Consider the following 113,729-nt stretch of genomic DNA (forward strand, 5'->3'; position numbering starts at 1 on the left):
ACTTCTCGATCTATTATCTAGTGGCAACGCTCACCTTATGGATTTTTCCTGTTGTTTTCAGGGATGGTTACAAAAGAGCTGAGAGAGACGGGGTGGTGAATGCTTTAGGAGCAGAGCAACGGTATTACTGGGATAGTTTTGGCAGAATGCTGAAAGAAATTGCCCATTTAGATGATGCAGAACTTCAATCTCTGGTTCTATGGAATCGCCTCTTAGTTTATGCAGCCTTATTTGGTGTGGCGGATAAAGTCACGAGAGTTATGAAGCTTCGTCAAATTCATCTCGTCAACCCAACATTGGATGCCTTTGTTTATACGCCACTTTACAATGATTTGACCCATTCCAGTCAGGCAATGACCGCCTACGGATCGACTGCCTCATCGGCAAGTAACTTTACAGTTTCATCAGGAGGCAGTGGAGGTTTCTCTGGCGGAGGTGGCGGAGGAGGATTTGGTGCTTTCTAAGGGACCGATAAAAGACTATTGAGTTGCTAGATCTTTGGATGTTCAAAGAGGTGAGGTAGAGAGCTGCCTCGCCTTTTGAAACACTTCCTATATTAAAGACATCTGGTTCAATGATTAGAAATGTGATATAATAAAACAAATGTAAGTTTAGGAGAAGAAGATGTTTCTCATTGAATTGATAAAAGCGATTCTTTTTGGGATTGTTGAAGGAATTACGGAATGGCTCCCCATTTCAAGTACAGGGCATTTAATCTTGATTCAAGATTTTGTCCAGTTTAAGGATCAAAACCCTGCCTTTATGGAGATGTTTAATGTCGTTATCCAACTGGGTGCGATTATGGCTGTCGTAGTCATTTATTTTGACAAACTCTATCCGTTTAAGCCGGGAAAATCGAAAAAGGAAGTGCGGCGGACTTGGCAGTTGTGGGCCAAGGTTGCTGTGGCGACCTTACCCTTGCTCTTTGTATTCAAATTAGATGATTGGTTTGAAGCTCATTTTCATAATTCCTTTTCGGTAGCTATTATGCTGATCACTTATGGGTGGGCCTTTATCTACCTCGAAAAGCGAGAGCAAGTAGAACCAGCTGTAACAGAATTGCACAAACTCCCTTATAAGACCGCTCTCTATATTGGTTTGTTCCAAGTCTTGTCACTTTTCCCAGGAACCAGTCGGTCAGGGGCGACCATTGTCGGTGGTTTGGTCAATGGAGTCAGTCGTTCAGTTGTGACAGAATTTACCTTCTATCTAGGAATCCCTGCCATGTTTGGAGCTAGTCTGCTCAAGGTCGTGAAATTCCTTCTAGGAGGGAATGCCTTAACCTTCAGTCAGGGAGCAATCCTATTAGTAGCTATGGGAGTTGCTTTTGGGGTCAGTATGATTGCTATCCGTTTCTTGACAGGTTATGTGAAGAGTCATGATTTCACTATCTTTGGGAAATACCGGATTATCCTTGGTGGCCTCTTGTTGGTTTATGCTGTGATCCAGCTCTTTATCTAAGGAATCGATTAGGTGTCTCTTGCTTCCTCAAACTTATCTGTTTGAGGAGGTAGGGATTCCTTTTTGTTTGGGATTTTTTAAAGGGCTGATATTGAGGCCAGATTTTGAAAAATATGGCTCTTTTTAGTATAATAGAAAGACTAGAAGTATGAGGTGCAGTCATGAAGATGAAGCAAATCAGTGATTCAACTATTAAAATCACAATTCAATTAGAAGATTTAGAAGAACGGGGCATGGAAATGGCCGATTTTTTGGTGCCCCAAGAAAAAACAGAAGAATTTTTCTATACCATCTTGGATGAATTAGAAATGCCAGAAAGCTTTTTAGATAGTGGCATGTTAAGTTTTCGTGTAACACCAAAGCCCGATAAACTAGATGTGTTTGTGACCAAATCGAAAATTGATCAACACCTTAATTTTGAAGATTTTTCGGATCTTCCAGATATGGAAGAGTTGTCCCAAATGTCTCCGGACGAGTTTATCAAGACTTTAGAAAAAACAATTTCTGAAAAGAGTAAGGGAGACATAGAGGCAGTTCGTCATTTAGAAGAAGAGGAAGAAGCAGAAGCGACTCACCAACTAGAAGAGGACAAGGCTTTAAATCCTATCGATACACGCTATATCTACTATATCCTACAATTCCCTCATTTGGGAGATGTTGTTCGATTTACCAAAACGGTATCCTATCCAGTAGATACTTCAGAGTTGTATAAGATGGACTCAAACTATTATTTGACAATCCTAATCGATATGGAAGGACGTCATCATGACTATCCTGCTTGGCTGTTAGCGACCATGCGTGAATATGCTGAGGATACAGAAACGACTAGAGCAGTTCTCCAAGAACACGGTCACTTATTGTTAGTATCGGATGCCGTCCAAGAACTTCAAAAGGTTGAGTTAGTATGATTACTTTTCCCTTGCAATTTATCTTAGTTTTAATTGCAACTTTTTTAATTAGCTTAATTCTGACCCCTGTGGTCCGATTATTAGCTTTTAAACTTGATGCTGTAGACTATCCAAATGCTCGTCGCATCAATACAAAACCGATGCCGAGCGCAGGTGGTTTAGCTATCGTCACCTCTTTTACGATAGCGACATTGCTTTTGTTGCCCCTGATTACAAAAGGAAATGAACCTAGTATTTCCTATTTTTCCTACACTTTGCCAGTTGTGGTTGGTGGATGGATCATTGCCTTGACCGGGTTGGTTGATGACATTAAGGAATTATCCCCCCGCTTGAAGATGTTAGGAATCTTTTTAGGTGCTAGTCTCATCTGGGTCTTTACCGATTTTCGCTTGGATGATTTCAAGATTCCCTTCGGAGGTCCTTTGCTCCACTTTGATCCTTGGTTATCCTACATCTTAACAGTGATTTGGATTATCTCTATTACCAATGCAGTTAATCTAATTGATGGCTTGGACGGCTTGGTCAGTGGGGTTTCGATTATTTCTCTGGTAACGATGGGAATTGTCTCTCATTTTTTCCTACCAGTTCCTAATCTTTTTCTAACCATGACTATCTTTGTCTTGGTGATGGCCATTGCAGGTTTCTTTCCTTTTAATTATCACCCGGCTATCCTCTATTTGGGGGATACGGGAGCCTTGTTTATCGGTTTTATGATCTCGGTTCTCTCTCTTCAAGGATTGAAAAATGCGACAGCTGTTGCTGTAGTTACGCCGATGATTATTCTAGGTGTTCCAATTACGGATACCTTGCTAGCGATTGTTCGTCGAACCCTCTCTGGTCAGAAGTTCTATGCACCAGATCGGAATCACTTGCACCATCGCCTACTTTCTTTGGGCTTAACGCATCGCGGAACAGTCTTGGTCATCTATGGAATTTCGATGATTTTTGCTATGATTTCTCTTCTGTTGAATATCTCTACTCGTATTGGTGGTGTTCTGCTTGTTATTGGTTTGGTATTAGGGGTTGAGCTCTTAGCGGAATTGATTGGAGTCCTAGGCCCTCACCATAGTCCGCTCCTCAATTGCTTACGTTATATAGGAAATTCTGCCTATCGAGAGGAAGTTCGGCAGAATAGAAGTAAGAAGAGTAAATAAGAACGATTCTAAACACCAGAAAAGCCTTTTAGGCTTTTTTTTGTTATACTAGATAAGACAAAACTCTATAGAAGAAAGGAATACATATGTCAGTATTAGAGATTAAAGATCTTCATGTAGAAATTGAAGGCAAGGAAATTTTAAAAGGTGTGAACTTGACCCTTAAAACAGGAGAAATCGCAGCGATTATGGGTCCTAACGGAACAGGGAAATCAACTCTATCTGCAGCTATCATGGGGAATCCAAACTATGAAGTGACCAAGGGTGAAATTCTATTTGATGGAGTAAATATCCTTGAGTTGGAAGTGGATGAGCGTGCTCGCATGGGCCTTTTCTTGGCTATGCAATACCCGTCAGAAATTCCAGGAATTACCAATGCTGAATTCCTTCGTGCTGCCATGAATGCTGGAAAAGAAGAGGATGAAAAAATTTCTGTTCGTGATTTCATCACAAAATTGGATGAAAAAATGGAACTTCTCAATATGAAGGAAGAAATGGCAGAGCGTTACTTGAATGAAGGTTTCTCAGGTGGTGAGAAGAAGCGCAATGAAATTCTGCAATTGTTGATGTTGGAACCAAAGTTTGCCCTTCTTGATGAGATTGACTCTGGTTTGGATATCGATGCCCTTAAAGTAGTTTCCAAAGGGGTCAATGAAATGCGTGGCGAAGGTTTTGGTGCCATGATTATTACCCACTACCAACGTCTTTTAAACTATATTACTCCTGATGTGGTTCACGTGATGATGGAAGGTCGTGTCGTCCTTTCAGGTGGTCCTGAACTTGCTGTGCGTTTGGAACGTGAAGGATACGCGAAATTAGCAGAAGAGTTAGGTTACGACTACAAAGAAGAGCTCTAATCTTGTGTCCAAAACTGAACAGGATCTTTGAGGAGGAGTAAATGACCAAAGAAAATATCAAACTTTTTTCAGAAATGCATGCAGAGCCCCAATGGTTGCAGGACTTGCGCCAGAAGGCTTTTGATACGATTGATGACTTAGAACTACCCGTGATTGAACGTGTGAAATTTCATCGTTGGAATCTTGGGGATGGAAGGATAACAGAAAATGAGCCTCTCACTGCTGTGCCAGACTTCACGGCGATTGACAATCAATTAAAATTGGTTCAGCATGGTACCCATACAGTATTTGAACAAATTCCAGTTGACTTGGCTAACCAGGGAGTCATCTTTACAGATTTCCACTCAGCCTTGGAAGAAATTCCGGAGGTCGTAAAAGAATTTTTCATGTCATCCGTTAAATACGATGATGACAAGTTGGCAGCCTACCACACAGCTTATTTCAATAGTGGAGCTGTTCTCTATATTCCAGACAATGTAGAAATTGCGGAGCCAATCGAGGGTGTCTTCTACCAGGATAGTGATAGCGACGTGCCATTTAACAAGCACATCCTGATTATCGCTGGAAAAAACAGTAAGATGAGCTACCTAGAACGCTTAGAATCTCGCGGAGAGGGAAGTGCCAAAGCGATTGCCAATATCACGGTCGAAGTCATTGCCCGTTCGGGAGCGCAAGTGAAGTTTGCTGCGATTGATCGCCTTGGTGAGAATGTCACTGCCTACATTAGTCGTCGTGGGAAACTCGGCAAGGATGCCAGCATTGACTGGGCAATCGGTGTCATGAACGAAGGGAACGTCGTTGCTGACTTTGATAGTGATTTAATAGGAAAAGGTAGTCATGCAGACCTTAAGGTGGTTGCCCTATCTAGTGGACGTCAAGTGCAAGGGATTGATACCCGCGTAACTAACTACGGTTGCAACTCTATTGGAAATATCCTTCAACACGGAGTGATTTTAGAGAAAGGGACGCTTACCTTCAATGGGATTGGTCACATTATCAAAGGAGCTAAGGGAGCAGATGCCCAACAAGAAAGCCGTGTGTTGATGCTTTCCGATCAAGCTCGTTCAGATGCCAACCCAATTCTCTTGATCGATGAAAATGATGTGACTGCAGGTCATGCGGCTTCTATCGGTCAGGTGGATCCAGAAGATATGTACTATCTCATGAGTCGCGGCTTGGATCAGGCAACTGCCGAACGCCTAGTAGTTCGTGGTTTCCTTGGATCAGTTATCGTGGAGATTCCAGTCAAGGAAGTTCGTGATGAGATGATTGCGACCATCGAAGAGAAATTGTCAAAACGCTAAGGGGAAGTCGATGTTAGATGTAGAAGCGATTCGCAAGGATTTTCCGATTTTAGATCAGATTGTCAATGATGAGCCTTTGGTTTATCTGGATAATGCTGCGACGACACAAAAACCACTAACAGTTTTAGAAACAATCAATCACTACTATGAGCAGGATAATGCTAATGTTCATCGTGGTGTTCATACCTTGGCTGAGCGGGCGACAGCATCCTATGAAGCCGCACGTGAAACTATTCGTAAGTTCATTAATGCAGGGTCTACCAAAGAAGTGCTCTTTACCAGAGGTACGACGACCAGTCTTAATTGGGTAGCGCGCTTCGCTGAGGAAGTCCTAACAGTGGGAGACCAGGTCTTGATTTCTGTCATGGAGCACCATTCCAATATCATCCCTTGGCAGGAAGCTTGTCGTAAGACTGGAGCTGAGCTCATCTATGTCTATCTCAAGGATGGAGCCTTGGATATGGAAGATTTACGAGCAAAATTGACAGACAAGGTCAAATTTGTCTCGGTAGCTCACGCCTCAAATGTTCTGGGTGTAGTCAATCCGGTCAAGGAAATCACTCAAATGGCTCATGAAGTTGGAGCCATTATGGTGGTGGATGGTGCTCAGTCTACACCGCATATGAAGATTGATGTCCTGGACTTGGATGTGGATTTCTTTACCTTTTCAGGTCATAAGATGGCTGGACCAACTGGGATCGGTGTTCTTTATGGCAAAGAAAAGTATCTGGAGCAAATGTCACCGGTTGAATTTGGTGGTGAGATGATTGATTTTGTCTACGAGCAATCTGCTAGCTGGAAGGAATTGCCTTGGAAATTCGAGGCTGGAACTCCTAATATGGCAGGTGCCATTGGACTAGCTGCGGCGGTGGATTATCTAGAAAAGATTGGCATGGATGCGATTGAAGCCTATGAACAGGAATTGATAGAATACGTTTTTCCAAAATTACAGGCAATTGAAGGTTTGACCATTTACGGTTCACCAGATTTGGCCCAACGTTCAGGTGTCATTGCCTTTAACCTAGCTGATCTTCATCCTCACGATCTTGCAACTGCTCTGGATTATGAAGGTGTAGCAGTTAGAGCAGGCCACCACTGTGCGCAACCTTTACTCCAGTATTTGGAAGTTCCAGCAACAGCTCGCGCTAGTTTTTATATCTACAATACCAAGGCAGATTGCGATAAGTTAGTCGATGCTTTACTAAAGACAAAGGAGTTTTTCAATGGCACTTTCTAAACTAGATAGCCTTTATATGGCAGTGGTAGCAGACCATTCGAAACATCCTCACCATCAAGGAAAGTTAGAAGATGCTGAGCAAATCAGTCTCAATAATCCGACTTGCGGGGACGTGATTAATCTCTCTGTTAAGTTTGATGCAGAGGATCGCTTGGAAGATATCGCTTTTCTTAACTCTGGCTGTACCATTTCAACAGCCTCTGCCAGTATGATGACGGATGCTGTTTTGGGAAAAACTAAGAAAGAAGTCTTAGAACTTGCGACCATCTTTTCTGAAATGGTGCAAGGACAAAAAGATGAGCGTCAAGACCAACTTGGAGATGCGGCCTTCTTATCTGGTGTAGCTAAATTTCCGCAACGAATCAAGTGTGCGACCCTAGCTTGGAATGCTCTGAAAAAAACAATTGAAAATCAAGAAGAAAAATAAGACTAGTTTTGTCAGTCTTATTAATGTAAAGAATGAAGAATGAAAGAAAGGGAATTATGGCTGAAGAAAGAGTAGAACCAAAACCAATTGACCTTGGTGAATACAAATTTGGTTTCCATGATGATGTGGAGCCCATCCTATCGACAGGAAAAGGATTGAACGAAGGTGTCATTCGTGAACTATCTGCTGCCAAGGGCGAACCAGAGTGGATGTTAGAATTTCGATTGAAATCTTACGAAACATTTAAAAAAATGCCCATGCAAACCTGGGGAGCGGACTTGTCAGAGATTGATTTTGATGACTTGATCTACTACCAAAAACCATCAGATAAACCAGCCCGTACTTGGGATGAAGTGCCTGAAAAAATTAAGGAAACGTTTGAACGGATTGGTATCCCAGAAGCTGAACGTGCTTACTTGGCCGGAGCAGCTGCTCAGTATGAGTCTGAAGTGGTTTACCATAACATGAAGGAGGAATTCCAAAAGCTCGGAATCATTTTTACGGACACAGATTCAGCTTTGAAGGAATACCCAGACTTGTTTAAACAATACTTTGCTAAATTGGTACCTCCAACAGATAATAAGTTGGCAGCCCTCAACTCAGCTGTTTGGTCAGGTGGAACCTTTATCTATGTACCGAAGGGTGTAAAGGTTGATGTTCCTTTGCAGACCTACTTCCGGATTAACAATGAGAATACAGGTCAGTTTGAACGGACTTTGATTATTGTGGATGAAGGCGCTAGCGTCCACTATGTAGAAGGATGTACAGCACCGACTTATTCAAGCAACAGCTTGCATGCGGCCATTGTCGAAATTTTTGCCTTGGATGGCGCTTATATGCGCTACACGACCATCCAAAACTGGTCAGACAATGTCTATAACTTGGTAACCAAACGTGCTAAGGCTCAAAAGGATGCGACAGTTGAATGGATCGATGGAAACCTCGGTGCCAAAACGACCATGAAATACCCATCTGTATATCTAGATGGAGAAGGGGCGCGTGGGACCATGCTTTCTATCGCCTTTGCCAATGCTGGACAACACCAAGACACTGGTGCTAAAATGATCCACAATGCTCCACATACCAGTTCTTCAATCGTCTCAAAATCCATCGCTAAAGGTGGAGGAAAGGTTGACTACCGTGGACAAGTGACCTTCAATAAAGATTCAGCAAAATCAGTCAGTCACATCGAGTGTGATACCATTATCATGGATGACTTATCTGCGTCTGACACCATTCCATTTAATGAAATTCACAATTCACAAGTCGCATTAGAGCACGAAGCTAAGGTCTCAAAAATTTCTGAGGAACAGTTGTATTACCTCATGAGCCGAGGCTTGTCAGAATCTGAGGCAACTGAAATGATCGTCATGGGATTTGTAGAGCCCTTTACTAAAGAACTTCCAATGGAATATGCAGTTGAACTGAATCGATTGATTAGCTACGAAATGGAAGGATCTGTCGGTTAAGGGGATAAAAGGAGAAGCAAATGGGATTCTTTAAAAAATTATTTGCTAATCTTGAAAAAGCGAATAAGGGCGAAATTCCTGCAGAAGAAATTATTCCGCCATTTACAAACAATCTAGCCGAAGAAGCAGATGATAATTGGAGACAAATGGAACAAAATCTCTTGATCAATGCTGTGAAGGCTGTTGGCGGTCCTGACAAAGCGGATCGTGCCTTTATGCTAGTGAATTTTAAACCAGGTCAAGAAACATTTGATTTATATTATCAAGTCGATGGGAAATTGATTTCTTGGCAAGAATTGGATCTAGCACTTGTGGAAAAAATCCGTCTTCAATTATTGCCGCAAGCACCAGCTGTAGCCCGTGCAGTAAATGAAAACTACGAAGAGGCAAATGTGCCAGTAATGGAGTATGCTATGCTTCAATTAGAAACAGCAACCATGGCTTGGTTTGGTCGGAAACTCACGACAGCTTCTAGAGAAGCCAGCCTATCCTTTGAAGAATTGGTAGCAGGTTGGCGTGCGGTGATTGAAGAAGAGATCCAGACTCATCCAATAGACAGTGACACTGCTTTTCCTTATTTCGAAGTTCAATAAATGTTCTATTGGCTGATTCAAATAAACAAAAAAGAGGGTGACCTCTTTTTTGTTTATTTGAATCTATAACTTTTCATTGACATAACGAACAAATTGATTCCACCAAACTTTCAAAAAGAAACTTTTTGAGATATTTTCCCCGCTTACCATTTCCATGCTAGGAGATTTTCCTTCTATATATCCCTTTCCTATAGGTTCTGGATCAGTATAGGTAAGAGTTCCGACGGAAGTCCCTGCTTTAACAGGGGCTTTGAAAGAAGATCGGCTCTTTTTAAAGGAGACTTTAGCTTCCACTTGGCTTCCTTGTCGCTCAATCACGATAAAATCATCCTTCGCGACGGCCTTGGTGGTTGAATGTTGGCCATCTAATACGGGAGCTTTACTATCGTTGTAACTGTCTCCTTTATTAACAACAAGAGTGGCTACGAAGTTTTGGGCAACGTAGTTCATGAGATTAGCAGTTGCTACAAAACGTGCATAAGGATCTCCGTCAATAGCCTCAACTCCAATGACAACGGTGATCATTCGAATCCCATTTTGGTTAGTGGATGCGACAAATGACATTCCTCCCTTTTCAGAATTCCCAGTTTTTAAACCATCTACCCCAGCTCTGTAATTCGGCATGTTTTCTAACATATAGTTGCTACTTTCCAGCTGAATCCCTGCAAATTGGGCATGAGATAGAGAGGTTAATTTGGTGATATCAGGATAGTCTTCTAGGAGGTGTTTTGCAATGACGGCTACATCATAGGCACTTAGTTTATTCTCTCGATTCTTTTTGTTATTTTCTTCCTCACCTTCACCCTCGGTAAAGGACTCATTGAGTCCGCTTGCGTTGACAATTTTTGCATCCGTAATTCCCCACTCTTTGAGCTTTTTTTTCATTAAGAGAACAAATTTTTCTTCACTGCCAGCAATTTTTTCTGCCAGGGCAATGGCAGCGCTATTCGCATTAGAAACTACTAAGGCAGTCAGTAATTCTTTTACTTTGTAGTTCCGAGCTTCCATAGGGACGTTGCTAATTCCCTCAATGAGGGTGAGTTGGTAGGCTTTATCAGAAATTGCGACGTTATCATTTAGAGAGATTTTTCCTTTTTGAATTGCCTCATAAACAAGATAGATGGTCAGAAGATTGCTGATTCCTCCGACTTCTTTTTTTACATCACTGTTTTTTTCGTAGAGAATTTTCCCTGTTGTCGCATCAATGGCAATAGCCTCTTGAGCACCGACATCAAATGTGTCGGCGAATACGGGAGAGACAATTGTGAGTGAAAAGGTTAAACAAAGAAGTAAACTAATTATTTTTTTCACGATGGCTTCCTTTTTGTTTTATTCCTTTCTATTGTATCATAAAGAATGCTAGTGTTTGTAAAACAATAGTGTTCAAATCTATTATTTTAAAGGAAGTTATTTTCAGGGAGAGGGGGCATTCGAAAGATGGTTGGTAAAAATGACAGAAATAGTGTATAATGGTAGAAAACCTAACATAAGGAGATGGAGATGAAAGCGAAAAAACGTATTATTCTTGCGGGAGTTTCTATGGCTAGTGCTTTGCTTTTAGCAGCTTGTGGTGGCGGAACCAGCAATCAATCAACTTATTCTTTTATTTATTCAACAGATCCAAATACCTTGGACTACATTGCTTCTACTCGAACGACTACATCTGATATTACAAGCAATTTAGTAGATGGCTTATTAGAAAATGACAAGTACGGAAATTTTGTACCAAGTTTAGCAGAAGATTGGACGGTCTCTGAAGATGGCTTGGTTTATACCTATAAATTACGCAAAGATGCAAAATGGTATACCAGTGAAGGAGAAGAATATGGAGCTGTTACAGCTCACGATTTCGTAACAGGGGTTAAACACGCTGTTGAAGTGAAGTCGGAAGGGCTTTTCTTGATTCAAAATTCAATCAAGGGCTTAGATGCTTATGCAAAGGGGGAAACTAAAGACTTCGATACAGTGGGTGTCAAAGCTCTAGATGATTACACGGTTCAATATACCTTGGAACGTCCAGAAAGCTTTTGGAATTCCAAGACCACATCAGGTGTTCTCTTCCCTGTGAATGCTGACTTTCTCAAAGCTCAAGGAAAAGATTTCGGTTCTTTAAAACCAAGTAGTATCTTGTATAATGGTCCTTATTATTTGAAGAATTTAACTTCTAAATCTGAAATCGAACTGGTTAAAAATAAAGACTACTACGATGAGAAGAATGTCCATGTCGATAATGTAAAATTGACCTATAGTGATGGATCAGATCCAGAATCAATTATTAAGAAATTTGAAAAAGGACAATATTCCTTTGCCTCAGTTATGCCAAATAGCTCAACTTATAAGAGTGTGAAAAAACAATTTGGCGATAATATTGTCTATGGTATCCAATACGGAACTACCTATTACTTAGGTTTCAACATTGATCGTCAGAAATATGAGCATACTGCTAAAACAACAGATGCTCAAAAATCATCGACTAAACAAGCTATCTTGAATAAAGACTTCCGTCAAGCCATTAACTTTGCATTTGATCGTTTGGCCTATGCTGCTCAAACTTCAGGTGAGGATGCGGCGAGTAAGATTCTTCGTAACACCCTAGTTCCTCCAACTTTTGTTCAAGTGAATGGAGAAGAATTTGGTAAAGTTGTTGAAAAACAATTAGTTTCTTATGGAGATGAGTGGAAGGATACCAATTTAGACGACGCCCAAACAACCCTTTATAATGCAGAAAAAGCCAAGGCGGAGTTTGCAAAAGCGAAAGAACAACTTCAAAAACAAGGAGTTCAGTTCCCAATTCATTTAGATTATGTCGTTAGTCAGACGGACAACAGTCAAGTGCAACAAGCTAGTTCCTTCAAGCAATCCGTAGAAGCTGTCTTGGGAGCTGATAATGTTGTGGTGGATATCCAAAAATTATCCGATGACGATTTTAATAATATCACTTATTTCACTGATACAGCCGCGGATAAGGATTATGATTTAGCTGGAGGAGGTTGGGTTCCAGACTACCAAGACCCATCTACCTATTTAGAAAGTCTTAGTCCAGTAAATGGATCGATTGTCTATTACCTTGGAGTGGATGCTGGATCGGCTAGTCCTTCAATTGCAGCCGTTGACTTTGGTAAGTATGGTGATCTCTTGAAAGATGCAGATGCAGAGGTATTGGATCAGGCAAAACGTTACGAAAAATATGCAGTAGCTCAAGCTTGGTTGACAGATAGTTCTCTTATTTTACCAACTGTTTCAAATGGTGGAACTCCGATGCTTCAACGAACAGTTCCATATACTCGTGCAGCTTCATGGGTTGGAACCAAAGGTTCAGGGACCAACTACAAATACTTGGAGCTAACAAAAGATGTTATCAAGGCCAAAGACTATGAAGCAAGCAAAGAAAAGTGGTTGAAAGAAAAGGCTGAGTCTAATCAAAAAGCTCAAGAAGAGTTAAAAAACCACATTGAAAAGCAGAAATAAGTATCTGATAATCTAAACTGAAACTAGGAATAGGAAGAAAATAATTTTTAACAGAAGAGAAGGAAAGTGGAGTTTTTAGGGCTAGAAGTAGCCTAAGCTCCACCTTTTTCCGACTGTTTGAATTGATACTATCTAAGCAAATATTCTGAAAATTTAGTTTACTTTTTTCACCACTTATGCTATAATTTTAACTAAATTCAATTAAAATGGAGACCTACAAATGAAAAAAAGTAAAGTGTTTGCACTTGCGGGTGTATCATTACTAGCAGCAACTTTCCTTGCAGCATGTTCTGGATCAAAAGAAAGCAAGTCTGCATCAGGCGAAGATAAAACGTATGGCTATGTTTATAATGACGATCCAATAACTTTGGATTATACGGTATCTTCAAAAGCTTCGGTTCATGATATTACTACAAACGGTGTAGATGGTTTGTTGGAAAACGACAAATACGGGAACCTTGTTCCATCTATCGCAGAAGATTGGTCTGTTTCTAAAGACGGCTTGACTTATACCTATAAGATCCGTAAGGGAGTTAAATGGTATGATGCTGATGGTGAGGAGCATGGTGAAGTAACAGCTCATGACTTCGTTACTGGATTGAAGCATGCAGCAGACAAAAAGTCAGAAACTCTTCCTTTGGTTCAAGATTCTGTCAAGGGCTTGAAAGACTATGTGGATGGAAAAATCACTGATTTTTCTCAAGTTGGGGTAAAAGCAGTAGATGATTACACACTTGAGTATACCTTGAATCAACCTGAAACTTTCTGGAATTCTAAAACAACCAATGGTGTTCTCATGCCAGTTAACGGTGAATTCTTGAAGAGTAAGGGGGATGATTTTGGTCAACCAGGTGATGTAAAATCGATCCTTTATAACGGACCATTCCTTCTTAAATCTATCACTTCTAAATCAGAGATTACCTTTGAGAAGAATGAAAACTATTGGGATAAAGACAACGTTCACATTAGCAAGATTAAGTTGTCTTATTACGATGGGTCAGACCAGGATTCTTTAGCGCGTGCCTTTAGCGATGGATCATATACCACAGCGCGTCTCTTCCCAGCTAGCTCGAATTTTGCGTCTGTTGAAGCAAAATACAAAGATAATATCTACAACACACAACCTGGTTCTGGTGTAGCAGTCTTTGGTTTCAATATTGACCGTCAAGCTTACAACCATACTTCTAAAACATCAGATGAACAAAAATCATCTACTAAGAAAGCCATCTTAAACAAAAACTTCCGTCAAGCTATCACCTTTGCCTTGAACCGTGAGAACTACTCAGCACAAGTCAATGGTAAAGAATATGCTAAGGCAGCTATTCGTAACATTTACACAGCTCCTGCATTTGTTCAAGTAAATGGTAAAGACTTTGGTGATGTAGTAGCAGACAAGCTACAAACTTATGGAGATCAATGGAGCGGTGTGAATCTTGCAGACGGTCAAAATGGACTCTATAGCAAGGAAAAAGCAAAAGCTCAGTTTGAAAAAGCAAAAGCGGAACTCCAAAAAGAAGGTGTTCAATTCCCAATCCACTTGGATGTTCCGGTTGCACAAAACTCAACAAACTTTGTGTCACGGATGCAATCCTTCAAGCAATCAGTTGAAGATACGCTTGGAAAAGAAAATGTTGTGGTAGATCTTCAGATGATGGACCAAGATGCAGTCTTGAATATCACACTTAACGTGCCATCTGCAGCGGATGCTGACTGGGACCTTCAAGGACTTGTGGGATGGAATCCAGACTATGATGACCCATCTACTTACCTTGATACCTTGCAACCATCTTCTCCAGACCAAACCAAGACTTACCTTGGATTTGCTGGTGGTGTAGATAATGCTTCTGCTAAAGCAGTTGGTTTAGATGAATATGCTAAGTTGCTTGACGATGCAGAAAAAGAAACCCTAGACGTAGTGACGCGTTATGAAAAATTTGCAGCAGCGCAAGCTTGGTTAACAGATAGCGCATTGGTAATTCCAACTATGACAAGCTCTGGTGCAGCTACAGTAGTTTCAAAAGTGGTTCCATTCTCTGGACCTTCCTCACAAACAGGTAATAAAGGATCAATGTATTTCAAATATCTAGAAGTCCAAGATGAACCTGTCACTAAAAAACAATATGACGAAGCACGTGAAAAATGGTTGAAAGAAAAAGCTGAATCAAATAAGAAAGCTCAGCAAGATCTTGAAAAACACGTCAAATAATAACCTTCATCAGAACTTTCTCTAATAGGGGGGAAAGTTCTTTTGAACATTAAAGGAACGGAATATGAAAAAATATATATTTATGCGTATTTTACGTTCGTTGGTGTCGATTTTCCTTGTAACGACATTGACCTACACGATTATTTATACGCTGACCCCAAGAAATTTAATTTTCAAAAACGACCCTAACTACAATAAGATTGCGAAAACAAAAGACTCTAAAATCAATTATGAAAATACAGTCTATGATCGCATGGGGTATATAGAATATCTTGATTCAAAATCTTTGAAAGAAAAAGCAAGCAAGGAAGACTCATCAGTAACAGTAGATCCTACCAAAGAAAACGAAAAAATCTACAAAAAGTACATTTCTAGTCTTGGAAATGGCTGGGTGTTGAAACGTTTCCCTGAAAACAAGGGTTTCTACGCAACTCGTGAAGTTCCTGTTTTTGAACGTGTCATTGGATTTTATGGTAATTTGATTCAAATTGACCATCCAAATGTGGTCAAAGATGCTTCAAATCCAAAACTTGAGCGTTATATTCGAATTGAAAATGATCCTGCTATTGGTTGGTCAGTAGTTGGTTCAGGGACTAAGCATAAATATCTATTGTACTTCAATGGTCAATTCCCGTTCATTCATCAAAATTTTGTATCGTTAAACCTGGGTGAATCATATCCAACTTATTCAAATACACCAGTTCTTCAAGTTATTACCCAAGGACAAGGTACGACTAAGAAGAGTGAAGTAAACTTCCCAACAGGGAAAAAAGAGTCTTCTATCAATATCTACTCACGTACATACAAATCACCAAGCAAGGCAGATGCTCAAGATATCGCCCGCTTTGGTGAAGGCGATGCCTATACAGCAACTTTGAGTAATTATGAAAATCCATCTATGATTGTCAGCTCAGCCATTATCGGTTTGATCGGGATTGCGATTGCCTACTTGATTGCTATTCCTTTAGGATCTTATATGGCTTTGTTGAAGAATACTTGGTTTGATAGTGCATCTACGGCAACTTTAACATTTATGATGTCATTGCCAACGATTGCTTTGGTCTACATCGTTCGCTTGGCGGGCTCTTCTATCGGCTTACCGGATTCCTTCCCAGTGTTAGGGGCTCAGGATTGGCGCTCTTATGTACTGCCTTCTTTGATTTTGGGCCTTTTGAGTGCACCAGGATTGGCAGTTTGGATTCGCCGTTACATGATTGACTTGCATTCTCAAGACTTTGTCCGTTTTGCACGTGCCAAAGGGCTTTCTGAGAAAGAAATTTCACGCAAGCATATTTTCAAAAACGCCATGGTTCCGATCGTTACAGGGATTCCTGTTCAATTGGTCTTGGTTATCTCAGGAGCTACCTTGACAGAAACTGTCTTTGCCTTCCCTGGTATGGGTAAAATGTTGATTGATTCCATCAAGGCATCGAATAATACCATGGTGGTGGGTCTTGTCTTCATCTTTACTGTTCTTGCTGTATTTGGAGCAATGGCTGGTGACATTCTCATGGTTATGGTAGACCCTCGTATCAAATTGACAACTAAGAAAGGAGGCAAATAATGTCTACAATCGATAAAAAGAAATTCCAATTTGTTGAACGTGACGACTTTGCCTCTGAAACAATTGATGCGCCGTCGTACTCCTACTGGAAATCGGTATTTCGCCAATTTTTCAAAAAGAAATCAACCATTTTCATGTTAGCAGTCTTGGTGGGAATTCTCTTGATGAGTTTTGTTTATCCAATGTTTTCAAACTTTGATTACAATGATGTAAGTAAAGTAAATGATTTCACTGCTCGTTTGAATCCCCCAAGTGCCAAAGCTTTCTTTGGTACAGATAACAATGGTAAATCCTTGTTTGATGGAGTTTGGTTTGGTGCCCGCAATTCGATTATCATCTCTTTTATTGCTACCCTGATCAACGTTGTAATTGGTGTAGTGATTGGTGGGATTTGGGGTGTGTCAAAATCAATCGACCGCTTCATGATGGAAGTTTATAACGTTATTTCAAACGTTCCATTCATGTTGATTGTTATTGTCTTGACTTACTCAATCGGTGCTGGTTTCTGGAACTTGATTTTGGCGATGACGGTAACAGGATGGATTGGGATTGCTTATTCTATCCGTGTCCAAATTATGCGTTACCGTGATTTAGAGTACAACTTGGCCAGCCGTACTTTGGGGACTCCAACTCTAAAAATCGTGACAAAAAACATTTTGCCGCAGTTGGTATCTGTTATTGTGACGACAACAACTCAATTGTTGCCAGCCTTTATTTCAACTGAGGCCTTCCTTTCCTTCTTTGGATTGGGATTGCCAATTACAGTTCCAAGTTTAGGTCGTCTGATTTCAGACTACTCACAAAACGTAACAACCAATGCGTATCTTTTCTGGATTCCATTGACAGTTTTAGTCTTGGTATCCTTGTCATTCTATATCGTTGGACAAAACCTTGCAGATGCCAGCGATCCACGTACACATAGATAGGAGGAGTAGGTATGACAAATGATAAAAATGTAATCTTATCTGCTCGCGATATCGTAGTAGAATTTGATGTTCGGGATCGTGTCTTGACAGCTATTCGCAATGTCTCTTTGGACCTTGTTGAAGGTGAGGTCATGGCACTTGTTGGTGAATCAGGTTCAGGTAAATCTGTTTTGACAAAAACCTTCACAGGAATGTTAGAAGACAACGGACGAATTGCCAATGGTAGCATTAATTATCGTGGGCAAGAATTAACAGAACTCAAGTCAAACAAAGACTGGGAAGATATCCGCGGTGCAAAAATTGCAACAATCTTCCAAGATCCAATGACCAGTTTAGACCCGATTAATACAATCGGATCACAAATTACGGAAGTTATTATTAAACACCAAGGTAAGAGTGCCAAAGAAGCCAGAGAAATGGCCATTGATTATATGGAAAAGGTTGGAATCCCAGAAGCGGAACGTCGCTTTGATGAATATCCTTTCCAATATTCAGGTGGGATGCGCCAACGGATCGTTATTGCTATTGCGCTTGCTTGTCGTCCTGATATCTTGATCTGTGATGAGCCTACAACGGCCCTTGACGTAACCATCCAAGCCCAAATCATCGACTTATTGAAATCATTGCAAAAAGAATATAACTTTACAACAATCTTTATTACCCACGACTTAGGTGTGGTAGCAAGTATTGCAGATAAGGTTGCCGTAATGTATGCTGGTGAAATTGTAGAATTTGGTAAAGTAGAAGAAATCTTCTACGATCCAAGACATCCTTATACATGGAGTCTCCTTTCAAGTTTGCCACAATTGTCTACCTCAAAAGGTGATTTATATTCTATCCCAGGGACTCCTCCATCATTGTATTCATCAGTAAAAGGTGATGCCTTTGCTTTGCGCTCTGACTATGCCATGCAAATTGATTTCGAGGAACACCCACCAGTCTTCAATGTTTCGGATACACATTGGGCTAAAACGTGGCTCTTGCATGAAGATGCACCAAAAGTAAACAAACCTGAAATCATTGATAATCTTCATGAAAAGATTAGTGCGAAGATGGGATTCACTACAATCAAGGACTAGGAGAAGGAAATGACAGAAAAATTAATAGAAGTTAAAGATCTAGAAATTTCCTTCGGTGAAGGAAGTAAAAAATTTGTAGCTGTAAAGAATGCAAATTTTTTCATCAATAAAGGTGAAACATTCTCTCTTGTTGGTGAGTCAGGTAGTGGGAAGACGACGATTGGTCGTGCAATCATTGGTTTGAATGACACTAGTGCAGGTGATATTCTATATAATGGTAAAAAGATCAATGGGAAGCAATCTCGCAAGGATGAAAATGAATTAATCCGTAAGATTCAAATGATCTTCCAAGACCCGGCAGCGAGTTTGAATGAACGTGCAACAGTCGACTACATAATTTCAGAAGGTTTGTACAATTATCACCTATTCGAAAATGAAGAAGACCGAGTACGTAAAGTAAAAGAGATTATGCATGAAGTGGGGCTTTTAGCAGAGCATTTGACTCGTTATCCTCATGAATTCTCTGGTGGACAACGCCAGCGGATTGGAATTGCTCGTGCCTTAGTCATGGAACCTGAATTCGTCATCGCCGATGAACCAATTTCAGCTTTGGATGTTTCAGTGCGTGCTCAAGTCCTAAACTTGTTGAAGAAATTCCAGAAAGAATTAGGTCTGACCTATCTATTTATTGCCCATGACCTTTCAGTTGTGCGCTTTATCTCAGATCGGATTGCCGTTATCTATAAGGGAGTTATTGTAGAGGTAGCTGAAACGGAAGAATTGTTCAACAATCCAATCCATCCTTATACACAATCTCTCCTGTCTGCAGTTCCTATTCCAGATCCAATTCTAGAACGCAAAAAAGTTCTGAAAGTTTATGATCCTGATCAGCATGATTATTCAACCGACAAACCAGAAATGGTTGAAATCAAGCCTGGACATTACGTTTGGGCAAATAAAGCAGAACAGAAAAAATATAAAGAACTTGTATAATTATAAGAAAACGAGAAGAATACGCTTCTCGTTTTCTATTTTTAAAAAAAGAAAAACTTTTTTTAAAAAAATAGAAAAAAGTTATTGACAAGACGAGTGATGCGTGATATACTAATATAGTTGTCGCGCGAGAGCGACAAAGACCTTTGAAAACTGAACAAGACGAACCAATGTGCAGGGCACTATAACTAAGGTTATAGTACTGAACAATGAAAAAAACAATAAATCTGTCAGTGACAGAATGAGTTTAGACAAACAATTATTTTAATGAGAGTTTGATCCTGGCTCAGGATGAACGCTGGCGGCGTGCCTAATACATGCAAGTAGAACGCTGAAGGAAGGAGCTTGCTCTTTCCGGATGAGTTGCGAACGGGTGAGTAACGCGTAGGTAACCTGCCTGGTAGCGGGGGATAACTATTGGAAACGATAGCTAATACCGCATAACAGTAGATGTTGCATGACATTTACTTGAAAGGTGCAAATGCACCACTACCAGATGGACCTGCGTTGTATTAGCTAGTTGGTGAGGTAACGGCTCACCAAGGCGACGATACATAGCCGACCTGAGAGGGTGATCGGCCACACTGGGACTGAGACACGGCCCAGACTCCTACGGGAGGCAGCAGTAGGGAATCTTCGGCAATGGACGGAAGTCTGACCGAGCAACGCCGCGTGAGTGAAGAAGGTTTTCGGATCGTAAAGCTCTGTTGTAAGAGAAGAACGAGTGTGAGAGTGGAAAGTTCACACTGTGACGGTATCTTACCAGAAAGGGACGGCTAACTACGTGCCAGCAGCCGCGGTAATACGTAGGTCCCGAGCGTTATCCGGATTTATTGGGCGTAAAGCGAGCGCAGGCGGTTAGATAAGTCTGAAGTTAAAGGCTGTGGCTTAACCATAGTACGCTTTGGAAACTGTTTAACTTGAGTGCAGAAGGGGAGAGTGGAATTCCATGTGTAGCGGTGAAATGCGTAGATATATGGAGGAACACCGGTGGCGAAAGCGGCTCTCTGGTCTGTAACTGACGCTGAGGCTCGAAAGCGTGGGGAGCAAACAGGATTAGATACCCTGGTAGTCCACGCCGTAAACGATGAGTGCTAGGTGTTGGGTCCTTTCCGGGACTCAGTGCCGCAGCTAACGCATTAAGCACTCCGCCTGGGGAGTACGACCGCAAGGTTGAAACTCAAAGGAATTGACGGGGGCCCGCACAAGCGGTGGAGCATGTGGTTTAATTCGAAGCAACGCGAAGAACCTTACCAGGTCTTGACATCCCTCTGACCGCTCTAGAGATAGAGCTTTCCTTCGGGACAGAGGTGACAGGTGGTGCATGGTTGTCGTCAGCTCGTGTCGTGAGATGTTGGGTTAAGTCCCGCAACGAGCGCAACCCCTATTGTTAGTTGCCATCATTTAGTTGGGCACTCTAGCGAGACTGCCGGTAATAAACCGGAGGAAGGTGGGGATGACGTCAAATCATCATGCCCCTTATGACCTGGGCTACACACGTGCTACAATGGCTGGTACAACGAGTCGCAAGTCGGTGACGGCAAGCTAATCTCTTAAAGCCAGTCTCAGTTCGGATTGTAGGCTGCAACTCGCCTACATGAAGTCGGAATCGCTAGTAATCGCGGATCAGCACGCCGCGGTGAATACGTTCCCGGGCCTTGTACACACCGCCCGTCACACCACGAGAGTTTGTAACACCCGAAGTCGGTGAGGTAACCTTTTAGGAGCCAGCCGCCTAAGGTGGGATAGATGATTGGGGTGAAGTCGTAACAAGGTAGCCGTATCGGAAGGTGCGGCTGGATCACCTCCTTTCTAAGGATAAGGAAACCTGCACGTTCGTCATGTTTAGTTTTGAGAGGTCTTGTGGGGCCTTAGCTCAGCTGGGAGAGCGCCTGCTTTGCACGCAGGAGGTCAGCGGTTCGATCCCGCTAGGCTCCATTGGTGAGAGATCACCAAGGATGAACATTGAAAATTGAATATCTATATCAAATAGTAACAAGAAAATAAACCGAAAACGCTGTGAATATTTAATGAGTTTTCTAATTTAGAAAAAATTAGGTTAATAAGGTTAAGTTAATAAGGGCGCACGGTGGATGCCTTGGCACTAGGAGCCGAAGAAGGACGTGACAAACGACGAAATGCCTCGGGGAGCTGTAAGTAAGCTTAGATCCGGGGGTGTCCGAATGGGGGAACCCAGCAGGTAATGCCTGTTACCCATATCTGTTAAGGATATGAGGAGGAAGACGCAGTGAACTGAAACATCTAAGTAGCTGCAGGAAGAGAAAGCAAAAGCGATTGCCTTAGTAGCGGCGAGCGAAACGGCAGGAGGGCAAACCGAAGAGTTTACTCTTCGGGGTTGTAGGACTGCGATGTGGACTTAAAGATTATAGAAGAACTACCTGGGAAGGTAGGCCAAAGAGAGTAACAGCCTCGTATTTAAAATAGTCTTTATACCTAGCAGTATCCTGAGTACGGCGAGACACGTGGAATCTCGTCGGAATCTGGGAGGACCATCTCCCAACCCTAAATACTCCCTAGTGACCGATAGTGAACCAGTACCGTGAGGGAAAGGTGAAAAGCACCCCGGGAGGGGAGTGAAATAGAACCTGAAACCGTGTGCCTACAACAAGTTCGAGCCCGTTAATGGGTGAGAGCGTGCCTTTTGTAGAATGAACCGGCGAGTTACGATATGATGCGAGGTTAAGTTGAAGAGACGGAGCCGTAGGGAAACCGAGTCTGAATAGGGCGTTTTAGTATTATGTCGTAGACCCGAAACCATGTGACCTACCCATGAGCAGGTTGAAGGTGCGGTAAAACGCACTGGAGGACCGAACCAGGGCACGTTGAAAAGTGCTTGGATGACTTGTGGGTAGCGGAGAAATTCCAAACGAACTTGGAGATAGCTGGTTCTCTCCGAAATAGCTTTAGGGCTAGCGTCGACATTAAGATTCTTGGAGGTAGAGCACTGTTTGGGTGAGGGGTCCATCCCGGATTACCAATCTCAGATAAACTCCGAATGCCAATGAATTATGGTCGGCAGTCAGACTGCGAGTGCTAAGATCCGTAGTCGAAAGGGAAACAGCCCAGACCACCAGCTAAGGTCCCAAAATAATTGTTAAGTGGAAAAGGATGTGGGGTTGCACAGACAACTAGGATGTTAGCTTAGAAGCAGCTATTCATTCAAAGAGTGCGTAATAGCTCACTAGTCGAGTGACCCTGCGCCGAAAATGTACCGGGGCTAAAACAATTTACCGAAGCTGTGGATACCTTTTATAGGTATGGTAGGAGAGCGTTCTATGTGTGAAGAAGGTATACCGTGAGGAGTGCTGGAACGCATAGAAGTGAGAATGCCGGTATGAGTAGCGAAAGACAGGTGAGAATCCTGTCCACCGTAAGACTAAGGTTTCCAGGGGAAGGCTCGTCCGCCCTGGGTTAGTCGGGACCTAAGGAGAGACCGAAAGGTGTATCCGATGGACAACAGGTTGATATTCCTGTACTAGAGTATGTAGTGATGGAGGGACGCAGTAGGCTAACTAAAGCGTGCGATTGGAAGTGCACGTCTAAGCAGTGAGGTGTGAATTGAGTTAAATGCTTAGTTCTATAACATTGAGCTGTGATGGGGAGCGAAGTTTAGTAGCGAAGTTAGTGATGTCACACTGCCAAGAAAAGCTTCTAGCGTTAAACATACTCTACCCGTACCGCAAACCGACACAGGTAGTCGAGGCGAGTAGCCTCAGGTGAGCGAGAGAACTCTCGTTAAGGAACTCGGCAAAATGACCCCGTAACTTCGGGAGAAGGGGTGCTGACTGATGTCAGCCGCAGTGAATAGGCCCAAGCAACTGTTTATCAAAAACACAGCTCTCTGCTAAATCGTAAGATGATGTATAGGGGGTGACGCCTGCCCGGTGCTGGAAGGTTAAGAGGAGTGCTTAGGCGTAATGCGAAGGTATGAATTGAAGCCCCAGTAAACGGCGGCCGTAACTATAACGGTCCTAAGGTAGCGAAATTCCTTGTCGGGTAAGTTCCGACCCGCACGAAAGGCGTAATGATTTGGGCACTGTCTCAACGAGAGACTCGGTGAAATTTTAGTACCTGTGAAGATGCAGGTTACCCGCGACAGGACGGAAAGACCCCATGGAGCTTTACTGCAGTTTGATATTGAGTGTCTGTGCCACATGTACAGGATAGGTAGGAGCCATAGAGATCGGGACGCCAGTTTCGATGGAGGCGTTGTTGGGATACTACCCTTGTGTTATGGCCACTCTAACCCGGATAGGTGATCCCTATCGGAGACAGTGTCTGACGGGCAGTTTGACTGGGGCGGTCGCCTCCTAAAAGGTAACGGAGGCGCCCAAAGGTTCCCTCAGAATGGTTGGAAATCATTCGCAGAGTGTAAAGGTATAAGGGAGCTTGACTGCGAGAGCTACAACTCGAGCAGGGACGAAAGTCGGGCTTAGTGATCCGGTGGTTCCGTATGGAAGGGCCATCGCTCAACGGATAAAAGCTACCCTGGGGATAACAGGCTTATCTCCCCCAAGAGTTCACATCGACGGGGAGGTTTGGCACCTCGATGTCGGCTCGTCGCATCCTGGGGCTGTAGTCGGTCCCAAGGGTTGGGCTGTTCGCCCATTAAAGCGGCACGCGAGCTGGGTTCAGAACGTCGTGAGACAGTTCGGTCCCTATCCGTCGCGGGCGTAGGAAATTTGAGAGGATCTGCTCCTAGTACGAGAGGACCAGAGTGGACTTACCGCTGGTGTACCAGTTGTCTCGCCAGAGGCATCGCTGGGTAGCTATGTAGGGAAGGGATAAACGCTGAAAGCATCTAAGTGTGAAACCCACCTCAAGATGAGATTTCCCATAACAATATGTTAGTAAGAGCCCTGAGAGAAGATCAGGTAGATAGGTTAGGAGTGGAAGTTGTGTGAGCAATGGAGCGGACTAATACTAATAGCTCGAGGACTTATCCAAAAAGTAACTGAGGATATTTACAGCAGGTTAGATTTTTGTTAGAATATAGGTATTCAATTTTGAATGTTCATCATTCAGAGTTAAGTGACGATAGCCTAGGAGATACACCTGTACCCATGCCGAACACAGCAGTTAAGCCCTAGAACGCCGGAAGTAGTTGGGGGTTGCCCCCTGTGAGATATGGTAGTCGCTTAGCTTTTTTCCGCCATAGCTCAGTTGGTAGTAGCGCATGACTGTTAATCATGATGTCGTAGGTTCGAGTCCTACTGGCGGAGTAAGTACCCGAAAGGGTTTTTTATTTTTCTCTTTTTAAAATTTTAATAATGAAAAAAGGTTCGCATGGAACCTTTTTTAGTTTTTAAAGAAAGCGTCATATAATGCTTTAATAGCTTGTTTTTCTTGTTCTTGATTAACAACAAACATGATGGACACCTCACTAGAGCCCTGAGAAATCATCTGGATATTAATATTATTTTCAGATAATGCTTTAGTAGCTGTTGCAGTAACCCCAATCTGACTCTTCATGTTTTCTCCTACAATCATGATAATAGAAAGATTATGTTCAATTTCAGCGTGGTCAACTTGTAATTCTTGAATTAGTTGTTTAAGAATTTCTTGTTCTTTAATTGGAGTTAATTCTTTAGAACGTAAGATAATGGACAAATCATCAATACCGGTAGGCATATGGTCCCAACTAATATTTAAATCTTCTAATACTTGAAGAAGTTTTCGTCCAAATCCTACTTCACGGTTCATCAAATATTTACTGGTATTGATGCTGACAAAGCCTGAGTCTCCAGCAATACCAACAACTTTAACATTGTCATCGGTATGGTTAAGAACAATTTTTGTTCCTGGGTGTTTAGGGTTATTGGTGTTTTTAATCACCATTGGAATTTTTCCACGGTAGGCTGGAACAAGAGCTTCGTCATGAAGGACGCTAAAGCCGGCGTAAGCTAATTCCCGCATTTCTTTGTAGGTCAATTCTGGAATAGAAAGAGGGTTCTTAATGATTCCGGGATGGGCTGCAAAAATTCCATTAACATCTGTGAAGTTCTCATAGAGATCAGCTTTCACACCAGCTGCAATGATTGAGCCAGTAATATCTGATCCTCCGCGTGAGAAAGTACAAACTTGTCCTTCTTTTGTAATTCCAAAGAAGCCAGGGATGACGAGGATTTCATTGTATTCCTTTAATTCTTCAATTTTATCGTAACTAGAAGGTAGGATTCTTGCATTACAAGGTTCACTAGTTACAAAAATGCCAGCCTTTTTAGGATGAATGTATTTAGCATCTAATCCTTTTTGGACAAAGTAAGCAGCAACTAATTTAGCGTTGTTGTTTTCGCCTGCTGCTAAGAAGGTATCGTACAAGAAAGTATCATCATCTTTTGGCAAGGTAGCTAAGGAAAGGATATCTTTTGCAATATCTTCTATTATTGTTTCTTTCAATCCTAGTTCTTCGGTGATGGAGCGGTATCGGTTGATGATCCATTCTTGGCTTTTAGTCGTATCTTTTCCATTGATGTATTGCTTGTAGTACTTGATGAGAGCATCAGTTACTTTAGTATCGACTGCATCCCGTTTTCCAGGAGCAGATACAATAACATATTTTCGTTCTTCATCTTCTTGAACAATCTTGAATACTTTTTCTAGTTGTGTAGCGGAAGCTAATGAACTACCACCAAATTTTACTACTTTCATGTAGACTCCTTTTTAATAACTTTGTTTAAATTATACCAAAGAAAGGGAGGGGATACAATCTAAAATGACCTTGTTCTAAAGGATCTTTTTCCGATGTGACACTTGTGATCATAATTTTGATTGTCGAATCAAATGGTTTATGCTAAAATAATAGAAACATAAAACTTCCACGTTCAAATAATTTGAAGTTGCAATTATAGGAGGGATATCTAATGGTATTTGATCATATTATTTATGCTGTTGAAGAGGATCTCGCATCTATTATTTTAAATAGACCCGAGGTTTCCAATGGTTTTAACATTCCTATGTGTCAAGAAATTATAGAGGCTTTAGGACTAGCTGAACAAAATTCTCAAGTTCGCTTTATTTTGTTTAAAGCAGTTGGGAAAATCTTTTCTGTTGGTGGTGACTTGGCAGAGATGAAACGGGCAGTTGATGAGGATGATATTGATTCCTTAACACAAATCGCTGTACTTGTGAATCAGATTTCAAAAATGATGAAGCAGATTCCAAAACCTGTCATCATGGTGGCAGATGGTGCTGTTGCTGGGGCTACTGCTAATATGGCAGTTGCTGCAGATTTTTGTATTGCATCTGATAAGGCTAAATTTATCCAAGCCTTTGTCGGTGTCGGCCTAGCTCCAGATGCAGGGGGCCTCTTCTTACTAGGAAGGGCAATTGGTCTCAATAGAGCAACTCAATTAGCTATGACGGGTGAACCTCTCAGTGCAGAGAAAGCACTGGATTATGGGGTTGTTTACAAAGTTTCTGAAGTTGATAAGTTAGAAAAGACGGTAAATCAATTGCTAATCAAATTGAGACGAAGTTCAGATAATTCATTTGCCGCAATTAAGGAATTAGCATGGGACAGTATGCTTACCGCTTGGGATAACTATACCGAATTAGAGCTGAAACTTCAGAAAAAATTGTCACTGATGGATGACTTTAAAGAAGGCGTTATTGCCTATTCAGAAAGGCGTCGTCCTAAGTTCCAAGGAAAATAAAAACGTAAAAAGTTTATGTTTTTCTCGCTAAAAGCTTGCTATTTGATTTGAATTTTGATAAAATTCGATTATCAAAGTAATAAAATAGGGGGTGTGGTTTTTGAATTTTCAACTAGTCAATGATTACCTTACATCCATTTTTAATAACGTTTTAGTCATCGAAGAAACAAGCTTGCGTAGCAGTCGATTTAATGATGTTTCCATCAAAGAGATGCATACGATTGATGTAATTGGTTCGACACCAAACGCAACTCCAAGTGATATTTCACGTTCCTTGATGGTAACGTTAGGTACGGTCACAACCAGTTTAAATAATCTAGAGAGAAAAGGTTATATTGAACGGACGAGATCTGAAATTGATCGGCGTGTGGTACATTTGAGTTTGACTCAAAAGGGAAAACTCTTGTATCGTCTCCATCAACAATTTCATAAGAGGATGGTCAATCAAATTATCGATGGAATGTCTCCAGATGAGCGTAAAGTGATGCAAAAAGGATTGCAAAATCTTTATCGTTTCTTGGAGGAGTTAAAATAATGGCATTTGCAAAAATTACTCAAGTTGCTCATTATTCTCCAACTCAGGTGATTTCCAATCAGGATCTTTCAGAACGGATGGATACTAGTGATGAGTGGATTGCCAGTCGGACGGGGATTCGCAAGCGACATATTTCTCAAACGGAAACAACGAGTGATTTAGCTGCAGAAGTTGCCAAGCGCTTATTGAAAAAAAGTGGTCTCGCAGCTGAGCAACTGGATTTTATCTTTGTTGCAACAATTTCCCCAGATTCAATGATGCCCTCTACTGCGGCTCGTGTACAAGCTAAAGTTGGTGCGGATAAAGCTTTTGCTTTTGATGTGACAGCAGCTTGTAGTGGATTTGTATTTGCCCTAGCAACTGCTGAAAAGTTTATTCGTTCTGGACAGTACAAACGAGGCTTAGTCATCGGAAGTGAGACCCTATCTAAAGTGATTGACTGGGAAGATCGGACGACAGCGGTATTATTTGGAGATGGTGCAGGTGGCGTCTTACTAGAGTCTTCAGAACAGCAAACCTTCTTAGCAGAGAGTTTGTATACTGATGGTTCTCGTGGAGAGGTCCTGCAGTCATCCTTTGTTGGCTTATCTTCTCCATATTCAAACAAGGAAGTGGATCATAAATACTTATCTATGGATGGTAGGGCTGTTTTTGATTTTGCCATTCGAGATGTGGCTAAGAGTATTCAAAGCTTGTTAGCTACTGCTCCAGTAGCAGTTGATGAAATCGATTATTTTTTCTTGCATCAAGCCAATGATCGCATCTTAGATAAAATAGCGAAAAAAATTGGAGTACCCAGAGAAAAATTGCCAGCAAATATGATGGAATATGGAAACACTAGTGCAGCTAGTATTCCAATTTTATTATCGGAGTGTGTCGACCAAGGACTAATCAAATTGGATGGAAGTCAAACAATTCTTCTGTCAGGATTTGGTGGAGGTTTGACATGGGGCACACTTCTTGTTACAATCTAGTTAACTATGTGGAGACACATTTTAAAAATTTTAATTTATTTTAAGGAGGCCAATCATGGCAGTATTTGAAAAAGTACAAGAAATTATCGTTGAAGAACTTGGTAAAGAAGCATCAGAAGTAACACTTGAGTCTACTTTTGAAGATCTTGAAGCTGATTCATTGGATTTGTTCCAAGTGATTTCAGAAATTGAAGATGCTTTCGACATTCAAATTGAAACTGAAGAAGGATTGTCTACTGTAGGGGATCTTGTTGCTTACGTAGAAGAAAAAACTAAATAATAATGGATGAGAGTATCGAAAGATATTCTCTCTTGTTTAGGTAATAGTTTGAAGCTCAAAGCAAAGAAACGCTTTCAAACTATTACTTAAGCGAAAACGAGGAAGGTACTATGCAAACACGAATTACTGAATTATTAAACATTAAATATCCAATTTTCCAAGGTGGTATGGCTTGGGTTGCTGATGGAGATTTAGCTGGGGCTGTATCCAATGCAGGTGGACTTGGGATTATTGGTGGAGGGAATGCTCCAAAAGAAGTTGTCAAAGCAAATATTGATCGAGTTAAATCTATTACAGACAAACCTTTTGGAGTCAATATCATGCTCCTCTCTCCTTTTGCAGATGATATTGTTGACTTGGTTATCGAAGAAGGGGTAAAGGTTGTCACCACTGGTGCAGGGAATCCTGGAAAATACATGGATCGTTTCCACGAAGCTGGCATTACCGTTATCCCGGTTGTACCTTCAGTAGCCTTGGCCAAACGGATGGAAAAACTAGGTGCGGATGCTGTGATTGCTGAAGGGATGGAAGCAGGAGGGCATATTGGTAAATTGACGACCATGACCCTGGTTCGTCAAGTGGTCGAAGCTGTTTCTGTTCCCGTTATTGGTGCTGGTGGTGTGGCAGATGGTGCTGGAGCTGCTGCAGTCTTCATGCTTGGAGCAGATGCTGTTCAAGTGGGAACACGATTTGTCGTTGCTAAAGAATCAAATGCTCACCAAAACTTTAAGAATAAAATCTTGAAAGCTAAGGACATTGATACAGTGGTTTCTGCTTCAGTTGTTGGACATCCAGTTCGTGCGATTAAGAATAAATTAGCTTCTGCCTACAACCAAGCAGAAAAAGATTTTTTGGCTGGTAAGAAGACCCAAGAAGAAATTGAAGAATTAGGAGCAGGTGCTCTTCGCAATGCTGTTGTCGACGGAGACGTTGATAACGGATCTGTGATGTCAGGACAAATTGCAGGTCTCGTAAGTAAAGAAGAAACCTGTGCTGAAATCTTGGAAGATATCTATTTTGGAGCTGCTAAAGTCATTCAGAAAGAAGCAGCTCGCTGGGCAGATGTCAAATTCTAACAAGTAAAGGAAAGGAAAAGAACAGTGACAAAACGTGCTTTCTTATTTGCTGGTCAAGGTGCCCAAAAATTGGGGATGGCTAGTGACTTGTATGCAACTTATCCGATTGTTAAGGAGACATTTGATACTGCAAGTCAGATTTTGGGTTATGATTTGCGTGAATTGATTGATTCGGATGAAGAAAAGCTTAATCAAACACGCTTTACCCAGCCGGCTATTTTGACAACTTCAGTAGCTATTTATCGTCTATTGGCAGAAAAGGGCATGACACCGGATATTGTTGCCGGTCTTTCTCTAGGAGAATATTCTGCTCTAGTTGCCGCAGGTGCTCTTTCCTTTGAAGAAGCGGTCGCCTTGGTAGCTAAGCGAGGGGAATTTATGGAAACTGCTGCACCTGCTGGAAGCGGGAAGATGGTAGCAGTCATGAACACAGATCCTGCCTTGATTGAAGAAATTTGTCAGAAGGCTTCTGTGAAGGGAGTTGTTACCCCAGCCAACTACAACACCCCTTCCCAAATTGTGATTGGTGGAGAGGTTGAAGCTGTAGATTATGCGGTTGAATTATTACAAGAAGCGGGTGCCAAGCGTCTCATTCCACTTAATGTCTCTGGTCCCTTCCATACAGCTTTACTGGCTTCTGCTAGTGAAAAACTAGCGACTGAACTTGAAAAAGTTACTTTTAAGGACTTTAGCTTGCCTTTGGTTGGGAATACAGAAGCAAAGATCATGAAATCAGACGAAATCAAAGCTTTATTAGCTCGCCAAGTGATGGAGCCCGTTCGTTTCTATGATTCGATTGCGACGATTCAAGAGTTTGGAGTAGATGAAGTGATTGAAATTGGTCCAGGTAAGGTCTTGACTGGTTTCTTGAAAAAGATTGATAAAACTCTTCCAACGAAAAATGTGGAGGATCAAGCCAGTCTTGATGCCCTACTGAACGAATAAGATGAGGTGACTATGGAACTAAAGAATAAAAATGTATTTGTTACTGGCTCAAGTCGAGGCATTGGCTTGGCTATTGCGCATAAATTTGCGTCAAAAGGTGCCAACATTGTCTTAAATAGTCGTGGAGAGCTCCCAGCAGGCCTAGTGGATGAATTTGCCTCATATGGTGTGAAGGTAGTTGGCGTTACTGGGGACGTATCCCAAGCTGCGGAAGCAAAACGAATGGTCGCGGAAGCGATTGAAGCACTTGGCTCAGTAGACATCCTTGTCAACAATGCTGGGATTACCAATGATAAGCTCATGTTGAAATTGACGGAAGAAGATTTTGAGCAAGTCTTGAAGGTGAATTTGACCGGTGCTTTTAATATGACACAATCAGTCTTAAAACCGATGACCAAAGCACGTGAAGGTGCTATCATTAACATGTCGAGTGTTGTCGGTCTGACAGGAAATGTTGGACAAGCCAACTATGCAGCCTCAAAAGCTGGTTTGATTGGTTTTTCTAAATCTGTAGCACGTGAAGTAGCTGGTAGAAATGTCCGTGTCAATGTCATTGCGCCGGGCTTCATTGAGTCTGATATGACAGAAGGACTTCCTGAAAAAATTAAAGAAATGTCTCTCGCTCAAATTCCAATGAAACGATTTGGAAATACAGAAGAAGTGGCAGATGTTGCAGTCTTTCTTGCGACTCAAGAATATCTAACAGGGCAAGTCATCGCAATTGATGGTGGCTTAACCATGCAATAAAAAGAGGTAGGTTTTGAAATGAAATTAAATCGTGTTGTTGTAACAGGCTATGGCTTGACATCTCCAATCGGAAACACTCCAGAAGAATTTTGGAATAGTTTAAAAGAAGGAAAAATTGGAATTGGTCCAATTACAAAATTTGACCACAGTGACTTTGCTGTTCATAATGCAGCTGAAATCCAAGATTTCCCATTTGATAAGTACTTTATCAAGAAAGATACAAACCGCTTTGACAACTACTCTTTGTATGCCTTGTATGCCGCTCAAGAAGCTGTGAATCATGCAGGTTTAGATGTAGAAGCTATTGATAAAGATCGTTTTGGTGTCATTGTTGCTTCTGGTATCGGTGGTATCAAAGAAATCGAAGATCAAGTGATTCGTTTGCATGAAAAAGGACCAAAACGTGTCAAACCAATGACCCTTCCAAAAGCTTTGCCAAATATGGCATCTGGTAATGTTGCCATGCGTTTTGGAGCTAATGGAATTTGTAAATCGATTAATACTGCTTGTGCCTCTTCCAATGATGCGATTGGGGATGCTTTCCGCGCTATTAAGTTTGGTTTCCAAGATTTGATGTTGGTGGGTGGTTCAGAAGCTTCTATTACGCCATTTGCAATCGCCGGTTTCCAAGCCTTGACAGCTCTTTCAACAACAGAAGATCCAACTCGTGCTTCTATTCCATTTGATAAAGATCGGAATGGATTTGTAATGGGTGAAGGATCAGGAATGTTGGTACTTGAAAGTTTGGAACACGCTGAAAAACGTGGTGCAACCATTCTTGCTGAAGTCGTGGGTTACGGAAATACTTGTGATGCTTACCATATGACTTCTCCACATCCAGAAGGTCAAGGTGCTATTAAAGCAATGAAGTTGGCTTTGGATGAGGCAGAAATTGAACCAGCTCAAGTTGATTATGTCAACGCCCATGGTACCTCTACTCCAGCAAATGAAAAAGGAGAAAGTGGTGCAATCGTTTCTGTATTTGGTACAGAAGTTCCAGTATCTTCTACAAAATCATTTACAGGTCACCTCTTGGGGGCAGCAGGGGCAGTTGAAGCTATTGCGACGATTGAAGCAATTCGCCATCAATATGTTCCAAAAACTGCTGGAACACAAGAGTTATCAGATTATATTGAAGCCAATGTCATCTTTGGTGAAGGGCAAGAACGTCCGATTTCTTATGCCATTTCCAATACATTTGGATTTGGAGGACACAATGCTGTCTTAGCCTTTAAACGTTGGGAGGGATAAAGTGAATATTCAAGAAATTAAAGACTTAATGAGTCAATTTGACCAGTCTAGTCTTCGTGAATTTACCTATCAAAATGCAACGGATGCGCTATCATTTAGTAAAAACACTGGCAGTGTAGCTAGCCCGCAACCAGCTACTCCAGCTCCTGTTGTTCAGGAAGTAGCACCCGCTGTTGAGAGCCCTGTGGTTCTTGCAGAAGAACCAGCTACTCCTTCAGTACCAGCTCCAGAAGCTGCTCCAGCAGTGGCAGCAGAAGGGGAAGTAGTTGAAAGCCCTCTTGTCGGTGTAGCCTATTTAGCTTCAGGTCCAGATAAACCAGCCTTTGTTCAGGTTGGAGATAGTGTCTCAAAAGGCCAAACTCTATTGATTATTGAAGCAATGAAAGTTATGAACGAAGTTCCTGCACCAAGGGATGGAATTGTAACTGAAATCCTTGTTTCGAATGAAGAAATGGTTGAGTTTGGGAAAGGGTTGGTACGGATTAAATGATCGATATTCAAGCTATTAAAGAGGCTCTTCCGCACCGCTACCCTATGTTATTGGTGGATCGCGTCCTTGAAACAAGCGAGGATACGATTGTAGCCATCAAAAATGTTACGATCAATGAGCCCTTCTTTAATGGGCATTTTCCAAGCTATCCAGTTATGCCAGGTGTTCTCATTATGGAAGCCTTAGCACAAACTGCTGGTGTCTTAGAATTGTCCAAACCAGAAAATAAAGGGAAATTAGTCTTTTATGCTGGAATGGATAAGGTTAAATTTAAAAAACAAGTCGTTCCGGGAGATCAGCTCGTGATGACGGCTACCTTTGTTAAGCGTCGTGGCTCGATTGCGGTCGTGGAAGCAAAAGCGGAAGTCGACGGGAAATTAGCTGCTAGCGGGACCCTAACATTTGCAATTGGTAACTAGGGAGGTTTCTATGTTCCGAAAAATTTTAATCGCGAATCGTGGTGAAATTGCGGTCCGGATTATTCGAGCTGCTCGTGAATTAGGAATTGAAACAGTCGCTGTCTATTCAACGGCTGATAAGGAAGCCTTGCATACCTTACTTGCGGATGAAGCAGTTTGTATTGGGCCTGCCAAGTCAACAGAGTCTTATTTGAATATGAATGCTGTCTTATCTGCGGCAGTTCTAACTGGTTCCGAAGCAATTCACCCAGGCTTTGGTTTTCTTAGTGAGAATTCTAAGTTTGCCACTATGTGTGAAGAAGTCGGAATTAAGTTCATCGGACCATCAGGATCTGTCATGGATATGATGGGAGATAAAATTAATGCCCGGGCGCAAATGATCAAAGCAGGTGTGCCGGTTATTCCAGGATCAGATGGAGAAGTTCATACTGCTGAAGAAGCCTTGAGCGTTGCAGATCGGATTGGATATCCTGTCATGTTGAAGGCCTCAGCTGGGGGTGGAGGTAAAGGAATCCGTAAAGTGGAACGGGCAGAAGACCTGGTTCCAGCCTTTGAATCTGCTTCAACAGAGGCTAAGGCGGCCTTTGGCAATGGTGCTATGTACCTAGAACGCGTCATCTATCCAGCTCGTCATATTGAGGTTCAAATCTTGGCTGACCAATTTGGACATGTGGTTCATTTGGGTGAGCGGGATTGCTCGCTTCAGAGAAACAATCAAAAAGTTCTCGAAGAATCTCCATCCGTTGCAATTGGTAAGACGATTCGAGATCAAATTGGCTCTGCAGCCGTCCGCGCAGCAGAATCTGTTGGCTATGAAAATGCTGGGACAATCGAGTTTCTTTACGATGAAGGAAAAGGCGAATTTTACTTCATGGAGATGAATACTCGGGTTCAAGTTGAGCATCCAGTGACGGAATTTGTCACAGGAATGGATATCGTGAAAGAGCAAATTAAGATTGCTGCGGGCCAAGAATTGTCTGTCCGTCAAGAAGATATTCAAATTTCTGGTCATGCTATTGAATGCCGGATCAATGCGGAGAATCCTGCCTTTAACTTTGCACCAAGCCCAGGAAAAATCACCAATCTCTACCTTCCAAGTGGAGGGGTTGGCTTGCGCGTGGATTCTGCAGTCTACCCGGGCTATACGATTCCACCTTACTACGATAGTATGATTGCCAAAATCATTGTCCATGGAGAGAATCGTTTCGATGCCTTGATGAAGATGCAACGCGCCCTCTATGAGTTGGAAATTGACGGTGTAATGACCAACAGTGATTTCCAATTGGATTTGATTTCAGATCCGAATGTGATTGCTGGTGATTACGATACCGCCTTCCTGATGGAAAAATTTTTACCAAATTATCAGAAAAATCAATAAACATTGAACTTTGTAAATGTGAGATTCATTTTCACAAGGAATGAACGCGCACAATTACAAAGTTCTTTTACCAAGTAAGGAGAAGTTGATGGCTTTATTTTCTAAAAAAGATAAGTACATTCGAATTAATCCCAATCGGTCGGCCATTGAAGCACCTCAGCCGAAACCAGAAGTTCCAGATGAGTTGTTTTCTCAGTGTCCGGGCTGTAAACATACGATTTACCAAAAGGATCTAGGAAGTGAACGTCTATGTCCTAAGTGTGGTTATACCTTCCGTATTTCTGCGGTAGAGCGACTTCAATTAACGATTGATCCAGGAAGCTTTATTGAACTGTTTACGGGTATTGAGACCAAGGACCCGCTTAAGTTTCCAAACTACAAGAAGAAATTGGCGACTGTCCGTGAATTGACAGGACTTGATGAGGCTGTTTTAACAGGAACTGCAAAGATTGGGGGCCATCAAGTGGCTCTTGGTATTATGGATTCCAATTTTATCATGGCTTCTATGGGCTCTGTGGTCGGTGAAAAGATTACACGACTATTTGAATTGGCGACAGAAGAAAAGCTCCCAGTCGTGCTCTTTACAGCTTCTGGTGGTGCTCGAATGCAAGAAGGAATCGTCAGTTTGATGCAGATGGCTAAAATCTCTGCAGCTGTTCAAAGACACTCAAAAGCAGGCTTGTTTTATCTGACTGTTTTAACAGACCCAACAACAGGAGGGGTAACAGCATCATTCGCAATGGAAGGGGATATCATCATTGCGGAGAGTCAAGCCCTTGTGGGATTTGCAGGTCGACGAGTGATCGAGTCTACCGTAAGAGAACAGTTGCCGGATAATTTCCAAAAGGCTGAATTTTTGCAGGAGCATGGCTTTGTGGATGTGATTGTCCAACGTAGTGAGATGCGTTCAACAATCGCAGACTTGTTAGCCTTTCATGGAGGGAAGTAATGACAAGAATAACACAAATTATTAAAGAAGCTCGTGACCAAGGACGTTTGACAGCTCTCGATTATGCTCATGGAATTTTTGATAACTTTATCGAATTACATGGCGATCGGAATTTCCGAGATGACGGTGCAGTCATTGGTGGAATTGGTTGGCTAGGAGATCAAGCGGTAACGGTTGTCGGGATTCAAAAAGGAAAGAATCTTCAGGATAACCTCAGTCGAAACTTTGGTCAACCCCACCCTGAAGGTTATCGAAAAGCCTTGCGTCTGATGAAACAGGCGGAGAAGTTTGGTCGTCCAGTAGTAACCTTCATCAATACCGCGGGTGCTTATCCAGGTGTTGGCGCTGAAGAACGGGGGCAGGGTGAGGCTATTGCCCGCAACCTTATGGAAATGAGTGATTTAAAGGTTCCCATTATCGCTATTATCATCGGAGAAGGAGGCTCAGGTGGAGCCCTTGCTCTAGCTGTAGCAGATAAGGTCTGGATGCTGGAGAACTCCATCTATGCCGTCTTGAGTCCAGAAGGATTTGCTTCTATTCTATGGAAAGATGGAAGCCGTGCCATGGAAGCGGCTGAATTGATGAAGATTACTTCGCATGAGTTGTTAAATATGGATATTGTGGACAAGGTGATTCCGGAGCATGGTTTTTCTAATGGCGAATTACTCGCTCAAGTGAAGAAGGAAATTCAAGCAGAATTGAAGGAGCTACAAGACTTATCTCTCGAAGATCTGCTAGAGCAACGTTACCAACGTTTTCGTAAATATTAAAAAACTGAGCTTGCAATTTGCAAGACTCAGTTTTTTTAACTTTATTTTGGTGCGATGACTTCAGCGCCACCCATGTATGGACGAAGAACTTCAGGAATGGTTACAGAACCATCTTCATTTTGATAGTTTTCAAGAATTGCTGCCACAGTACGTCCAACGGCCAATCCAGAACCATTCAAAGTGTGAAGAAGTTTGACTTTACCATCTGCTTCGTCACGGTAACGGATTTGCGCACGACGAGCTTGGAAATCTTCTGTATTGGAACAGCTTGAGATTTCACGGTAAGTATTTTGTGCAGGGATCCATACTTCCAAGTCATAGGTCTTAGCAGCTGAGAAGCCCATGTCTCCTGTAGAAAGAGCCATGACACGGTATGGAAGATTCAGTTTTTGAAGGATGTTTTCAGCATTGGCTGTCATTTTCTCCAATTCTTCATATGACTCTTCAGGTTTAGCAAATTTAACCATTTCAACCTTGTGGAATTGGTGCAAACGGATCAAGCCACGTGTATCGCGACCAGCAGAACCAGCTTCTGAACGGAAAGATGGGCTCATGGCAGTAAAGTAGATTGGTAGATCTTTGCCATCGATGATTTCATCACGGTAGTAGTTAGTTAAAGGCACTTCAGCGGTTGGAATCAAGACATAGTTGGTGTCGCTGAGTTCAAAAGTATCTTCCTTGAATTTTGGATATTGACCAGTACCAAACATAGAATCGTGGTTAACCATGTAAGGAGTGATAACTTCAGTGTAGCCTTCCTTACCGTGCTCATCCAGCATAAAGTTGTAGATAGCACGTTCCAGGCGAGCTCCAAGTCCCTTATAGAAGAGGAAGCGAGCACCAGTGACTTTTCCACCACGTTCCCAATCAAGGATGTCTAAGTCCTCACCAAGGTCCCAGTGAGCTTTTGGTTCAAAGTCAAACTCGCGAGGAGTTCCCCAACGGCGAACTTCAACATTATCGTCTTCGTCAGCCCCAATAGGAACACTGTCAGCCGGGATGTTTGGAAGGGTTGTAGTAAATTCTGTCAATTTGGCATCGATTTCAGCCAATTCTGCATCCAATGCTTTGACTTCTGCAGAGAGAGTTTGCATGGCAGCAATTTTATCATCTGCATTTTCCTTGTTGCGTTTGGCTTGAGCGATTTCAGCAGAGACTGTGTTCCGCTCAGCCTTGAGGCTTTCTACTTTGACCAAGATATCACGACGTTTGGCATCGATCTCTTTCATTTCGTTCAAAATGGCCGCATCAACACCGCGTGTCGCTAATTTTTCAGCAACTGTATCAAAGTCTGTACGAATTCGTTTAATATCTAACATAGCTTCTCCTTTAACAAAAAACACACCTGTTACAGTGTTGGAGTGGCAGGGCCACGGTTCCATCCAACTTCACAGGTGTGCACTTGATTTGATCTTCAATTTTTTGATAAACGGTAGAATTTCGATTAAGTCCTCTATCTGCTCACAGCAACCGCAGACTTTCTGAAAGAGCCTCTTAACTTACTTATCCGTTTTCGTTTATTATACAAGAAAAGTCCCTATTTTGCAAATAGATTTTTAATTTTAGCAACAATCATTTGAACCAAGGTGGGAAGCTTGACAATTTTATCATTTCCAAGGTGTTGACGGGCAATTTTTAAGATTTTTCCCGAGTCTTTAGAAGCAAAGAGGAACTTGCTGTCCTTGGTATAGATTTCAAAATGGCGGCTAATTTTACGTCCAGATACAATAGCTCCGATCTGATCGATTTCTTTCCAAGGAATTTGGATGTAGTCTTCAACATTGGCATCCGCATAAAATTCAAAAGCCATATCCCCAACTAACATTTTTCCAACCTTTCCTCCAACACCTAGATAAGAAACACCAGTGGTGTGGAATTCCACGGTTTTATTCTGCGATTGTGCCATGTGCTCCTCCTGTAACAATATTCATTTCATTATACCATAATAAAAAGAAGGCCGAAACCTTCTTTTTTGTTGATCTTTGCTTACATCAAGCCTGCAACGTGTGCCAAGATACCGATGACAAAGAGGGCGATGATGATAGTGATTGGAGATACTTTTTTCTTCAATAACCACATACAAGCAAAAGTAAGAAGTAAGCCCATCAAACCAGGAATCAATGAATCCAAGTTTTGTTGGAAAGTCGTAACTTTTTCAGGTGTTTGAGATAGGCCTGAACCAACTTGAGCGAAGGCTTCTTGGATTCCCTTGTATCCTTCAGGAAGTTTATCCCAGTGGATATAAGCCTTGTCGGCTAATTTGACAGAAGAAACATTGAAGACGAATTTAATCGATACCCAACGTTCTACTAGGACAGCGAGGATGAACATCCCAAGGATAGAAGCTCCTTTAGTGATGTCCTGCAAGATCCCACCAGACATATCTTTGGTAATTTCAGAACCCGCTTTGTATCCAAGTTCTTGGGTATACCACAAGAAGGACATACGAATAGCGTTCCATGCAAGGAAGAAGATGAGTGGTCCAAGGATGTTACCTGTCGCGGCAAGGGATGCTCCAAGAGCTCCCAAGATTGGACGAACTGTAAACCAGAAGACTGGATCTCCAATACCAGCCAAAGGCCCCATCATACCGATTTTCACCCCTTGGATAGCTGCATCATCAATGGCAGCTCCATTTGCTTTTTCTTCTTCAAGGGCAAGAGTTACCCCGATGATTGGAGCAGCAACGTATGGGTGAGTGTTGAAGAACTCCATGTGACGCTCAAGAGCAGCCGCTTGGTCTTCTTTCTTCGTGTAGAGTTTTTTGATGGCTGGGATCAATGAGTAAGCCCAACCCAAGTTTTGCATCCGTTCGTAGTTCCAAGAACCTTGCAAGAAGGTTGAACGCCACCAAACTTTTTGACGATCTGATTTAGATAATTGTAATTTTTCAGTCATGATAGTGTCACACCTTTCTTAATAGTCTTCGAGAATATCGCCGATTGGGTCATTAGAAGTAGCGGCTCCGCCACCACCATTGCCACCTTTTTTAGAAAGAGAAAGGTAGATCAAGGCAAGGGCAACACCAATCGCACCAAGGGCGATCAAGGTCAATTGGCTAACAGCTGCAAGAGCAAAACCAATGGCAAAGAATGGCCAAACTTCACGGCTTGCCATCATATTGATAACCATGGCATAACCAACGGCTACAACCATACCACCACCGATTTGCATACCGTCTGACAACCAAGCAGGCATTGCTTCAAGCGCACCTTTAACGGTAGCAGCAGGAATCATCAAAAGAAGGGCTGCAGGAATAGCGATGCGGAGACCTTGAAGAAGAAGGGCAATAAAGTGAGCGCGTTCTACACCTTTAATATCACCTTTTTTAGCAGCAGCGTCGGCAGTGTGGACCAAACCAACGGAGAGAGTCCGGACGATCATGGTCAAGAAAAGACCAGCAACTGCAAGTGGAATAGCCACACCTTGAGCCACAGCGATTCCTTTAGTGCTAAAGTCACCACCAAGAACCAAGATAATCGCAGCAGCGACAGATGCAAGAGCTGCATCGGGTGCAACGGCGGCACCAATGTTAGCCCAGCCTAGTGCAAGTAATTGAAGGGAACCACCAAGCATAACACCGGCAGTCAAGTTACCTGTTACCAAACCGATTAAGGTACAAGCAACAAGTGGTTGGTGGAATTGGAATTGGTCAAGGATACCTTCAAGACCTGCTAAGAAGGCAACAACGACCACTAATACCATAGAAATAATAGACATGTTTAAAATCCTTTCGTAAGTAATCGATTATTGAACGTTAGCTTTGTTAATTAAGTCAAACAAATCTTTCTTAGAGTCATTTGGCACTTTTCGTACGTCAAATTCCACTCCAAGATCACGCATTTTTTCGAATGTAGCCACATCCTCTTTGTCCATCGACAACACATTGTTGACCATGGTTTTACCAGTTGAGTGAGCCATTGATCCAACGTTCAAGGTTTTAATCGGAACACCACCCTCGATGGCACGAAGGGCATCTTGAGGTGTTTCAAATAAGATCAAAGCATGTGTTTCACCAAAGCGTGGATCTTTTGCAACGTCGATCAATTTTTGAATTGGGACAACGTTTGCTTTCACACCATTTGGTGCTGCTTGCTTGATCAACTCTTTACGGAGTTCATCTTTAGCAACTGAGTCTGAAGCAACGATAATGCGATTTGCTTTTGAATCTGGAGTCCAAGCAGTAGCGACTTGTCCATGAAGGAGACGAGTATCTAAGCGAGCAAGGTTGATCTTGAGCTTACCATCTCCAATCACTGTTCCTTCTGGAATAGCAGCTTGGGCAACAGGAGCAGCGGAAGTAGTGCTTGCTTCTTCGACTGGATTCAATTCTTCTGGAAGAGCTTTGATTCCGTCTTTAGATTCTTTTATGATGTTTGCAGCGACTTTATCAACGCCGGCAGTTGCATCCATCAAACGCTCTGTATAAGCTTGAATCAACATCGGAAGGTTTAATCCTGTGATGATCGCAAATTTACGATCGGGATTTTCCCCCATGACACGACTCGCTTGGTTAAATGGAGAACCACTCCAAAGGTCAGCCAAAACCAAGATTTCATCTTCTGCATCAAATGTGGCAACAGCAGCATTGAATTTAGCATAGAGATCATCTGGGCCTTCACTTGGCATGAACGTAACCACTTGAACTTTCTCTTGATCCCCAAAGATCATCGAGCCGGATTGGTGGATTCCAGCTGCAAATTCACCGTGGCTAGCAATAATGATACCAATACTCATTATTGACATTCCTCCTTATAAAATTTGTTTGACTTTCAGTTTAAGAAAACTTTAAGTATTCTTTATTATAAAACGTTTTCACGAAAAAGTCAATGATACCACCTTTTTGCCTAGTAGAATCAAGCAGGAAGGGTCTCTTTTGTTTTTTTGAAAAAGAGTGAAAATAACTGAAAAAGCGAACATTAAGTGAGAAAATTTGAATTTATTAAAGAGATTTTAGACATTTATTTCCTGAATGATTGTCAAAAACAGTAAAAAATTCTGATCATAAAATTAAGGTGTGATTAGACGGAGCAGATAAAAAAGGTTAGTCCAGGAGGGCTAACCTTGAAGGAAAATATTCTTAATGTGTGAAATCTAGTACCATACGTCCTTGAATGGTTCCAGCTTCCATTTCGTCAAAAACTTTAACCGCATCTTCTACTGGGCGTTTTTGAACGACTGGCACTACCAAGCCTTCTGCACCAAATTGGAAGGCTTCTTCCAAGTCTTTACGAGTTCCTACTAGAGAACCAATGACCTGGATACCATCTAATACCGTTTTCACAATGCTGAGATCCATCATTTCAGAAGGAAGTCCGACTGCGACAACACGACCACCGGCACGAACAGAATCTACTGCTTGGTTGAAGGCAACTTTAGAGACAGCAGTTACGACAGCAGAGTGAGCGCCACCATTTGTTTTTTCTTTGATCAATCCTGGGACATCTTCGACTTCGTGACCGTTGATGACAAAATCTGCACCAACTTCTTTCGCTAATTCCAGTTTATCGTTGTTGATATCGACAGCGATGACATGTGCGTTGAAGACTTTCTTAGCATATTGAACACCCAAGTTTCCAAGTCCACCAGCTCCATAGATAACGATCCATTGTCCTGGTTCAGCTTTGGCCTCTTTGATGGCTTTGTAAGTTGTAACCCCGGCACAGGTAATAGAAGAAGCTTGTGCTGGATCTAATCCTTCTGGTACTTTCACTGCGTAATCTGCAGTAACGATACATTGTTCAGCCATTCCTCCATCAACAGAGTAACCAGCATTTTTTACAGTACGGCAAAGTGTTTCACGACCAGTCGTACAGTATTCACAAGTTCCACATCCTTCGAAGAACCAAGCAACACTGACACGATCCCCAACTTTCAGGCTCTTCACATCTGGAGCAAGTTCTTTTACGACTCCAATTCCTTCGTGTCCAAGAACACGGCCTGGAACTTTACCGAAGTCTCCGTGTGCGACGTGCAAGTCAGTGTGGCAGACACCACAGTATTCGATTTGAACAAGAGCTTCCCCTGTTTCAAGTGGTCGCATGTCTTTGTTCGCAACGATTTCAACACCAGTACCTTCTGGGTTTACAACAACAGCTTTCATAGTTTTCCTCCTCAAGAGCTTAGTTGAATTAGAGACGGTAATAAAACGAGAAGTAGAATCACTTGAGTCATTATCGTATGAAACGAGCTAGGCTCCTTTTTTATTTTTGTTATGTTAATTTTATCACAAACTTTGTCGATTAGCAAGCGCTTACACAGAAAATTTTCTGAAAGTAAACTTAACCAGTTAAATTATTTTCAGAAAAGGTCCCGTATGTTTGAGAAAACAAAAAGCTTGAATCCTTTCTTGTAAAAGGTGATTCAAGCAATTCTCTTTATTTATAGGAAGAGTTTTTCTAGTTGACGAGCAACGCCGTCCTGATCATTTGTATACTCAGTTTGTTTATCGGCATAGGGGAGGAGGACAGGATTGGCGTTTTTCATTGCATAACCAGTTCCTGCAAAAGCTAACATGTCTGTATCGTTTTGTTCGTCTCCAAAGGCAATCAGATCTTTCCGATCAAGTCCGTAAGTCTCGAGGAGATAGTTAAGGGCAAAGGCCTTATTGACCCCTTTTGGAGCGCACTCCAGAATGTTGAGGGGTCCACCCCAGCTATTGATTTCTAGCTCGTGATGGTAGTAATCACGCATTTCTTCGGCTAAAGCATACTTATCTTCAGCGCGTGTTTGAAAGAGGATGGCATTCGGATTTTCGGTAACTTTACGAGCTTCGAATTTTGTTTTGGAGGAGATTTTTGAAACTCCAAATAAGGCGGGATCAATAGTATGGTGGTAGGTATGGGTGACATAGAACTTATTGCGATACTCTCCTGCAATAAAGTCCGCTTGGATGTCATTTTCTCTCTCGACCATATCGAGGAGGTATTTTTTATCAAGGGTCATCGATAATTCTTTCGACCATTTTTTATTTGGAATATGAGTGAGAGCGCCGTTAAAGTTAATCATGGGACTTTCCAATCCCAATTCCTTATAGATATGATCTGCCATTCGATAGGGACGCCCAGTTGTAATAATGACCTGGTGGCCTTGTTCACTTACTTTTTGGATAGTTTCAATCGTATAGGATGATAATTTACTCTCAGAATTTAATAAGGTGCCATCTAAATCGACAGCGATTAGTTTCTTATTCATAGGAAGAATCCTTTCATTTGTATGGTTTTTCGAACTCTAAATAAGGAATGTTTTATAGAGTATAGAGCACCATATTTTAAGACGAATGTTACCATTATACCAGATAAACAGGAAAATTTCAGTCTTTCGAATAGAAGATGATATGACACGAAAGATTGTCCAGATGAATCTCTTGTAAAAGTGAATAATATTTGATAAAATATTGGTGTTGTTCGTGATTGAGTCGCGAGCAGATTTATTTTTTTTAAGGAGTTTATTGGAAAAATGGATAAGTTTTTCAAACTATCTGAACACGGAACGACGGTTCGTACAGAGGTATTAGCTGGTTTAACGACTTTCTTTGCCATGTCTTATATCTTGTTTGTAAACCCTCAAATGCTTTCCCAAACAGGAATGCCTGCTCAAGGAGTATTTCTAGCAACCATTATTGGTTCAGTCGTTGGGACTCTCATGATGGCTTTCTATGCGAATCTGCCTTATGCCCAAGCACCAGGGATGGGCTTGAACGCCTTCTTTACCTTTACAGTGGTATTTGGGATGGGCTATTCTTGGAAAGAAGCTTTGGGAATGGTCTTTATTTGCGGACTAATTTCATTGGTTATTACATTAACCAATGTTCGGAAAATGATTATTGAGTCCATTCCAAATGCTTTGCGTTCAGCTATCTCAGCTGGTATCGGAATTTTCTTGGCCTATGTCGGAATTAAAAATGCTGGCCTGTTGAAGTTTTCAATTGATCCACATACTTATACGGTGGCAGGAGAAGGAGCAGATAAGGCCAATGCGGCAATTACAGCAAATTCTGCAGCGGTCCCAGGACTCGTTAGTTTCAATAGTCCGACAGTCCTCCTTGCTTTGGCTGGCTTAGCTATCACTGTTTTCTTTGTCATCAAGGGCATTAAAGGTGGTATTATCCTTTCAATCCTTACGACAACAGTCCTTGCTATTTTGTTTGGCATTGTTGATCTTTCAACGATTGACTTTTCTAGCACCCATCTTGGAGCAGCTGTCAATGATCTTGGGAAAATTTTTGGTGCTGCACTTGGTTCAGAAGGATTAGGTTCTTTGATTACCAATACTTCTCGTCTTCCTGAAACCTTGATGGCTATCTTAGCATTCTCCTTGACAGATATCTTTGATACGATTGGTACCTTGATCGGTACAGGAGAAAAAGTCGGAATCGTTGCTACAAATGGTGAAAATCATCAATCCGCTAAATTGGATAAAGCCCTTTATTCAGACCTCGTAGCGACATCTGTTGGTGCTATTGCAGGTACTTCGAATGTGACGACTTATGTTGAGTCAGCTGCGGGAATTGGAGCTGGTGGACGGACTGGTTTGACAGCCCTTGTAGTAGCCATCTGTTTCGCAGTGTCAAGTATCTTTAGTCCCCTTCTTGCTATTGTACCGACAGCAGCCACAGCACCGATTTTGATCATCGTTGGGATCATGATGTTGAGTAGCCTGAAAAACATCCATTGGGATGATATGGCAGAAGCTGTACCAGCCTTCTTCACCTCTATCTTTATGGGATTCAGTTATTCCATCACAAATGGGATTGCAGCAGGTTTTATTACTTATACAGTAACTAAACTTGTCAAAGGTGAAGCCAAAGAGGTTCACAGTATGATTTGGATTCTAGATGCTTTGTTTATTCTGAACTTTATCAGTATGGCCCTTCATTAAACTGAATCTTGTTAGAAGCTAGTCCTAGTGGCTGGCTTCTTTTTAGTTCTTGTTTTTTACTGCTAGTCTTACGAATGGATAGGAGATGCGTCTAAAAACTTTGGACAGGACCCTATTCTTTTTGATATAATGGGAGAATGAGAAGCCAAAATGAGAATGAGTTGATTAACCTTGGGAAAGCCCTGGGTCAACTGCTAGAAAAACAGGATGTTTTAATTCTGATAGGAGATCTTGGAGCTGGAAAAACCACCTTTACAAAGGGAGTGGCACAAGGACTCGATATTGATCAGATGATTAAGAGTCCAACATATACGATTGTTAGAGAGTATGAAGGCCGCTTACCCTTGTATCACTTAGATGTTTATCGGATTGGAGATGATCCTGATTCGATTGACTTAGATGACTTTTTATTTGGTGAAGGAGTTACCGTCATTGAATGGGGAGAGTTGTTAGAAACCAGCCTTCCTGCAGGTTATTTGAAAGTAGAACTACTGAAACGGGGAGATGGCAGAGAGATTCGATTGTCAGCTGTAGGTGATCGAGCTGAAAACTTAAAGCAACTCTTTCTGCAGTCTGTAGGAGCTTGTTAAATGGAACAAGAGTTAGATCTTTTTTTAAAAGAAGCAGACGCCTCTGATGCCCAAGCTCTCTTAGATTTTTTTCAAGAAGTGGCTGGAGAATCTGATTTTATGACTCTAGGCTCGGAAGGGCTTGGAATGACTAGACAAGAATTGGAACTGTTTGCTGAGAAGCAAGCTCAGACAGCTAATCAGCTTTGTCTCTTATTGTATTTGGGCCAAGATTTGGTAGGAGTTCTCAATATAGCAGCAGAACAAAATAGGGCTTTGCAACATATTGGGGATATTTTTATCGTAGTTCGAAAAAAGTATTGGAACAAGGGCTTGGGACGGATTTTATTAGAAGAAGGCATTGCATGGGCGGAGTCATCTGGAGTTATTCGAAAACTTGATTTGAGTGTGCAGGTCCGAAATGAACGAGCTGTCCATCTCTACCAATCTCTTGGATTTGAAATAGAAGGTCTCCGTAAGAGAGGAGTCTACACTAAAGAAGGGGAATTTATTGACGTTTACCTAATGGGCAAACAAATAGATGGAAATAAGGTATGATTAAAAAAATACTATTCATGTTTTTAAGTTTATTAGCTGTCACTGTTGTTGGCGTCGGAGCCTATGGCTTAACGATTCTGAACCAGTCGACAGATACCTTGAGTAAAACTTATAAAGGTTTTGGAGATGAAAATAACGTTATTGCAGAGAATAAGCCGATGACAATCTTGCTCATGGGAGTAGATACCGGCTCTGGTTCACGTGAAGATCTTTGGCAAGGCAATAGTGACACCATGATTCTAGTGACGGTTAATCCCAAGAAGCGGGAAACAACCATGATGAGTTTGGAACGTGATATTTTAACCAATATTACGGAGGATGGAGAAACTTACCAAGCTAAGTTAAATGCCGCCTATTCTAAAGGTGGTGCAAAATTGGCGATTAAAACGATTCAAGATTTGATGAATCTTCATATTGATCGCTATGTCATGATCAATATGCAAGGCTTGGTTCAGTTGGTTGATAAGGTAGGCGGGATCACCGTTACCAATCCCTTCGATTTTGACATTTCGATTGAAGAAAATGAACCGGAATATACTGCTAAAATCCCACCAGGCCGTCAGGAAATTAATGGAGATCAAGCGCTAGTCTATGCACGGATGCGCTACCAAGACCCTGAAGGGGACTATGGTCGCCAGAAGCGTCAACGAGAAGTGATTAAAAAGGTTGTTGAGAAAATATTGAGTTTAGACGGTTTAAGTCATTACCAAGGGATTATTGAAGCCATTAGCGACAACATGCAAACCAATATTTCACTGAGCACCAACAGTTTGATGCAGTTAATGGGTTATAAAGATGCCTTGAAGACTATTCATTCCAAACAGTTGCGAGGTGAAGATGCGACCTTGGCAGATGGCGGTAGCTATCAACTAGTTACATCTAAACATTTATTAAGCATGCAAAACTTGCTCCGGAAATCTCTTGGCTTGGATCCAGTGAAGAAACTAAAAACCAATGCCTACCTTTTTGATCAAGAAGAAGAACCGAGCTCAAGTTTAAGTAATTCCTCAACAACTACGGACACTCCAACTGCTCCAATTCAAGATACGGGTGGAGGCTATTACGAACAATCCTATGTCCCAGAGACTCCGGTCACTTCTGATGGTGTCGCTCAAAATCCAGCTCCAGTGACAACTCCTTCTAGTATCACGGCTGTTGATCCAGGAACAAATCAATTAGCTCCGGTTGTAACAGAATAAAAAAGTGTGGGAAAAAGTCTATGATGCTATTGCTCGTTCCTTACTAAAATATGAAAAAAGGAATGATAGATGAGATCTCATTCCTAAACATAAAAATTCACCCTTATTATAGTATAAGGGTGAATATTTTGTACTTTTGGAAGTTATCGGATAAAGCACTCTGGCTAATTAAAAAGTTTCCCAAAGTCTTTTCAACCTTCCTCCCTCTAGAAAGCAGTACTGTGAGCAATCAAGCACTGCGTTATGCAGTTATAGCTGATATAGATTAAAGGTTGGACACTTTATGTCAGACTCTTTTTGTATAAAGTTAAGTTTCTAATTTTTGCCTACTGACTTTTCTGACCAGATGTCTTGAATTTGTTCCAAGGCAACGCTTGCTTGTTTCGAAAAAATACGTGTTTTGTAGGAGAAATCCGTTAGGAGTTCATTCACATTTTCCTTCTGCTCTTGGATAATTTCTAAATTTTTTTGAATTTTAGAAAGATTGGCTTGAATGCCTTCGGAAAGTAGTTTCGTCTCGTTTATTTCTTTTTGAAGAGACACCCGATTTTTTACCAATTGGTAGCTGATGCCAGCGCCTGTCGCAAACCAGACTAAATTTCTCAATTTCATATGTGACTCCTTGTCTTACTGGGCTGCAATGAGCTCTGCTAGGCGAGCAAGTTGGTCAAAATCAGGCTCATGAGCAGTGAAGTCAATCTTCAAATCGTCTTCTTGGGAATAGCGTGGAAGGATATGAACATGGGTATGGAAGACCGATTGTCCAGCAATTTCTTCCATATTGCTAATGACATTCATTCCTTTAGGCTGAGTTGCGTTTCCAACATTTTTGGCTACCTGAGAAACAACCTCGAAAAGTTCACCGGTTTCGTTAGGTGTCATTTCGAGTAAGTTGCGGGCATGTTTTTTAGGAATGACAAGGGTGTGACCAGCTGTCACTTGAGAGATATCTAAAAAGGCAAGAAAATGTTCGTCTTCATAGACTTTTGAAGCAGGAATGTCACCAGCAACGATCTTACAAAAAATACAATCCGAAACCATAAAGGCACCTCATTTTAGCTAGATTTTGTTATAATATAAGAACATTATACCAGAAAGCAGAGAAAATATGTTAGAAATTAAGAACTTGACAGGAGGCTATGTCAATATCCCTGTCCTTAAAGACGTAAGCTTCGAGGTTGACAATGGTCAATTAGTTGGACTCATTGGCTTAAATGGAGCGGGTAAATCCACAACCATTAATGAAATTATTGGTCTTTTGCGACCATACTCTGGAGAAATTCGGATTGATGGCTTAAGCTTGGCCGAATCACCAAGTGCTTACCGCCAAAAGATTGGTTATATTCCAGAAACACCTAGTCTCTATGAAGAGTTGACCTTGCGTGAACACATTGAAACGGTTGCTATGGCCTATGATTTAGATCAAAAGGCTGTTTTTGCACGCGTAGCTCCTCTTTTGAAACAGTTTCGATTAGAGGAAAAGTTGGATTGGTTCCCTGCCCATTTTTCTAAGGGAATGAAACAAAAGGTAATGATTATTTGTGCCTTTGCAGTAGATCCAAGTTTATTTATTGTAGATGAGCCTTTTTTGGGATTGGACCCAGTTGCTATTGCCGATCTGATTCACTTATTAGAGACTGAAAAAGGGAAGGGAAAATCAATCTTAATGAGTACCCATGTCTTGGATTCTGCCGAAAAAATGTGTGATGCCTTTGTGATTCTTCATAAGGGACAAGTACGAGCGCAAGGAACTTTAGAAGATTTGCAAGAGGAATTTGGTATGTTAGGTGCAGATCTCAATGCTATTTATTTGGCTTTAACAGAAGAGGCTGACCAATGATAGCAGTATTACAAAAGAGAAAACAATCCTTTCGAAATCAGTGCTTAAAATATTCTCGCTATGTTCTGAATGACCATTTTGTCCTCTTTCTTTTGATTTTCTTAGGGTTTCTAGCTGTTCAATATAGCCAATTTTTGCGTGCGCTACCGGAGGATAGAAGTTTTTTGCTAGTGTTGCTTGTATTTGCTCCTCTTTTACTAGTCCCAGTTGGATCGATTGCTACCTACCTTGAAAAACCGGATATGATTTTCCTCTTAGTTAAAGAAGAAGAGTTGAAAGAGTATCTCAGGATACAGACTCTACGGGCTACTATGTTTTGGGGAGTCTTGCAGACCATTTTTCTTCTCTTATTCCTCCCTTTGGCTCTGGCCATGGGCTTATCTGCTCTAGTTGTAATTTTTTACTTGGTTTTTCTCTTTCTTCTGAAAGCTTTGGTTTTTCAATGGAAGGGGAAAAGATTTTATCACCAGGAAGGTTTGAATTGGACCCGAATGATTGAGGTTGAAAATCTCAGAAAGCAAACGATTCTTCGATTTTTTGCCCTCTTTACTAATGTTAAGGGGATTACAAACAGTGTGAAACGGAGAGCTTATCTAGATGGCTTGACGAGTCTAGTTCCAAAAGTTACTAGCAAAACCTGGAACAATCTCTATCTGCGTTCCTATCTTCGAAATGGGGATTTGTTTGCGATGAGCCTGCGTTTGTTAGGATTATCGCTAGCCGTTTTTGTGTTTGTTCCCCAATCGATGGTAGCTGTAGCTATCGTTGCCCTCTTTAATTATTTGTTGGTTTTTCAATTGCTAGGTCTCTATAATGCTTTTGATTATCAATACCTGACCAAGCTGTTTCCATTAGAAACTGGAACGAAGACACGTGGTCTTCTTCAAACGATGCAAATGCTGCTGTTAATAGTAGGAGGCATTGAAGGAGTCGTGGGCTTGTTTGCTCTTGAAGACAAGCTTCTTGTTCTTGTTCTTCTTGCTTTCACAGCCTTGTTAAGCCATTTATACGCTCCTTTCAAGCTGAGACGATTAGTTGACGAAATGCTATAAAATTAGTAAAATAGATGGGAAACTTTTTACGGAGGAAAAGATGGACTCGATCGAAAAAGAGCTAAGCCTAACCCCAATTCCCGGTAAGAGTGGGAAAGCTTTTATGGGGACATATCCAGATGGAGGAAAAGTATTTGTTAAAATGAATACGACTCCCATACTAGCAGGGCTGGCTAAAGAACAAATTGCTCCACAACTCCTGTGGAGTCGACGCTTACCAGATGGAAATGTGATGAGCGCTCAAGAGTGGTTAAATGGAGATATTTTGACTCCAAATGGGATGGGGAAAAAACAAGTGGTTCATATTTTGACCCGTTTGCATCGTTCACGTCCTTTGATGACACAGTTGAGAAAGTTGGGCTATACAGTTGAATCGCCACTAGATCTCCTAACTTCTCTAAGTAACCAGTTGCCAGTTGCTTTGCGCCAAAACAAATATTTGCAATCAGTCATGAAAAATCTTCGCCATACTGTTCCGGCGTTCCGGGAGGATTATGCAACGATTGTCCATGGTGATGTGCGTCACAGTAATTGGATTGAAACGGAAAGTGGTTTTATCTATCTAGTAGATTGGGATTCTGTTCGCTTAACGGATCGGATGATGGATGTTGCTCATATCTTGAGTCATTACATCCCAGATTCCCAGTGGCAAGATTGGTTGATCTACTATGGTTATAAGTATAATGAGACAGTCTTTCGTAAGTTATACTGGTTTAGCCAATATTCTTTCTTGTGTCAAATTGCAAAATATTATGAGAATAATGATTTAGAGAATGTCAATCGGGAAATTTATGCCTTGCGTAATTTCCGGTCGAAGTATGGGAAGGAAGCATGAGAGTAAGAAACCGTAAAGGTGCAACTGAATTATTAGAAGCAAATCCACAGTATGTTGTTTTAAAACCGGAAGAAGCTAAAGGTAAGTGGAAGGAAATCTTTGGGAATGACCACCCTATCCATATTGAGGTGGGAAGTGGTAAAGGAGCCTTTATTACTGGAATGGCCAAACAAAATCCAGAGATTAACTATATTGGGATTGATATTCAAAAATCAGTATTAAGTTATGCTTTGGACAAAGTTTTAGAAGCCGATGTTCCTAATATTAAGCTGCTTTGGGTAGATGGAGACAGTTTGACCAATTACTTTGAAGACGGTGAGATTGATCAATTGTATCTCAATTTCTCAGATCCTTGGCCAAAGAAACGGCATGAGAAACGCCGCTTGACCTATAAGAGTTTCTTGGATACCTTCAAGCAAATTTTACCTGAGCATGGGGAGATTCACTTCAAGACGGACAATCGAGGACTCTTTGAATACAGTTTGGTTAGTTTTTCTCAGTATGGCATGACCTTGACAGGTGTCTGGTTGGATTTACACGCTAGCGACTATGAAGGAAATGTTATGACAGAGTATGAGCAAAAATTCTCAAGTAAAGGCCAAGTCATCTATCGTGTAGAAGCCCGCTTTTAAAGAATAGTCAAAAATCAAGGTCTCCTGAAAGGGAAGCATTGATTTTTCTGGAAAATTTATAGGATCTGATTCAAGGCAAAATCCTTGCAAGTTGGCTAGACTTGTGTTAGAATGGTAAAAACGAATAGAAAAGGAGAGGCGAAGACATATCTTCGCCTCTTGTCTGTGAGGAGGTGTTGTCCTATCGCAACGATTGTAGAATTAGTAACAGAACTACTTCAACCAGCCATTCAAGATCCTTTTGAATTAGTGGATGTTGAATATGGAAAGATGGGGGGAGATTTTGTCTTAAGTATCTTTGTCGATAAAGTTGGTGGAATTACCTTGAATGACACGGCTGATTTAACAGAAGTCATTAGTCCTCTGTTGGATCAGATCCAACCGGATCCATTCCCAGAACAGTACTTCCTAGAAGTAACGAGTCCGGGTTTGGAGCGTCCCTTAAAAACGAAAGAGGCGGTTGAAAAGGCTATTGGCCAGTATATTCATGTCAGCTTGTATAAGGCGGTTGATAAGCAAAAGGTTATTGAAGGAACCTTGCTCAAGTTTGAGGATAATCAACTGACCATGGAATACATGGACAAGACCCGTAAGAAAACCATTGAAATCCCCTATAGTCTTGTTTCTAAAGCAAGGCTAGCTGTCAAATTATAGCAGAAAAGAAAGGAAGGCTCTTAGTTGCTAAGAGCAAGAATAGAATGAGTAAAGAAATGCTAGATGCTTTTCGCATCTTGGAAGAAGATAAAGGAATTAAAAAAGAAGACATCATTGAAGCTGTCACAGAATCGTTGCGTTCGGCTTACCGGAGACGATATGGTCAAGCAGAGAGTGCGGCTATCGAATTTAATGAAAAGACTGGTGACTTCCGCGTTTATACCGTTCGTGAAGTAGTGGATGAAGTATTTGATAGCCGATTGGAAATTAGCCTGAAAGATGCTCTTGCCATCAGCTCTGCTTATGAATTGGGAGATAAAATCAAATTTGAAGAAGCTCCTGCTGAGTTTGGCCGTGTCGCAGCGCAATCTGCCAAACAAACCATCATGGAAAAAATGCGTAAGCAAACTCGTGCGATTACCTATAACACTTATAAAGAGCATGAAAATGAAATTATGAGTGGGACCGTTGAACGTTTTGATAATCGCTTTATCTATGTGAATTTAGGGTCTATTGAAGCTCAATTGTCTAAACAAGACCAGATTCCAGGAGAAGTTTTCCAATCTCATGATCGCATCGAAGTCTTTGTCTACAAAGTAGAAGACAATCCTCGTGGGGTGAACGTATTCGTAAGTCGTAGCCATCCAGAAATGATCAAACGATTGATGGAGCAAGAAATTCCGGAAGTTTACGATGGCACGGTTGAAATTATGAGCGTAGCGCGTGAAGCAGGTGACCGGACCAAGGTGGCTGTTCGTAGCCATAATCCAAATGTAGATGCGATTGGGACCATCGTTGGTCGAGGTGGATCCAACATCAAAAAGATTACCAGCAAGTTCCATCCAGCACGCTATGATCAAAAATTGGATCGTATGGTTCCAACAGAAGAAAATATTGATGTCATTGAGTGGGTTCCAGATCCAGCAGAATTTATCTACAATGCCATTGCTCCTGCTGAAGTTGATCAAGTTATCTTTGACGAAGAAGATAGCAAGCATGCCCTTGTCGTTGTGCCAGATAGCAAGCTTTCACTGGCTATTGGTCGCCGTGGACAAAACGTCCGCTTGGCAGCTCATTTAACAGGCTATCGCATTGATATCAAGTCTGCAAGTGAATACGAAGAAATGGAAGCCAACCAATCTTTCGATTTTGATGGAGTAGAAAGTGATCTGGATCCAGTAGACGAATAGGGGGAACACATGGTAAAAGCAAGAAAAATCCCTTTACGAAAGTCCGTTGTGTCGAACGAGGTGATTGATAAGCGGGATCTCCTACGAATTGTCAAAAACAAGGAAGGTCAAGTGTTTATCGATCCTACTGGAAAAGCAAATGGACGTGGAGCTTACATCAAACTCGATAATGAAGAAGCTCTTCAAGCTAAGAAGAAAAAAGTGTTTAATCGCAGTTTTAGCATGGAAGTGGAAGAAGCTTTTTATGATGAATTAATTGCTTATGTGGATCATAAGGTAAAAAGAAGAGAGTTGGGTCTTGAATAAGCAAAAGGTCAGTAATTTATTGGGGTTGGCTCAACGAGCGGGAAAGATCATCTCTGGAGAAGAATTGGTTATCAAAGCCATTCAAGAAGGAAAGGCAAAATTAGTCTTTCTAGCAGAAGATGCAGCTCCTAACCTCACAAAAAAAATCACAGATAAATGCCACTACTATGGCATTCCGGTATTAACCGTGTTTTCAACACTAGAATTAAGCACTGCCATTGGTCGCTCACGTAAGGTGGTGGCTGTGACGGATGCTGGATTTTCAAAGAAAATGAGGTCTCTTATGGAATAGAAGAGGAGGACAGCAATTGTCTAAGAAAAGATTGTACGAGATTGCCAAAGAATTGGGCAAAGAAAGTAAAGAAGTCGTTACCCGCGCCAAAGAATTAGGCTTGGATGTTAAGAGTCATGCTTCCAGTATTGAAGGGGAAGCTGTAGAACGTCTGGTCAAGAGTTTTGCACCGAAGACGGCTCAACCAGCTAAGATGGTTGAAGAAAAGCCAGTAGCTTCAGTATCATCGGTTAAAGAAACACCAGTGGTGAAGCAAGAAAAAGTAACTGAAGAACCAAGTGTGCCGGTTGTAAAACCGAAAAGTCGAAATTTCAAGGCAGAGCGAGAAGCACGAGCAAAAGAGCAGGCTGAACGTCGCCAACAACAAGGGAATCGACCTAAAAAACAACATAACGACCGTCGGGATGGTGATCGTTTTCAAAACAGAAATGATCGCAAGAACCAAGGGAATGACCGTAAGAATCATGGCAATGACCGTCGTCGCGATCAAGGAGGAAATGGACAAGGGCGTCCGGCCCCAGCAAATGTAGCACCGAAGATTGATTTCAAGGCTCGTGCAGCAGCCTTGAAGGCAGAGCAGAACGCCGAATATGCGCGTGGAAGTGAGGAACGCTACAAGCAACACCAAGCGGCCAAGGTTGAACAAGAACGTCAGCAACGCCGTAAGAAAGAAGACAGTGTTGAAGTAGAGGTAACTCCACAAACAAAAGTGGAGCATGTTGCACAACCAACAGTTGCAACCTCTACTCCAGCAACAGTTGATACACGTCGGAAGAAACAGGCTAGACCAGACAAGAAGCGTGAAGATTTTGATCGTGAAGAAGATGGTCCAAGAAAACAACAAAAGAATCGAAGTAATCAGAATCAAGTGAGAAATCAAAAGAATAGTAACTGGAATAACAATAAAAAGAATAAAAAAGGAAAAAATAACCGCAATGAGGCTCCAAAACCAGTAACAGAGCGTAAATTCCATGAGTTGCCAAGTGAATTTGAGTACACAGATGGAATGACCGTTGCGGAAATCGCAAAACGGATTAAGCGTGAGCCAGCGGAAATCGTTAAGAAACTCTTCATGATGGGAGTGATGGCGACGCAAAACCAATCCTTGGATGGCGATACCATTGAACTCCTTTTGGTAGATTATGGAATTGAAGCCAAGAAAAAGGTTGAAGTGGACAATGCCGATATTGAGCGATTCTTCGTGGAAGATGGTTATCTGAACGAAGATGAGCTAGTGGAGCGTCCACCAGTTGTAACCATCATGGGGCACGTTGACCATGGTAAAACAACCCTTTTGGATACTCTTCGTAACTCACGGGTTGCAACAGGAGAAGCCGGTGGAATCACCCAGCATATCGGGGCTTACCAAATCGTGGAAAATGGCAAGAAGATTACCTTCTTGGATACACCAGGACACGCGGCCTTTACTTCTATGCGGGCGCGTGGTGCATCTGTTACGGATATTACCATCTTGGTTGTAGCAGCAGATGACGGGGTGATGCCACAGACCATCGAGGCCATTAACCACTCAAAAGCGGCTAACGTTCCAATTATCGTTGCCATTAACAAGATTGATAAACCAGGTGCCAACCCAGAACGTGTTATTGGAGAATTGGCAGAGCATGGAGTCATGTCAACTGCTTGGGGTGGAGATTCTGAGTTTGTAGAAATCTCAGCCAAGTTCAACCAAAACATCGATGAGTTGTTGGAAACTGTCCTTCTTGTAGCTGAAATCCAAGAACTCAAGGCAGACCCAACAGTCCGTGCCATTGGTACCGTTATCGAAGCGCGTTTGGATAAAGGAAAAGGTGCCGTTGCAACCCTTCTTGTTCAACAAGGTACTTTGAATGTGCAAGATCCAATCGTTGTCGGAAATACTTTTGGACGTGTCCGTGCTATGACCAATGACCTCGGACGCCGAGTGAAAGTTGCAGGACCATCTACTCCGGTTTCTATCACTGGTTTGAACGAAGCACCAATGGCAGGTGACCACTTCGCAGTATACGAAGATGAAAAATCTGCGCGTGCGGCTGGTGAAGAACGTGCTAAACGTGCTCTCTTGAAACAACGTCAAGCAACCAACCGTGTCAGCCTTGAAAATCTCTTTGATACTTTGAAGGCTGGAGAAGTGAAATCTGTTAATGTCATTATCAAGGCCGACGTCCAAGGTTCGGTTGAAGCCCTTGCTGCGTCCCTTCAAAAGATTGAAGTGGAAGGTGTGAAGGTTACCATCGTTCACTCAGCAGTTGGTGCCATTAATGAATCAGATGTCACTCTTGCGGAAGCATCTAATGCCTTTATCGTTGGATTTAACGTCCGCCCTACGCCACAAGCTCGTCAACAAGCTGAAGCTGATGAGGTAGAAATCCGTCTTCACTCAATCATTTACAAGGTGATCGAGGAAATGGAAGATGCCATGAAGGGAATGTTGGATCCTGAGTTTGAAGAGAAAATTATCGGGGAAGCAGTTATCCGTGAAACCTTTAAAGTCTCTAAAGTGGGGACTATCGGTGGATTTATGGTCCTCAGTGGTAAGGTCACTCGTGATTCCAAAGTTCGTGTCATTCGTGATGGTGTCGTGATTTATGATGGGGCTCTTGCTAGCTTGAAACATTATAAAGACGATGTCAAAGAAGTAACCAACGGTCGTGAAGGTGGATTGATGATTGAAGGCTACAATGATATCAAGACTGATGATACCATCGAAGCTTACATCATGGAAGAAATTAAAAAATAAACTGTTAACTAGGAAGGAAGAGAGGTATTCTCCCATTTCCTAGTTTTTAAAGACAGACAGAAAGGAGTTCCTATGGCAAGTCATTTTCGGACAGACCGAGTAGGGATGGAAATCAAGCGGGAAGTCAACGAAATTTTGCAAAAGAAAGTTCGTGACCCGCGTGTTCAAGGTGTGACTATTACGGATGTTCAAATGTTAGGCGATTTGTCGATGGCCAAGGTCTACTATTCGATTATGAGTGATCTGGCTTCAGACAATCAAAAGGCTCAGACAGGGCTGGAAAAAGCAACAGGAACCATCAAGCGTGAATTAGGTCGGAATTTAAAACTGTATAAGATTCCGGATTTAACCTTTGTTAAAGATGAATCCATTGAATATGGAAACAAAATTGATCAAATGTTACGAGAGCTTGATAAAAAATAATGAACAAAACGATAGATTCTGTAGAGTCTATCGTTTTTTTATGGTAAAATTCAGAAGAAATTTCAAAAAAACCTTGTGCCGAAGGGGTGGATGTTTTAAAATAGAGTGAGTAAACTTTTATCGAATGATGATGGAGGAAAAGGAATGTCCATTGATTGGCAGAACATTTTATTTAACTTCTTAGGTGGTTTGGGACTGTTTTTATATAGTATTAAAACCATGGGTGATGGCTTGCAACAGGCCGCAGGGGATCGCCTTCGCTACTATATCGACAAGTATACCAGTAATCCATTTCTAGGGGTGCTTGTAGGGATTGTCGTAACTGCCCTTATCCAATCTAGTACAGGGGTAACTGTTATTACGGTTGGATTAGTAAGTGCTGGTCTCTTAACGCTTCGCCAAGCAATTGGGATTATCATGGGGGCCAATATCGGGACGACGGTCACTTCCTTCATCATTGGTTTCAAGTTGGGAACTTATGCCTTACCGATTATGTTTGTCGGTACAGTCTGTCTCTTCTTTACCAAGAATCGGATGGCGAATAACATTGGTCGGATCTTATTTGGGGTTGGGGGAATCTTTTACGCCCTCAACCTCATCAGCGCTGGGATGAGTCCCTTGAAGGAGTTGCCAGAGTTTAGCCAATACATGGTGACTCTTGGAAAAAATCCAATCCTCGGCGTACTCGCAGGAGCAATCATTACTGTCTTAATCCAAGCTTCTTCCGCAACCATTGGGATTTTACAAGGTCTCTATTCAGGTGGATTTTTGGATCTGAAAGGAGCCCTTCCGGTGCTTTTTGGAGACAATATCGGAACGACCCTCACTGTTATTATCGCTGCTATGGGAGCTAATGTTTCAGCTAAGCGAGTTGCAGCGACCCACGTCTTATTTAATGTCATCGGGACTGTTCTTTGTATTATCCTGTTGGGACCATTTACGAGCATGATTGAATTCTTTCAAGCGCAGCTACATCTCTCACCTGAGATGACGATTGCCTTTTCACACGGTGCTTTTAATGTGACCAACACCATCGTTCAATTCCCGTTCATCGGTGCTTTGGCTTACTTTGTGACCAAACTAATCCCTGGTGAGGATGAAGTGGTTAAATACGAGCCACTCTATTTGGATGAAAATCTGATTACCCAAGCTCCTTCGATTGCCTTGGGAAATGCTAAAAAAGAACTTTTGCATTTAGGAACTTATGCTGAAAAAAGTTTCGACTTGGCCTATCGCTACATTTTGAATCAAGAAGAAAAACTAGCTGAAAAAGGCCATAAAACCGAAGAAGCGATTAATACCATCGATGATCAGTTGACCAAATACCTGATCCGCTTGTCTAGCGAAGCACTTAGTCAAAAAGAAAGTGAATCCTTGACCAACATTTTGGATTCCTCTCGTGATTTGGAGCGGATTGGAGATCACGCAGAAGCCTTGATCAACCTGACGGATTACCTCATTCGTAAGAAAGTTGTGTTTTCTGATAATGCCTTGGCTGAATTAGAAGATATCTACCAACAAACGGCTACCTTTGTCAAAGATGCTCTTCGAAGTGTAGAGGAAGATAGCCAAGAGTTGGCAGCAGAGTTGGAACAGCGCCATCAGGCGATTGAAAAACTCGAAAAGAGATTGCGGAAGACTCATATTTCACGTTTGAACAAGGGTGAGTGTACACCTCAAGCGGGTGTTAACTTTATCGACATCATCTCTCACTACACACGTGTGGCGGATCATGCTATGAATTTGGCTGAGAAGGTGCAATTGGAGCAAATCTAAGCATGTAAAGTCCAGTATTCTTACTGGACTTTTTCAGTTCCATTTTTCAACAAAATGTATAAAATATTAATATATTTAAACAAAAGAGGTCTAGACCATTTACAAATCCAAGACAAAGGATTATAATGTGAATGAATATATCAGTTGAAAAAGAAAGGAACTACCATGACAACCTTTATACAAGCAGATCAATTCTTTTATCCTCATGGAATCCGTAAAGGAGGATTTCTAGAAATCATTGATGGCAAATTTGGGAAGCATGTCGACCAAGTGCCAGAAGGAGCTACAATTATTGATTATAGTGGGTATAGTATTGCTCCTGGTTTGGTAGACACTCACATCCATGGATTTGGTGGGGTAGATGTAATGGACAACAACATCGAAGGAACCCTTCACACTATGAGTGAGGGTCTCTTGAGCACAGGAGTGACAAGCTTTTTACCTACAACCTTGACCTCTTCTTACGAGCAGTTGTTAGCAGTAACAGAAAACATCGGAGCACGATATCAAGAAGCATCTGGTGCTAAGATTCGTGGAATTTACTTTGAAGGGCCTTACTTTACAGAGAAGTACAAGGGAGCTCAAAATCCAGCCTACATGAAAGATCCTCGGATGGACGAATTTCGTGCATGGCAAAAAGCAGCTAACGGCTTACTCAATAAAATTGCCCTTGCTCCTGAGCGAGATGGTGTAGAAGACTTTGTCCGTACAGTGACAGGAGAAGGCGTGACGGTTGCGCTTGGGCACTCCAATGCAACATTTGACGAAGCCAAAAAAGCAGTGGATGCAGGGGCTAGTGTCTGGGTACATGCCTATAACGGAATGCGCGGTTTGACGCACCGTGAGTTGGGAATGGTTGGGGCTATGTACCAACTTCCTCATACTTATGCAGAGTTAATTTGTGATGGCCATCACGTTGATCCAAAAGCTTGCGATATCCTCCTCAAACAAAAAGGGGTGGAAAATATTGCCTTGATTACGGACTGTATGACAGCTGGTGGATTGGAAGATGGCGACTACATGTTGGGTGAATTCCCTGTTATCGTAGAAAATGGAACGGCCCGTTTGAAATCAACAGGAAACTTAGCAGGTTCGATCTTGAAGCTTAAGGATGGCTTGAAGAATGTTGTTGAGTGGGGCATTGCTAATCCACATGAGGCAGTCATGATGGCTAGTTTAAATCCTGCTAAATCGGTCCATATTGATGATGTTTGTGGACAGATTCGTGAGGGTTACGATGCAGACTTTATTGTACTCGATAAAGACTTAGAATTAGTAGCCACCTTCTTGGATGGTCAAAAACGGTATGAAGTCTAAATAGCTCTTCTCGTGAGTGGGACTAGGATGTTTCCAATGATCTTTCTGATAGGCAGGAAAATCTAATCCGTTAATGAAGCTCGGACAAGAGTCTGAGCTTTTTTCTTGTCCCTTCTATGTTTAGGCATTGTTGAATGAATCGCTGACATGGTATAATGGTTGTAACGGAATGATGAGGTGTTATATGAAAAAAATTGATGTTCGTTTTTTATTAATGGGGATTTTTTTCCTTTTGTATGGGTTTGTCCGTCGTAGCCCTTTTATTATTGTGGCGGGGGGAGCCTTTCTGATTTATAGTTTCTTTAGCAAGTCCATGGTTGAGCCAAAGAAAAATTTCTTTAAACCAGAGTTGCGGTTGAAGTCTAAAAAAGTAAAGGAAACAAGGTCTGACAAGAAAGGAAGAAAAAAGTAAGATGAACTATTATCAACTGAATGATGGGAAACAGATTCCGGTACTTGGCTTTGGTACTTGGAAAGCAAAAAATGGAGAAGAAGCCTACCAAGCTGTAAAAACAGCCTTGGAGATTGGTTATCGGCATATTGATACGGCTGCTATCTATCAAAATGAGGAAAGTGTCGGAAAAGCCATTCGAGAGAGCGGTGTTCCAAGAGAAGATATTTTTGTAACGACCAAGTTATGGAATACCTGTCATACCTATGAAGAAGCCTTCGGTGCTCTAGAAGAATCTTTGAAAAAACTGGATTTAGATTATGTAGATTTGTATCTGATTCATTGGCCTAATCCAATCACTCATCGGGAGCACGAAGCCTGGAAAGAGCGCAATCGGGAAGTTTGGAAAGCGATGGAGGATTTACAAACTCAAGGGAAAATTCGCTCCATTGGAGTGAGTAACTTCTTACCCCATCATATGGACGCTTTACTTGAGACAGCTCGAGTCCTTCCAGCTGTCAATCAAATCCGCTTGGCTCCTGGAGTTTTTCAGGAAGAAGTGGTCGACTACTGTCGTCAGAAGGGAATCCTCTTAGAGGCTTGGGGGCCATTTGGTCAGGGAGAACTGTTTACCCATGAAATTGTCTTGGCTTTGGCTGAAAAATATGGAGTCAGTCCTGCCCAGATTCTTTTGGCTTGGAGTTTAGCAGAAGGTTTCCTTCCCTTACCAAAATCTGTCACCCCTAAACGAATTGCGGATAATCTAGCTTGTTTTGATATTCAATTATCTCAAGAAGATAGCGACCTCCTTCGTCACCTCCCAGTTGAAGCGGGAGCACCTGACCCAGATGCTAAGGATTTTTAAGGGATCCTAATAAAAAATAATCATAGATAAAGAGTAGCGCAAGAATGATCTGGCTACTTTTTTTCTATTTATTTAAAGGACAATGATTGAAAATACAGATGATTAGTTTTACACACTAGATAGTTTGATCGATAAAACGAAACTAAATAAGATCTACATAAAGATAATGTTCGGGAATATTACATTTTGGTAACAAATTTATGTTGAGTGAATTTTCTGAAAAATTAGGAGTATAATATATATAATTTATCATTTAGGGGGAATTTTATGAGCAAACAGAGATTTTCATTGAGAAAATATAAGTTTGGTGTGGCATCGGTCCTTTTAGGATCTGTACTTGTTTTTGGAGCAGGCCAAGTAAGTGCGGAGGAAACTCAAGACTCCCAAGTCAGTCTTGTAGCTACGACTGAGCCGACTCCAACGGCTACTAATCAAGAAAGTAGTACTATACCACCTGCTGAACCTGACTCATCTTCTGTAGTTTCTGCAAGTTCTGGAGCGACTGCTAATAAAGGGCAAGAAAGTCCAATCCGTCAAAATCTGCAGGAGACAGCGGAAGTTGCAGAAGTCGAGGCGAAAGCGGAAGTAAAAGCCACAGAAGTTGAGGCTAAGCAAGAAGCTAAACCCTCAGTGGCTGAAGAAAAGGCAGGAAGGGAGTCAGTTCTTACCACAAAAGAAGTTGAAACACCAAGTAGTATCAGCAGTAATGCGATTATTAATGTTCCACAAACCTGGAATAAAGGCTATAAAGGGGAAGGGACAGTGGTTGCTGTCATTGACTCTGGTTTAGATGTTAACCACGAGGTACTTCGTATTTCTGATCCTTCCAAAGGGAAGTATAAAAACCAAGATGAATTAGAAGCAGCTAAAAAAGCAGCAGGAATTGATTACGGAAAATGGTATAACGATAAGGTCGTCTTTGCCTATGATTACATGGATGGCGATGACAATATCAAAGAAAAAGACCATGAATCTCACGGCATGCACGTAACAGGCATTGCAGCTGGAAATCCTGATAAAAAAGCGGGGGATGGCAACTATGTATACGGAGTAGCCCCAGAAGCGCAAGTCATGTTCATGCGTGTTTTCTCAGATCGTAGTAGCTCTACCAGTGATGCTATATATGTAAAGGCTATCGATGATGCAGTCGCTCTCGGTGCAGATGCCATAAACATGAGTCTGGGTTCTTCTACAGGATCTATGGTCAACGCTGGATCAGCTATTCGTGAAGCTATTCAGCGAGCACGCGCTAAAGGGGTCAGCGTCCTGATTTCTTCAGGGAATAGCAATACCTTTGGTTATGGCTACAACAAGCCAATAGCTGAAAATCCTGATTACGGTGTCGTTGGGAATCCTTCAACGGTAGAAGAATCGATTTCTGTAGCATCTGTGAATGATTCAGTTGTGACAGAAGAAGTCTTTACGGTACGTGGTTTAGAAGACAATGCAGATTTAGATAAAGGAAGATTCACGTTTGCGACAGCAGAAACAGATGTCGAATTTGAAAAAGGAAAGGAATATGAGTATGTAGATGCTGGCTTAGCGCGCGAGAAGGATCTAGACGGTGTAGACCTAACTGGGAAGGTAGCTCTGATTAAGCGTGGGGAGATCACTTTCTCCGATAAGGTCGCTAATGTTTATAAAAAAGGTGCACTTGGAGCCGTTATTTACAATAGTGTTGAAGGGGCCAATGTTAAAATGGGCTTGGAAGGAGATGCGAAAAAAATCCCAGCCATCTTTATCTCCAAACGATATGGAGAAGCTATTAAAGGAAAAGACTATAAATTAGTCTTTGATGGAAGCTTAGATAATCGTCCAAATCCAGATGCAGACCAGATGTCTGATTTCTCTAGCTGGGGAGTGACAACAGATGGTCAATTAAAACCAGACGTAACAGCACCTGGAGGCTCAATCTTCTCCTCCTTGAATGATGATAGCTATGGTAGCATGAGTGGGACTAGTATGGCTTCCCCACATGTAGCTGGAGTCGCTGCCTTGGTTAAAGAATACCTCCAGATCCACCATCCAGAATTGTCGCCGGAAGAGCTGTCTGCAACGGTCAAGGCCTTGATTATGTCAACGGCAAAACCGCACTACAATAAGGAAACAGACGCTTATACTTCTCCTCGTCAACAAGGAGCAGGAATTGTCGATACAGCTGCAGCTGTTTCAACAGATCTCTATGTCACCAATGAAGATGCTTATCCAAGTGTGTCTCTCGGTGATGTTGAAGATACGTTTAGTTTTGATGTGACCGTCCATAACATCTCGGATACGGATCGGGAACTAAAGATGATCGTCAATACCAACACAGATGGAGTGAAGGATGGTCGCTTTACCCTCACGCCACGTAAATTGACAGAAACTGTTTGGCCAAATGTGACCGTTAGAGCTCATAGTAGTGAGACCGTAACAGTCACCGTCAACACTTCTAAATTTGCAGAAGAATTGAGCAAGCTAATGCCGAATGGCTACTTCTTAGAAGGTTTTGTTCGCTTTGTGGATCCTACAGATGATGGAGACGTCGTTAGCCTTCCATTCATGGGCTTCCGTGGTTCCTTCCAAAATATCCCTGCGGTTGAAAAACCAATCTACAACTTGGTAAGAGAAGGAAAATCAGGGTTCTACTATGATGTTCCAGAAACCAAAGATGTGGCATCTAATGCTAACGTGACAACCTTGGTCTCTAACGCAAATGACGTGCTCTATACGACTGCTAAGAAAGAGACTGCAGAACGGAGTCCAATCGTTCTAGGGACAGTAGAAACTCCGGAAGGCCTGAATGTCCTTCATTTGGATGCGGACGGGAATGTTCGTCTTGCTATTTCTCCAGACGGAGATGGAAACAAAGATTACGTTCAGTACCGTGCCGTTGTCTTACGAAATGTTAAGAATATGAAGGCAGCTGTCTATCAGGCAGAGGATGCAGAATTTGCACAGCCGATTTGGACAAGTACAGGAGCTTTCTCGGCTCGTAAGAACTATTTTGATGGACGTGGGAAAAGATCTTATCTAGTCGATAATACTGCTTGGGAAGGGACAGATGCCAAGGGTGATAAAGTGGCAGATGGACAATACGTCTATGAAGTCCGCTATACGCCAGCAGTTCCAGGTGCAGAAGAGCAAATTGTACGCTTTAATCTTCAAATTGATACCCAAAAACCTCTTTTGACATCCGGTTATACAAGGACAAAAGATGGGGTGGAAACCTTCTTTGCTCGTAAGCCAAAAGATATTGGAGAAGGGGGAATCCTCCGCGAACAAGTCTTTTATGTTCAGGCCTTTGACGAAGAAGGAACGATGGTTCAAAAGGCTCTGGATGCTCAAGGGAAGACTCGAAGTTTTGAAAATCGTGTTTATTTGAAGGCCAACGAGGATGGAAGCTATACTCTTCCAGAAGGGGTGAGCAAGGAGCAACTTTTCTATCTAGTAGAGGATTATGCTGGTAACCGCGACTATATCTCTCTTGCTGATTTCGTTGGCACTGAGGATAGTGGGCGTGTGAAGGTCACCATTGTAGATGCAGATTCACGTAAAGAATTGGACACAGCTTACGTTTATCGCATCAAGGATGAGCAAGGTCGATACGTTAATTTAGATAAAGGAAAAGAGATCAATTTCCTCAAATTTGGCAACTATACCGCGGAAATTTTTGCCTACGATAAGACAGATCTAAGACTTCTCAGTGAACGAACTCAAACATTCACCATTAATGCAGAGGACAGCTTCAAGACGATCGAGTTTCTTGCGAAAGAAATCGTCTCAGCACCTCTGAGTCTCGTCTTTAACCAAGGGATTCCAAAAAATACACCTGTTGTTTTGAAAAATGAAGCAGGTGAAACCTTCATCCTTCCAGTTCAACGCTATGGCAAGAATGCATTTGGGAAAGACATCCCGGTGGGAACCTATACGATTGTTGTCAGTCTGCCAACTGGTTATGAATTGGTAGAAGAAGCGCCTACTGTAACGGTTCTAGAAAACCAAAACAATTTGGTAAAATTGTCTCTGGTCATCAAGACTCAACTACTGCAAGTGCTAGCACAACAAGCCAACCTGACGAGCACAGCTCAGTACTTCAATGCAGCAAGTGACAAACGTCAGGCCTATGATGTAGCGTATAAAAAGGCTCAAGAAGCTCTTTCTGCTAAATTATCTCAAGTAGAAATCGACCAAGTTTTATCAGAACTTGGAGCAGCGACTAGTCGATTAGATGGAAAAGATTCCGACTATGCAGCACTTAAATCAGCTATTGAAGCCTATGATGTGACGACTAAAACTGGACGTTATACCAATGCTAAGGATGTCTTGAAACGTGCTTATGATCAAACATTTAAAGAACTTGCTCTCTTGCTCGTTCGCGAAGGTGTGACCCAGGAGCAAATTGATCAGGCTCTTGCTAACTTCCAAGGGGCAGAGCAAAGATTAAATGGCAAGGCTACAGATTTTTCTAGTCTCCAAAAATTGATCAATGCTGAAATCCAGTTCCAAGCAAAGAACGCTCGGTTCATCTATGCGACAGATAAGGAGAAAGTAAGCTACCTCCAAGCCTTTATCCGAGCGCAAGCTGTTCTTGCTAATCCTGCTGCTAGTCAACAGGAAGTCAAGGCGGCCTTAGCAGAAGTCAAAGCTGCCAAGAAAAAATTAAATGGGAAAAAACCAAAGGTTGCAAAACGCCCATAAGGTTCACCTTTCTTTGAAAGGAGTTGCGACAAGTCTGAAACAATTGTTTCGGACTTGTTTTTTGTTTACACTAGAATAAAAATTTGCTATAATACTAGTCAAGAAAGAAAGGCTTATGGCATCTTTTAAGCGAGCTTGGAATAGTGAGAGCCAAGTAGGATAAGATAGGCAAGTGGCGCTTTCTCTCAGTAAATAGCTGAGTACAGTAGAATAAAATGAAGTAATAAATTAGGGTGGAACCGCGTTTTTGACGCCCCTAGGTCATTTGACTTAGGAGCAAAGACACGGTTCTTTTTGTATCCTGAGTCGAGCACAATCATATAGAAAAAGGGGTAATCATGTCCCAAAAATTAACCTTTCACTGCGTGAGTGGCAACCTCCTTACAGTCGGACTGCCTCACGCTCAGCACTAGGGTACCTGAGCTAGGCGCAGTACTAACTCGTCTTGCCTCGTAGTTCGCAAGGCAGACTTGTGTCGCAAGAATTTATAGAAAAAGGAGTAAATTATGTCTAAAAAATTGACTTTCCACTGTGTCAGTGGCAGAGACCTCCTTACAGTCGGACTGCCCCACGCTCAGCACTAAGGTGCCTGAGCTAGACGCAGTACTAACTCGTCTTGCCTCGTATAATCGACGAGGCAGACTCGTGTCGCAAGAAATCATTTTTAATTAAGGAGTATTCAATGTCTAAGAAATTAACATTTCAAGAAATAATTTTGACTTTGCAACAATACTGGAATGACCAGGGTTGTATGCTCATGCAGGCTTATGATAATGAAAAAGGTGCGGGTACTATGAGTCCTTACACCTTCCTTCGTGCCATTGGTCCGGAACCATGGAATGCGGCTTATGTAGAGCCATCTCGTCGTCCAGCAGACGGTCGTTACGGGGAAAACCCAAACCGTCTTTACCAACACCACCAGTTCCAAGTGGTCATGAAACCTTCTCCATCAAACATTCAAGAGCTTTACTTGGAGTCATTGGAAAAATTGGGTATCAATCCTTTGGAGCACGATATCCGCTTCGTTGAAGATAACTGGGAAAACCCATCAACTGGTTCAGCTGGTCTTGGTTGGGAAGTTTGGCTGGACGGTATGGAAATCACTCAGTTCACTTACTTCCAACAAGTTGGTGGTTTGGCAACTGGTCCTGTTACTGCTGAGGTCACTTATGGTTTGGAACGTCTGGCTTCTTACATCCAAGAAGTGGACTCCGTTTACGATATCGAGTGGGCTCCTGGAGTTAAATACGGAGAAATTTTCCTTCAACCAGAATACGAACACTCAAAATACAGCTTTGAAGTTTCTGATCAAGATATGCTTCTTGAAAACTTCGAAAAATTTGAAAAAGAAGCAGGACGTGCCTTGGAATTGGGTCTGGTTCACCCAGCTTATGACTATGTTTTGAAATGTTCACATACCTTCAACTTGCTTGATGCTCGTGGAGCGGTATCCGTTACAGAACGTGCCGGCTACATTGCCCGTATTCGTAACTTGGCTCGCGTTGTAGCTAAGACCTTCGTTGCAGAACGTAAGAAACTCGGTTACCCACTTCTTGACGAAGCCACACGCGCAAAACTCCTAGCAGAAGAGGAAGAATAAAGAGTGTATTAGATAGGATTGGTTGATAGAGCAATCCTACAGGACCAGTTGCCACAGTGATAGAGGTATCGTTAGAGAAACTAACGATACCAGGCAAAATTAGAGACCTTAGGCTCCAATTTTAGCAATGAAACGACCTAGTCGGTTGCTTGCGTGCCAATCACATAAGGCAAACTGGAAAAAAGATATTTTTCGGAGAAAAAACATGACAAAAAACTTATTAGTAGAACTAGGACTTGAAGAGTTGCCAGCCTACGTTGTCACACCAAGTGAAAAACAACTGGGTGAGAAAATGGCAGCCTTCTTGGATGACAACCGTCTTTCATACGAAAGCATTCAAACCTTCTCAACTCCCCGTCGTTTGGCCGTCCGTGTACTTGGCTTGGCTGATCAACAAACAGATTTGACTGAAGATTTTAAAGGACCTTCTAAAAAAATCGCCTTGGACGCAGATGGAAACTTCTCAAAAGCAGCCCAAGGATTTGTTCGTGGGAAGGGCTTGACCGTTGACGATATCGAATTCCGTGAAGTCAAAGGGGAAGAGTACGTTTACGTGACGAAACACGAAGCTGGAAAACCTGCCAAAGAAGTTTTGGCTGGCATCCCAGAAGTGCTTGCTTCATTGACTTTCCCTGTCAGCATGCACTGGGCTAACAACAGCTTTGAATACATTCGCCCTGTTCACACCTTAATCGTCCTTTTGGGAGATGAAGCGCTTAAACTAGACTTCTTGGATATTCAATCAGGTCGTGTGAGCCGTGGCCACCGTTTCCTCGGTCACGAAGTGGAAATCACCAATGCAGACTCTTATGAAGAAGACCTTCGTACGGTTTACGTGATTGCCGACAGCAAAGAGCGTGAAAACATGATTCGTGAGCAAATCAAGGCTATCGAAGCAGAACAAGGTGTTCAAGTCCAAATCGAAGAAGGACTTCTAAACGAAGTCTTGAACTTGGTGGAATACCCAACTGCCTTTATGGGAAGTTTTGACACCAAATATTTGGATGTTCCAGAAGAAGTATTGGTGACCTCAATGGAAACGCACCAACGTTACTTTGTCGTACGTGACCTTGATGGTCAGCTGAAACCAAACTTCATTTCTGTCCGGAATGGGAACGCTGAGCACTTGGAAAATGTCGTTCGAGGAAATGAGAAGGTCTTGGTGGCACGTCTCGAAGATGGTGAATTCTTCTGGCGTGAAGACCAAAAACTTAAGATTGAAGACCTCGTGGCTAAATTGGCACACGTGACCTTCCATGAAAAGATTGGTTCACTCTCTGAACACATGGCCCGTGCTGGTGTCATTGCCGCGTCATTGGCTGAGCAAGCTGGTTTGACTGCCGAAGAAACGGCAGCCGTAGCGCGTGCAGCTGAAATCTACAAATTTGACCTCTTGACGGGTATGGTCGGAGAGTTCGATGAATTGCAAGGAATCATGGGTGAAAAATACGCTCTCCTTGCTGGTGAGGATGCTGCGGTTGCGACAGCTATCCGTGAGCATTACCTTCCTGATGCAGCAGACGGAGCTCTTCCTGAAACCAAGGTTGGTGCAGTGCTAGCTCTTGCAGATAAATTGGATACCCTTCTTTCCTTCTTCTCTGTCGGTTTGATTCCGTCTGGTTCCAATGACCCTTATGCGCTTCGCCGTGCAACGCAAGGGATTGTTCGTATCTTGGATGCCTTTGGTTGGTACATCCCGATGGATGAGTTAATCGACAGCCTTTACGGACTTTCATTTGATAGCCTTTCTTATGACAATCAAGCAGAAGTGCTCAACTTCATCAAGGCGCGTGTGGACAAGATGATGGGATGTACACCAAAAGATATCAAAGAAGCTGTTCTTGCCGGTTCAAACTTTGTCGTAGCAGATATGCTGGAAGCAGCTGAAGCTCTTTCAGAAGCTGCTAAGACGGATGGTTACAAGGCAGCTGTTGAGTCACTCTCACGTGCCTTCAACTTGGCAGAAAAAGCAGATGCTTCAGTAGCAGTCGATGCTAGTCTCTTTGAAAATGATCAAGAAAAGGCACTTGCTAAGGCGATTGAAGAATTAGAATTGACTGGTTCAGCTAGTGATAAATTGGCACAGCTCTTTGCTCTTAGTCCAGTCATCGATGCCTTCTTTGACAATACCATGGTGATGGCTGAAGATGAGGCTGTTAAGAATAACCGTTTGGCCCTGCTTGCAGGTCTTGTGTCTAAAGCTAATGCTGTTGCAGCCTTTAATCAATTGAATACAAAATAAGTACCTGATGGCAGGTAGAAAGTAGGTCTGATTATGACACCTGAAAAAATTGCTCGGATCAATGAGCTTGCTAAAAAGAAAAAAACAGAAGGTTTGACTCCAGAAGAAGCAGTGGAACAAGCAAAACTTCGTGAAGAATATATTGAGGGTTACCGTCGCTCAGTTCGTCACCACATCGAAGGAATTAAAGTGGTTGACGAAGAAGGTAACGATGTGACGCCTGAAAAACTTCGTCAAGTCCAACGAGAAAAAGGCTTGCATGGCCGTAGCCTTGATGATCCCAATTCATAAATAGACAATAGAAAACTCGATCAGATGTTGAACTGATCGAGTTTTCTTGTTCTATATGGGCTACTCTGAATCCTTATCTTTATTTTTGTAGTTTTTCCATTGATTTTTAAATATCCAAATGGAGACGGCAAGAACGAAGGTTGCTGTCCAAAAAATCCAAGGAACAGGGGTGCGTAGGAAAAAGTAGACAGCAATTAGGTCGGCCAATAGCAGACCAAGGAGTAGGTATTTCTTATCTTTCATGGAATTATTGTATCATAATTTGCTTCTCTAGGTCTATTGGTTGATAGGATGAGCTTTTAAAGAATAGGAACTTTTTATCCGAAAATGATGAGTGGATAGAGGAGAGAATCTCAAGTGCATCTTGGTCAGATTTGTGGTAAAATAGATAGGATATGAGTAAAGAATTTCATCATGTAACGGTCTTGCTCCATGAAACGATTGATATGCTGGATGTAAAGCCAGATGGAATCTATGTGGATGCCACTTTAGGTGGAGCTGGCCATAGCGAATATTTATTAAGTCAATTAAGTGAAAAAGGACATTTATATGCCTTTGACCAGGATCAGCATGCGATTGATAATGCGGAGAAACGATTAGCTCCTTATGTTGAAAAAGGCATGGTAACTTTCATCAAAGACAATTTCCGGAATCTTCAAGCGCGTCTCCAAGAATTGGGAGTCAGTGAAATTGATGGTATTTGTTATGACTTGGGAGTCTCTAGTCCTCAGTTAGATGAGCGGTCTCGTGGTTTTTCTTATAAAAAAGACGCTCCCCTTGACATGCGGATGAATCAAGAAGCTTCTTTAACGGCTTATGACGTAGTCAATAACTATGATTACCACGATTTAGTCCGAATCTTTTTCAAGTATGGGGAAGATAAATTCTCCAAACAAATTGCCAGGAAGATTGAACAAGCGCGTGCGGTGAAGCCAATTGAAACGACAACGGAATTGGCTGAAATCATCAAATCTGCTAAGCCAGCGAAAGAATTGAAGAAAAAAGGCCATCCAGCCAAACAGATTTTTCAGGCTATTCGGATCGAAGTCAATGATGAATTGGGAGCGGCTGATGAATCAATCCAGCAGGCTATGGATTTATTGGCCGTTGGTGGTTGTATTTCAGTCATTACCTTTCATTCATTGGAAGATCGTTTGACCAAGCAACTATTTAAAGAGGCTTCTACAGTGGAAGTCCCTAAAGGCTTGCCCTTTATCCCAGATGACTTAAAACCAAAGATGGAATTAGTCTCTCGAAAACCGATTCTTCCAAGTCAGGAAGAGTTAGAAAGTAATAATCGAGCGCACTCTGCGAAACTGAGGGTTGCTCGAAAAATTCATAAGTAAGAGGAAACAACGAATGGCAGATCAACCATCACAATCCCGTAGTAATCAACTCCAAGAACGAATTCGTCGCTTTTCAAGAGTGGAAAAAGCATTTTATGGTTCTATTATCCTAACAGCGATTGTTCTGGCGGTTAGTATTATTTTTATGCAAACGCGGATTTTACAAGTTCAAAGTGAATTAACCAACCTCAATACAGAATTAAAGACCAAAGAAACTGAGCTAGAGGATGTTCAACAGGAAGTCAATGAATTGACTCGCTACGAACGCTTGTCTAAGCTAGCTAGCTCACAAGGGATGTCCCTTCAAAAAGAAAATCGAAAAGTGGTGAGCACAAGTAGCGATGAATAAAATGAAACAAAAGATCATTCGTTATTCTCTGAAAAAGAGAAGACTTCCTGATCAAAATCGCCGACAAGTCGCCAAGAATTTGAGTTTGCTTTCCATTGTCATCTTCTTGGTTTTCCTAATTAATTTTGCCATCATTATAGGAACGGATAGTAAATTTGGAAAGAATCTATCAGAGCTATCCCACCAGGTCCACCAAAAAACAGAAATCGTTCCAGCTAAGCGTGGAACGATTTATGACCGGAATGGAGCAGTCATCGCCGAAGATGCGACGACCTATAATGTATATGCTGTCATTGATAAAACATACAAATCAGCCAAGGGTGAAATTCTTTATGTGAAAGAGAGTCAATACAACAAAGTAGCAGATATCTTTAACCGTTATTTGGGGATGGAAAAGGACTATGTCGTCCAGCAACTGTCTCAAAAGAAACTGAATCAAGTTTCCTTTGGTGCGGCAGGAAATGATATTACCTATAGCAATATGGATGCTATCCGTAGCGAGCTAGAAGATGCCAAGATTAAAGGGGTTGATTTTACGACAAGTCCAAACCGGAGTTATAAAAATGGCACCTTCGCTTCTCAATTCATTGGCCAGGCTCAATTGATAGAGGACAAGGACGGAAATAAAACCCTACAAGGGACGACGGGAATTGAAAAATCCTTGGATCGCATCTTGGGTGGTCAAGATGGAGTGGTGACCTATGAAAAGGATCGTAACGGAAATATTGTGCCGGGATCCGATAAGGTTGCGGTGAAGACCGAAGACGGAAAGGATGTATACACAACCCTATCTGCTGAGCTTCAAACCTATCTCGAAACGAGAATGGATGTTTTCCAAGAAAAGGTAAGGGGCAAATTTGTTAGTGCTACCTTAGTTAGTGCGAAAACAGGCGAAATTCTGGCTACGACGCAACGTCCAACCTATAATGCAGATACCAAAGATGGTTTGGATTTTAAAAACCTGAGAACTTGGAATACGATCCTTTACCAGGATCAATTCGAACCAGGATCGACCATGAAGGTGATGACCCTAGCTTCTGCGATTGATAATGGAACCTTCCCGGCATACAATGAAGTTTATTATAACAACGAATTACATGTCAAAGATGCGACCATCAAAGACTGGGAAATCAACATGGGCTTGACGGATGGACGCTATATGAACATTGCTCAGGGCTTTGCCTATTCTAGTAATATTGGGATGACCAAGCTAGAGCAGAAGATGGGAAATAACGTCTGGATGAATTACCTCCACCGCTTCAAATTTGGTCTCCCTACCCGTTTTGGCATGGGCGATGAGAGTTTTGGAAGCCTTCCGGGTGATAACTATGTTACTCAAGCTATGTCTGCCTTTGGACAAGGGATATCTGTCACCCAAACGCAGATGTTGCGAGCATTCTCTGCCATTGCCAATGATGGCGTGATGTTAGAACCTAAGTTTATCAGTGGAATTTATGATGCTAAAAATGATGCAGCTCGTAAATCCAAAAAAGAAGTTGTCGGAAATCCAGTGTCGGCATCAGCTGCCCAACAGACCCGTAATTATATGATTACGGTAGGGACAGATCCCCAATTTGGTACTCTCTACTCTTCGGAAGGTCCGATTATTCAAGTAGCTGGCCAAAATGTTGCTGTTAAATCGGGGACAGCCCAAATTGCGACGGCTAACGGGTATTTGGAAGGAGAAAATAACAATATCAACTCCATTGTAGTCATGACGCCTGCCGAGGATCCAGATTTTATCATGTATGTGACGGTTCAACAACCTGAGATCAGCTTTAGTCCGACCAGTTGGCAAGAACTTGTGAATCCCATTCTAGAAGATGCAGTTGCCTTGAAGGATGAGCTGAATTTAGTATCTGAAACCAAGGCTTTGGACGGTGTTTCCAAAGAGGAACTCTATAAAATGCCGTCAGCAGAATCTCTATCTAAAGAATTGAAGTTGAAACAAACTATCAGCCCAGGTGGCTTTGCAGATGAATTGCGTCGTAATTTGATCCAGCCTGTCATCCTAGGTACTGGAAAAAATATTAAAAAGATGTCTGTGTCAGTAGGTACCAAATTAAAAGAAAATCAACAAGTCCTCTTGCTGACGGATGACCTTGATACAGTGCCTGATATGTATGGATGGACCAAGAAAAATGTTGATATCTTTGCTGGATGGACGGATATGGAAGTCACCTATAAGGGCAAAGGCTCTCATGTCATGAAGCAAAGTGTCAAAATGGATACCTCTCTCAAGAAGACAAAGAAAATAACAATTACATTAGGAGACTGATATGTTACTTGCTACCTTAGTAGTATCATTTATTCTAACGGTTATTGGTATTCCTGCCTTTATCCGTTTCTATCAACGAGCCCATATTTCGGGTCAACAAATGCACGAAGATGTGAAGCAACACCAAGCTAAAGCAGGAACTCCTACCATGGGGGGAGTGGTCTTCTTGATCACTTCGGTTTTTGTCACTCTTGTCTTTAGCTTTTTAACAGGGAACTTTACGCGCCCTGTTCAATTGATCCTCTTTATTTTAGTCTTGTATGGAATCGTCGGTTTCTTGGATGACTTCTTAAAAGTTTTTCGTAAGATCAATGAAGGCTTGAATCCCAAGCAAAAATTAGCCCTGCAATTGGTGGGTGGAATCATTTTCTATCTCTTTTCTGAACGCCATGGAGGAGGTAGTCTTCTCAATGTCTTTGGTTGGGATCTTTATTTGGGGCATTTCTACATTGTCTTTGCCTTGTTTTGGTTGGTTGGTTTTTCAAATGCTGTCAACTTGACAGATGGAATTGATGGTTTGGCGAGTATTTCAGTGACCATCAGTTTGATTGCCTATTCTATCATCGCTGTCTGGCAAAGACGAACTGATATCCTCTTTGTGACCATCAGTATGATTGGTGCCCTCCTAGGCTTCTTCGTCTACAACCATAAGCCGGCCAAGATTTTCATGGGAGATGTTGGAAGCCTGGCCCTAGGTGGGATGCTTGCGACTCTATCCATGGCTCTCCATGCAGAGTGGACCTTGCTCTTGATTGGGATTGTCTACGTCTTTGAGACTAGCTCGGTCATGCTCCAAGTGTCCTATTTCAAATGGACCAAGAAACGGACAGGAGAAGGGCGCCGGATCTTCCGCATGACGCCTTTCCATCACCATTTAGAATTGGGTGGTTTGTCTGGAAATGGAGAAAAATGGTCTGAGTGGAAGGTCGATGCCTTTCTTTGGAGTCTCGGTGCTGGGATGAGTGCCTTGACCCTCTTGATCTACTTTTTGATCAATTCATAAATCATTGAAAATAATAGGTTGGGATGCTATCTCAACCTTTTTCGCTGGCTAGGAATTGCTGTTCAAAAGAAGAGCGGTAAGAGAACTTTTCTGATATAATAATAGAGATGATGAAAGGATAAGAGAATGAAATTTACAGATTTTAAGTTTAAGGACTATATCCAAGAGGCCTTAAAAGAGATTAATTTTATCGAAGCGACAGAAGTTCAAGAAAAACTCATCCCGATTGTTTTAGCAGGTCGAGATTTGGTCGGTGAATCCAAAACAGGATCAGGGAAGACCCATACCTTCCTCTTGCCAATTTTTCAAACCTTAAATGAGGATAGTAGCAATGTCGAAGTGGTGATTACAGCGCCTAGTCGGGAGTTGGCCACACAGATTTACCAAGCGGCTCGTCAGATTGCTAGCCACTGTGAAAAGGAAATTCGGATTGCCAACTATGTTGGCGGAACTGATAAGGCTCGTCAGATTGATAAGCTTCAAGTGGCTCAACCACATATCGTGATTGGGACACCAGGACGCATCTATGATTTGGTTGCCTCTGGAGATTTAGCCATTCATAAGGCCCATACCTTTGTGGTCGATGAGGCTGATATGACTCTTGATATGGGCTTTTTGACGACGGTAGATAAGATTGCATCCAGTCTTCCCAAACAACTCCAATTCTTGGTCTTCTCTGCTACGATTCCGCAAAAGTTGCAACCTTTCTTGAAGAAATACCTATCCAACCCTGTCATGGAGCAGATTAAAACCAAAACGGTGATCTCGGATACCATTGATAACTGGTTGGTATCGACAAAAGGGCGCGATAAGAATGAGCAAGTCTATCAACTAACCCAGGCTCTTCAACCTTATCTGGCTATGATTTTTGTGAATACCAAGGACAGAGCGGATGACTTGCATGCTTATTTGGTAGAAAAGGGCCTTAAAGTCGCTAAAATCCATGGAGGGGTTCCTCCACGGGAGCGTAAGCGGATTATGAACCAAGTCAAAAACCTGGATTTTGAATATATCGTGGCAACTGACTTGGCAGCGCGTGGAATCGATATTGAAGGGGTCAGTCATGTCATCAACGATGCCATTCCACAAGATTTGTCCTTCTTTGTCCACCGTGTTGGCCGGACTGGTCGGAATGGACTTCCTGGTACAGCCATCACCCTTTATCAACCGAGTGATGACTCAGATATTCGGGAGCTTGAAAAATTAGGCATCCAGTTTGTACCGAAAGTCTTGAAGTCTGGAGCTATCGAAGATACCTACGACCGGGATCGCCGGGCTAATCGTGAAAAGCGCCTAGAAAAACTCGATATTGAGATGATTGGCTTGGTCAAGAAGAAAAAGAAAAAAATCAAACCTGGCTACAAGAAAAAAATCAAATGGGCCGTGGACGAGAAACGTCGGAAAGCCAAGCGAGCTGAGAACCGCGCTCGCGGTCGGGCAGAAAGAAAGGCTAAACGCCAAACCTTTTAGTGATAAAGAAATTTAAAGATTTCCATAAAAATTAACTATTTGGTCGCTGATTTATTTTGTGATAGACTATCTATAGATAGTCTATTTTTTACTCTTAGAGGAGATTGTTGCTTGCTAGCACATCATATCTTGAGCATGATTTACGAACAATCGGTAGCAAAACTCAGCATTCTAAGAGCAAATATGATAGAATGATTCATTAATGAGGGAGGAAGTAACGAAGATGTTTACAACTACATATCTGGCGTCTGGTTGGTACGAAGAGTTTTTAAAATGGATACCAGAAGGAGAAATCTTTAACCTACGCGTCGTTTTTGAAGCTATTCCCGGAATTTTAAAAGAGCTTCCAAATACGATTTTGTTAACCTTGGCAGGAGCCTTTTTTGGTTTATTGCTAGCCCTATTGTTTGCCATTGTCAAAATCAATCGGGTAAAAATCCTTTATCCTATTCAAGCCTTGTTTGTGAGTTTTTTAAGAGGGACACCGATTTTGGTCCAGTTGATGCTGACCTATTATGGAATCCCGCTCCTATTGAAGGCCATTAACCAACAATATGGGACAACCTTTAATATCAACGATGTGCCGGCTCATTTATTTGTTATTGTGGCCTTTGCCTTTAATGAGGCAGCCTATGCCAGTGAGACCATTCGGGCAGCGATTTTATCTGTTGATGCGGGTGAAATTGAAGCGGCGAAGAGTCTCGGGATGACCAATACTCAAGTCTATCGACGGATTATCATTCCAAATGCAGCCGTGGTTGCAACACCGACCTTGATCAACTCTTTGATTGGTTTGACCAAGGGAACTTCTCTGGCCTTCTATGCTGGAGTTTTGGAAATTTTTGCCCAAGCCAAGATTATGTCGGGGAATGATAGCCGCTACTTTGAGCGCTTTATCTCTGTTTCATTGATTTATTGGGTCATTAATATTTTGATTGAACAATTGGGTCGCTGGATCGAACAGGTACTCGCTATCAAAGATCCACAAGTCGTAAGCCAAACCTTGCAAGAGGAGGAAAGAGCAGCATGATTCGGATTTCACAATTATCAAAATCCTTTTCCGGTCAAGTGGTCCTAGACCATCTCGATTTGGAAATTCAAAAAGGGGAAGTTGTTGCCTTGATTGGTTCTTCTGGAGCTGGAAAATCAACCTTCTTGAGAAGCTTGAACTATTTAGAAGCTCCAGATAGTGGGAGTATTGAGATTAATGGGGAGAAGGTAGATTTTAAAACGATCAGTAAGGACGAAATCCTAACCCTTCGAAGAAAGTTAGCCATGGTCTTTCAACAATTCAATCTCTTCAGTCGCAAGACGGCTCTGGATAATGTTAAGGAAGGATTGGTAGTCGTTAAAGGCTTATCCGACCAGGAAGCAACCAAGATTGCCAAAGAAGAACTTGCAAAAGTCGGTTTGTCGGACCGCGAAACCCATTACCCTCGCCATTTATCAGGGGGACAGAAACAACGGGTGGCCTTGGCGCGGGCCCTAGCCATGAAGCCGGAAGTCCTCTTATTGGATGAACCAACCTCAGCTCTCGATCCAGAATTGGTCGGAGAGGTAGAAAAAGCCATCGCAGCAGCAGCACAAGCAGGGCAAACCATGATTTTGGTCAGTCATGACATGAGCTTTGTTTCCCAGGTGGCGGACAAGGTCTTGTTCCTTGATAAGGGAAAAATTATTGAATCTGGGACTCCAGAAGAGATTATGAATGCTCCTAAAGAAGAGCGGACAAAAGAATTCTTTGCTAGTTACAAACGAACATTTGTTTGATATAATATATAAGAGCTCGAGTCTGGAACGCGATGTTTCAGACTCGGATTTTTCTTTGAGTAGGTGCCTCAGGAGAAGATGATGATTAGTAGTCTACTTTTCCGCATAGATAGGTGTGTCAAGTTGACCAACGGTTAACGAAACGAAGCGGCATCTCGTCCCCTCATTCCAAGTTTGGATACTAAGGAGATCTTATGTTAAACCAATTGCTATCTCTCTATATCGAGAGCTTAATCATCACTTCAGTTGGGGTGTTGGTTGCTTCAGCTGTTTGGATAGTCTTGCGAGTAGCTCGTAAGACGGATAAAACAGCTAAGGAACGCCAGTTACACCTCTATGATATTTTATTAATTGATATTATGATAATTCCAGTCCTTACCTTTGCAGTCATTGGAGTTCTGTTTATTCTTCGAGCAAGATAATTGCAAAATGATTGAATTGGAGTTAGAATCAAGATAGTTACAACAAAAGGAGAAGCTTATGTATGATACACTGATTATCGGCGCAGGACCTGCGGGAATGACCGCAGCCTTGTATGCAGCCCGCAGCAATCTCAAGGTTGCCTTGTTAGAAGCAGGAATTCCTGGCGGACAGATGAACAACACGTCTGACATTGAAAATTATCCAGGCTATGCCAACATCAGTGGTCCTGAATTGGCTGAAAAGATGTTCGAACCTCTAGAAGCTTTAGGAGTGGAACACTTGTTTGGCAGAGCCGAAAACATTGTTGATCAAGGAAGCTACAAGGAAATTACGACAGATGATGGTCTCCTACAAGCTAAGACCGTTATTATTGCGACAGGTTCCAACCATCGTTTATTGGGAGTTCCAGGTGAAGAAGAATTGAATAGTCGTGGGGTTTCTTATTGTGCCGTCTGTGATGGAGCCTTCTTCCGAGATGAAGACCTCATGGTCGTTGGTGGAGGAGACTCAGCGGTTGAAGAGGCAATTTTCCTGACTCAGTTTGCTAAGACTGTTACCATTGTTCACCGACGCGATGCCCTACGTGCCCAAAAAGTTCTTCAAGACCGAGCTTTTGCCAATGAAAAGATTCACTTTGCTTGGAATACAGTGGTCGAAGAGATCAAAGGGGACAACCGTGTGACTAGTCTGCTTTTAAAAGATGTTCAAACTGGTCAAGTCCGCGAGCAAGCAGCAGGTGGTGTCTTCATCTATGTGGGCTTGGATCCTGTCAGTGATTTTGCGACTGAACTTGGTATTTTGGATGAGAATGGTTGGGTAGTGACGGATGATCATATGAGAACCTCAGTCCCAGGTGTTTTTGCGGTTGGGGATGTTCGCCAAAAAGATCTTCGTCAGGTTACCACAGCTGTTGGAGACGGCGCTGTTGCTGGTCAAGAAGCTTATAAATATATTACTGAACACGAAGAATAAGAAAGAAGGAAGGGATGTTCGTCTGATGGAAAGAGGCGAATATCCCTTCTTTTTTACGATGAAAAATGAGGTTTAACCCAGATTAAACTCATATGGACCTGTAAAATGTGCTATAATGTGTTTAAAATTATTTTGGACTGTGCCAGTTGACGGAGCGCGACTGGTGCCATGAAGTAAGAAAGAAGAAGAGGGATCATACATGTACCCAGATGATAGTTTAACTCTCCATACAGATTTGTACCAAATCAATATGATGCAAGTTTACTTTGAACAAGGCATTCACAATAAAAAGGCAGTCTTCGAAGCCTATTTCCGCCAGCAACCCTTTAAAAATGGCTATGCCGTCTTTGCGGGTCTTGAGCGCATTGTCAATTATTTGAAGAATCTACGTTTTTCTGAGTCAGATATTGCCTACTTAGAATCCTTGGGCTACGAAGGAGCCTTCCTAGATTACCTGAAAAATTTTAAAATGGAATTGACCGTTCGTTCTGCCAAAGAAGGGGATCTGGTCTTTGCCAATGAGCCGATTGTTCAAGTAGAAGGACCACTTGCCCAGTGTCAGTTGGTCGAAACGGCCCTCCTCAATATTGTCAACTTCCAAACCTTGATTGCCACAAAAGCAGCTCGGATCAAGTCTGTGATCGAAGACGAACCTTTGATGGAGTTCGGGACTCGTAGAGCACAAGAAATGGATGCGGCTATTTGGGGAACCCGTGCAGCCGTTATTGGAGGCGCTAGCGGGACTAGTAACGTTCGTGCAGGAAAACTCTTTGATATTCCAGTACTTGGAACCCATGCCCATGCCTTGGTGCAGGTCTATGGCGATGATTATCAAGCTTTTAAGGCCTATGCTGAGACCCACCGCAACTGTGTCTTTCTAGTGGATACCTATGATACGTTGCGTATCGGAGTTCCAGCTGCGATTCAGGTAGCCCGTGAGATGGGCGATCGTATCAACTTCCTTGGCGTGCGGATTGACTCTGGAGATATTGCCTACATCTCGAAAAAAGTTCGCCAGCAGTTGGATGAAGCTGGTTTCACAAAAGCGAAGATCTATGCCTCAAATGATTTGGATGAAAACACCATCCTCAACTTGAAGATGCAAAAGGCTAAGATTGATGTCTGGGGTGTCGGAACCAAGTTGATCACGGCCTATGACCAACCAGCCCTTGGAGCAGTCTATAAGATTGTTGCTATCGAAGACGAAAATGGTCAAATGCGAAACACCATCAAGCTGTCTAACAATGCTGAGAAGGTCTCAACTCCAGGGAAGAAGCAAGTTTGGCGCATTACCAGTCGGGAAAAGGGCAAATCTGAAGGAGATTACATCACTTACGATGGAGTAGATGTCAATGAACTGACAGAAATCAAGATGTTCCATCCGACCTATACCTATATCAAGAAGACAGTTCGTGATTTTGACGCCATCCCGCTCTTGGTTGATATTTTCAAAGATGGAAAACAAGTCTACGAGTTGCCAGCTTTGATGGATATCCAAGCCTATGCTCGGAAGGAATTCGATAAGCTCTGGGATGAGTACAAACGTGTCCTCAATCCACAACATTACCCAGTAGACTTGGCCAAGGATGTATGGCAAGATAAGATGGACCTGATTGATCAGATGCGTCAGAAAGCCTTGGGAGGTGAAGAAGAATGAGCCTACAAGAAGACATTATTGCTCAATTAGGGGTCAAGCCGGTCATTGATCCTCAAGAAGAGATTCGCCGGTCGATTGATTTTTTGAAGGACTACTTGCAAAAACATCCTTTTCTAAAGACCTTTGTCTTAGGAATTTCGGGAGGACAGGACTCGACCCTAGCGGGTCGCCTGGCTCAATTGGCCATGGAGGAAATGCGGGCAGAGACTGGAGATGCCAGTTATCAGTTTGTTGCAGTCCGCTTGCCCTACGGTGTCCAAGCAGATGAAGCAGATGCCCAAAAGGCCTTGGCCTTCATCCAGCCAGATGTCAGCCTAGTCGTGAACATCAAGGAATCGGTCGATGCCATGGAGCGTGCTGTCGAAGCGACAGGAACGGATGTCTCAGACTTTAATAAGGGAAATATAAAGGCACGGAGTCGGATGATTGCTCAGTATGCCTTGGCAGGTGCCTATAGCGGAGCCGTCATTGGGACGGACCATGCGGCTGAAAATATCACTGGATTCTTTACCAAGTTTGGAGATGGTGGAGCCGATATCCTTCCGCTTTACCGCCTCAACAAGCGCCAAGGAAAGCAGTTACTTCAGGCGCTGGGAGCTGATCCAGCCTTGTATGAGAAGGTACCGATTGCAGATTTGGAAGAGGAGAAGCCGGGTATCGCTGACGAAGTAGCTCTTGGGGTGACCTATGCAGAAATTGATGACTACCTAGAAGGGAAATCAGTTAGCCCAGAAGCTCAAGCAACCATTGAAAATTGGTGGCGCAAGGGCCAACATAAGCGCCATCTACCAATTACAGTATTTGATACCTTCTGGCGTTGATAGGAAAGAAAAAATCGATAGTAAAGTGACCAGATAAGTCAAAAAAACAATATAAGTCATTTTGGGATAAGATTCCAGAAGCAGAAAAATTCTGGTTGAATTGTGGAACAGATGTATACGGTAAAAATGAATGATCGTTTAAAAATTAGATAGGAGAAGGCCATGGGATTGCAGAATAAATCCGATGAGGAGTTAAGACAAGATAAAATGGATCATTTAAAGGAACAGATATACTCGCTTATCTATGGTTTGGCTATTGGGGATGCGCTAGGGGTTCCTGTTGAGTTCAATGAAAGAGACTCCTACCATATTACAAAGATGGAGGGCTATGGAACCTATAATCAGCCACCTGGGACTTGGTCTGATGATACCTCTTTAACTCTTGCTCTAGTAGAACATTTGAGTGAAAAATCAGATTTATTTGGATTAATGGATAAGTTTGTTGCTTATCGTCAAGGTTATTTGACGCCCTTTGGGACTTGTTTTGATATCGGAATTGCTACCAATCAAGCGATTGAGCGGTACTTGTCTGGTGTCTCTCCAGAGGAATGTGGAGGAAGAGGGGAACGAGACAATGGGAATGGTGCTCTTATGCGGATTGCACCCTTGGCTTTCGTTTTAAAAGATAGAAGTGATTTTACACACAATTGTGGAAAAATTGAGAAATATACTCAGGTGACACATGCGCACCCAAGGTCGCTTGTTGCCTCTATTATTTATGTTCAGATTTTAATCGATTTACTATTCAATAAGTCATTGGAAGAGACGATAGAAGACCTTCAACCTCTGTTAGAGGATTATTTCAGATCAAATTCAGAATACTGGAAAGAATACCAAGATCAGTTCAGAGAGCTATTTGACAAGGATTTTTATCAAAAACAACGAGAAGAAATAATGTCTACAGGCTATGTGGTTGATAGTCTGAAAGCTAGTCTCTGGTGTCTAGGGACAACAGAGACTTTTGAAGGAGCAGTTTTAAAAGCGGTCAATCTCGGAAATGACACCGATACGATTGGTGCAATCACAGGAAGCTTTGCTGGAGCTCTCTACAAACTGGAAGGTATTCCAGATAAATGGATACAACAATTGGTGAATAGAGAATTGATCGATGAAAAATGTCAAAAATTAATAGAGTGTCTAGATCAGTGAGATCAATTTGTGAATGTGGAATACTTGCTTTCTCTGCTAGATGATCGAGCAGAGAATAATTTTTATTAGATATGACATCAGTCAGCTAAACCCTTTTAGCTGGCTTTTTTTGCTAGCTACTCGGTCACTAACTTGCTTGTCAAAGTATAATTCGGTATTATAGGGAGGGAGCGATTGCTTGGCTAGCCTAATTGTAGGTTTCCAGTTATGTAGGTATGGGAAATAGGAGGAAAATTTATGGAAAAAGATCAATTAATAGAGAAACCAGAAGTCATTATTGTTGGGGTTATTGCGAATCATCAGTTTAACTGGTATATTTGTTCAAACGATATGTGGACAATGGATATCGATAAATATATTCAGGCATATAAGGAAGCAGGTCTGGATCTTGATTTCTCCTATTTACCTGAGATTCAACAGAATCTTCACGTAATTACAAAAAGTAATCTTGAGAACTACTTAGAACTGTATAAAGATGACTGTCTGAAGGTGACCGTTGAAGAATTGATCACAATGATTAGACGTTCAATGGAGTGTGTGGACTTCAATTCAGAGATGATTCTGGAAGGAAAAGCCTTGCTCCCGGATCTTTTAATTGATTTTGATAAAGAAGAGTTTTATTCAAACCATCTGGGAATGAAAAACTACGAACGATATGTGCCAAATGGATGGACGGTTTGTTCAGGGCGATTCGATCATTTGATACCTGAGGAGAAACAATACTGGATTGAAAAGAATGGCAAAATAAACATCAGATCATGAATTATTTAGTTCTAACGAACTATTTAGTATTGTAGGAATGAGAACTTGACTCAAATTGCTGATGGAGAGCTAAGATGACTCCTGAACGAACACTTTGATGGAAATAAGGCGCAATACGGAGCTCTGTTTCAAGTGCCTGATTCTAACGGTAAATACCATCAACTCTTCTAATCTTTAAAACAATTTTTACTTGAAGATTTTAGACAATGGTCTATAATGGTAAGTAGCTTTACAAAGGAGAATCTTATGTCAGAATTAACACAAGAATTTACAGATCAACTTTATACAAATTACCAAGCAAATGTGAAATTTGCGGCTCTCGAAAATGCCATCACCCACAATGGGATTCATGCAGCTTTGGAGACACGCAAAAGTGCAGTAGAAAACACACCCGTCTTTTCTCTTGATTTAACCAAGGACAAGGTGACGGACCAGAAAGCTTCTGGTCGTTGCTGGATGTTTGCGGCTCTGAATACCTTCCGTCATAAAATGATTGCGAGCTTCCAATTAGAGGATTTTGAGTTGTCTCAAGCTCACACTTTCTTTTGGGACAAGTACGAAAAATCCAACTGGTTCTTGGAACAAATCATTGCGACAGCGGATCAGGATTTAACCAGCCGCAAGGTGGCCTTCCTCCTTCAAACTCCTCAACAAGATGGTGGTCAATGGGATATGGTCGTTTCCCTCTTTGAAAAATATGGAGTCGTACCCAAGTCGGCCTATCCGGAATCCATCTCATCTAGCAATAGCCGAGAGCTCAATACCTACTTAAATAAATTATTGCGCCAAGATGCTCAGATCCTTCGCGAATTACTTGCGAGTGGAGCAGATCAAGCAACGGTTCAAAGCAAGAAAGAAGAACTCCTCCAAGAAATCTTTAATTTCTTGGCCATGTCACTTGGCTTGCCCCCTCGTATATTTAGTTTCTCTTATCGCGATAAGGACAATAATTTCCACACAGAGTCTGGCTTGACACCTCAAAGTTTTTACAAAAAATATGTGGGTCTTCAGTTGGAGGACTACGTTTCTGTTATCAATGCGCCTACGGCAGACAAGCCTTATGGCCAGTCTTACACAGTAGAGATGCTGGGGAATGTGGTCGGTAGCCGTGAAGTCCGCTACCTCAACGTTCCGATGGAGCGCTTGAAAGAATTGGCCATTGCCCAAATGAAAGCTGGGGAAACTGTTTGGTTTGGATCGGATGTCGGCCAAGTCAGCAACCGCAAAGCTGGAATCCTGGCAACAGATGTCTATGACTTTGAAGCGGGAATGGATATCCAGCTGACTCAAGATAAGGCAGGACGTTTGGATTATGCAGAAAGTCTCATGACCCATGCTATGGTCTTGACTGGTGTGGACCTGGACGAAGCTGGACGCCCTCTCAAATGGAAAGTTGAGAATTCTTGGGGAGACAAAGTCGGAACAGATGGATACTTTGTAGCTTCCGATGCCTGGATGGACGAATACACCTACCAGATCGTTGTCCGCAAGGAACTATTGACAGCGGAGGAATTGGCTGCTTATGAGGCAGAACCGATTGTCTTAGCTCCTTGGGATCCAATGGGAGCTCTGGCTTCTAAATAAATTGAATAGAAAAGCACGATTGTTGATTAACAATCGTGCTTTTGTTTGGGCTTAAATCATTTAACTAACGATTTTGCTCGTTTTCTTTAGCAGAAGGTTCGGTGTGTTCAGAATTTTCCTCTGAGCTAGATGAACTTGAGCTTGAGCTTTCTTCTGTTGATTCGCTCGTTTCTTCAGCTGTATAGCTTGGCTCATAATAGTAATTGTAGTTGTTCTTACCATTATTGAGATAGAGGAAAGAACCGCTACGATAGAGTCCATTTGGTTGTTCCCAGTCGGTCGTTCCTGATCCATACTGCTCTAGTAAGTAAAGCATCATTTGCTTGTAGACGTCAGTCGCAACTTTAACGCCATCATCGAGAACTGGAGTGAGACGGTTGGTGTAACCGGTCCAAACTGCCATAGCATATTGGGTAGTGTAGCCGACGAACAATTCATCTGGTGTTACAATGCCAGAACTATAGTAATTCTTTGTGAGTTTTTTCAATTCATTATCCGCATAGTTAGAGGTACCGGTCTTACCAGCCTGGTAGGCTCCGTAGATAGCTGCATTATATCCTGTTCCAGATGTCAGAACAGTCTTCATCATATCAGTCATCATATAAGCAGTCGTTTCTTTCATAGCCCGTGTTCCTGGGTTATCAAATTCACGAGTGCTGCCATCACTAAAGACGATGCGGTTGACGTATTGTGGTCTGTAGTAAGTACCACCGTTGGCAATTGCGGCATAGGCAGCAGCCATCTTCTCACTGCTGGCTCCGTATTTGTTGCTGGAGTCACTGGTGTTACTTGAAATAGCATTTGCATAAACCATCTCAGGATATTCAATACCAATACCGCTCAAGAATTTTTGAGCTTTCTTCAAGCCGACTTTATCAAGGGCGCGAACAGCAGGAACATTTCGAGATTCCTGGATCGCTTGTTGCATGGTGATGTTCCCATAATAGTTCCGGTCCCAGTTATAGACGGGAGTGTTGGAGTGAGGGAAGTTATATGGCGTATCTGGAATAGTTGCAGCTGTTGAGCTATATTCATCGTATTCAAGCGCAGGGGCATAGTCAGTGATTGGTTTCATGGTAGAACCCCAATCGCGGTTGGTTTCGACAGCTTGGTTGGTTCCGAAGGAAACGTTGGTTGATTGATGGCGGGAACCTAATTGAGCCACAACCTTCCCGTTGCTAACATCGATGACGGTAGAGGCAACTTGTATCTCATCATCTGGATAATTGACATACTCATCTGAGTTGTAAATGTCCCAGAGACGTTTTTGTGCTTCGGTATCGACGTTGGTATACACATCCATCCCGGTCGTCAATAGGTTATAGCCGGTCTCTTCTTCTACCTGCTGGATGACTTCTTTCAAGTAGTTATCCATATAAGCTGGGTAGTTGGTTAAGGCCGTCAAACTTTGGAGGCCATCTGTTACGGGAGTATTAACAGCATTTTCATATTGCTCATTAGAAATAGCCTTCATCTCAAACATTTCTTTGAGGACTATGTTGCGCCGTTCTAGAGCAGCTTCTGGATGGGTGTAAGGGTCATATTGGTTGGGTGCTTGTGGCATCCCAGCCAAGAGGGCTAGCTGAGGAAGAGAGAGATCTTTGAGTTCTTTACCATAGTAACTGTGGGCAGCTGTTTGCATCCCATAGTTTCCGTTAGACATATAGACCTTATTGATGTAATAAGTCAATATTTCTTGTTTGGTTGCCTTTTGTTCTAACTGAGTGGCCAGCCAGGCTTCTTGAATCTTCCGGGACAAGGTCTGGTCGGCTGAGGAAGTAGAGAAGTAGGTCAGCTTAATCAACTGCTGGGTCAGTGTGGAACCACCCTGACGCCCTCCTCGGAGATTGTTGACAAAGGCACCAGCGATTCGAATGAAATCAACCCCTCGGTGGTTAAAGAATCGATGGTCTTCAATCGCTACAATGGCGTCGACCAACTCGGTTGGAATTTCATTGGTCTCTGCATTGATCCGCTTCTCAGCCCCTAAATCGGCAATCATATTGTTTTGGTTGTCAAAGATTCTACTAGAAGTCGTTGCGACCAGGTCTTTCTCAGAGAGGGTTGGAGCTTTGAAAGCGTAGTAGCTAAAAATTAGCCCTCCGAGAACGAATAAGAGCAAGAAGAAGGAAATTGCCACAATGGCAACATATTTTAACCACTGGATAACTGTTTGTTTGTTCATTTAATTACCGCCTAGTAGATTCTGTTCAATAATATCAAGATAGGGGATGCTTGGAAGGCGATCCGTCTCAATACGATAGCCATTCTCCCGAACATAGGTGAGTGGCATGGATTTACTGCCATGATCGATGTTGTAATAGTCAATTAAGGAAGGAGCTGGCAGCAGATAGGTCTCACTGAGCTTTGCAAAATGCAAAAGCACAAAACAAATCCCGCCCTGCTGAATGACAGCAGCCATGTGATCAATCTGGTGCTGATGAAAATTCTTCATCGGCATCGATTGTTTCTGTTGGGTTTCCTTAGCCTCGAAATCAATGTAGTGGCCTTTGTAGACACCGGAGTAGTCCGTGGTAGAGGCCTGACGAAAATAAGCTTCTACAATCTTTGCTCGACTGCGATGAGGATAGTCCACTTTGACGATCTGAATAGGGGTTGGCTTTTTATGAATAACGGCCAGTCCCTTAGAAAGGTAATACTGGTTGCTCTCGTTAATCATTTTTTCAAATGACATTCCCCGATTGGCAAAGTTCACACTCTGTTTTCGCTGAAGGGGCGAAGAGGATTTCTTGGTAAGTTTGTGAGGATAGTTGACCATAAAACTCCTTATTGGTACAATTACATCACTCTATTATAACATAAATTGAAGAGGGGAGGGGAAATTATGAATAGTTTGCTTGTTACAGGCTATAAACCATATGAATTAGGAATCTTATCAGCCAAGGATCCACGACTACCTATCATTAAAGAGGCCATCCGACAAGATTTAAGACGCTTTTTAGAAGAGGGGGTCAAATGGCTGGTCTTTACAGGAAATTTAGGTTTTGAAGCTTGGGTCTTAGAGGTTGCAAAAGAAATGCAGAAGGACTATGAACTTCAGTTGGCGACCATCTTTATGTTTGAAAACCAGGGGGAGAATTGGAATGAAGCCAATCAGGAAATTCTTAGCCAGTTTAAGCAGGTTGATTTCGTCAAGTATGCCTATCCTTCTTATGCCAATTCAGGACAATTTAAAGACTTTAACAAATTTTTGTTAGAAAACACGGATGGAGCTTATTTATTTTATGACCCTGAACATGAAACCAATATTAAATATCTTTACAAGATGATGGTAGATATGGATCCATTCTATATCAAAAGATTAAACTTTGATGACTTAAATGAAGTAGCAGAAAAAATTTGCGAAAAATAAGTAATTTACCTTGATTTTTGCCCCTCTTTTTTTATATAATTGATATGATTAACTAGAACGGAGAGAAAGATGGCCAGTATTATTTTTACTGCGAAAGATATTTTTGATCAAGAGTTCAAAAAAGAAGTTCGTGGATACAACAAAGATGAAGTAAATGAATTCTTGGACGATGTTATCAAAGACTATGAAACCTATGCGGCTTTGGTTAAAGAGTTGAAAGAAGAAAACGAACGACTCCGTGAAGAAGTAGCCAAGAAAGCCGTTCAAGTAACTCCGAGTCAATCTGTACAAGAGCCTGCTCCGAAACATGAGCTCCCTCAAGTGACAACGACGACGAATTTTGATATCTTGAAACGCTTAAATCGCTTGGAAAAAGAAGTCTTTGGCAAGCAAGTTGTTGATCGCGAATTTTAAGAAAGAATTATAGTAAAAGGTGCAATTTTTGGATAATCGCGTGAGAGCTTTCTCTCATGAGGAAAGTCCATGCTAGCACAGGCTGTGATGCCTGTAGTGTTTGTGCTAGGTGAATCCATAAGCCTAGGGACTTGATGTTCAAGTTACGGCGAGCGAACGGGCTAAGTCTTCGGATAGGTTTTAGTAACTCTGAAAGTGCCACAGTGACGTAGTTTTTAGGGAAACCTAAAAAGTGGAACGAGGTAAACCCCTCAAGCTAGCAACCCAAACTTTGGTCGGGGCATGGGATGCATGGAAACGAACATAGTATCCTGACTGGAAACAGTAGACAGATGATTATCGAAGGGAATGGTACCTAGTCATTTCTGGAACAAAACATGGCTTATAGAAAATTGCATATAGGTGGTGAGGGGGAGAGTGATCTCAACCTCCTTTTTTAAGTAATGGGTAACAAATGAAAAAACAATTTGAATTGATCGCGACAGCTGCAGCTGGTCTAGAGGCTGTAGTAGGTCGTGAATTACGAGATCTGGGCTATGACTGTCAAGTGGAAAATGGTCGCGTTCGTTTTCAGGGAGATGTTCGTGCAATCATCGAAACCAATCTCTGGCTTCGAGCAGCTGATCGGATCAAGATTGTGGTCGGATCATTTCCAGCTCCTACCTTTGAAGAACTTTTCCAAGGAGTTTTTGCCTTAGATTGGGCTCAATACCTTCCTTTAGGGGCCCGCTTCCCAATTGCAAAGGCGAAGTGTGTCAAGTCCAAACTACACAATGAACCGAGTGTACAAGCTATTTCGAAAAAAGCTATCGTTAAGAAATTGCAGAAGCATTATGCTCGCCCTGAAGGGGTTCCTCTGATTGAAAATGGCGCAGAGTTTAAAATCGAAGTTTCTATTTTGAAGGACCAAGCAACGATCTTGATTGATACGACAGGTAGTAGTCTATTCAAACGTGGCTATCGGACTGAAAAAGGGGGAGCTCCAATTAAAGAAAATATGGCGGCAGCTATTCTCCAACTTTCCAATTGGTATCCAGATAAACCTTTGATTGATCCTACATGTGGATCAGGGACCTTCTGTATCGAGGCAGCGATGATGGCTCGTCAGATAGCACCCGGTTTGAGACGAACCTTCTCTTTTGAAGACTGGAATTGGGTAGACGATCGTCTGATCCAAGAAGTTCGCACAGAGGCCAGTAAAAAAATCAATCGGGACCTAGTGTTGGATATTATGGGAACGGATATCGATGCGCGGATGGTTGAGATTGCTAAAGAGAATGCTCAAAAAGCTGGGGTCGCTAGCGACATCACCTTTAAACAAATGCGGGTTCAAGATTTGCGATCTGATAAGATCAATGGGGTCATCATCTCTAACCCTCCATATGGAGAACGCTTATCTGATGATGCTGGAGTTACAAAACTGTATGCTGAAATGGGTGAGGTTTTTGCTCCCTTGACGACCTGGAGTAAGTTTATCTTGACCAGTGATGAAAACTTTGAGAAGAAATTTGGGCGTCCAGCAGATAAAAAACGGAAATTATATAACGGGACCTTAAAGGTTGATTTGTATCAATTTTTTGGAGAACGGGTGCGACGACAATCGTCAAATGAGAAAGGAAGCATATGACAAAAGAAGATAAACAGCAATTGGGTCAAGATGCAGAGTCAGTTCTTGATTTTCAAGATGCAAAAGAAATGACCATCGGTCAAGCCAACCGTAAGGCAGAAGAGATCGAAGCGGGTGTTAAAGAGACGGACAATGTTCTCGATAAGTACATCAAGCAACACCGAGAAGAAATCGAAGCTGATAAGTTTGATACCCTCATCATGAAACAACCTTTGGCGACTGAAGAAATCACAGGAAGTACAGATGCTCCAGTTGAAGAAACGCCTGTAGCAGTTGAAACAGAGGATTTAGGAGAGACAAAGCGGATTCCAGATCCCCTTCCCCTAGAACGTCCAGCTAAGATTAAATTTGGTCCAGAACCAACAGAACCATACGTAGAAGAAGAAATTGAGATCCCAGTGGAGCCGAAAAAGAGTCGTGTGAAGCCAGTCCTCCTTTCAGTTCTTGCTTTAACAGCAGTGGCGACAGCTAGCTGGTTCTCTTACCAATGGATGCGCAACCAATCAAATGGGGAAACCAAGCTTGTTTCTTCTTCTAGCTCGTCAAGCAAGTCTTCTTCCTCTTCTTCTTCAAGTAGCGTTAACACGGAAGCTGCTCTCAAAGAATTTAATGATCAATATGCCAGCTTCTTTACAGATGACTCTAAAACAAGCCTAAAAAATGATTCTTTTGGTAATTTGGAAAAATTAAAAGCAAGCTTGGATAAGTTGAAAGATACCAAAGAGTACGAAGCTGCGAAGACGAAGTATGATGAATTGGTCAAGCAAGTATCAGCGATTCAGACAGTGAACTCTCAGTTTACCAGTCCAGTTATCAAAGATGGTGTTATTGATGCCAATGCTCAAGTGAAAAGTGATGCAGTCTTTTCAGATGCTTCAACATCCAATACACAATTGAATCAATTGTTGAAGGATGCTGCGACTCAAGGTCGTTCGCAACAAGTTGCGACACCAGCTCCAGTCACAGATGGAGGGAATAGTACAGGTGGAGTTACGGCGACGACTGGTCCCGCAACAGTGACAACCGCACCTAGCTCTCCTCAAGTGACACCAGGGGCTGGCAATACAACAGGAGGTGTTAATCCTGGATACTCTGGCTTTGGTCTTCAAAGTACTGGTGTGCCTCTTCAACGGAATTTGAGTCGGGTACCATACAATCAGGCGGCGCTTGATGATGTTTACAATCCTGCTTGGACCTTTAATCCAGGAGTCCTTGAAAAGATTCTAAAGATTGCTCGGGAACGTGGTCATATCATTGGGGATCAATACATTCTGGAGCGTGTGAATATTATCAAGGGGAATGGTTACTACAACCTCTTTAAACCAGATGGTACTTACTTATTTAGTATCAATGCTAAAACAGGTTACTTTGTTGGAAATGGCAAAGGCCATGCAGATGCATTGGATTATTAAGAACTAAAAAAAGAGACTGGACAAAAACTGTCTAGCCTTCAATGTTTGATAGGAATAACTGCATGGCGCAGCGGTTGATGGGTATCTTTGTGCGCTTTTTAAGCTCCAAAGATGCCCCAATCAACTGTGCGGGGGTGGGAAAACGAACTCTATTTAATTAGTGGGAGTTCTTTCCCTCTCCCTTTGTTTTTTATACGATATGGCGAGTAAAAGGATCGTCAGAAATACCTTGTTCGAGAATCAATTTGCACCATTCTTTAGCAGAAAAGAGACTGTGATCTTTATAGTTACCGCAAGACTCGATAGTGGTCCCAGGAACATCTTCCCAGCTTGTAGCTTCAGCTATCTCCTCTAAGGAAGACTTGATTACCTCAGCGATTGTTCTAGGATTGTGTTGTCCCCACATAATCATGTGAAATCCAGTACGGCACCCGAATGGAGAACAATCAATCATGCCATCAATACGCTTGCGGATTAACATAGCTAAGAGATGCTCGATGGTATGCAAGCCAGCAGTAGGGATAGAGTCCTCGTTTGGTTGTACCAAGCGGATATCGTAGTTTGAAATCACATCTCCTTTTGGTCCAGTTTCCTCTCCGATCAGGCGAACGTAAGGAGCTTTTACAGCAGTGTGGTCTAGTTCGAAACTTTCCACAATAACTTCTTTGGTCATTTAACTTCCTCAATTTCTTTTTTCTTGATTATAGCACAATTGGTGAGGGAAGAAAACACTAGGGGCTGTGAGATAAAAGGAACATAGTGGTGGTGAAGATGTGTGATGGAAATCTGTTAATTGAAGCTATTTTCTTGCTAGAATCAAGGCGGAGAAATTTTAAAAAACAGCAGAAATATATTGGTTTTAGCTAGAAAATTTGTTTGTTAATTTTTGGAAAATATGATAAAATGATAAAGAATTTTTTAATTCAACTATTCATTAGATTAGAGGTAAAAACATGGAATTTGGAATTGCAATTGTTTTTGCCGCAATCATTGGTTTAGTCATTGGATATGTAGGGATCTCAGTGAAGATGAAAGCATCGAAAGAAGCTGCAGAACTTACTCTTTTAAATGCTGAACAAGAAGCAACGAATTTACGTGGACAGGCAGAGCGTGAAGCTGATTTGATTTTGAAAGAAGCTAAGCATGAGTCTAGTTCACTTAAAAAAGAAGCACTTTTGGAGGCAAAGGAAGAAGCCAGAAAATATCGAGAAGAGGTCGATGCTGAGTTTAAATCAGAGCGTCAAGAATTAAAACAATTAGAAACCCGCTTGGCGGAACGTTCAAATAATCTTGATCGCAAAGATGATAATCTTACGAGCAAAGAACAAACTCTTGAACAAAAAGAGCAAAGTCTTTCAGATAGAACTAAACACATTGATGCGCGTGAAGAACAATTACATGAGCTAGAAAAGAAAAAAGAAGAAGAATTAGAAAAAATTGCTTCTCTTACTCAATCGGAAGCGCGTGATATTATCTTAACGCAAACAGAAGAACATCTTTCAAAAGAAATTGCGACTCGTATCCGAGATGCAGAATTGGAAGTAAAAGAACGTTCAGACAAAGTTGCGAAAGATATCTTGGTTCAAGCCATGCAACGGATGGCAGGTGATTTTGTTGCAGAACAGACAAACTCAACGGTTCATTTGCCAGATGATGCGATGAAGGGGCGAATCATTGGTCGTGAAGGTCGGAATATTCGTACCTTTGAAAGCTTAACAGGTGTGGATGTCATTATTGACGACACACCAGAAGTAGTCACCTTGTCAGGATTTGATCCGATTCGTCGGGAAATCGCACGGATGACCATGGAAAGTCTCTTGAAAGATGGTCGAATTCATCCAGCTCGTATTGAAGAGTTGGTAGAGAAGAACCGTCTGGAAATTGATCAACGAATCCGTGAATACGGTGAAGCAGCTGCTTATGAAATTGGGGCCCCAAATCTACATCCTGACTTGATGAAAATTATGGGACGCTTGCAATTTAGAACCTCTTATGGTCAAAATGTTTTGCGTCACTCGATTGAGGTTGCTAAGTTATCTGGTATTATTGCGAGTGAACTTGGCGAAAATGCTACCTTGGCTCGTCGAGCTGGTTTCCTACATGATATTGGAAAAGCCATCGACCGTGAGGTAGAAGGTAGTCACGTAGAAATTGGAACAGAGTTGGCTCGTAAATACAAAGAGCACCCTGTTGTTGTTAATACCATTGCCAGTCACCATGGAGACGTGGAACCAGAAAGTGTCATAGCTGTTATTGTAGCAGCAGCGGATGCTTTAAGTGCGGCTCGTCCAGGTGCCCGGAGCGAGTCTCTTGAAAGTTATATCAAACGTCTTCAAGATCTTGAAGAAATTGCAAATGGCTTTAAGGGAGTCAAGACTAGCTTTGCCTTGCAAGCAGGTCGTGAAATCCGAATTATGGTAAGCCCTGAAGAGGTCAAGGATGATAAGTTGACCATCTTAGCTCATGACATTCGTGAGAAGATCGAGTCTAACTTGGAGTATCCTGGTAATATCAAGGTAACCGTTATTCGTGAATTGCGTGCCATTGATTATGCAAAATAGAGCTTGTTAAAAGCCATCTATAAAAAAGATAGTCAGCGAAGGTGAAAGATCCTTGGCTGACTATTTTTTTGAGTTGCATTGAAAATAGGATCCTAAAAGAGAATAATTGCTTCATCTAGAAGTGGCTAGAAGCCTTGTCTCTAGGAAAAATCTGTTGAAAAATATTTCTAATTTTGTTACACTAGATAGAAAGATAGCGAAGGAGACAAAATGGCGGATCGAGGATTATTAATCGTTTTCTCAGGACCCTCAGGTGTTGGGAAAGGGACGGTTAGACGTGAGATTTTTGAAAGCTCAGATAATCAATTTCAATACTCAGTATCGATGACAACACGTGCTCAACGTCCAGGTGAAGTGGATGGAGTAGATTATTTCTTCCGTACACGTGAAGAATTCGAGGAGTTGATTCGTCAAGGTCAAATGCTTGAATATGCTGAATATGTTGGTAATTATTATGGCACTCCGTTGACCTATGTGAACGAAACCCTCGATAAAGGGATTGATGTCTTCCTTGAGATCGAGGTGCAAGGGGCTTTGCAGGTGAAGAAAAAGGTACCGGATGCCGTCTTCATTTTCTTGACTCCTCCGGATTTGGATGAGTTACAAGATCGTTTAGTTGGGCGTGGGACTGACAGTGCGGAAGTGATTGCTCAGCGGATTGAAAAAGCTAAAGAAGAAATTGCCTTGATGCGTGAGTATGATTATGCCGTTGTCAATGATCAAGTGCCTTTGGCTGCAGAACGTGTCAAACGTGTAATTGAGGCGGAACATTTCCGAGTAGATCGGGTCATTGGTCATTACCAAGAAATGCTTCCCAAAGCCACTCAAGTGGTTCGATAATTTAGAATAGGAATTAGGTAAAAAGATTATGATGTTAAAACCATCCATTGATACACTGTTGGATAAAGTACCGTCAAAATACTCTTTGGTTATTCTTGAAGCCAAAAGAGCTCATGAGTTAGAAAGTGGTGCAACTCCTACTCAAGAATTTCAATCCGTAAAATCTACCTTGCGTGCCTTGGAAGAGATTGAGTCAGGAAATGTGGTGATTCACCCGGATCCAGAAGCTAAGCGCGAAGCAGTTCGTCGTCGAATCGAAGCAGAACGTTTGCGTAAGGAAGAAGAAGAACGTAAAATTAAAGAGCAAATCGCAAAAGAAAAAGAAGATGGTGAAAAAATTTAAGGTTGGGTTCGCTCAATCTTATTTTTTACTATTTAGCGATAGGATAGGAAGGAGGTGAAAGCATGCTCGCACAAGTCATTGTTGATGTTCCCTTGATGCAAACAGACAAGCCCTATAGTTACCGAGTACCAGAAGAGTTTTCTCCTTTCTTGGAAAAAGGAATGCGGGTACATGTTCCCTTTGGAAAGGGAAATCGGCTCATTCAAGGAATTGTGGTTGGTCTAGAGGAAACCCCTCTAGCAACTCAAAACCAAGAATTGAAAAGTATTGTGGAGGTCTTAGACTACCAAGCTGTTCTTGGAGAGGAACAATTTTGGTTGGCAGATCAGTTGCGAAAGACGGTTTTTGCCTACAAGATCACCCTCTTGAAAGCCATGCTACCCAGTGTTTTAAATTCTTCCTATGACAAAATTCTCCATCCGACAGAACTGCTATCGCCAGAAGATAGAGAGGACATTTTTGGAACAGCGACCAGTTTGGCCTTTTCTTCTTTGGATATTGATGCTCAAGCACGAATGATGCGACTGACTCGTAAGGGAGAGTTGGAAGTAGAATACCAAGCAGTGGATCGTAAACATATCAAAACAGAAAAATGGTATCGGGTAAATCATCACCTACTTGAAAATTTGGAAATCGCCAAGAATGCCAAAAAGCGCTTGGCCCTGCGTGAATTCGTCCAAGGTCAAGAAGTGGAAGCACCTTTGAGTGACTTATTGGCTGAATTCTCTCGTCCTGTTGTGAACTATTTCATTGACCAGGGAGCCTTGCTTATTTTTGAAAAAGAAGTCAATCGTGCGGCTGCCTACTTTAAAGACAAGGAGTCGACGGAGGCCTTGGTTTTAAATGCTGAACAAGAACGAGCGGTTCAAGCGGTGACCAGCAAAATTGGGCAACTTTCCAAACCTTTCTTACTTGAAGGAGTGACAGGAAGTGGGAAGACGGAGGTTTATCTCCAAATCATCCAAGAGGTGCTAGAAAAGGGAAAAACAGCTATTATGTTGGTTCCCGAAATTTCCTTGACGCCTCAAGTGACGGATCGCTTTATTTCTCGCTTTGGGGATCGGGTGGCCATCCTCCATTCGGGCCTATCCAACGGTGAAAAATACGATGAGTGGAGACGTGTTGAGCGAGGGGAGGCCCAAGTAGTTGTTGGAGCACGGTCTGCTATCTTTGCTCCTCTGAAGAACCTAGGAGCTATCATTATCGATGAAGAACATGAAGCAACCTATAAACAAGATAGCAATCCCCGCTACCATGCGCGTGAAGTGGCTTTGCTACGAGCTCAGTATCACCAGGCTGTTTTGGTCTTGGGGTCGGCGACTCCTAGTCTAGAAACACGAGCCCGTGCAGGAAAAGGGGTCTATGAATTTCTTCAATTGACCCAACGGGCTAATCCGCTTGCCCGCATTCCAAAGGTAGAAGTGATCGATTTCAGGGACTATATTGGCCAGCAGGAATCTGGAACTTATACGCCCAAGTTGTTGGAGGCTATTGCAGAACGTCTGCAGAGAAAAGAGCAAGTCGTCCTTATGCTCAATCGCCGAGGTTATTCCAGTTTTGTCATGTGTCGGGAATGTGGTCAGGTAGATACCTGTCCTAACTGTGATATCTCCTTGACCCTCCACATGGATACCAAGACGATGGACTGCCATTATTGTAATTACCATAAGGCCATCCCAACTGTCTGTCCCAATTGCCAAAGTCGATCCATTCGTTATTACGGGACGGGGACCCAGAAGGCCTACGATGAGCTACAAGAAATTTTCCCAGAGGCTCGTATTCTGCGGATGGACGTTGACACTACTCGGAAAAAAGGGAGTCACGAGGCCTTGTTGGACCAGTTTGGTCAAGGACAAGCTGATATTTTGCTTGGGACCCAGATGATTGCCAAGGGCTTGGATTTCCCCAATGTTACTCTTGTCGGTGTTCTAAATGCAGATACAGCTTTAAATTTGCCTGATTTTCGCTCTTCAGAGCGGACCTTCCAACTGTTAACCCAGGTGGCAGGACGGGCCGGTCGTGCGGATAAAGAGGGCCAGGTTCTGATTCAGACCTATAATCCTCATCATTATGCGATTGAATATGCGAAACGCCAAGATTATGAAGGGTTTTATGCCTATGAAATGAAGGTGCGCCACCAATTAGGCTATCCACCTTATTATTACACGGTAGGTTTAACCCTCTCTCACAAACAAGAAGAGGTCGTGGTTAAAAAAGCTTATCAGGTGATGGACCTGTTGAAAGCAGGTCTGTCCGATCAGGTCCAAATCTTGGGACCAACGCCAAAACCGATTGCTCGCACGCATAATTTATTCCATTATCAAATCCTGTTGAAGTACCGGTTTGAAGACCAATTGCCACAGGTTTTAAATCAGATTTTGGACTATACTCAAGAGCGGGAAAATCAAGATCTTCGAGTCAGCATTGACAATGAACCGCAAAGTTTTATGTAGAAGGAGAAAAAATGACAAAAATACTATTTATGGGAACGCCTGATTTCTCAGCTACAGTCTTAAAAGGCTTGATTTCTGATGAACGCTATGAAATTCTAGCTGTTGTGACCCAACCAGATCGGGCAGTTGGCCGGAAAAAAGAAATCCGAATGACGCCAGTAAAAGAAGCGGCTTTAGAAGCAGGCTTGCCAATCTACCAGCCGGAGAAACTATCTGGAAGTCAAGAACTAGAAGACTTATTGGCTTTGGGAGCAGACGGGATTGTCACAGCAGCCTTTGGGCAATTTTTACCAAGTCGATTGTTAGAGGCTATGAAGTTTTCTGTCAACGTGCACGCTTCTCTTCTTCCAAAATACCGCGGTGGAGCTCCTATTCATTATGCCATCATGAATGGGGATAAAGAAGCTGGTGTGACCATCATGGAAATGGTCAAAGAGATGGATGCTGGGGCTATGATTTCCTCTCGTGCTATCCCTATTTTAGAAGAAGACAATGTGGGAACCATGTTTGAGAAATTGGCTCTTGTCGGTCGGGATCTTCTCTTAGAAACTCTACCGGCTTACCTTGCGGGAGAACTTAAGCCACAACCGCAGGATCCCCAACAAGTCACCTTCTCTCCCAATATCAAGCCGGAAGAAGAACGCCTGGATTGGGCACGGACCAACCGTGAACTCTTTAACCAAGTTCGAGGTATGTATCCTTGGCCAGTTGCCCATACCCTATGGAAGGGTGAACGCTTTAAGATTTACCAAGCAAAACCGTGTGAAGGTCAAGGTCAACCTGGGACAATCCTAGCTCTTCATAAAAATGAAATCGTTGTTGCGACGGGAGAAGGAGCCCTGGCCTTGACCCTTGTTCAGCCAGCCGGTAAACCCAAGATGGCTGTTGGGGATTTCTTGAATGGCTTAGGGCGACAATTGCAAGTAGGTGATCAATTTGGTAAATAAGATGCAGACTGCACGAGGGTTGGCTCTAACTATCCTAGGAGAGATTTTCCAGGACGGTGCTTTTTCAAATATTGCCCTCAAAAAAGGATTGGGGAAAGCGAATCTGTCAGAAGTGGATAAAAGTCTAGTAACCGAAATCGTCTATGGGACGGTTTCACGCAAACTAACCTTGGAATGGTATCTATCGCACTTTGTCGCTGATCGGGACCAGATAGATCCATGGATCTATCATCTTTTATTGATGAGCCTCTATCAGTTCGTCTATCTTGAGAAGATTCCTCCCCATGCTGTTGTCCATGAAGCAGTAGAGCTAGCCAAACAACGGAAGAAGGGGAGCGAAAAATATGTCAATGCTCTCTTACGGAAAATGCTACGAGAGGGGCTTCCGTCGATTGACCAGATTAAACGAGTCAATAAACGGCTTTCGATCCGTTATTCCCTTCCGGTTTGGTTGGTAAAAAAGTTGCTTGATGAGTATGGTGAAACGCGGGCCATTGCAATTTTTGAGAGCCTCTATGTTCGCAACAAGGCCAGTGTTCGAGTTGTCGATTTGGACCAAAAAGAAGACATCAAGGAGCGATTGCAGGCCTCTGATTCTTTATTGGCCTCGACAGCTCTTGTGAAGGAGAATGGCTATGTTGCGGGCTCTGATTACTTCAAACAAGGAAAGCTAACCATCCAGGATGAGACCAGTCAATTGGTAGCTCCGGCTTTGGAGATCCAGGCGTCAGATCAGGTATTAGATGCCTGTGCAGCTCCTGGGGGCAAGACAGTTCATATGGCTTCCTATTTAATTGATGGAAAAATCACAGCCTTAGACTTGTACAATCATAAGCTCCTGTTAATTCAAGAAAACGCGAATCGTCTGGGAGTAGCTGATAAAATTGAGACCAAGCAATTGGATGCAAGGAAGGTATCTGAGACCTTTGGACCAGACGCTTTTGATAAGGTCTTAGTAGACGCTCCTTGCTCTGGAATCGGGCTCATTCGTCGGAAACCAGACATCAAGTACAATAAAGACAATGCGGACTTTGCCTCCCTACAGGCAGTTCAATTGGAAATATTGGATAGCGTTTGTCAAAGTGTACGAAAAGATGGTATAATAGTCTACAGTACGTGCACAATTATAAGCGAAGAAAACACGGAAGTGGTTCAACAGTTTTTAGCAACCCATCCTAATTTTGAGCTAGTGCCACTAGATCATGAACGAAACGAAATTCTAAAAGAGGGCTGTATTTTAATTACTCCAGAACTATATGGAAGCGATGGCTTCTTTATCAGTCGTTTTCGTAGAATATCGTAATCTCAGGAGGAAACAGACAGTATGGAAATTTCTATCTTAACCGATGTAGGTCAAAGACGGACAAATAACCAGGACTATGCAAATCAATATACAAATAAAGCTGGAAAATCAATGATTTTTCTGGCTGATGGGATGGGGGGACACCGAGCTGGTAATATTGCCAGTGAGATGGCTGTTACCGATCTCGGTTCTGCTTGGGTACAAACAGAAATCAGCACCATTAACGAAGTCAGGGAATGGTTTGCAGAACACTTAGAAAAAGAAAACCAGCAAATCCACCGCATTGGTCAAGATGAAGAACACAAAGGGATGGGAACAACCTTAGAGGCCTTAGCTATTATTGATAATCAGGTCTTGTTTGCCCATGTAGGTGATTCACGGATTGGTTTGATTCATGATGGTGAGTACCGTCAGTTGACGAGTGATCACTCCTTGGTCAATGCCTTACTTAAGGCAGGACAAATCACGGAAGAAGAGGCAGCTCATCACCCTCAAAGAAATATTATTACCCAATCTATTGGTCAAAAAGATGAATTGCAACCGGACTTTGGCATGATTACAGTTGAAGCAGGAGATTATATTCTAATCAATAGCGATGGACTGACCAATATGATTTCTGGAGATGAAATCCGCGATATCGTCCTTAGTGATGTAACAGTGGAAGAAAAAGCCCAAACCTTGATACGCTTTGCTAATAATGCAGGTGGTCTAGATAATATTACAGTTGTCCTGATTCACTTCGGTGAGGAGGACAATGCATGATTCAAATCGGCAAAATTTTTGCCGGACGATATAAGATTATCCAACAGATTGGGCGAGGAGGCATGGCAGATGTTTACCTGGCTCGGGATTTAATCTTAGATGGTGAGGAAGTCGCAGTTAAGGTACTGAGGACTAATTACCAGACAGACCCAATTGCAGTCGCGCGCTTCCAGCGAGAGGCTAAGGCGATGGCGGATTTGGATCATCCAAATATCGTTCGGATTACGGATATTGGCGAAGAAGATGGCCAACAATACTTGGCGATGGAATATGTCGCTGGGTTGGATTTAAAACGCTACATCAAAGAAAATGCTCCTTTATCAAATGAAGAAGCTGTTCGATTGATGGGGCAGATCCTTCTTGCTATGCGGTTGGCCCATACCCAAGGGATTATTCACCGTGACTTGAAACCACAGAATGTCTTATTGACAGCAGATGGAAATGCTAAAGTTTCTGATTTTGGGATCGCGGTAGCTTTTGCAGAGACCAGTCTCACTCAGACCAACTCTATGCTTGGTTCGGTTCACTATTTGTCACCAGAACAAGCTCGTGGATCAAAAGCAACTATTCAGAGTGATATCTATGCAATGGGAATCATTTTCTATGAAATGTTGACCGGGCATATCCCATATGACGGGGACAGTGCAGTTACAATTGCCCTCCAGCATTTTCAAAAGCCTCTTCCTTCTATTCGGGAAGAGAATAAAAATGTTCCACAAGCCTTGGAAAATATCGTCATCAAAGCAACAGCTAAGAAACTTTCAGATCGCTATAAATCTGTTGCTGAAATGTATGTGGATTTATCTAGTTGTTTATCATTCGAACGTCGCAATGAGAAAAAACTAGTGTTTGATGATACAGCTAAGGCAGATACCAAGACTCTCCCTAAGGTGAATGTGGTTCCAAAACCGACTCCGCTTCCTACAGCGGATCCACGTCCATCAACTCAAGAAGAAGTCAGTTCAGACACTGGAAGTCGAATGGCTCCCCTCTCTCCAAAAAACAAACCACAACGTCGCTTACGCACACGATACAAGGTTCTATTTGTGGCGATTGCTCTTGTTCTAGCTGCCTTTGCTTTTCTTCTCTATATGAGTCCAGCAAATAAAACGGTCCCTAATGTATCTGGGAAAACGGTAGCAGAAGCGCGTGCCATCATTGAAAATCAAAGTCTTCAGGTCGGAGAAGAAAAAGAAGAATACAGTGATTCAGTGGCAGAAGGTTATATCATTCGAACCAATCCAACTGCAGGTTCTCAAAAAAAAGAACAAAGTAAAATTGATTTAGTTGTGTCTAAGGGACCAAATTCTTTTGATATGCCAGATTATGTTGGAATGTCTAGGGAAGAAGCAGAAGCGGATCTCAAAAACACTTATAAACTATCTAGTAAACAGATTTCTATTGAGGAAGTGGAGACCAATGAAGTAGAAGCTGGAATCGTTCTTGAGCAAAGTCCTGCTGCTGGTGAAAAGTATCAAATGAATTCCAAGAAGAAGATTGTTTTGAAAATTTCAAAAGAAAGTACTTCAATTGATATGCCAAGCTATATTGGTTCCACCTATGACTTTGCTGTCGCTAATTTAGTACAGATATATGGAGTCAAGGAAGCCAATATTGAGCGGAAGACTACAGAACATCTTCCAGATGGAATGGAGGCCTATGCTGGTCAGATAGTCAGTCAAACGCCAGAACCTATGGCAACTCTTAATCTTGAAAAGACACGAATTGTGTTGACTGTCTACGAACCAAAGACGGAACCTTCAAGTAGTAGTTCCAAAGCATCAAGTTCTTCAGAAACGTCAAGCAGTTCTTCTGAGGAGCATCATTCTGGAACAGAAACATCTTCCTCATCCTCAGACTGAGACGACCTCATAAACAGAATGGATGGATAACCAGACCTTTAGGTCTGGTTATTTGTTTGTATAAGTCGACTTGCTTGAATCCTCCTAGAGGCCGAAGCGAAACCTTGGAATTTTTGATAAAATAGAGTAGAGAGGTTCAACTATGTGGAAGATTCAATTCTTTATATTTGTAGAAGCAATGTTATTGACCATGGCAACCATTACCATCTTAGCGGGAAGTGTTTCCCGGGTAATCCTAATCGTTGTCCTTTGCTTACTACTCTTGTATTATTATATTGGAAAACAGCGCAGTAATTTTTTATTGGTAGCCTCCAGTATGATGCTGTTTTATATTATTATGCTGAATCCTTATGTGGTTGCAGCTCTTTTATTTGCTGTGCTCTATGGTATGATTGTCGCTTACCCCTATTTTTACCGGGAAAACGAAGAAGTGAAAATTGACCAGGCAGAGGATGCGGAGATTCGACAAGAAAAGACGCCCTGGATGGGGGATTTGCACCATTTTTCAAAGGTCAATTGCCAATACCGCGATATTAACATTCTTCGATTAGCTGGGAAGGATACACTTCATTTAGATGAAGTGATTGTCGTCAATCACGATAATGTCATTGTTATGCGGAAAATGTTTGGAAATACAAAGATTATCCTTCCGGTTGATGTGGAACTCAGTTTGCAAGTCAATACCCTCTATGGAGAGTTGCGACTTTTTTCCCAACCACCAAGAAAGTTAAGAAATGAAACCATCAGCATTGAAACACCTAATTATAAAAGCTCTCATCGGACGGTTAAGGTTGTTTTAGCAGGATTGGTTGGAGATGTGGAGGTGGTCAGAGGATGAAGCGAACAGACTATCTCTTGATTTTTATATACACCTTGTTGGTCTTGTTGGTGATTATCCATTCCATTTTTGGGCTCTTTGACTTTCAGTGGACAGATTTGTTGAATGATATGTCCAAATTACGTGCCTTTCTCTTTATTGGTTTTGGCTTGACTAGCTCTCTGACCTTGTTTATGATTGTCCTTATCAAGCTGGTTCAATTCACTACCATGCATACGGTTCAGAAAAATCTAAGAGGTCTTCTTGAAGGAAAAAAATTAAAACTGGGAGAAAACAAAGAAATTAATGAAGATTTTCAACGCTTGGATCGGAAACTCAAACGCCTAACAGAAAATTTGCAACGAACAGAAAATCGGGTCATGCAAAATGAAGAAGAGATTGTGGAACGTGAACGTAGGCGAATTGCCCGGGATCTCCATGATACGGTGAGCCAAGAATTATTTGCGGCCAATATGATTTTGTCCGGTGTAGCCAGTCAGAATCAGGTTCTTCAACTGCCTAAAGTCGGGCAACAGTTGAAGGGAGTAACTGAAATTTTAAATACGGCTCAAAATGATTTGCGGATTCTCTTATTGCACCTCCGCCCGACAGAATTGGAAGGTCGGAACTTAGTAGAAGGCATGCAGGTGATTTTTAGGGAACTGCAAGAAAAGAGTAACTTAGAAGTTCATTTTGAACATGATGTTCAAAAATTACCTAAATCAATTGAGGAGCATATTTTCCGGATTGTGCAAGAAGTGGTTAGCAATACCCTGAGACATGCCCATGCTAAGCGATTGGATGTTTATCTGTTGCAAACAGAACAGTCTCTCCATCTTAAATTAGCAGATGATGGAGTTGGATTTGATCCAGAATCGCTGGGTGAACTAAGTTACGGTATGAAGAATATTCAAGATCGAGTGGATGACATGGCAGGAAGAATTAAAATTTTGACCAGTCCTAAAAAGGGAGTGGCCATTGATATCAAAGTGCCATTAGTAGAAGGAGAGGAAAATGAAATTATTACTAGTAGATGATCATGAGATGGTCCGATTAGGATTGAAAAGCTATTTAAGTATGCAAGATGGGATTGATCAAGTCCTAGAAGCCAGCGATGGTCAAGAGGGTGTCGAAGTAGCCTTACAAGAACGACCAGATGTCATCATTATGGATATTGTCATGCCACATATGACCGGGATTGAAGCGACACTCGCCATCCTGAAGGAGTGGTCAGATGCAAAAATATTGATCCTAACGTCTTATCTGGACAATGAAAAAATCTACCCTGTCTTGGATGCGGGAGCCAAGGGATATATGCTCAAAACCTCTAGTGCAGAGGAAATTTTACGGGCCATTCGTAAGGTGGAACAAGGAGAGTTGGCGATTGAGACAGAGGTCAGCCAAAAAGTTGAGTATCGAAAAAATCACGTGGAACTCCATGATGACTTGACCGCGCGTGAACGAGATATCTTGGCTTTGCTAACCAAAGGATATGAAAACCAACGGATAGCTGATGAATTATTCATTTCATTAAAAACAGTCAAGACCCATGTGTCGAATATTTTGTCAAAATTAGAAGTGAGCGACCGTACTCAGGCAGTGGTATATGCCTTCCAGCATCACTTGGTTTCTCAGGAAGATTTTTAGTCAAAAACATGCTATAATAGACAGCATACTGAATGGAGCCAACATGGATGCAAAAACACGCTACAAAGCAAAAAAGATTAAAATAGTATTTTTTGATATTGACGATACCTTACGAAATGTTGAGACAGGCTATGTTCCAGCTTCGGTCACCAGAGTGTTTTCTCAATTACGAGAAAAAGGAATTTACACAGCTATTGCCAGTGGAAGAGGGATTTTTGGAGTGCCAGAAGAAATCAAGGCTCTCCAACCTGATTTCTACGTCACTCTGAATGGTTCCTACGTGATTGATCGTAAAGAGAATGTCATTTATGAAGAAAGGGTACCAAATCCACTTGTTCAAGACTTTATTGCTTGGGCCAAGCAGGTAGGGATTCATTATGGTTTGGTTGGGAGTCACCAAGCAGCTCTTTCAGCTCGGACAGAAGAAATGAGCCGGGCTATTGATTCCATCTATCCAAATTTACCAGTAGATCCGGACTTTGCTACCAAGCATCCCATTTATCAAATGTGGACCTTCGAGACTGGTAAAACATTCGATGCCCTCCCAGAAGCTTTAGGGCAGGAATTGCGTTTGGTTCGCTGGCACCCAAACTCATCAGATGTTGTCTTGGATCAGCAATCCAAAGCTCACGGTGTCTCAAAAGTAGTCGAAAAACTGGGTCTCAAACCAGAAAATGTCTTAACATTTGGGGATGGATTGAACGACTTAGAACTATTTGACTATGCTGGTTTAGCGATTGCCATGGGGAATGCCCAGGATGCATTAAAAGCCAGAGCGGATTATGTCACAAAAAACATAGAAGAAGATGGTATTTTACATGCCTTAGAGGAGTTAAAAATGGTTGAAAAAGAATTGCATTTACCACAAACAAAAATGGATCAAGAGACAGGACCAATTGCGACGATTCATACCAACTATGGAGATATGAAGATTCGTCTCTTCCCTGATCAAGCACCGAAAACAGTAGCAAACTTTATTGCGCTTGCAAAAGATGGCTATTATAATGGAGTAATTTTCCATCGCATCATTAAAGATTTCATGATCCAAGGTGGGGATCCAACTGGAACAGGTATGGGTGGAGAATCCATCTATGGAGAATCGTTTGAAGATGAATTCTCTGAAGAGTTGTACAATATCCGTGGAGCCCTATCTATGGCCAATGCTGGACCAAATACCAACGGCAGTCAATTCTTCATTGTTCAAAACCAACACCTTCCTTATTCTAAAAAGGAAATTGCCCGTGGTGGTTGGCCTGAAGCTATTGCAGAAATTTATGCGGAAGAAGGAGGGACGCCTCATTTGGACCGTCGTCACACAGTATTCGGTCAGTTGATGGATGAAGCTTCTTATCAAGTATTGGATACAATTGCGGCAGTAGAGACAGGTGCCATGGACAAACCCAAAGAAGATGTGGTCATGGAATCCATTGACATCGAGGATGAAGCATGAGAATCGGGGATAAACTGAAGGGTGTTGTGACAGGGTTGCAACCTTATGGAGCCTTTGTAGAATTAGAGACAGGGGTAACCGGTTTAATCCATATTTCTGAAATCCGCAGTGGATATATCGACAACATTCATGATATCTTAAAAATTGGGGATCAAGTTTGTACCCAGATTATCGATATTGATGAATACTCTGGGAAGGCTAGCTTGTCTCTTCGTACCTTAGAAGCTGGGAACAGAAAGCAGTTTCGACATCATCGTTTTTCTAATGATCGCCATAAGATTGGTTTTACTCCTTTAGCTAAGCAATTACCTATTTGGATTAAAGAAAGTAAAGAATTTTTGAGTGACACTAGTCAAGGAAAATAAAAATTTGGTTCTGCAGATAGAAGAAAAAGAGGCTACATCGTAGCCTCTTTCTTATTCTTGGTCAAAATCGTAAAGGGTAGTTGAAAGGTAACGTTCTCCATTATCCGGTGCCAAAGCCAAGACTTTTTTACCAGCGCCAAGCTCTTTAGCGACTTCAATTGCTGCATAGATAGCGGCGGCAGATGAAATTCCAACTAAGAATCCTTCTTTTCCACCAATGTAGCGACCTAATTCTAAAGCTTGTTCAGAAGTGACGCGGATTACGCCATCATAAGAATTGGTATCCAACGTTTCTGGAATGAAACCTGCTGACAATCCTTGGATTTTGTGTGGTCCAGGTTTTTCACCAGAAAGAATCGCTGATTCATCTGCTTCGACTGCATAGACTTGGACAGCTGGGTTGACTTTTTTCAAGGCATGAGAAACACCTGAAATAGTTCCACCAGTTCCAACACCACTGACGTAAGCATCCAATCCATTTGGCCCAAAAGCTTCTAAAATTTCTTGTCCTGTTGTTGCTTCATGGACTTCTGGGTTGGCGCTATTGTTAAATTGGAGGGGAAGGAAACCGTTTCGTTCTGCAGCGATTTCTTCTGCTTTAGCGATAGCTCCTTTCATTCCTTCACTACCTGGAGTTAAGACAAGTTCTGCTCCATAAGCTTGAATGATTTTTCGACGTTCAACACTCATGGTTTCAGGCATGACGATGACCACTTTATACCCTTTGGCAGCTCCGACCCATGACAAACCAATTCCTGTATTTCCACTGGTTGCTTCAACGATAGTAGAACCGGGTTGAAGAAGACCATCTCGTTCTGCTTTTTCAATCATGCTAAGAGCAATCCGGTCTTTAACAGATGACCCAGGGTTGAAGGCTTCTAATTTAACATAGACATCAGCAGCCCCTTCAGGTACTAGGTGGTTCAATTTTACAATAGGTGTTTTTCCGATTAATTCTGTAATATTTTGATAGATTGGCATACGATATACACTCCTTTGTTAGTGTATCCAGTATACCGCCAGTAAGAAGGTTTGTAAAATATAAAAAAGCTATCGAGGCGATAGCCTTTTTTTATAGCTGGATGGGAACTTCCACTTCCTTTAATCCCTGATCACTAATCTCGACTTTTCCATGGTAAAAATCAATCAGGTCCGCAATCACATTTTCTTTTTGCTCTTTATCTACATAGATCAGACTAAAGACAGCATCGGTGAAGTCTGTCTGGTATTCTGTTAATTGGTGAGCGGATAAAAAGTTCGCAAACTCTTGGTATTGGGGATAAGTCAAGCTAATCCCTAGACCAACCTGCTCTTTGATCTCAACGAGACCGATTTCTTTCACCGCTTGTGCGACACTGCCAGCATAAGCGCGAATGAGTCCACCGGCTCCAAGCTTGATGCCTCCAAAATAACGAGTGACAACGCAACAGACATTGGTCAGTTCGTGGTTCTCTAAAACACCAAGCATGGGCACGCCAGCAGTCCCACTAGGTTCGCCATCGTCACTAGTCCGTTTAATTTCAAATTGCTCTCCAATGACAAAAGCAGAACAATTGTGAGTTGCCTTATAATGTTCCTTCTTGATAGCGGCTATAAAGTCGCGAGCTTCCTCTTCAGTATAAACTCGTTTAACATGGCAAAGAAAGCGGGATTTTTTAATTTCTTCTTGGACGAGACCGTCCTCTTTAAAAGTCTTGTATTCCATACATTTATTTTACAAAAAAACTCTTAAAACTGCGAGCTTTTACGAATATATAAGTATGAAAGTAGAAGATTGTTATGGACGTCTATTTACAAAGGACCAGGTAGATCAAGAAGTCATAGAACAAGCCCAGTTGCTCCCGAGTATGATTGAGGAAAAAGGAAAGTTATTCTGCAATCGTTGTGGAAGCCAGATTGACCTAGAACATTGGAAACTGCAGATTGGCAGTTATTATTGCCGAGCCTGTATCCAATTAGGGAGAATTAGAGGCGATGAATCCTTATACTATTTCCCACAAGTAGCCTTTCCTCAAGAGGAAGTCTTGAACTGGCAGGGAACCTTAACGCCCTTTCAAAGTCGAGTCTCAGAAGCTCTGGTCCAATCGTTAGGACAAGAGGATCCTGTTATGGTGCATGCGGTAACAGGAGCTGGAAAAACAGAGATGATGTATCATGTGGTCGCAGAAGTGATCCGAAGAGGAGAAAGTGTTTGTATTGCTACGCCTAGAATAGATGTCTGTATCGAACTCTACCATCGTATGACAAGGGATTTTGCCTGCCCTATTTCTCTCCTGCATGGAGATTCAGAACCCTATTTTCGGACTCCCCTTGTCATAGCAACCACTCACCAACTACTAAAATTCTATCAGGCCTTTAATCTCCTCATTATTGACGAAGTGGATGCCTTTCCATTTGTTGATAATGCTATGCTCTATCAAGCCGTTTCAAATGCGTTGGCAAAAAAAGGAAAACTAATCTATTTAACAGCTACTTCAACAAAAGAGCTTGATCGGAAGGTAAAAAATAAGGAGTTGAAGCGGGTGAGCTTGCCGAGGCGCTTTCATGGAAATCCCTTGGTTGTACCAAAGAAAGTATGGCTCCAAGATATCCGAAGGAAAATAGAAAATGAGCAGATTCCACGAAAACTACTTACCTTAATTAAGCAACAAAGAAAAACCCACTATCCCTTGATTTTATTTGTTTCTGAAATTAAATTAGGTGAAAAAATGTTAAGAATCCTAAGGAAGTTATTCCCAAATGAGAAGTTGGAGTTGGTCACTTCAAAAACAGAAAATAGACTGGAGTTGGTTGAAGGATTTCGCAATCAAGAAATTAGCATTCTACTGTCAACAACTATTCTAGAGAGGGGAGTAACCTTCCCAAAAGTAGATGTATTTGTGATAGAAGCGAACCATAGACTATTTACCAAAAGCGCTCTCGTTCAAATCGCAGGGCGGGTCGGAAGGAGCATAGAACGACCAACAGGAACTCTACTATATTTATCAGAAGGAACGAGTAAAGATATGAATGACGCTATAAGGGAAATAAAGGAAATGAACAAGGAGGCAGGATTTTGAAGCAATGTTTATTATGTGAAGAGTCCCTCTCTTACCAATTAAGTTTACAAGAACTGTTTTTGATGAAGCGAGAAGAAGAATGGCTTTGCGAATCCTGTAGAATTAGATTTGAAAAAGTCGGTAATGAAGTCTGTTCCTCCTGCTGTAAAAAAGGACAAAAAGGAATGTGTGAAGACTGCACTACATGGAAAAAGAATGGAAAAGAAGTTTGTCATAGAGCTCTCTATTATTATAACGAAGAGATGAAAGACTACTTTCGACGGTACAAATTTCAAGGAGACCAACTCCTAGGTTATCTCTTTGCAAAAGAAATCTATTTGGAACTGAAAAAATATAAGGGTTATAGCATCGTCCCCATCCCTCTAAGTCAAGAAAGGAAAGAAAAGAGGGGATTCAATCAGGTAACAGCTATGTTAGACTTTGCGAATCTACCCTATTGTCAGCTATTAAAGAAAAGAGATACTCAAGCGCAATCGCAAAAAAATAGAAAAGAACGATTGGAATTAAAACAATCTTTTGACCTGATAAATCATCAGACTGACCTCTCAGACCTAAAAATAATACTGGTAGACGACATCTATACTACCGGAGCTACTATAGAACGAGCTAAAGAAATCTTAAATGGAAAAGGTGTGAAAGAAATAAAATCTTTTTCATTGGCAAGGTAGAATATTCAAAAATAAATTTGCAAAAAAAAAATGAAAGCGTTATAATATGTATATAAAGAAAAAATGTTTAGAAAGTAGGTACTTATATGATTAAATATAGTATCCGTGGTGAAAACCTAGAAGTAACAGAAGCCATTCACGACTATGTCGTTTCTAAACTCGAAAAGATTGAAAAATATTTTCAAGCAGATCAAGAATTAGATGCACGTGTGAACTTAAAAGTTTATCGTGAGAAAACTGCTAAAGTGGAAGTGACCATTCCACTAGGTTCGATAACCTTGCGTGCAGAAGATGTTTCTCAAGATATGTATGGATCAATCGACTTGGTAGTAGATAAGATTGAACGTCAAATTCGTAAGAATAAAACGAAGATTGAAAAGAAAAATCGTAGTAAATCTGCTACTAGCAAAATCTTCACAGATGCTTTTGTAGAAGAAAGTGTAGCCCTTGATAAAGTAGTCCGTACTAAAACAATTGATATTGAACCAATGGAATTAGATGAAGCGATTCTTCAAATGGATCTTTTGGGACATGACTTTTTCATTTATAAGGATGTAGAAGACAATACTACAAATGTTATCTACCGTCGAGAAGATGGAGATGTAGGACTTCTTGAAGTCAAAGAAAAATAGAATAGAATAGAAAAACAACTCCTGTGGATTTCCTACAGGAGTTTTTGAGCAAAAAGAGGAGATATATATAGGAAGAAAGCGTAAAGAAATTAAGACAAAATACTATTTATCAAAAAAAATAAAAAAATTTCAAAAAAGTGTTGACAGTCCAAAAGATGCGTGATATACTAATATAGTTGTCGCGCGAGAGCGACAAAGACCTTTG

The 113,729-nt window shown here is 42.0% G+C and carries 100 protein-coding genes, 2 tRNA genes, 3 rRNA genes, 1 other RNA gene and 2 pseudogenes (1 of these 108 cut by a window edge); 92 read left to right on the forward strand and 16 right to left on the reverse strand.

What is annotated here, in order from left to right; all coding sequences use genetic code 11:
* The 10 genes from E5S68_RS09315 to E5S68_RS09360 all read left to right on the forward strand — a co-directional run.
* On the forward strand, positions 1-464 hold the end of the coding sequence (locus E5S68_RS09315; protein WP_135783310.1) for a DUF2207 domain-containing protein. Its footprint begins 1,438 nt before the window's first position; the window shows 464 of its 1,902 coding nt (coding positions 1,439-1,902); its start codon lies off the left edge, out of view; it ends in the stop codon at positions 462-464.
* Positions 465-624: 160 nt separating this feature from the next.
* Positions 625-1,461, forward strand: a complete 837-nt coding sequence (locus E5S68_RS09320; protein WP_135783311.1) for an undecaprenyl-diphosphate phosphatase — start codon at positions 625-627, stop codon at positions 1,459-1,461.
* 161 nt (positions 1,462-1,622) lie between these two features.
* The gene (gene mecA / locus E5S68_RS09325) at positions 1,623-2,369 is read left to right on the forward strand and encodes an adaptor protein MecA (RefSeq protein ID WP_135783312.1); all 747 of its coding nucleotides are present in this window, start codon (positions 1,623-1,625) and stop codon (positions 2,367-2,369) included.
* Positions 2,366-3,523 (forward strand): glycosyltransferase family 4 protein, encoded by a 1,158-nt coding sequence (locus E5S68_RS09330; RefSeq protein ID WP_135783313.1) that lies wholly within the window; start codon positions 2,366-2,368, stop codon positions 3,521-3,523. The genes mecA and E5S68_RS09330 overlap by 4 nt, the downstream gene beginning before the upstream one ends.
* A gap of 86 nt (positions 3,524-3,609) precedes the next feature.
* Positions 3,610-4,380 carry a Fe-S cluster assembly ATPase SufC gene (sufC, locus tag E5S68_RS09335; protein ID WP_117745248.1) on the forward strand — a complete coding sequence of 257 codons (771 nt, stop codon included), beginning with the start codon at positions 3,610-3,612 and terminating at the stop codon, positions 4,378-4,380.
* A 41-nt stretch (positions 4,381-4,421) separates the two neighbouring features.
* Positions 4,422-5,684: a Fe-S cluster assembly protein SufD gene (sufD, locus tag E5S68_RS09340; protein ID WP_135783314.1), complete on the forward strand. Its 1,263-nt coding sequence runs from the start codon at positions 4,422-4,424 to the stop codon at positions 5,682-5,684.
* A gap of 10 nt (positions 5,685-5,694) precedes the next feature.
* Entirely contained in the window at positions 5,695-6,921 is a 1,227-nt protein-coding gene (locus E5S68_RS09345) for a cysteine desulfurase (RefSeq protein WP_135783315.1), read from the forward strand.
* Entirely contained in the window at positions 6,908-7,348 is a 441-nt protein-coding gene (sufU, locus tag E5S68_RS09350) for a Fe-S cluster assembly sulfur transfer protein SufU (RefSeq protein WP_135783316.1), read from the forward strand. The genes E5S68_RS09345 and sufU overlap by 14 nt, the downstream gene beginning before the upstream one ends.
* A gap of 56 nt (positions 7,349-7,404) precedes the next feature.
* A complete protein-coding gene (gene sufB / locus E5S68_RS09355; protein ID WP_135783317.1) occupies positions 7,405-8,817 on the forward strand; it encodes a Fe-S cluster assembly protein SufB in 1,413 nt (470 codons plus the stop codon).
* A 20-nt stretch (positions 8,818-8,837) separates the two neighbouring features.
* Positions 8,838-9,410, forward strand: coding sequence for a hypothetical protein (locus E5S68_RS09360; RefSeq protein ID WP_135783318.1), 573 nt, complete (start codon positions 8,838-8,840; stop codon positions 9,408-9,410).
* A 63-nt stretch (positions 9,411-9,473) separates the two neighbouring features.
* On the opposite strand, the gene pbp3 is transcribed toward E5S68_RS09360, so the two are convergent.
* On the reverse strand, positions 9,474-10,721 hold the full coding sequence (pbp3, locus tag E5S68_RS09365) for a D-alanyl-D-alanine carboxypeptidase PBP3 (RefSeq protein WP_135783319.1): 1,248 nt from the start codon (positions 10,719-10,721) through the stop codon (positions 9,474-9,476).
* A gap of 189 nt (positions 10,722-10,910) precedes the next feature.
* Between pbp3 and E5S68_RS09370 the strand changes: the two genes are divergently transcribed.
* The 11 genes from E5S68_RS09370 (at position 10,911) to E5S68_RS09420 (ending at position 24,829) form a co-directional block, all read left to right on the forward strand.
* The gene (locus E5S68_RS09370; RefSeq protein ID WP_135783320.1) at positions 10,911-12,878 is read left to right on the forward strand and encodes a peptide ABC transporter substrate-binding protein; all 1,968 of its coding nucleotides are present in this window, start codon (positions 10,911-10,913) and stop codon (positions 12,876-12,878) included.
* 220 nt (positions 12,879-13,098) lie between these two features.
* Complete coding sequence (locus E5S68_RS09375; protein WP_135783321.1) at positions 13,099-15,084, forward strand: peptide ABC transporter substrate-binding protein; 1,986 nt, start codon at positions 13,099-13,101, stop codon at positions 15,082-15,084.
* Positions 15,085-15,148: 64 nt separating this feature from the next.
* Positions 15,149-16,648: an ABC transporter permease gene (locus E5S68_RS09380; protein ID WP_135783322.1), complete on the forward strand. Its 1,500-nt coding sequence runs from the start codon at positions 15,149-15,151 to the stop codon at positions 16,646-16,648.
* Complete coding sequence (oppC, locus tag E5S68_RS09385) at positions 16,648-17,574, forward strand: oligopeptide ABC transporter permease OppC (RefSeq protein WP_048692005.1); 927 nt, start codon at positions 16,648-16,650, stop codon at positions 17,572-17,574. Before E5S68_RS09380 ends, oppC begins: the two co-directional genes overlap by 1 nt.
* Positions 17,575-17,585: 11 nt before the next feature.
* Positions 17,586-18,653, forward strand: coding sequence for an ABC transporter ATP-binding protein (locus E5S68_RS09390; protein ID WP_135783323.1), 1,068 nt, complete (start codon positions 17,586-17,588; stop codon positions 18,651-18,653).
* Between the two features lie 9 nt (positions 18,654-18,662).
* Entirely contained in the window at positions 18,663-19,586 is a 924-nt protein-coding gene (locus E5S68_RS09395) for an ATP-binding cassette domain-containing protein (RefSeq protein WP_135783324.1), read from the forward strand.
* A 263-nt stretch (positions 19,587-19,849) separates the two neighbouring features.
* A 16S ribosomal RNA gene (locus E5S68_RS09400) occupies positions 19,850-21,398 on the forward strand.
* A gap of 53 nt (positions 21,399-21,451) precedes the next feature.
* Positions 21,452-21,524, forward strand: a tRNA-Ala gene (locus E5S68_RS09405).
* A 128-nt stretch (positions 21,525-21,652) separates the two neighbouring features.
* Positions 21,653-24,554: ribosomal RNA gene (locus E5S68_RS09410) — 23S ribosomal RNA — on the forward strand.
* Positions 24,555-24,634: 80 nt separating this feature from the next.
* Positions 24,635-24,750: ribosomal RNA gene (gene rrf / locus E5S68_RS09415) — 5S ribosomal RNA — on the forward strand.
* The 16S, 23S and 5S rRNA genes sit together here with 2 tRNA genes alongside, the layout of an rRNA operon.
* Positions 24,751-24,755: 5 nt before the next feature.
* A tRNA-Asn gene (locus tag E5S68_RS09420) sits at positions 24,756-24,829 on the forward strand.
* 76 nt (positions 24,830-24,905) lie between these two features.
* On the opposite strand, the gene E5S68_RS09425 is transcribed toward E5S68_RS09420, so the two are convergent.
* Positions 24,906-26,258 carry an aspartate kinase gene (locus E5S68_RS09425; RefSeq protein ID WP_135783325.1) on the reverse strand — a complete coding sequence of 451 codons (1,353 nt, stop codon included), beginning with the start codon at positions 26,256-26,258 and terminating at the stop codon, positions 24,906-24,908.
* Positions 26,259-26,470: 212 nt separating this feature from the next.
* On the opposite strand from E5S68_RS09425, the gene fabM reads away from it, so the two are divergent.
* The 13 genes from fabM (at position 26,471) to E5S68_RS09490 (ending at position 37,076) form a co-directional block, all read left to right on the forward strand.
* Positions 26,471-27,262, forward strand: coding sequence for a trans-2-decenoyl-ACP isomerase (gene fabM, locus E5S68_RS09430; RefSeq protein ID WP_135783326.1), 792 nt, complete (start codon positions 26,471-26,473; stop codon positions 27,260-27,262).
* A gap of 100 nt (positions 27,263-27,362) precedes the next feature.
* A complete protein-coding gene (gene fabT, locus E5S68_RS09435; RefSeq protein ID WP_135783327.1) occupies positions 27,363-27,797 on the forward strand; it encodes a fatty acid biosynthesis transcriptional regulator FabT in 435 nt (144 codons plus the stop codon).
* Entirely contained in the window at positions 27,797-28,771 is a 975-nt protein-coding gene (locus E5S68_RS09440; RefSeq protein WP_135783328.1) for a beta-ketoacyl-ACP synthase III, read from the forward strand. The genes fabT and E5S68_RS09440 overlap by 1 nt, the downstream gene beginning before the upstream one ends.
* Before the next feature lie 55 nt (positions 28,772-28,826).
* Positions 28,827-29,051: an acyl carrier protein gene (locus E5S68_RS09445; protein ID WP_135783329.1), complete on the forward strand. Its 225-nt coding sequence runs from the start codon at positions 28,827-28,829 to the stop codon at positions 29,049-29,051.
* Positions 29,052-29,161: 110 nt separating this feature from the next.
* On the forward strand, positions 29,162-30,127 hold the full coding sequence (gene fabK / locus E5S68_RS09450; protein WP_135783330.1) for an enoyl-[acyl-carrier-protein] reductase FabK: 966 nt from the start codon (positions 29,162-29,164) through the stop codon (positions 30,125-30,127).
* Between the two features lie 24 nt (positions 30,128-30,151).
* Entirely contained in the window at positions 30,152-31,072 is a 921-nt protein-coding gene (gene fabD, locus E5S68_RS09455) for an ACP S-malonyltransferase (protein ID WP_135783331.1), read from the forward strand.
* Positions 31,073-31,084: 12 nt separating this feature from the next.
* Positions 31,085-31,819, forward strand: coding sequence for a 3-oxoacyl-[acyl-carrier-protein] reductase (fabG, locus tag E5S68_RS09460; protein ID WP_048688768.1), 735 nt, complete (start codon positions 31,085-31,087; stop codon positions 31,817-31,819).
* Between the two features lie 18 nt (positions 31,820-31,837).
* The gene (fabF, locus tag E5S68_RS09465; protein WP_023022242.1) at positions 31,838-33,070 is read left to right on the forward strand and encodes a beta-ketoacyl-ACP synthase II; all 1,233 of its coding nucleotides are present in this window, start codon (positions 31,838-31,840) and stop codon (positions 33,068-33,070) included.
* A gap of 1 nt (position 33,071) precedes the next feature.
* The gene (gene accB / locus E5S68_RS09470; RefSeq protein ID WP_135783332.1) at positions 33,072-33,560 is read left to right on the forward strand and encodes an acetyl-CoA carboxylase biotin carboxyl carrier protein; all 489 of its coding nucleotides are present in this window, start codon (positions 33,072-33,074) and stop codon (positions 33,558-33,560) included.
* Entirely contained in the window at positions 33,557-33,979 is a 423-nt protein-coding gene (gene fabZ, locus E5S68_RS09475) for a 3-hydroxyacyl-ACP dehydratase FabZ (RefSeq protein WP_006596902.1), read from the forward strand. Before accB ends, fabZ begins: the two co-directional genes overlap by 4 nt.
* A gap of 10 nt (positions 33,980-33,989) precedes the next feature.
* A complete protein-coding gene (locus E5S68_RS09480) occupies positions 33,990-35,357 on the forward strand; it encodes an acetyl-CoA carboxylase biotin carboxylase subunit (RefSeq protein WP_135783333.1) in 1,368 nt (455 codons plus the stop codon).
* Positions 35,358-35,445: 88 nt separating this feature from the next.
* Positions 35,446-36,306 (forward strand): acetyl-CoA carboxylase, carboxyltransferase subunit beta, encoded by an 861-nt coding sequence (gene accD, locus E5S68_RS09485; protein ID WP_135783334.1) that lies wholly within the window; start codon positions 35,446-35,448, stop codon positions 36,304-36,306.
* Positions 36,306-37,076: an acetyl-CoA carboxylase carboxyl transferase subunit alpha gene (locus E5S68_RS09490; RefSeq protein WP_135783335.1), complete on the forward strand. Its 771-nt coding sequence runs from the start codon at positions 36,306-36,308 to the stop codon at positions 37,074-37,076. Before accD ends, E5S68_RS09490 begins: the two co-directional genes overlap by 1 nt.
* A gap of 41 nt (positions 37,077-37,117) precedes the next feature.
* Here the strand turns inward: E5S68_RS09490 and serS are convergent, their stop codons facing one another.
* From serS to E5S68_RS09525, 7 genes are all read right to left on the reverse strand, one after another.
* Positions 37,118-38,395 (reverse strand): serine--tRNA ligase, encoded by a 1,278-nt coding sequence (gene serS / locus E5S68_RS09495; protein ID WP_135783336.1) that lies wholly within the window; start codon positions 38,393-38,395, stop codon positions 37,118-37,120.
* 218 nt (positions 38,396-38,613) lie between these two features.
* The gene (locus E5S68_RS09500; RefSeq protein WP_135783337.1) at positions 38,614-38,982 is read right to left on the reverse strand and encodes a DUF956 family protein; all 369 of its coding nucleotides are present in this window, start codon (positions 38,980-38,982) and stop codon (positions 38,614-38,616) included.
* Between the two features lie 80 nt (positions 38,983-39,062).
* Complete coding sequence (locus E5S68_RS09505; RefSeq protein WP_135783338.1) at positions 39,063-39,974, reverse strand: PTS system mannose/fructose/sorbose family transporter subunit IID; 912 nt, start codon at positions 39,972-39,974, stop codon at positions 39,063-39,065.
* Between the two features lie 18 nt (positions 39,975-39,992).
* Positions 39,993-40,796: a PTS mannose/fructose/sorbose transporter subunit IIC gene (locus tag E5S68_RS09510; protein WP_135783339.1), complete on the reverse strand. Its 804-nt coding sequence runs from the start codon at positions 40,794-40,796 to the stop codon at positions 39,993-39,995.
* Positions 40,797-40,823: 27 nt separating this feature from the next.
* On the reverse strand, positions 40,824-41,813 hold the full coding sequence (locus E5S68_RS09515; protein ID WP_135783340.1) for a PTS sugar transporter subunit IIB: 990 nt from the start codon (positions 41,811-41,813) through the stop codon (positions 40,824-40,826).
* A gap of 343 nt (positions 41,814-42,156) precedes the next feature.
* Positions 42,157-43,179: an alcohol dehydrogenase AdhP gene (adhP, locus tag E5S68_RS09520; RefSeq protein ID WP_135783341.1), complete on the reverse strand. Its 1,023-nt coding sequence runs from the start codon at positions 43,177-43,179 to the stop codon at positions 42,157-42,159.
* 278 nt (positions 43,180-43,457) lie between these two features.
* Positions 43,458-44,270: a Cof-type HAD-IIB family hydrolase gene (locus E5S68_RS09525; RefSeq protein ID WP_135783342.1), complete on the reverse strand. Its 813-nt coding sequence runs from the start codon at positions 44,268-44,270 to the stop codon at positions 43,458-43,460.
* 264 nt (positions 44,271-44,534) lie between these two features.
* Between E5S68_RS09525 and E5S68_RS09530 the strand changes: the two genes are divergently transcribed.
* From E5S68_RS09530 to lytR, 4 genes are all read left to right on the forward strand, one after another.
* A complete protein-coding gene (locus E5S68_RS09530) occupies positions 44,535-45,956 on the forward strand; it encodes an NCS2 family permease (RefSeq protein ID WP_135783343.1) in 1,422 nt (473 codons plus the stop codon).
* 137 nt (positions 45,957-46,093) lie between these two features.
* The gene (gene tsaE / locus E5S68_RS09535; protein WP_135783344.1) at positions 46,094-46,546 is read left to right on the forward strand and encodes a tRNA (adenosine(37)-N6)-threonylcarbamoyltransferase complex ATPase subunit type 1 TsaE; all 453 of its coding nucleotides are present in this window, start codon (positions 46,094-46,096) and stop codon (positions 46,544-46,546) included.
* Positions 46,547-47,083 carry a GNAT family N-acetyltransferase gene (locus tag E5S68_RS09540; RefSeq protein ID WP_135783345.1) on the forward strand — a complete coding sequence of 179 codons (537 nt, stop codon included), beginning with the start codon at positions 46,547-46,549 and terminating at the stop codon, positions 47,081-47,083.
* Positions 47,080-48,282: a glycopolymer--peptidoglycan transferase LytR gene (lytR, locus tag E5S68_RS09545; protein ID WP_135783346.1), complete on the forward strand. Its 1,203-nt coding sequence runs from the start codon at positions 47,080-47,082 to the stop codon at positions 48,280-48,282. The genes E5S68_RS09540 and lytR overlap by 4 nt, the downstream gene beginning before the upstream one ends.
* Positions 48,283-48,597: 315 nt before the next feature.
* Here the strand turns inward: lytR and E5S68_RS09550 are convergent, their stop codons facing one another.
* Together E5S68_RS09550 and E5S68_RS09555 are read right to left on the reverse strand one after the other, a co-directional pair.
* Complete coding sequence (locus E5S68_RS09550; protein WP_135783347.1) at positions 48,598-48,894, reverse strand: hypothetical protein; 297 nt, start codon at positions 48,892-48,894, stop codon at positions 48,598-48,600.
* A gap of 15 nt (positions 48,895-48,909) precedes the next feature.
* Entirely contained in the window at positions 48,910-49,323 is a 414-nt protein-coding gene (locus tag E5S68_RS09555; RefSeq protein ID WP_135783348.1) for an HIT family protein, read from the reverse strand.
* A 67-nt stretch (positions 49,324-49,390) separates the two neighbouring features.
* Here E5S68_RS09555 and E5S68_RS09560 point away from each other — a divergent pair, with 67 nt between their 5' ends.
* From E5S68_RS09560 to pepC, 33 genes and pseudogenes are all read left to right on the forward strand, one after another.
* Entirely contained in the window at positions 49,391-50,122 is a 732-nt protein-coding gene (locus E5S68_RS09560) for an ABC transporter ATP-binding protein (RefSeq protein ID WP_135783349.1), read from the forward strand.
* Positions 50,119-51,174 (forward strand): ABC transporter permease, encoded by a 1,056-nt coding sequence (locus tag E5S68_RS09565; RefSeq protein ID WP_135783350.1) that lies wholly within the window; start codon positions 50,119-50,121, stop codon positions 51,172-51,174. Before E5S68_RS09560 ends, E5S68_RS09565 begins: the two co-directional genes overlap by 4 nt.
* A 40-nt stretch (positions 51,175-51,214) precedes the next feature.
* Complete coding sequence (gene ccrZ / locus E5S68_RS09570; protein WP_135783351.1) at positions 51,215-52,009, forward strand: cell cycle regulator CcrZ; 795 nt, start codon at positions 51,215-51,217, stop codon at positions 52,007-52,009.
* Positions 52,006-52,641 (forward strand): tRNA (guanosine(46)-N7)-methyltransferase TrmB, encoded by a 636-nt coding sequence (trmB, locus tag E5S68_RS09575; RefSeq protein WP_135783352.1) that lies wholly within the window; start codon positions 52,006-52,008, stop codon positions 52,639-52,641. The genes ccrZ and trmB overlap by 4 nt, the downstream gene beginning before the upstream one ends.
* Before the next feature lie 165 nt (positions 52,642-52,806).
* Complete coding sequence (gene rimP / locus E5S68_RS09580; protein ID WP_200773509.1) at positions 52,807-53,295, forward strand: ribosome maturation factor RimP; 489 nt, start codon at positions 52,807-52,809, stop codon at positions 53,293-53,295.
* 44 nt (positions 53,296-53,339) lie between these two features.
* Positions 53,340-54,485, forward strand: coding sequence for a transcription termination factor NusA (gene nusA / locus E5S68_RS09585; protein ID WP_135783353.1), 1,146 nt, complete (start codon positions 53,340-53,342; stop codon positions 54,483-54,485).
* A gap of 9 nt (positions 54,486-54,494) precedes the next feature.
* Positions 54,495-54,791 (forward strand): RNase P modulator RnpM, encoded by a 297-nt coding sequence (gene rnpM / locus E5S68_RS09590; protein ID WP_135783354.1) that lies wholly within the window; start codon positions 54,495-54,497, stop codon positions 54,789-54,791.
* Positions 54,784-55,083, forward strand: a complete 300-nt coding sequence (locus E5S68_RS09595) for a YlxQ-related RNA-binding protein (RefSeq protein WP_135783355.1) — start codon at positions 54,784-54,786, stop codon at positions 55,081-55,083. The genes rnpM and E5S68_RS09595 overlap by 8 nt, the downstream gene beginning before the upstream one ends.
* Positions 55,084-55,099: 16 nt before the next feature.
* Positions 55,100-55,754 (forward strand): annotated as a pseudogene (locus tag E5S68_RS10920) (translation initiation factor IF-2 N-terminal domain-containing protein); the annotation flags it as partial.
* A gap of 77 nt (positions 55,755-55,831) precedes the next feature.
* Positions 55,832-57,820: pseudogene (gene infB, locus E5S68_RS09600) on the forward strand (translation initiation factor IF-2); the annotation flags it as partial.
* A 72-nt stretch (positions 57,821-57,892) separates the two neighbouring features.
* Entirely contained in the window at positions 57,893-58,243 is a 351-nt protein-coding gene (gene rbfA / locus E5S68_RS09605; protein ID WP_123160924.1) for a 30S ribosome-binding factor RbfA, read from the forward strand.
* A gap of 144 nt (positions 58,244-58,387) precedes the next feature.
* Positions 58,388-60,019 (forward strand): Na/Pi cotransporter family protein, encoded by a 1,632-nt coding sequence (locus E5S68_RS09610; RefSeq protein ID WP_135783357.1) that lies wholly within the window; start codon positions 58,388-58,390, stop codon positions 60,017-60,019.
* A gap of 165 nt (positions 60,020-60,184) precedes the next feature.
* Complete coding sequence (gene nagA, locus E5S68_RS09615) at positions 60,185-61,336, forward strand: N-acetylglucosamine-6-phosphate deacetylase (protein WP_135783358.1); 1,152 nt, start codon at positions 60,185-60,187, stop codon at positions 61,334-61,336.
* Between the two features lie 184 nt (positions 61,337-61,520).
* The gene (locus E5S68_RS09620) at positions 61,521-61,748 is read left to right on the forward strand and encodes a hypothetical protein (RefSeq protein ID WP_135783359.1); all 228 of its coding nucleotides are present in this window, start codon (positions 61,521-61,523) and stop codon (positions 61,746-61,748) included.
* Between the two features lies 1 nt (position 61,749).
* Positions 61,750-62,592 (forward strand): aldo/keto reductase, encoded by an 843-nt coding sequence (locus tag E5S68_RS09625; RefSeq protein WP_135783360.1) that lies wholly within the window; start codon positions 61,750-61,752, stop codon positions 62,590-62,592.
* A 267-nt stretch (positions 62,593-62,859) separates the two neighbouring features.
* Positions 62,860-67,272: a S8 family serine peptidase gene (locus E5S68_RS09630; RefSeq protein ID WP_135783361.1), complete on the forward strand. Its 4,413-nt coding sequence runs from the start codon at positions 62,860-62,862 to the stop codon at positions 67,270-67,272.
* 682 nt (positions 67,273-67,954) lie between these two features.
* Positions 67,955-68,872: a glycine--tRNA ligase subunit alpha gene (gene glyQ, locus E5S68_RS09635; protein ID WP_000038760.1), complete on the forward strand. Its 918-nt coding sequence runs from the start codon at positions 67,955-67,957 to the stop codon at positions 68,870-68,872.
* Positions 68,873-69,077: 205 nt separating this feature from the next.
* Positions 69,078-71,114, forward strand: coding sequence for a glycine--tRNA ligase subunit beta (gene glyS, locus E5S68_RS09640; RefSeq protein WP_135783362.1), 2,037 nt, complete (start codon positions 69,078-69,080; stop codon positions 71,112-71,114).
* Between the two features lie 33 nt (positions 71,115-71,147).
* Entirely contained in the window at positions 71,148-71,405 is a 258-nt protein-coding gene (locus tag E5S68_RS09645) for a DUF896 family protein (protein WP_061564777.1), read from the forward strand.
* Positions 71,406-71,800: 395 nt separating this feature from the next.
* On the forward strand, positions 71,801-72,751 hold the full coding sequence (rsmH, locus tag E5S68_RS09655) for a 16S rRNA (cytosine(1402)-N(4))-methyltransferase RsmH (protein ID WP_135783364.1): 951 nt from the start codon (positions 71,801-71,803) through the stop codon (positions 72,749-72,751).
* A gap of 13 nt (positions 72,752-72,764) precedes the next feature.
* Complete coding sequence (ftsL, locus tag E5S68_RS09660) at positions 72,765-73,100, forward strand: cell division protein FtsL (protein ID WP_135783365.1); 336 nt, start codon at positions 72,765-72,767, stop codon at positions 73,098-73,100.
* Positions 73,093-75,378 (forward strand): penicillin-binding protein PBP2X, encoded by a 2,286-nt coding sequence (gene pbp2x, locus E5S68_RS09665; RefSeq protein ID WP_135783366.1) that lies wholly within the window; start codon positions 73,093-73,095, stop codon positions 75,376-75,378. The genes ftsL and pbp2x overlap by 8 nt, the downstream gene beginning before the upstream one ends.
* Before the next feature lies 1 nt (position 75,379).
* Positions 75,380-76,381 (forward strand): phospho-N-acetylmuramoyl-pentapeptide-transferase, encoded by a 1,002-nt coding sequence (gene mraY / locus E5S68_RS09670; RefSeq protein ID WP_135783367.1) that lies wholly within the window; start codon positions 75,380-75,382, stop codon positions 76,379-76,381.
* Positions 76,382-76,507: 126 nt separating this feature from the next.
* Positions 76,508-77,851, forward strand: coding sequence for a DEAD/DEAH box helicase (locus E5S68_RS09675; protein ID WP_135783368.1), 1,344 nt, complete (start codon positions 76,508-76,510; stop codon positions 77,849-77,851).
* A 223-nt stretch (positions 77,852-78,074) separates the two neighbouring features.
* The gene (locus tag E5S68_RS09680) at positions 78,075-78,881 is read left to right on the forward strand and encodes an amino acid ABC transporter permease (RefSeq protein ID WP_135783369.1); all 807 of its coding nucleotides are present in this window, start codon (positions 78,075-78,077) and stop codon (positions 78,879-78,881) included.
* Positions 78,878-79,621 (forward strand): amino acid ABC transporter ATP-binding protein, encoded by a 744-nt coding sequence (locus E5S68_RS09685; protein WP_135783370.1) that lies wholly within the window; start codon positions 78,878-78,880, stop codon positions 79,619-79,621. The genes E5S68_RS09680 and E5S68_RS09685 overlap by 4 nt, the downstream gene beginning before the upstream one ends.
* A 194-nt stretch (positions 79,622-79,815) precedes the next feature.
* Positions 79,816-80,043 (forward strand): DUF4059 family protein, encoded by a 228-nt coding sequence (locus tag E5S68_RS09690; RefSeq protein WP_135783371.1) that lies wholly within the window; start codon positions 79,816-79,818, stop codon positions 80,041-80,043.
* A gap of 58 nt (positions 80,044-80,101) precedes the next feature.
* The gene (gene trxB / locus E5S68_RS09695) at positions 80,102-81,016 is read left to right on the forward strand and encodes a thioredoxin-disulfide reductase (protein WP_135783372.1); all 915 of its coding nucleotides are present in this window, start codon (positions 80,102-80,104) and stop codon (positions 81,014-81,016) included.
* 199 nt (positions 81,017-81,215) lie between these two features.
* Entirely contained in the window at positions 81,216-82,673 is a 1,458-nt protein-coding gene (locus E5S68_RS09700) for a nicotinate phosphoribosyltransferase (RefSeq protein WP_126403841.1), read from the forward strand.
* Positions 82,670-83,494, forward strand: a complete 825-nt coding sequence (gene nadE / locus E5S68_RS09705) for an NAD(+) synthase (RefSeq protein WP_135783373.1) — start codon at positions 82,670-82,672, stop codon at positions 83,492-83,494. Before E5S68_RS09700 ends, nadE begins: the two co-directional genes overlap by 4 nt.
* A 162-nt stretch (positions 83,495-83,656) precedes the next feature.
* Entirely contained in the window at positions 83,657-84,643 is a 987-nt protein-coding gene (locus E5S68_RS09710; protein ID WP_135783374.1) for an ADP-ribosylglycohydrolase family protein, read from the forward strand.
* Positions 84,644-84,880: 237 nt separating this feature from the next.
* A complete protein-coding gene (locus tag E5S68_RS09715; RefSeq protein ID WP_135783375.1) occupies positions 84,881-85,405 on the forward strand; it encodes a hypothetical protein in 525 nt (174 codons plus the stop codon).
* 246 nt (positions 85,406-85,651) lie between these two features.
* Complete coding sequence (pepC, locus tag E5S68_RS09720; RefSeq protein ID WP_135783376.1) at positions 85,652-86,989, forward strand: aminopeptidase C; 1,338 nt, start codon at positions 85,652-85,654, stop codon at positions 86,987-86,989.
* A gap of 64 nt (positions 86,990-87,053) precedes the next feature.
* On the opposite strand, the gene pbp1a is transcribed toward pepC, so the two are convergent.
* On the reverse strand, positions 87,054-89,174 hold the full coding sequence (pbp1a, locus tag E5S68_RS09725; RefSeq protein WP_135783377.1) for a penicillin-binding protein PBP1A: 2,121 nt from the start codon (positions 89,172-89,174) through the stop codon (positions 87,054-87,056).
* Positions 89,175-89,768 (reverse strand): Holliday junction resolvase RecU, encoded by a 594-nt coding sequence (recU, locus tag E5S68_RS09730; protein WP_135783378.1) that lies wholly within the window; start codon positions 89,766-89,768, stop codon positions 89,175-89,177.
* A 66-nt stretch (positions 89,769-89,834) separates the two neighbouring features.
* Between recU and E5S68_RS09735 the strand changes: the two genes are divergently transcribed.
* The 5 genes from E5S68_RS09735 to E5S68_RS09755 all read left to right on the forward strand — a co-directional run bounded on the left by E5S68_RS09735 (position 89,835) and on the right by E5S68_RS09755 (position 93,815).
* Positions 89,835-90,362 (forward strand): SLOG family protein, encoded by a 528-nt coding sequence (locus tag E5S68_RS09735; protein ID WP_135783379.1) that lies wholly within the window; start codon positions 89,835-89,837, stop codon positions 90,360-90,362.
* A gap of 69 nt (positions 90,363-90,431) precedes the next feature.
* The gene (gpsB, locus tag E5S68_RS09740; protein WP_135783380.1) at positions 90,432-90,776 is read left to right on the forward strand and encodes a cell division regulator GpsB; all 345 of its coding nucleotides are present in this window, start codon (positions 90,432-90,434) and stop codon (positions 90,774-90,776) included.
* A 24-nt stretch (positions 90,777-90,800) separates the two neighbouring features.
* Positions 90,801-91,166: RNase P RNA component class B (rnpB, locus tag E5S68_RS09745), an RNA gene on the forward strand.
* Between the two features lie 64 nt (positions 91,167-91,230).
* Entirely contained in the window at positions 91,231-92,403 is a 1,173-nt protein-coding gene (locus tag E5S68_RS09750) for a THUMP domain-containing class I SAM-dependent RNA methyltransferase (protein ID WP_135783381.1), read from the forward strand.
* Positions 92,400-93,815 (forward strand): cell division site-positioning protein MapZ family protein, encoded by a 1,416-nt coding sequence (locus tag E5S68_RS09755; RefSeq protein WP_135783382.1) that lies wholly within the window; start codon positions 92,400-92,402, stop codon positions 93,813-93,815. Before E5S68_RS09750 ends, E5S68_RS09755 begins: the two co-directional genes overlap by 4 nt.
* Before the next feature lie 190 nt (positions 93,816-94,005).
* Here E5S68_RS09755 and E5S68_RS09760 read toward each other — a convergent pair whose 3' ends face one another.
* Entirely contained in the window at positions 94,006-94,488 is a 483-nt protein-coding gene (locus tag E5S68_RS09760) for an S-ribosylhomocysteine lyase (RefSeq protein WP_135783383.1), read from the reverse strand.
* Between the two features lie 280 nt (positions 94,489-94,768).
* Between E5S68_RS09760 and E5S68_RS09765 the strand changes: the two genes are divergently transcribed.
* The 13 genes from E5S68_RS09765 (at position 94,769) to E5S68_RS09825 (ending at position 109,165) form a co-directional block, all read left to right on the forward strand.
* On the forward strand, positions 94,769-96,376 hold the full coding sequence (locus tag E5S68_RS09765) for a ribonuclease Y (RefSeq protein WP_135783384.1): 1,608 nt from the start codon (positions 94,769-94,771) through the stop codon (positions 96,374-96,376).
* Positions 96,377-96,586: 210 nt separating this feature from the next.
* The gene (gene gmk / locus E5S68_RS09770) at positions 96,587-97,216 is read left to right on the forward strand and encodes a guanylate kinase (protein ID WP_135783385.1); all 630 of its coding nucleotides are present in this window, start codon (positions 96,587-96,589) and stop codon (positions 97,214-97,216) included.
* Positions 97,217-97,244: 28 nt separating this feature from the next.
* On the forward strand, positions 97,245-97,559 hold the full coding sequence (gene rpoZ / locus E5S68_RS09775; protein ID WP_006596845.1) for a DNA-directed RNA polymerase subunit omega: 315 nt from the start codon (positions 97,245-97,247) through the stop codon (positions 97,557-97,559).
* A gap of 62 nt (positions 97,560-97,621) precedes the next feature.
* Entirely contained in the window at positions 97,622-100,012 is a 2,391-nt protein-coding gene (locus E5S68_RS09780; RefSeq protein ID WP_135783386.1) for a primosomal protein N', read from the forward strand.
* A gap of 11 nt (positions 100,013-100,023) precedes the next feature.
* A complete protein-coding gene (gene fmt / locus E5S68_RS09785) occupies positions 100,024-100,959 on the forward strand; it encodes a methionyl-tRNA formyltransferase (RefSeq protein WP_135783387.1) in 936 nt (311 codons plus the stop codon).
* Complete coding sequence (gene rsmB / locus E5S68_RS09790; protein WP_135783388.1) at positions 100,949-102,262, forward strand: 16S rRNA (cytosine(967)-C(5))-methyltransferase RsmB; 1,314 nt, start codon at positions 100,949-100,951, stop codon at positions 102,260-102,262. Before fmt ends, rsmB begins: the two co-directional genes overlap by 11 nt.
* Before the next feature lie 21 nt (positions 102,263-102,283).
* Entirely contained in the window at positions 102,284-103,024 is a 741-nt protein-coding gene (locus E5S68_RS09795; RefSeq protein ID WP_135783389.1) for a Stp1/IreP family PP2C-type Ser/Thr phosphatase, read from the forward strand.
* On the forward strand, positions 103,021-104,886 hold the full coding sequence (gene pknB / locus E5S68_RS09800; protein ID WP_135783390.1) for a Stk1 family PASTA domain-containing Ser/Thr kinase: 1,866 nt from the start codon (positions 103,021-103,023) through the stop codon (positions 104,884-104,886). Before E5S68_RS09795 ends, pknB begins: the two co-directional genes overlap by 4 nt.
* A gap of 142 nt (positions 104,887-105,028) precedes the next feature.
* Positions 105,029-105,724 carry a cell wall-active antibiotics response protein LiaF gene (liaF, locus tag E5S68_RS09805; protein WP_135783391.1) on the forward strand — a complete coding sequence of 232 codons (696 nt, stop codon included), beginning with the start codon at positions 105,029-105,031 and terminating at the stop codon, positions 105,722-105,724.
* The gene (locus tag E5S68_RS09810) at positions 105,721-106,740 is read left to right on the forward strand and encodes an envelope stress sensor histidine kinase LiaS (protein WP_135783392.1); all 1,020 of its coding nucleotides are present in this window, start codon (positions 105,721-105,723) and stop codon (positions 106,738-106,740) included. The genes liaF and E5S68_RS09810 overlap by 4 nt, the downstream gene beginning before the upstream one ends.
* Positions 106,718-107,350 (forward strand): response regulator transcription factor, encoded by a 633-nt coding sequence (locus E5S68_RS09815; protein ID WP_135783393.1) that lies wholly within the window; start codon positions 106,718-106,720, stop codon positions 107,348-107,350. Before E5S68_RS09810 ends, E5S68_RS09815 begins: the two co-directional genes overlap by 23 nt.
* 43 nt (positions 107,351-107,393) lie before the next feature.
* A complete protein-coding gene (locus E5S68_RS09820; RefSeq protein WP_135783394.1) occupies positions 107,394-108,800 on the forward strand; it encodes a bifunctional Cof-type HAD-IIB family hydrolase/peptidylprolyl isomerase in 1,407 nt (468 codons plus the stop codon).
* Positions 108,797-109,165, forward strand: a complete 369-nt coding sequence (locus E5S68_RS09825) for a S1 RNA-binding domain-containing protein (RefSeq protein ID WP_123160907.1) — start codon at positions 108,797-108,799, stop codon at positions 109,163-109,165. The genes E5S68_RS09820 and E5S68_RS09825 overlap by 4 nt, the downstream gene beginning before the upstream one ends.
* Positions 109,166-109,216: 51 nt before the next feature.
* Here E5S68_RS09825 and cysK read toward each other — a convergent pair whose 3' ends face one another.
* Entirely contained in the window at positions 109,217-110,146 is a 930-nt protein-coding gene (cysK, locus tag E5S68_RS09830) for a cysteine synthase A (RefSeq protein ID WP_125329919.1), read from the reverse strand.
* A 91-nt stretch (positions 110,147-110,237) separates the two neighbouring features.
* On the reverse strand, positions 110,238-110,870 hold the full coding sequence (locus E5S68_RS09835; protein WP_135783395.1) for a YigZ family protein: 633 nt from the start codon (positions 110,868-110,870) through the stop codon (positions 110,238-110,240).
* Between the two features lie 55 nt (positions 110,871-110,925).
* Between E5S68_RS09835 and E5S68_RS09840 the strand changes: the two genes are divergently transcribed.
* The 3 genes from E5S68_RS09840 to hpf all read left to right on the forward strand — a co-directional run bounded on the left by E5S68_RS09840 (position 110,926) and on the right by hpf (position 113,524).
* Complete coding sequence (locus E5S68_RS09840) at positions 110,926-112,224, forward strand: ATP-dependent helicase ComFA (RefSeq protein WP_135783396.1); 1,299 nt, start codon at positions 110,926-110,928, stop codon at positions 112,222-112,224.
* Complete coding sequence (locus E5S68_RS09845) at positions 112,221-112,892, forward strand: ComF family protein (RefSeq protein WP_234697746.1); 672 nt, start codon at positions 112,221-112,223, stop codon at positions 112,890-112,892. The genes E5S68_RS09840 and E5S68_RS09845 overlap by 4 nt, the downstream gene beginning before the upstream one ends.
* Positions 112,893-112,978: 86 nt before the next feature.
* Positions 112,979-113,524, forward strand: coding sequence for a ribosome hibernation-promoting factor, HPF/YfiA family (gene hpf, locus E5S68_RS09850; protein ID WP_135783397.1), 546 nt, complete (start codon positions 112,979-112,981; stop codon positions 113,522-113,524).
* Positions 113,525-113,729: the final 205 nt, after the last annotated feature.

Origin of the sequence: Streptococcus rubneri (assembly GCF_004785935.1) — a bacterium.
In the GTDB taxonomy this organism is placed as follows: Bacteria; Bacillota; Bacilli; order Lactobacillales; family Streptococcaceae; genus Streptococcus; species Streptococcus rubneri.

Coding starts and splice junctions, on each gene's coding strand:
- E5S68_RS09490 (WP_135783335.1), top strand. CDS start 36,306: ATGACAAGAATAACACAAATTATTAAAGAAGCTCGTGACCAAGGACGT.
- rsmH (WP_135783364.1), top strand. CDS start 71,801: ATGAGTAAAGAATTTCATCATGTAACGGTCTTGCTCCATGAAACGATT.
- E5S68_RS09630 (WP_135783361.1), top strand. CDS start 62,860: ATGAGCAAACAGAGATTTTCATTGAGAAAATATAAGTTTGGTGTGGCA.
- serS (WP_135783336.1), bottom strand. CDS start 38,395: ATGTTAGATATTAAACGAATTCGTACAGACTTTGATACAGTTGCTGAA.
- E5S68_RS09390 (WP_135783323.1), top strand. CDS start 17,586: ATGACAAATGATAAAAATGTAATCTTATCTGCTCGCGATATCGTAGTA.
- E5S68_RS09505 (WP_135783338.1), bottom strand. CDS start 39,974: ATGACTGAAAAATTACAATTATCTAAATCAGATCGTCAAAAAGTTTGG.
- E5S68_RS09810 (WP_135783392.1), top strand. CDS start 105,721: ATGAAGCGAACAGACTATCTCTTGATTTTTATATACACCTTGTTGGTC.
- tsaE (WP_135783344.1), top strand. CDS start 46,094: ATGAGAAGCCAAAATGAGAATGAGTTGATTAACCTTGGGAAAGCCCTG.
- pknB (WP_135783390.1), top strand. CDS start 103,021: ATGATTCAAATCGGCAAAATTTTTGCCGGACGATATAAGATTATCCAA.
- E5S68_RS09820 (WP_135783394.1), top strand. CDS start 107,394: ATGGATGCAAAAACACGCTACAAAGCAAAAAAGATTAAAATAGTATTT.
- trxB (WP_135783372.1), top strand. CDS start 80,102: ATGTATGATACACTGATTATCGGCGCAGGACCTGCGGGAATGACCGCA.
- E5S68_RS09330 (WP_135783313.1), top strand. CDS start 2,366: ATGATTACTTTTCCCTTGCAATTTATCTTAGTTTTAATTGCAACTTTT.
- accD (WP_135783334.1), top strand. CDS start 35,446: ATGGCTTTATTTTCTAAAAAAGATAAGTACATTCGAATTAATCCCAAT.
- E5S68_RS09380 (WP_135783322.1), top strand. CDS start 15,149: ATGAAAAAATATATATTTATGCGTATTTTACGTTCGTTGGTGTCGATT.
- fabZ (WP_006596902.1), top strand. CDS start 33,557: ATGATCGATATTCAAGCTATTAAAGAGGCTCTTCCGCACCGCTACCCT.
- E5S68_RS09610 (WP_135783357.1), top strand. CDS start 58,388: ATGTCCATTGATTGGCAGAACATTTTATTTAACTTCTTAGGTGGTTTG.
- rbfA (WP_123160924.1), top strand. CDS start 57,893: ATGGCAAGTCATTTTCGGACAGACCGAGTAGGGATGGAAATCAAGCGG.
- ccrZ (WP_135783351.1), top strand. CDS start 51,215: ATGGACTCGATCGAAAAAGAGCTAAGCCTAACCCCAATTCCCGGTAAG.
- E5S68_RS09700 (WP_126403841.1), top strand. CDS start 81,216: ATGTACCCAGATGATAGTTTAACTCTCCATACAGATTTGTACCAAATC.
- E5S68_RS09675 (WP_135783368.1), top strand. CDS start 76,508: ATGAAATTTACAGATTTTAAGTTTAAGGACTATATCCAAGAGGCCTTA.
- sufD (WP_135783314.1), top strand. CDS start 4,422: ATGACCAAAGAAAATATCAAACTTTTTTCAGAAATGCATGCAGAGCCC.
- E5S68_RS09795 (WP_135783389.1), top strand. CDS start 102,284: ATGGAAATTTCTATCTTAACCGATGTAGGTCAAAGACGGACAAATAAC.
- E5S68_RS09445 (WP_135783329.1), top strand. CDS start 28,827: ATGGCAGTATTTGAAAAAGTACAAGAAATTATCGTTGAAGAACTTGGT.
- E5S68_RS09755 (WP_135783382.1), top strand. CDS start 92,400: ATGACAAAAGAAGATAAACAGCAATTGGGTCAAGATGCAGAGTCAGTT.
- lytR (WP_135783346.1), top strand. CDS start 47,080: ATGATTAAAAAAATACTATTCATGTTTTTAAGTTTATTAGCTGTCACT.
- fabF (WP_023022242.1), top strand. CDS start 31,838: ATGAAATTAAATCGTGTTGTTGTAACAGGCTATGGCTTGACATCTCCA.
- E5S68_RS09625 (WP_135783360.1), top strand. CDS start 61,750: ATGAACTATTATCAACTGAATGATGGGAAACAGATTCCGGTACTTGGC.
- E5S68_RS09760 (WP_135783383.1), bottom strand. CDS start 94,488: ATGACCAAAGAAGTTATTGTGGAAAGTTTCGAACTAGACCACACTGCT.
- E5S68_RS09750 (WP_135783381.1), top strand. CDS start 91,231: ATGAAAAAACAATTTGAATTGATCGCGACAGCTGCAGCTGGTCTAGAG.
- E5S68_RS09345 (WP_135783315.1), top strand. CDS start 5,695: ATGTTAGATGTAGAAGCGATTCGCAAGGATTTTCCGATTTTAGATCAG.
- ftsL (WP_135783365.1), top strand. CDS start 72,765: ATGGCAGATCAACCATCACAATCCCGTAGTAATCAACTCCAAGAACGA.
- E5S68_RS09565 (WP_135783350.1), top strand. CDS start 50,119: ATGATAGCAGTATTACAAAAGAGAAAACAATCCTTTCGAAATCAGTGC.
- fmt (WP_135783387.1), top strand. CDS start 100,024: ATGACAAAAATACTATTTATGGGAACGCCTGATTTCTCAGCTACAGTC.
- sufB (WP_135783317.1), top strand. CDS start 7,405: ATGGCTGAAGAAAGAGTAGAACCAAAACCAATTGACCTTGGTGAATAC.
- E5S68_RS09395 (WP_135783324.1), top strand. CDS start 18,663: ATGACAGAAAAATTAATAGAAGTTAAAGATCTAGAAATTTCCTTCGGT.
- E5S68_RS09620 (WP_135783359.1), top strand. CDS start 61,521: ATGAAAAAAATTGATGTTCGTTTTTTATTAATGGGGATTTTTTTCCTT.
- mraY (WP_135783367.1), top strand. CDS start 75,380: ATGTTACTTGCTACCTTAGTAGTATCATTTATTCTAACGGTTATTGGT.
- nagA (WP_135783358.1), top strand. CDS start 60,185: ATGACAACCTTTATACAAGCAGATCAATTCTTTTATCCTCATGGAATC.
- hpf (WP_135783397.1), top strand. CDS start 112,979: ATGATTAAATATAGTATCCGTGGTGAAAACCTAGAAGTAACAGAAGCC.
- nadE (WP_135783373.1), top strand. CDS start 82,670: ATGAGCCTACAAGAAGACATTATTGCTCAATTAGGGGTCAAGCCGGTC.
- recU (WP_135783378.1), bottom strand. CDS start 89,768: ATGGTCAACTATCCTCACAAACTTACCAAGAAATCCTCTTCGCCCCTT.
- E5S68_RS09690 (WP_135783371.1), top strand. CDS start 79,816: ATGTTAAACCAATTGCTATCTCTCTATATCGAGAGCTTAATCATCACT.
- glyS (WP_135783362.1), top strand. CDS start 69,078: ATGACAAAAAACTTATTAGTAGAACTAGGACTTGAAGAGTTGCCAGCC.
- E5S68_RS09550 (WP_135783347.1), bottom strand. CDS start 48,894: ATGAAATTGAGAAATTTAGTCTGGTTTGCGACAGGCGCTGGCATCAGC.
- E5S68_RS09680 (WP_135783369.1), top strand. CDS start 78,075: ATGTTTACAACTACATATCTGGCGTCTGGTTGGTACGAAGAGTTTTTA.
- oppC (WP_048692005.1), top strand. CDS start 16,648: ATGTCTACAATCGATAAAAAGAAATTCCAATTTGTTGAACGTGACGAC.
- E5S68_RS09320 (WP_135783311.1), top strand. CDS start 625: ATGTTTCTCATTGAATTGATAAAAGCGATTCTTTTTGGGATTGTTGAA.
- adhP (WP_135783341.1), bottom strand. CDS start 43,179: ATGAAAGCTGTTGTTGTAAACCCAGAAGGTACTGGTGTTGAAATCGTT.
- pbp2x (WP_135783366.1), top strand. CDS start 73,093: ATGAATAAAATGAAACAAAAGATCATTCGTTATTCTCTGAAAAAGAGA.
- sufU (WP_135783316.1), top strand. CDS start 6,908: ATGGCACTTTCTAAACTAGATAGCCTTTATATGGCAGTGGTAGCAGAC.
- sufC (WP_117745248.1), top strand. CDS start 3,610: ATGTCAGTATTAGAGATTAAAGATCTTCATGTAGAAATTGAAGGCAAG.
- cysK (WP_125329919.1), bottom strand. CDS start 110,146: ATGCCAATCTATCAAAATATTACAGAATTAATCGGAAAAACACCTATT.
- E5S68_RS09480 (WP_135783333.1), top strand. CDS start 33,990: ATGTTCCGAAAAATTTTAATCGCGAATCGTGGTGAAATTGCGGTCCGG.
- E5S68_RS09375 (WP_135783321.1), top strand. CDS start 13,099: ATGAAAAAAAGTAAAGTGTTTGCACTTGCGGGTGTATCATTACTAGCA.
- E5S68_RS09835 (WP_135783395.1), bottom strand. CDS start 110,870: ATGGAATACAAGACTTTTAAAGAGGACGGTCTCGTCCAAGAAGAAATT.
- glyQ (WP_000038760.1), top strand. CDS start 67,955: ATGTCTAAGAAATTAACATTTCAAGAAATAATTTTGACTTTGCAACAA.
- gmk (WP_135783385.1), top strand. CDS start 96,587: ATGGCGGATCGAGGATTATTAATCGTTTTCTCAGGACCCTCAGGTGTT.
- E5S68_RS09425 (WP_135783325.1), bottom strand. CDS start 26,258: ATGAAAGTAGTAAAATTTGGTGGTAGTTCATTAGCTTCCGCTACACAA.
- E5S68_RS09500 (WP_135783337.1), bottom strand. CDS start 38,982: ATGGCACAATCGCAGAATAAAACCGTGGAATTCCACACCACTGGTGTT.
- liaF (WP_135783391.1), top strand. CDS start 105,029: ATGTGGAAGATTCAATTCTTTATATTTGTAGAAGCAATGTTATTGACC.
- E5S68_RS09440 (WP_135783328.1), top strand. CDS start 27,797: ATGGCATTTGCAAAAATTACTCAAGTTGCTCATTATTCTCCAACTCAG.
- E5S68_RS09710 (WP_135783374.1), top strand. CDS start 83,657: ATGGGATTGCAGAATAAATCCGATGAGGAGTTAAGACAAGATAAAATG.
- fabG (WP_048688768.1), top strand. CDS start 31,085: ATGGAACTAAAGAATAAAAATGTATTTGTTACTGGCTCAAGTCGAGGC.
- rnpM (WP_135783354.1), top strand. CDS start 54,495: ATGGTAAAAGCAAGAAAAATCCCTTTACGAAAGTCCGTTGTGTCGAAC.
- E5S68_RS09360 (WP_135783318.1), top strand. CDS start 8,838: ATGGGATTCTTTAAAAAATTATTTGCTAATCTTGAAAAAGCGAATAAG.
- fabM (WP_135783326.1), top strand. CDS start 26,471: ATGGTATTTGATCATATTATTTATGCTGTTGAAGAGGATCTCGCATCT.
- E5S68_RS09715 (WP_135783375.1), top strand. CDS start 84,881: ATGGAAAAAGATCAATTAATAGAGAAACCAGAAGTCATTATTGTTGGG.
- fabK (WP_135783330.1), top strand. CDS start 29,162: ATGCAAACACGAATTACTGAATTATTAAACATTAAATATCCAATTTTC.
- E5S68_RS09515 (WP_135783340.1), bottom strand. CDS start 41,813: ATGAGTATTGGTATCATTATTGCTAGCCACGGTGAATTTGCAGCTGGA.
- E5S68_RS09815 (WP_135783393.1), top strand. CDS start 106,718: ATGAAATTATTACTAGTAGATGATCATGAGATGGTCCGATTAGGATTG.
- E5S68_RS09735 (WP_135783379.1), top strand. CDS start 89,835: ATGAATAGTTTGCTTGTTACAGGCTATAAACCATATGAATTAGGAATC.
- nusA (WP_135783353.1), top strand. CDS start 53,340: ATGAGTAAAGAAATGCTAGATGCTTTTCGCATCTTGGAAGAAGATAAA.
- E5S68_RS09685 (WP_135783370.1), top strand. CDS start 78,878: ATGATTCGGATTTCACAATTATCAAAATCCTTTTCCGGTCAAGTGGTC.
- pbp1a (WP_135783377.1), bottom strand. CDS start 89,174: ATGAACAAACAAACAGTTATCCAGTGGTTAAAATATGTTGCCATTGTG.
- E5S68_RS09510 (WP_135783339.1), bottom strand. CDS start 40,796: ATGTCTATTATTTCTATGGTATTAGTGGTCGTTGTTGCCTTCTTAGCA.
- mecA (WP_135783312.1), top strand. CDS start 1,623: ATGAAGATGAAGCAAATCAGTGATTCAACTATTAAAATCACAATTCAA.
- E5S68_RS09370 (WP_135783320.1), top strand. CDS start 10,911: ATGAAAGCGAAAAAACGTATTATTCTTGCGGGAGTTTCTATGGCTAGT.
- E5S68_RS09780 (WP_135783386.1), top strand. CDS start 97,622: ATGCTCGCACAAGTCATTGTTGATGTTCCCTTGATGCAAACAGACAAG.
- trmB (WP_135783352.1), top strand. CDS start 52,006: ATGAGAGTAAGAAACCGTAAAGGTGCAACTGAATTATTAGAAGCAAAT.
- E5S68_RS09645 (WP_061564777.1), top strand. CDS start 71,148: ATGACACCTGAAAAAATTGCTCGGATCAATGAGCTTGCTAAAAAGAAA.
- pepC (WP_135783376.1), top strand. CDS start 85,652: ATGTCAGAATTAACACAAGAATTTACAGATCAACTTTATACAAATTAC.
- E5S68_RS09530 (WP_135783343.1), top strand. CDS start 44,535: ATGGATAAGTTTTTCAAACTATCTGAACACGGAACGACGGTTCGTACA.
- E5S68_RS09840 (WP_135783396.1), top strand. CDS start 110,926: ATGAAAGTAGAAGATTGTTATGGACGTCTATTTACAAAGGACCAGGTA.
- E5S68_RS09555 (WP_135783348.1), bottom strand. CDS start 49,323: ATGGTTTCGGATTGTATTTTTTGTAAGATCGTTGCTGGTGACATTCCT.
- E5S68_RS09540 (WP_135783345.1), top strand. CDS start 46,547: ATGGAACAAGAGTTAGATCTTTTTTTAAAAGAAGCAGACGCCTCTGAT.
- E5S68_RS09525 (WP_135783342.1), bottom strand. CDS start 44,270: ATGAATAAGAAACTAATCGCTGTCGATTTAGATGGCACCTTATTAAAT.
- E5S68_RS09825 (WP_123160907.1), top strand. CDS start 108,797: ATGAGAATCGGGGATAAACTGAAGGGTGTTGTGACAGGGTTGCAACCT.
- rpoZ (WP_006596845.1), top strand. CDS start 97,245: ATGATGTTAAAACCATCCATTGATACACTGTTGGATAAAGTACCGTCA.
- gpsB (WP_135783380.1), top strand. CDS start 90,432: ATGGCCAGTATTATTTTTACTGCGAAAGATATTTTTGATCAAGAGTTC.
- E5S68_RS09765 (WP_135783384.1), top strand. CDS start 94,769: ATGGAATTTGGAATTGCAATTGTTTTTGCCGCAATCATTGGTTTAGTC.
- E5S68_RS09560 (WP_135783349.1), top strand. CDS start 49,391: ATGTTAGAAATTAAGAACTTGACAGGAGGCTATGTCAATATCCCTGTC.